Source organism: Bacillus sp. CH30_1T (genome assembly GCF_008364765.1).
Taxonomy (GTDB): Bacteria; Bacillota; Bacilli; order Bacillales; family Bacillaceae_B; genus Rossellomorea.
Window position 1 is genome coordinate 115,344 of record NZ_VTUY01000004.1, and the last position, 115,343, is coordinate 230,686.

The window sequence follows — 115,343 nt, forward strand, 5'->3', positions numbered from 1 at the left end:
ATAAATGTAAAACTCATTAATCAAGTATTGAGACTGATGGCATTCAAGCCATCAGTCTCAGTTTTATATTCTCTATTAAAAATTCAGGAGGTAATTAATGAAAGAACGTCGTCATATTCTATTTCATATTCACCATTGTCGGGGAATTGGATTGAAAGGAACAAAAAGAATACTAGAATCGCTCCAGAAATTACACTCTATCTTTGATTTATCCCCTTCCAAGCTTCAACAGATAACCCTTTCTACCACTGTTAATTCAGAACTCTTCTATAGAGATCTTCATTCATTTGATTCAGAACGATACAAAAAGCTTTATTCGGAAAATGATATAGACTGGATCACAATTATGGACGAAGAATACCCTGCTCTGCTGAGAAACGTATATGATCCCCCCTTTCTTCTCTTTTTAAAAGGAAACAGGAATCTCCTTCAAAAGCAAAAGAAATTGGCGATTATCGGTTCAAGAAATGCCACCGCTTATACTGATAAAATTCTTCGCGATATTATTCCTCAGCTGGTGAAGAAAGAGGTAGTCATTGTAAGTGGACTAGCGCAGGGTGCCGATACGGTGGCTCATAACCAAACGATTCAATCAGGTGGCCAAACGATAGGTGTCCTTGGTGGAGGTTTCAATCACATTTATCCGAAGCAAAATGAAGGGCTGGCCCATCATATGATGAAACATCAGCTTCTCCTCTCTGAATATCCCCCTTATATTAAACCTGAAAAATGGCAATTTCCTTTTAGAAATAGGATCATCAGCGGTCTTTCCGATGCAGTGCTCGTTACGGAAGCAAGAAAAAAGAGCGGAACATTCATCACGGCCGATTATGCATTAAATGAAGGAAGAGAAGTATTATGTATCCCAGGATCGATATATGAGCCGTTAGCAGAAGGAACCAACAGTTTAATCCAGGAAGGTGCAAGAATGGTCTTATCAATAGAAGATATTTTTTCAGAACTGGGAGTATAAATTAGGAAAATATGATATAGAATCTTTTAATAAAGTAGGGTTTTTCCCATGAATGATTGAATAATTACAAGTTATTTATACAAAATGGTTGCAATTATTGTGAAACTGTTATACATTTTGCAACAGGTATCTAAAACTATATATAAGAGAAATAAATCGTTAAAATTAGTGATTATCTACACTGATATCAATTCTATACCTATGTGAATGAAAGTGTAAACGTTTTCCGTTTCACTTGGATCATAAACATTCCAAGGTGCTATAAACAGTGATTATTTCCCTCTTTAAGGAGGCTTATTGGATGGCAGATTATTTAGTAATAGTAGAGTCGCCGGCAAAGGCGAAAACAATTGAGCGTTATTTAGGAAAAAAATATAAGGTCAGGGCTTCAATGGGCCACGTCAGAGACTTACCGAAGAGTCAAATGGGTGTAGATGTAGAAAACGAATTTGAACCTAAGTATATAACGATACGCGGTAAAGGCCCTGTATTAAAAGAATTGAAAACCGCAGCAAAAAAGGTCAAAAAAATCTTCCTCGCGGCTGACCCCGACAGAGAAGGAGAAGCAATTGCCTGGCATTTGGCTCACAGCCTTGACATGGACACCACTTCCGACTGTCGTGTGGTATTTAATGAGATCACGAAGGATGCGATTAAAGAGTCTTTTAAGCATCCACGGGCGATCAATATGGATTTAGTCGATGCTCAGCAGGCACGCAGGATTTTAGATCGATTAGTGGGTTACAACATCAGCCCGCTCCTTTGGAAGAAAGTTAAAAAAGGTCTGAGTGCAGGGAGAGTGCAATCTGTCGCACTAAGATTAATTATTGACCGGGAAAATGAAATCAAAAGCTTTACTCCAGAAGAGTACTGGTCAATAGAAGCTGAATTCACAAAAGGGAACGATACATTCCAGGCATCGTTTTACGGAATGGACGGTAAGAAGGCTGAATTGAAGACCGAAGAAGATGTGAAAGAAGTGCTTGGTAAAGTAAAAGGGAAGTCCTTTGAAATTAACAAAGTAACAAAAAAGGAAAGAAAACGGAATCCTGCTCCACCATTTACAACTTCTTCACTACAGCAGGAAGCGGCGAGAAAATTAAACTTCCGTGCAAAGAAAACCATGATGCTTGCCCAACAATTATATGAAGGAATTGAGATGGGGAAAGAAGGCACGGTTGGTTTTATTACTTATATGAGAACTGACTCGACTCGTATTTCTGAAGTGGCTCAAAAAGAAGCGAACGAATACATCGTTAATAAATATGGAAATGACTTCGTTAAGCAGACTGAGCGCAAAGAGAAAAAACAACAAAAATCTCAAGATGCCCACGAAGCTGTCCGTCCAACCAGTACATTAAGGGATCCTGCTTCAGTGAAAGAATACCTTTCAAGAGATCAATACAGACTTTATAAATTGATTTGGGAACGATTTGTCGCAAGTGAAATGTCCCCGGCAATTATGGATACTATGAGTGTTGATATTGTAAATGGTTCCGTCATGTTTAGAGCAACCGGCTCTAAAGTGAAGTTTCCAGGCTTTATGAAAGTGTATGTTGAAGGATCTGATGATCAGAAAGAAGAAAAAGACAATCTTCTACCAGCCTTGGAAGAAAACGATAAAGTGAAAAGTGAAAGTATTGATCCAAATCAGCATTTCACTCAACCACCACCAAGGTATACAGAAGCAAGGCTCGTCAAGACGTTGGAAGAACTGGGTATTGGGCGGCCATCCACATATGCTCCGACTCTTGATACGATTCAACGAAGAGGCTATGTAACACTGGATAATAAGCGTTTTATTCCGACTGAACTTGGGGAAATCGTCTTAGAACTGGTGAGGGAGTTCTTCCCGGATATCATTGATGTCGAGTTTACGGCAAACATGGAGCGCAGCCTGGATGATATTGAAGACGGCAATGTGAAGTGGGAAAGAATAATCGATCGCTTTTATCAGGATTTTGAAAAGCATTTAGAAAAAGCTGAAAATGAGATGGAAAAAATCGAAATCCGCGATGAACCTGCCGGTGAAGATTGTGAAGAATGCGGACATCCAATGGTATTCAAAATGGGTCGATATGGAAAGTTCATGGCTTGCAGTAATTTTCCTGACTGCAGAAATACTAAGCCGATCGTCAAGGAAATCGGTGTGAAATGCCCAAAATGTGATAAAGGCAATATCATCGAACGAAAAAGCAAGAAAAAGCGTATTTTCTTCGGTTGTGACCAATATCCTGAATGTGATTTCTTGTCATGGGATAAGCCAATCGAACGTAAATGTCCGAAGTGTTCAGAATTACTCGTTGAGAAAAAGCTTAAAAAAGGTAATCAAATTCAATGTACGAATTGTGATTATAAAGAAGAACCTCAGAAATAGTGTGAGCTCCTGTTCAACTGAACTATAAAAAAGATTGATTGTTGAACAATGAACTTATACAATGTAACAAGGGACTGTCCCAACAGGTGATTTCTCTATTACCTGATGGGTCAGCCCTTTTCTGTTTGCATTTAGTCAGTAGGACAAATTCTCAATATGCTTTTGTCTTTTTTATCTTTGTGTATTGGTGTACAATACAATTTGGTTAAGAAGAAGGATCGATTTACAGGAGGTTTATATAGATGCCAGTAAATGTTATCGGAGCAGGGTTAGCGGGAAGTGAAGCCGCTTGGCAGATTGCGAAGAGGGGAATAAAGGTTAACCTTTTTGAAATGAGACCGGTACGTCAAACACCTGCCCATCATACAGATAAATTTGCAGAGCTTGTTTGCAGTAATTCGCTTAGAGCGAATACATTTACCAATGCTGTTGGTGTATTAAAAGAGGAAATGCGGCATTTAGATTCCGTCATCATGTCTGCTGCCGATGCATGTTCCGTTCCTGCAGGAGGAGCTTTGGCCGTGGATCGTCACGAATTTGCAGCCCATGTCACTGATAAAGTGAAGAATCATCCGAATGTCACGGTATATAATGAAGAGGTCACGGATTTACCTGAAGGGATCACCATTATAGCAACAGGACCACTTACAAGTGAAAGTCTTTCGGAGAAAATCAGAAAAGTAACGGGAGAAGAACATTTATATTTCTACGACGCAGCTGCACCAATCATTGAGAAAGATTCCATTGATATGGACAAAGTGTATTTGAAATCCCGGTATGACAAAGGGGAAGCGGCATACTTAAATTGCCCGATGACAGAAAGTGAGTTCAATCGTTTCTACGAAGCCCTTATTTCAGCTGAAACAGTGCCTTTAAAAGAATTTGAAAAAGAGATATTCTTTGAAGGCTGTATGCCGATAGAAGTGATGGCATCCAGAGGGAAGAAAACCATGTTATTTGGTCCTTTAAAACCGGTGGGATTAGAAGACCCTAAAACAGGTAAACGACCATTTGCTGTTGTTCAGTTAAGACAAGATGATGCAGCAGGAACACTTTACAATATTGTAGGCTTTCAAACACATTTAAAGTGGGGACCGCAAAAAGAAGTACTTCAATTAATTCCTGGACTTGAGAATGCAGAAATTGTCCGTTTTGGGGTGATGCACAGAAATACCTTCATAAACTCTCCCAATGTCTTAAAGGATACCTATCAACTTAAAGAAAATGAGAACCTGTTTTTTGCCGGACAAATGACCGGAGTGGAAGGTTATGTGGAATCTGCTGCCAGCGGGCTGATCGCGGGAATCAATGCAGCGAAAATGGCTATAGGTGAATCACCAGTGGTGTTCCCTCATGAAACAGCGATTGGAAGTATGGCAAGATATATTACGACGGCCAACAAAAACAACTTCCAACCGATGAATGCTAATTTCGGTCTACTCCCTGATTTGCCCAAAAAAGTCAAAGGCAAAAAAGAGCGTAATGAGCAACATGCCAATCGAGCTTTAGAAACAATTCAGAACTTTGTGAAAAAAGTGTAAAATTCATTGCAAGGGCAGCTAGGTTGTGTTACTATTTAGTAGCCCTTGTGAGGTGTTAAAAATGAAAAATCAATTACATGAACAATTACAATCTTTTACTGAATATATACAAATAGAAAAGCATTATTCTGCTCATACTTTTGAACAATATCGTCATGATATTGAAGAGTTCTACGTATTTATGAAAGAACAAGGTTTAAGTTCATTAAAAGATGTCGAGTATTCTGATGCGAGACTTTTTTTAACTAAGCTGCATGATCATGGTTTAATGAGATCTTCCATTTCAAGGAAGGTATCCAGTTTAAGAAGTTTCTATCGTTACTTAAATCGGGAAAAGCAGCTCACCGATAACCCATTTTCCTTTGTGAATCTTCCTAAAAAAGAACAGCGATTGCCTAAATTTTTTTATGAGGAAGAAATACAAGCATTGTTAGAAGCGTGCGGAGGCGACAAGCCATTAGATATTCGCAACCGGGCCATCTTTGAACTTTTGTATGCTACGGGTATCCGCGTAAGTGAATGCACAAGCATACGATTGAAGGACGTAGATTTAGTGCTTTCTACAATACTTGTAAAAGGTAAGGGTAACAAAGAGAGATATGTACCATTTGGAAGCTTTGCTCACGATGCTATAGAACAATACATAACAGAGTCCCGGCCTAAGTTAATGAAGAATCAAACTCATTCCCAATTGTTGGTCAATCATCGTGGCGGAGCATTAACCCAAAGAGGGATACGTCTTATCTTAAATAGGATTATCGAGAAAGCTTCCTTGACCGGAAAAATCCATCCCCATATGTTAAGACATACGTTTGCCACGCATTTACTTAATAATGGTGCCGATTTAAGAACGGTTCAGGAACTTCTTGGACACTCACAGTTATCATCAACTCAAGTATATACTCATGTATCGAAGGATCAGTTGAGAAAAACATATTTGGCACATCATCCACGTGCTTAGAAGAGTTGGAGGTCAGGATATGGAACAATTCCACGCAACCACTATTTTTGCCGTACAGCATGAAGGCCAATGTGCGATGTCCGGGGACGGACAGGTGACATTTGGTAATACAGTTGTGATGAAGCATACAGCAAAAAAAGTCCGGAAGCTATTTAATGGCAAAGTATTAGCAGGTTTTGCCGGATCTGTTGCCGACGCATTCACATTATCAGAAAAATTCGAAGGGAAACTTCAGGAATTTAATGGGAATCTCCCGAGAGCAGCTGTTGAATTAGCTAAAGAGTGGAGGAGCGACAAAGTCTTAAGAAAGCTTGAAGCCATGTTGATTGTAATGGATGAAAATCACTTATTGCTAATTTCCGGGACTGGTGAAGTCATTGAACCGGACGATGGGATTTTAGCCATTGGATCAGGTGGTAATTATGCATTATCAGCTGGAAGAGCTTTAAAACAATACGCAGGTGACCATTTATCTGCAAGAGAAATCGCTCAGTCTTCCTTACAAATTGCTGCTGATATATGTGTATATACAAATAACCAAATTATTGTTGAAGAGCTGTAAACATTAATCATCAGATTGAAATTTTTATATTCTTTTTACACTATAGGGAAAGTAAGGAGTGTGCCATTTGATGAAGAGTACTGATCACTTAACTCCAAGGCAAATTGTTGAACGTCTCGATCAATATATTGTAGGACAGAAAGATGCAAAGAGAGCGGTCGCTGTTGCATTACGAAATCGATATCGACGTAGCCTTCTTTCTGATGTATTAAAGGATGAAGTGATTCCAAAGAACATTTTAATGATGGGACCAACCGGGGTCGGGAAAACAGAGATTGCCAGAAGGATTGCGAAGCTTGTCAGAGCTCCTTTTGTAAAAGTAGAGGCTACTAAGTTTACTGAAGTCGGTTATGTTGGACGCGATGTGGAATCAATGGTGAGAGATTTAGTCGAAACGTCTGTCCGCCTGGTGAAAGAGGAGAAAATGGTAGGGGTGCGTGAAAGAGCAGCTGAAAATGCCAACCGCCGCTTAGTGGAACTCGTTGTACCATCTAAGAAAAAGTCCACTTCTTACAAAAACCCATTTGAGATGATCTTTGGTGGTAATCAGACTCAGGACACTTCGGAAGAAGAGGAAGAAAAGCAAGAAGAGATTTCCCTTCGAGAGCAAAGGCGCAGAGTGGAAACAAGGCTTCAAAATGGTGAACTTGAAGAGGAGTTCATCACGATTGAAGTAGAAGAGCAGCAGCCCTCCATGTTCGATATGCTTCAAGGCTCCGGTATGGAACAAATGGGCATGAATATGCAGGATGCTATGAGCAACTTTATGCCAAAGAAAAAGAAAAAACGTAAATTAAAGGTGAAAGAAGCGAGAGTCGTTCTTACAAATGAGGAAGCTCAAAAGCTTATTGATATGGATGAAGTAACCCAGGAGGCAATCGTGCGTGCAGAACAATCAGGAATCATCTTTATCGATGAGATTGATAAAATAGCAAGCAAGAGCTCTGGCCAATCTTCTGCCGACGTTTCGAGGGAAGGGGTTCAGCGTGACATCCTTCCTGTTGTAGAAGGATCTACGATCGTCACAAAGCATGGTTCGGTAAAAACTGATCATGTGCTTTTCATTGCGGCAGGTGCTTTTCACATGAGTAAACCATCTGATCTTATTCCGGAATTACAAGGACGTTTCCCAATCAGAGTGGAACTTCAGAAGCTATCTACAGAAGACTTTGTGCGTATACTCGTTGAACCTGATAACGCAATCATTAAACAATATATTGCTTTAATGGAAACAGAAGGTATACAAATTGAATTTTCTGACGATGCTATTCGTAGACTTGCTGAAATTGCCTATGATGTAAACCAGAACACGGATAATATTGGAGCGAGAAGACTTCATACCATTATGGAAAAACTTCTCGAGGACCTTTCCTTTGAAGCTCCGGATATTACATTGGAAACGATTAATATCACACCTAAGTACGTGGATGATAAGTTAGGCGCCATTGCAAAGAATAAGGATCTGAGTCAGTTTATTCTATAAGTTTTCACCTTCATTCTATTGGGTAAAGATAGATGAATCAATCAGAATACAAAATTTAATAATAGATACACTTAAGTTGTAGTAGGAGGAAATGTAATGAATTTATTAGGTAAAACAAGAACAATTAATGCTATGCTGCAAAAAGCAGCGGGTAAACCAGTAAACTTTAAAGAAATGTCAGAAACACTTAGCAAGGTCATTGAAGCAAATGTATTCGTTGTAAGTCGCCGAGGGAAATTACTTGGCTACGCCATTAATCAGCAAATTGAAAATGAGCGAATGAAACAAATGCTTGCTGATCGTCAATTCCCTGAGGAGTATACTCAAAACCTGTTTAATGTTCAAGAAACTTCTCCAAACCTGGATGTTAACAGTGAATATACTGCTTTCCCTGTTGAAAATAGAGAATTCTTCAAAAATGGGCTGACGACAATCGTTCCTATTATTGGTGGAGGTGAGAGACTGGGTACATTGATTCTTGCCCGTCTTGAAGCAAGCTTCGAAGATGATGATCTCATCCTGGGTGAATATGGTGCAACAGTAGTAGGAATGGAAATTCTTCGTGAAAAAGCGGAAGAAATTGAAGTGGAAGCTAGAAGCAAGGCTGTCGTGCAAATGGCGATCAGTTCTTTATCATACAGTGAGCTTGAAGCGATTGAGCATATCTTTGAAGAGTTAAATGGTAATGAAGGTCTTTTGGTTGCTTCTAAAATTGCCGATAGAGTGGGAATTACCCGTTCAGTAATCGTCAATGCTCTTCGTAAATTAGAAAGTGCGGGAGTAATTGAGTCTCGTTCCCTGGGAATGAAAGGTACTTACATTAAAGTATTAAACAATAAATTCCTAGTTGAGTTAGATAAGCTCCGTACAAATTAATCCAATGAAAAGCTGTTCCCTGTTAAATGGGGAACAGCTTTTTTATTTGGTTACCATAATGCTTGCTCTGAAGCCGCCCCTCCGCTTTTGTGTCATCCAGCTCTGGGGCTTAGAGGCTCGAGGTCATAACCCAAGTCCACCAAAAAGGCAAAGTGCGCCTTTCCGGTGGGCTTGGGTTATGCTTGTCGCCTCTGGACAAAGCCCCTCCGCTTTTGTAGTACAAAAGGGCGAAAATGTCTGATTGTTTAGGGAAAATAAGTCTAATGGACTATTGGTAATCTTTCATATGGTATTGTCATATATGGCACGAATAGTACAATAAGGTTACAACAATGTTACGACTATTTTCGACAATTTAATAAATTTAGATGACAGAGTGAGTAAAATGATGACATTCGCCTCTTGGAAGGTGATGTTTTCGTGTGCAAAAGAGTGAAATAAGGTGAATAAACCATCTTGAACGCAATAACGATGGATTTCATTCATATCAAAGCGAATCGGGCAAATATATGTATGTGTAACATATATGTAATAAAACTAGAATAATTCACATTAAATTGGTAAAATATCCTTGGTAATTTAAGGGTTAAATATAGATTAAAAGTCACGAATTCTTTGAATTTCGCCCTCATTCTTGAAAATTTACGGAATATTCATAGACACTAATCTTGCTAAACATTACAATAAATACTGTTGTATGCTAAATTTGTAAAAAATAGTAGTATCTTGTCAAAAAAACGGATAGAGGTGCCTAAAGTGAAATTATTTTCCAACACTTTCACAACTCTGGAAAGAGGACTGAATTACGCCTCGTTAAATCAAAAAGTGATCTCTCAAAATATCGCTAATGTCGACACTCCAAATTATAAAGCAAAAGAAGTAGAGTTTAAGACAATGCTAGACCATTCAGTTCAACAACTTGAGGCAAAAAAAACGGATCAACGACATTTCACCTTTCACTCAAGTAGTCAACATCCAGCAGTTAAAACAAAAACAACTTATCAATATAATCACAATGGGAATGGTGTGGATTTAGATCAGGAAATGTCAGAAATGGCTTCGAATCAAATCTATTTTAATGCCTTAACAGATCGAATAAATGGTAAGTTTAACAGTCTTCAAACGGTTGTAAGGGGTGGTAAATAATCATGGCGATATTTACAAGTATGAATACGACAGCATCTGCCCTTACTGCCCAGCGCTTAAGAATGGATGTCATTTCATCAAACATGGCCAATGCAGACACAACAAGAGGAGAAATGGTTGGAGGAGAATGGCAGCCATATAAAAGAAAATCTGTTGTAATGGCACCTAAGGAAAATCAATTTTCATCATTTTTAAATAAAGCCATGAACACAAGAAACAATCACAATGTTGGAAGCGGAGTAAAGGTTTCCAGAATCGAAGAAGATGACGAAACACCATTTAAAATGGTGTACGATCCAGAACATCCTGATGCGAATGGCGAGGGGTATGTGCATCTGCCCAATGTTGATCCATTAAGGGAAATGGTTGACCTTATTTCGGCCACTCGCTCATATGAAGCAAACGTAACCGTATTTAATGCGAATAAAGCGATGTTAATGAAATCATTGGAAATCGGTAAATAGAAAGAGGTTATAGATTTATGGCAATACATAATATAGGTTCGATTAATCCTGGAGTTTTTAGTCCGTCAATTGCAAAAAAAAATGTATCCCCTTCAGAAGCTACGGAGAATTTCAGTCAATTACTTAAACAGTCCATTGACGAAGTGAATTCTATGCAAGTTCAATCAGATCAAATGACCGAGAAGCTTGTACGGGGAGAAAATGTTGATCTTCATCAAGTGATGATCGCTTCACAAAAAGCAAGCATCACATTGCAAACGACCATGGAAGTGCGTAACAAAGTAGTAGAAGCCTACCAAGAAATAATGAGAATGCCAATGTAGTAGACTCATTCAGTCATGTACCGGAGGATTGTAATGAATGAATCGTTTAAGAAATATATAGAACAGATAAAGTCTTATTGGGCAAGCAGAACAAAAAAACAGAAAATAAGTATGGGAGCAGCCTTTCTGATTACAGTCATTCTGATTAGTGCTTTGAGCTTCTTTGCAACAAGAACGACTCTTGTTCCCCTATACAGTAATTTATCACCTTCAGAAACGGGAGCGATAAAAGAAAATCTCGATGGTAGAGGAATCCAATCGGAGATATCCGATGGTGGATCAACCATCATGGTTCCTAAAGAACAAGTAGATACATTGAAGGTTGAATTGGCTGCAGAAGGAATTCCTAACTCGGGGAGTATTGATTACTCCTTTTTCAGTCAAAATGCTGGATTTGGTATGACTGATAATGAATTTAATGTGTTGAAGCTGGATGCGATGCAAACAGAACTTGCTCAACTCATGAAAGGAATCGAAGGGGTACAGGATGCTAAAGTCATGATCAATCTTCCAGAAAAGCAGGTTTTCTTAAATGATGACATTCAACAAGCATCAGCTTCGATTGTATTAAATACAAATCCTGGTTTCACATTTGATCAAAAGCAGATTAAATCACTTTACCATCTGGTTTCCAAAAGTGTTCCTGATCTCCCTACAGAGAATATCGTCATCATGAATCAATTTTTTGAGTATTTTGACTTGGAAGCTCAAAATAATTCCATGGGCGGAGGCAACTTTGCTCAACAAATGGATGTCAAGAAAGAAATTGAACGTGATATACAACGTCAAGTTCAGAATATGTTAGGCACATTGATTGGATATAACAAAGTGGTTGTATCGGTTTCAACTGATATAGACTTTACCCAGGAAAACCGTGAAGAAGTCCTTGTTACACCAGTGGATGAAGAAAATATGGAAGGAATAGCCGTAAGCGCACAGCGCATTACTGAAACTTTCTCAGGCGAAGGGGCAAACCCTGGTGGGACACCTGGAGCCGGTGATGTTAATGAGCCAACAAATACAGGGGATACTTATGGTTCCAGTTCAGAATCAAATGGTGATTATGAACGAATGGAGGAAACGATTAACAATGAAGTCAATCGTATCCGTAAAGAAGTAGTTGAGAGCCCATATAAAATAAGGGATCTTGGGATTCAGGTTATGGTGGAACCGCCAAATCCTGATGAGGTTAATTCCCTGCCACAAGACAGGGTGGATGATATCCGCCAAGTATTATCGACCATTGTAAGAACTTCCATTGATAAGGAAGCCAATCCTGAATTGACAGACGAAGCAATAGAAGACAAAGTGATCGTCTCGGTTCAACCATTTAATGGGAAAGTCGATATGGCATCTGAAGAGAAATCTGTTCTCCCATGGTGGACCTATGTGATTGGTGGAATTCTTCTTATTGTCATTCTACTGCTGGTATTTTTCCTGGTTCGTTCTAGAAAGAAAGAAAAAATAGAAGAAATGTCATACGAAGAAACAAGAGAGCCTGTCCATATACCGGAAATTGAGCCTAAAGAAGAAACAGAAGGAACGATTCGCCGGAAACAACTTGAAAAAATGGCCAAAGAAAAGCCTGAAGAATTTGCAAAATTATTACGGACCTGGTTATCAGAGGATTAGGAGGGATGAATGTGGTTAGAAGAGAGAAAGGTTTAACGGGAAAACAGAAAGCAGCCATCCTCCTGATCTCTCTTGGTCCTGATGTATCCGCATCAGTATACAAGCATTTATCAGAAGAAGAAATCGAGAAGTTAACGTTAGAGATATCCGGAGTCAAAAAGGTGGAGACTGAAGCGAAAGAGGATATCTTAGAAGAATTTCACCATATCGCCATTGCTCAAGATTATATCTCCCAGGGCGGAATTGGCTATGCCAAAACAGTATTAGAAAAAGCACTTGGATCAGAACAAGCATTGGCGATCATTAACCGGTTAACTTCGTCTTTACAAGTAAAGCCTTTTGACTTTGCACGGAGAGCCGATGCTGCTCAAATTCTCAACTTTATACAAAACGAACACCCTCAAACCATTTCATTAATTCTATCTTATCTTGAACCACAGCAAGCAGGCCAAATACTTTCTGAACTTCCTCAAGAAGTTCAAGCAGATATTGCCAGGAGAATCGCAATCATGGATGGAACTTCCCCGGAAGTGATAAGTGAAGTGGAAGCTATCCTTGAAAGAAAGCTTTCGGCTACTGTGACCCAGGATTATACGCAGACGGGTGGAGTTGAAGCGGTAGTGGAAGTGCTGAATGGGGTAGATCGTTCTACGGAGAAAACCATTCTGGATGCATTAGAAATACAAGATCCTGAATTAGCTGAGGAAATTAAGAAGAGAATGTTTGTGTTTGAAGACATTGTCACCCTTGATGGGCGTTCCATTCAACGTGTCATTCGCGATTGTGATAACGAAGATCTGCTCCTGTCCCTTAAAGTATCAAGTGATGAGGTGAAAGAAGTGGTATTTAGAAACATGTCTAATCGCATGGTGGAAACCCTCAAAGAGGAAATGGAATTCATGGGGCCGGTTCGATTACGGGATGTAGAAGAAGCACAGTCACGGATTGTAGCGGTGATAAGAAGGTTAGAGGATTCCGGTGAAATCATCATAGCCCGTGGTGGAGGAGACGATATTATTGTCTAGAATCATTAAATCCTCCATTGCGCGAACCATTGATGAAAATAAAAAACTGATATCCCTTAAAAGGGTGAAAACAATAGAAGAATTCAAGCAACATGAACACAATAACTTAGAAATGAACGGAACGGCCGTGGGAAATCACATTATAGATGAAGCGAATGATAAAGCGGCTCGAATAATCGAAGAAGCGAAAGAGATGACTTTCCATGCTCAAAGACAGATTGAACGTGAGAAAGAAAAGTGGTTGGTCGAACGCGAACAACTCATGCAGGAAGCCTATAATGCCGGATTTCTTCAAGGAGAAGAAGAGGGTAGAAACAAAGGTTATCAAGAATATCATCAGCGACTGACGGAAGCCAATGAGATGACTGAGAGAAATAAACAACAGTATCAAGACTATATTCAAAATGCAGAGAAAGTCATTGTCAGCTTAGGGATTACATGTGCTGAGAAGATCATGAATCGGAAACTCCAGGAAGAACCCGATCATTTCTTTTCGATCGTGGAACGGGGATTAAAGGAGGTAAGGGATCTGCCTCACATTCAAATTCATGTTCATCCGACTAAGCATAAGCTTTTAGTTGAAAATAAAAATGAGCTTGAAGTCATGTTCCCCACGGATGTTCAGTGCTTTATCTATGCAAATGATGATCTTCGACCTGAGGAATGTTATATAGAAACCAACCAGGGTCGTGTCATTGTGAGTGTGGACTCCCAATTAAGAGAGTTAAAGCAGAAGCTTCTTCATTTTCTGGAAGGTGATGTTGAATGAAAGCAGCAGATCTAATTCACCATATCCCCCAGATTCCAACTTTCAAAAAGTTTGGAAAGGTAAAGCGGGTTGTCGGGTTAATGATCGAATCTCAAGGACCTGAAAGTTCAGTAGGTGAAGTCTGTCATATTCATATTTTCTCCCGAGGCAAACAAAAAGTTATTCTAGCAGAAGTGGTAGGGTTTAATGATGATTTAGTGATCCTCATGCCCTATACCAATATGCAGGATATTTCTCCCGGCAGTTTAGTAGAAGGTACCGCGAAGTCATTAGAAATCAAAATTGGTCCATCTTTAATAGGGAAGGTGATAGATTCCCTGGGACACCCACTCGATGGAAGTCACTTACCGAATGGTTTAAGTACGACATATACAGAACAAGACCCTCCCAATCCTTTATCAAGACCGCCCATTAACGAAAAAATGGAGGTTGGTGTAAAAGCCATCGACAGCATGCTGACTGTAGGGAAAGGTCAAAGGGTCGGTATATTCGCTGGAAGTGGGGTAGGAAAAAGTACACTGCTTGGAATGATTGCCCGAAACACGAAAGCGGATTTAAATGTAATTGCGTTAATCGGTGAGAGGGGCAGGGAAGTAAGGGAATTTATTGAAAGAGATTTAGGAGAAGAAGGATTAAAGAGAACTATTGTTGTGGCTGCCACATCAGATCAACCTGCACTAATGAGGATTAAAGGAGCCTTTACGGCGACTGCCATTGCAGAATATTTTCGAGATAAAGGAATGAACGTCATGCTCATGATGGATTCCGCGACACGGGTAGCGATGGCTCAGAGGGAAATCGGATTGGCGGTCGGGGAACCACCGACCACTAAAGGTTACACGCCATCTGTATTTGCTATTTTACCGAAACTATTAGAAAGAACAGGTACTAATGTACTCGGGAGCATAACAGCATTTTACACCGTGTTGGTTGATGGTGATGATTTAAATGAGCCTATTTCAGACACGGTTAGGGGGATACTGGATGGTCACATTGTGCTTGACCGTCAAATCGCAAACAGAGGTCAATATCCGGCTATCAATATTTTAAAAAGTGTGAGCAGGTTAATGAATCATCTGGCATCTATGGAACATTTACATGCCGCTACGAGAATAAGAGAGTTATTAAGTACTTATATGAACTCTGAGGATCTTATCCAGATTGGTGCTTATAAAAAGGGTACTTCCCGTGAGGTAGATGAAGCCATCCAATACTATCCAGGTATCATCTCCTTCTTGAAACAGGGAGTATACGAACAGGTTTCTCTCCCTGCAAGTGTTGATGGACTTATTATGCTTTCGGAAAAAGGTGGATGGATCGAGTGAGTTATCAATACAGGTTTCAACGTATTTTAACGTTAAAGGAAAAAGAAAAAGATGAAGTGCAGGAAATGTACAGGGGTTCCATTGAAAAGTTTGAAAAAGTTGCCGAGAAGCTTTATGAGTTTCTGAAAAAGAAAGAAACTCTCGAAATGCATCAAGAAACCAAGTTGCAAAATGGTTTATCTGTACAACATATTCGTCATCATCAACAGTTCCTCACCAATCTTGAAAGAACTATTTCTTATTACCAGGACCTGGTGATACAAGCAAGGAACCGGATGAACTGGTGTGAAGAAAAACTTGTAGATATGAACGTAGAAGTAAAGAAATACGAAAAGATGAAAGAGAACGATCTCCATCGCTTTTTACAAACTAATCAACAATTGGAAAATAAACAATTAGATGAAGTATCAGTCGTTCAATATATGAAACGGGGAGTTAGGTGATTTCATGGCAAAGGTGATCGAAGAGGAAAACAAAGATCAGTCCAGTCGTTTTCAAAGAATTGTGTTTATCATTTTCATTCCTCTCTTGTTTACTATAACCTTCTCTCTCGTAATCATGACAGCTGCAGGAATCAATGTATTTGAAAAAGCGCAATCATTCAGCTCGGATATCCCTTTTCTGGCTAATATCCTTCCTTCAAATGAAGCCCGGGAAGCAGACGAATTACATGAGCGAATGGTCTCACTTCAAGCTTCAATCGAAGATCAAGAAGCGAAAATTGCCCAGCTTCAAAATGAAGTAGATAAAAGAGACAGTGATAAAGAACAACTGCAAGCGACCATTCAACAGCAAAAAGAAGAGCTTGAAGAATTACGGCAGATTGGTGAAGAAAACAAACGGGCCTTTAAAGAGGTAGTCAATACATTTGAATCCATGTCAGCAAAGGGTGCTGCTCCAGTTCTGATGAACATGGATGATGATGAAGCAATGAAGATTCTATCAAATATCAAACCTGATACTCTAGCAGATATTTTAGAAAAAATGCCCCCGGAAGATGCTGCCAGATACACGGAGCTGCTCTCTACGGTGGAATGATAGGCTAGGTTTTGAGAGGAGGTGAAAAAGTGGAAATCGGAATAGGCACCCAGGCTCCCAACTCTCCCATTGGGATGAGCAAGGAAACAACGCTTTCCAAGAAAGAAATGGATGGGTTTTCGAAACTATTAGGATTTGTATCGAATCATGTTGTTGAAAGGGAAGAAGTAAAACATCCCGAGACACTATCTCTTCTTGTAAGTCTGACAGGCATCTTACGTGCAACAGAGCTTGATGAAGTTGGGCTATCAAGCGGACAATTAGAAGACTTATCCCGATTAAAGGAACTTGACTTTGAACAAATCGCTGAAATAGTTGGTGTGGATCAAGAAACGGTCATAACACTTTTTTCTGAGCTTCAATCTGCTCTTATTGGGACTGAGCAATCCTTGCCTTCATCAGATGATATTGCAGAGGATCTTCATGAAATTCTGCTGGGAACGATGCAACTGCTGCAATCCGCATTAAAAAATGAGGTGGGGGTCTTAAGTGGAAAAGGACCAATAGAAGATGTAACCAGACTTGTAAAGGTCATTGAACTTTTGGCAACTAACCGTGACCTACTTGTGGTGGAAGCATCAAAAACGTCCGAGCTAAAAGACATGATGAAGAGGGTTCAAGCGGGTGTAGATGCATCCTTGGCCAGGGAGTTCAATCATAGTAAGGATTGGTCCCAGGTATTAAAAGATGCTTTTCACCGCCAGGCACCTGTGCAAACAATGGAAAAGCAGTCCTCAACAGAACGGGTCACAGTGGAGAAGAAAAGTATTCAACCGATTCAGGCAAACCATATACACTTTGTTCTTCCGAAAACAGAATCCGTTTCCATGAGTCTCTCATCTGCAAATCGCTCCCTTCAATATGAACAATTTGTGAAAGAATTTCAGAATATCATAAGTAAATCTCAAATGCTGTCACAGCCGAGCATGAGTAAGCTGTTAATCAAGCTATATCCAGAGCAACTGGGCTCATTAAGGATCGAACTTCTACAACAAAACGGAGTGATGACCGCAAAAATATTAGCTTCGACGGCAACTGCGAAAGAAATGCTTGATTCTCAAATTCAAGGATTAAAGCATGCGTTTACATCGCAGAACCTTCAAGTAGAGAAGATAGAAATCTCACAGGCGTTAACAGATGCTGAGCGGCAATCTAAAGGGCAGTCACAACAACAGTTCTCACAACAGCAAAGGCAGAATCAACCCGACCAGGGAGGAAGCCAGGATGAAGAAAGAACTCAATCCTTTAAGGATTATCTCGTAAATACCGAAATATAGGTGATAATATGACGAAAATTGATCCGAGCTTACTATATTCCACCGTCCAAACAAAACAACGTGAAGGCGGTAAGGATATTTTGGGAAAAGATGACTTCCTGAAAATACTGATGACTCAATTACAGAATCAAGACCCGTTAAATCCGATGCAGGACAAAGATTTCATCGCACAAATGGCTACCTTTTCATCATTAGAGCAGATGACGAACCTGACGAAAACAATGGAGAAATTTGTGGATAACCAAAGTCAATCACAATTGATCTCTTACAATCAGTTTGTTGGTAAACAAGTGACATGGCATAAAATCATAGAATCAGAAGCAGGCGATGCACCCGAAATACAAGAAGGACAGGGGTTCGTAAAAGGAGTCCGCTTTAAAGGTGACTCTGTTGAATTCATCATGGAGGACGGAACAATCCTGACTCCCGGGAATATTTCACAAGTGAATACGACGGATACCCCAGAAGCTTCTCTCGTTAATGCATCTTTATTAATAGGAAAGAGCGTAACATGGAATAGTGAAGATGGAGAGATGAGCGGAATCGTTCAATCCGTTTCAAAGAAAGATTCACTCATTTGGTTTCATACAAAAGAAGGGGACAAAATTTCCAGTGATAAGTTAATTAAAATTGAATCTTAGGGAGTGGATTGTATGGAAAAGACATTCTTTCATCGTTCACCACAACCTATTGCACCAAATAATAATACGAAATCTATTTCTAAACCTTCAAGTGCATCATCATTTGCTGCCCAATTAGATAAGGCAATTCAACATGTACCTCACATACAGATTAGCAAACATGCAAAGGTAAGGATGGAGCAACGGGGGATTTCTATTTCTCCCCGAACATGGGAGAAGATAAGTGCGAAAATAAATGAAGCAAAAACCAAGGGTGTCGGGGATTCACTGGTGATTTTGAAAGACGCCGCGTTAATCGTAAGTGCTAAAAACAAAACGGTAATTACTGCTTTAGACCGTGAGGAAGCACATTCACAGATTTTCACCAACATTAATGGAACAATATTAATAGATTCATAGGCTGGACCTTTTATGGAGGCCTGTAGCTGTGGACTGATTGAAGCAGCTAAGTAAGAAAGGGGAAAAATTCATGCTACGTTCAATGTATTCGGGTATCAGTGGAATGAAAAACTTTCAAACAAAACTGGATGTAATCGGAAATAATATTGCAAATGTAAATACTTACGGCTATAAAAAAGGGCGTGTCACATTCCAGGACTTAATGAACCAAACCGTTTCAGGTGCAAGTAGAGCAACCGAAAACCGTGGAGGTCAAAATGCAAAGCAAGTGGGACTTGGCGCATCTTTGTCGTCCATTGATACGATTCAAACTCAAGGAAGTCTGCAAACAACAGGCAGATCCTTGGATGTAGCCATCTCGGGTGACGGATTTTTTGTTGTAAGACAAGGAAATAACGAAATGTTCACCCGTGCTGGAAACTTTTATTTAGATTCAAATGGAAACCTTGTAACAGGTCAAGGAAATCTTGTACAGGGGTATCCGGTCAACGGTGACGGTGTAGTTAATCAGAGTGCTGCGACTGATATCAAAATTGATACTAATACCACAATGGCACCTCAGGCTACGAGCGAGGCTACTTACAATGGGAACTTAAAGTCTAGTGCCGTCGATGGTACTGTAGTGGAGCTTGAAACAAAGGTGAAGGATTCACTTGGTAAAGATATTAGTATTAAGTTAGTGATGGAGAAATCAGGTCAAAACGAATGGGAAGTTACAATATCCAGTCTGACCGATGACGTTACAGTCAGCAATGGTCAAAATGCCGTTTTAAATTTTGACGAAGAAGGTAAATTAACTTCTCAAGTGCCTTTTCCAATAACATTAAATAATCAAACTGGTGCAAATCCTACCCAAACGATTGATATGGATTTCTCTAAGATCACACAGTTCGATAGCTCATCCTCCGCTAATGTAGATACTGTTGACGGAAACTCAGAAGGGTACCTTGAAAGCTTCAACATAGGTTCTTCTGGTGAAGTGAACGGAGTATTTTCCAATGGAGAAGTGAGAGTTTTAAGTCAACTGGCATTAGCTACTTTTTCTAATCCGGGTGGTTTGACGAAAGCTGGTAATAATCTGTTCCAGGCTTCAAATAACTCAGGTCTTCCAAACCAGGGATTGGCTGGAGACGGAAGAGGGGCACTTCAGTCCGGTGCCCTTGAAATGTCCAACGTGGACCTATCCGAAGAATTCACTGAAATGATCACGGCTCAGCGTGGATTCCAGGCAAATACACGTATCATCACAACGTCGGATGAAATCTTACAAGAGCTTGTAAACTTGAAACGTTAATTCGTTAAAAAGGAGGAAGGGACTGACACCTTAGAGGTTATACATTAGGTTGAATCAGAGGATGAATGTCGGTCCTGAAGTTTATGATCACTTTAACCAGACTGAATGGAAAGTCGTTTACGTTGAATGCTTTATACATAGAAACAGTAGAAGCGTTTCCGGACACTACGATTCTATTAACAAATGGCAGACGATATGTTGTGAAAGAAACGGTGGACGAGGTTGACTCCCTTACCCTTACTTTCTTTCAAAAAACAAATTTACTCAGCCTGCCCCATCAGGGAGGGAGTATTAGTTGAAGAGTAAAGCCCTGACAATCATGATGATTTTGTTGGTTACGATTACACTTGTCGGTGTGATTGCCTTAGTTGTCATTCTGAAGTTTTCAGGAGATGAAGAAACGAAAGAGCCTTCCATTGAAGAAGTGATTGAAAATTCGGTGGACATACCGGAGACGACAACCAATTTAATGAGTAATGATTTCATTCGTATTTCCTTTAAGATTCAAACAGATAGTAAAAAAGCGAAAAGTGAGTTGGAAAAGAGAGATTTTCAAGTGAATAACATCATCATAGAAGAGCTTTCAGAATTGAAAGCAGAAGAACTGCAAGGGAAAAAAGGGAAAGAAATGATCGAAACGAAGGTTAAAGACAAGGTAAACTCCCTTATGCAAGAAGGAATGGTAGAAAAGGTCTATATCACCTCTATGATGATTCAATAAAAAAGCTATTACGAGTGTTTGGAGGTGAAGTGGTGGCGAGTGAAATTTTATCTCAAAGTGAAATCGATGCTCTTTTGTCAGCTCTTAATACAGGAGAAATGAGCGCAGATGATTTCAAAAAAGAAGAAGAAGAGAAAAAAGTGAAAGTGTATGATTTCAAGAGAGCTTTACGGTTTTCTAAAGATCAAATCCGAAGTTTAACGAGAATACATGAAAACTTCGCCCGGATCTTGACTACATATTTCTCTGCTCAATTAAGAACTTATGTTCAAATAAATGTTGCTTCTGCTGACCAAATCCCATACGAAGAATTTATCCGTTCCGTTCCGAAAATGACCATTTTAAACGTTTATGAATTACCTCCATTGGATGGAAGGATCCTAATGGAAATCAACCCGAATATTGCTTATTCGATGATGGATCGGGTGATGGGTGGAAGGGGAGTCAGCGTTAACAAAGTAGAGAATTTAACCGAAATTGAAACGAGAATTATGAGTCAGCTCTTTGAAAAGGCGTTTGAGAATTTAAGGGAAGCCTGGAGCACTGTGGTTGATGTAGATCCGCTTTTTGCGGAATTTGAAGTGAACCCGCAATTTCTTCAGATGGTGTCACCAAATGAAACGGTTGTGGTTATTTCATTAAACACAACGATTGGTGAAACAAGTGGAATGATTAACATCTGCATTCCACACGTTGTTCTGGAGCCGATCCTTCCGAAATTATCAGGAAGCTATTGGATGGAAAGCAAACGTAAAGAGAGTAAGCCGGAAGAAACGGCACATCTTGAAAGAAGAATCAAGAAAGCTCAAGTGCCGATTGTAGCTGAATTAGGAAGTTCTGATATTTCTATTGAAGAGTTCCTTATGCTGGATATTGGTGATGTAATCGAAATGAACACCCGAATCGATGATCCTTTAACGATCAGAGTGGGTGATATTCCTAAATTTACAGCTCAGCCAGGGAAGTCAAACAAGAAACTGGCCGTGCAAATTTTAGATTCGTTGAAGGGGGGAGACGACGATGATGAGTGATGATATGTTATCTCAAGATGAAATTGATGCGTTGCTCCGTGGGTCTGCAGAGCCTGAAGAGGAAACAGAAGAGCGCAAAGAGATAATTAGTAATGATTACATTAGTTCTATGGAAGAGGATGCTTTAGGTGAAATAGGGAACATCTCCTTTGGGAGTTCTGCAACGGCTTTATCCACTTTGCTCAATCAGAAGGTTGAGATTACGACCCCTAAAGTAACGATTATTGATAAAAATTATTTAGAAGAGGAATTTCCTCATCCGTATGTCGCCATTCAAGTTCAATATACTGAGGGTTTTTCAGGAGTGAACCTGTTGGTGATCAAACAATCAGATGCATCCATCATCGCTGACTTGATGCTTGGTGGAGATGGAAGGAACCCATCCGGTGATTTGGGGGAAATTCAGCTTAGTGCCGTTCAAGAGGCAATGAATCAAATGATGGGTTCTGCCGCAACCTCCATGTCTACGGTATTTAGTAAGAAAGTGGATATTTCACCACCTTCCATCGATTTGATGTACATACCACAAGGGGAGGGAGAAGAAAATCTTCCTGATCAAGATCTATTAGTAAAAGTGTCATTTTCATTGAAAATCGGAGATCTCATTGATTCGAGCATCATGCAGCTCTTGCCCTTGAATTTTGCCAAGAGTCTGGTGGATGAATTAATGAATGGTGGAGCTTCTGATGAAGTTGCCGCAGCGGTTACACCGAGCGTGGAACCTCCTACTGCTCCACAACCAGAGCCTGCTTATAGCGGTATGTATGAGGAACCTGTCCGTACTTCCCACCAGCACGCATCTCCTCAGCATCTCGGTGGACATGGGGTGCATGGAGAAACCGTAAATGTCCAACCGGCTACCTTTAGTAATTTTGAACCGACAGCTTTGGGACAACAGGAAACAAAAAACTTGAATATGCTACTTGACATTCCCTTGCAGGTTACGGTAGAGCTGGGAAGGACGAACCGATCTGTCAGGGACATACTTGAGTTATCGTCTGGTTCCATAATAGAGCTTGATAAATTAGCTGGAGAACCGGTTGATATCCTTGTAAACAGTCAATTGATGGCTAAAGGAGAAGTAGTAGTGATAGATGAGAACTTTGGTGTCAGAATTACGGATATTGTAAGTCAAAGTGATCGTATTAAAAAACTTAAATAACCTAGACGATGATGGAGGATGACGATATTGGCTAATAAAATTCTAATTGTAGATGATGCGGCTTTTATGAGAATGATGATTAAAGATATTTTAACAAAAAACGGGTTTGATGTAGTAGGAGAGGCAGCCGATGGAAGTCAAGCTGTTGATAAATACAAGGAACTGAAGCCTGACCTTGTCACTATGGATATTACGATGCCGGAAAAAGATGGAATTGCAGCTTTAAAGGAAATCAAAGCAGTAGACGCCGGTGCGAAAATTATTATGTGCTCTGCAATGGGTCAACAAGCAATGGTGATTGATGCCATACAAGCGGGTGCAAAGGATTTTATCGTTAAACCTTTCCAGGCCGATCGTGTAATCGAAGCCATTCAAAAAGCTCTAGGCTAACAGATTAGTAAGAAGGTGCATGTATTGAAGAAGATTCAAATTCTAGTGAGTCTTATTGTTTTTATCATTACTGCAAATGCTGTGAATGTAACAGCATTTGCAGAAGTGAATAATGTCAAGGACTGCATAGAACATCCAGAGAAATGCAATGAGCAGCAAAATAATGAGGCTGACACCTCAGGCGCTGCTACCTCGGTTACTTTTTTGGATTATCTTAAAATGATCGTTGCTCTTATCTTTGTAGTTGCGCTCATATATTTTTTATTGAAGTTTATCAATCAAAAAGGAAGATCCTTTCAACAGACTAAATTAATCAATCATTTAGGTGGAACGCCACTCGGGGGCAATCGTTCTGTCCAAATTGTTAAGGTAGGCAAGCAAGTGCTTGTACTGGGTGTGGGAGAAGATATTCAGCTTCTGAAAGAGATTCAGGATGAAAAAGAGAAAGAAGAGATACTATCCTATTATCAGGAAGCTCAATTTCCTGATGCCAAAACAGCCGTTTCCAGTTGGTTGACAAGGGTAAAAGGACCTTCTCCTGCGTCTTCTCCAAGTTCATTTCAATCACAGTTGAAATCACAGCTGGAGGAAATGAAAAAGGGAAGAAAGAAGATGTTCAAAGATTTAAAGAATAAGGAGAATCATTCTGATGAATGAATTCATGGAATTTTTTAATAGTAGTTCTGCAGATAATGTATCGACAAGTGTTAAGCTGCTATTACTATTTACCGTCCTTTCCCTGGCACCCAGTATTCTGATTTTAATGACATCTTTCACCCGGATCATGATTGTCCTATCCTTTGTCAGGACTTCTCTTGCCACACAGCAAATGCCACCGAATCAGGTATTGATTGGAATTTCTTTATTTCTTACGTTTTTTATCATGGCTCCAACTTTTCAAGAGGTAAACGATGAAGCATTGACTCCTCTTTTTAACGAAGAGATTAATCTTGAGGAAGCTTATGACAAGGCTTCGATCCCGTTTAAAGAATTTATGAGTAAGCACACAAGACAAAAGGATTTAGAGTTGTTTTTACAATATTCCGGGACTGATCGACCCGAATCTGTGGAAGACATTCCTCTTACATCCTTAGTGCCGGCATTTGCGTTAAGTGAAATTAAGACGGCTTTTCAAATAGGATTTATGATATTTATTCCTTTCTTAGTCATCGACATGGTGGTAGCGAGTGTCTTGATGTCCATGGGGATGATGATGCTCCCTCCTGTTATGATTTCATTGCCTTTCAAGATTTTACTGTTTGTGTTAGTGGATGGCTGGTATTTAGTAATAAAATCTCTTTTACAAAGTTTTTAAGTAGGTGAGTTTCAATGAATGCTGAATCTGTTATCGCGATAGCGGAGCGTGGAATATATGTAACCCTCATCGTTTCCGGTCCATTACTGCTGTTAGCCCTTGTAGTAGGATTGATCGTCAGTATTTTTCAAGCAACAACACAAATACAGGAACAAACTCTTGCGTTTATTCCTAAAATCGTGGCGGTCTTGATTGGGATTGTTTTCTTTGGACCTTGGATGTTAACGAAGCTTGTGACGTATACCTCACAAATCTTCTCAGATTTAACAAGGTTCGTAGGGTAATAGAATGGAAGAGCTTGTACCCATTCTATCGGTATACTTACTAGTGTTTGTAAGGGTTTCGGCTTTTTTTGTTACGATGCCCCTGTTTTCATACCGTAACATACCTGCACAACATCGGATCGCGTTCTCGGTGGTACTCTCCTGGGTCATGTACTATACGATTGAATCTAAGGCATTTGAAATCAACGGCCACTATTTTTTGTTAATTATGAAAGAAGCCATGATCGGGCTTCTCATCGGTTTTGTTGCCTATATGATTGTTACGGCCATTCAGATAGCCGGGGGGTTTATAGATTTTCAAATGGGGTTTGCCATTGCCAATGTGATCGATCCCCAAACGGGAGCACAAAGCCCCTTGATGGGTCAATATCTATATACATTTGCGCTTCTTTTATTGCTTGCTCTTAATGGTCATCATCTGCTCCTGGATGGAATTTTTTACAGTTATCAGCTGATCCCGATTGATAGTCCATGGATACCTTTTGGAGATGAGAGATTAATTGACTATGTTATGACATCTTTTAACTCCATGTTCATCATTGCTTTTCAAATGTCGATTCCTGTTGTCGCAACGCTGTTCCTTGTAGATGTGGCCTTGGGGATTGTGGCTCGTACTGTACCGCAGTTGAACGTTTTCGTCGTAGGGTTTCCTATCAAGATCGCCGTTGCATTTATCGTGTTGTTCATAGTAATGGGAGTGATGTTTGCTGTCATGCAGGAGCTTTTTGAAATGATGTTCGTGACCATGAGAGATTTAATGAAAATTATTGGAGGCACATAATTTGCAGTGGCTATCATTAGACCTACAGTTTTTCAGTGGGGAGAAAACGGAGAAAGCGACTCCGAAAAAAAGGGATGATGCGCGGAAAAAAGGACAAACAGCCAAAAGCCAGGATGTGAATACAGCAATTATTCTCCTTGCCGTCTTTTTGTTCCTTACCTTCAGTGCTTCATATATTGGGAATATTGTGTTCGATCTCTTTAATCAAACCTTTCAGGAATACATGCTGATGGAACTGACAGAGAATACAGTTCAAGTCATAACCATGGACATTATGAAAGAGATTGCATTGCTCCTTGGACCGATTATGTTAGTAGCCTTACTTGCCGGATTGTTTTCGAATTATATTCAAGTAGGAGTTATGTTTACAACTAAACCGCTGGAGCCGAAGCTTGAAAAAATTGATCCGATTAAAGGGTTCAAGCGCATCTTTTCTTTAAGAGCAATTGTTGAACTATTAAAATCCATTTTAAAAATTTCATTTGTTGGGGCAATCACCTTTGTCATTCTCTGGATGAATATTGATCAAGTGTTGAGCTTATCGTTTAAATCAGTGGGGGATTCATTAACGACGATGGCGAGCTTAACTGTGCAAATGGGAATCGCTGCTTCACTAGCGTTATTATTCTTATCACTATTCGATTTTCTTTATCAGAAATATGATTTTGAAAAAAATATTCGAATGTCAAAGCAGGATCTAAAAGATGAACATAAAAACATCGAAGGTGATCCTCTGATTAAATCCAAAATTAAGCAGAGACAGCGTGAAATGGCCATGAGACGCATGATGCAGGAAGTTCCGGAAGCAGATGTGGTAATTACAAACCCTACTCACTTTGCCATTGTACTTAAATACGATGAGAATAAAATGGATGCGCCTTATGTAGTGGCGAAAGGCGTTGATTATCTAGCGCAGAAGATTAAATATATTGCCAATGAGAACGATGTGGTTATGGTGGAAAATCGTCCTTTAGCCCGGTCCCTGTATGACTCAGCTGAAATAGGCGATGCCGTTCCGGAAGAATTTTTCAAAGCAGTTGCAGAAATTTTAGCTTATGTTTACCGAATAAAAAATCAAATGTAAGCAGTTAGGAGAGAAACAATGTCAGCAAGAGATTTATCCGTACTAGCCAGTGTCATATTAATCGTTGCCATGCTTATCATCCCGTTCCCATCCTGGTTATTAAGCTTATTGATCATCGTTAATATTTCGCTTGCACTCCTTGTACTCCTAACCTCGATGAATATGAATGAACCATTGCAATTTTCTATATTTCCTTCCCTATTATTATTGTTAACACTTTTTCGATTAGGTCTAAATGTTTCCACAACGAGATCGATCCTTAGTAAAGGTGAAGCAGGGGACGTTGTGGAAACTTTTGGAACATTCGTTGTAGGGGGAAATATTCTCGTCGGTCTGGTAGTATTCATCATTCTCATCGTGATCCAATTTATTGTCATAACAAAAGGATCTGAGCGTGTGTCCGAGGTAGCGGCAAGGTTTACACTTGACGCAATGCCCGGTAAGCAGATGAGTATAGATGCCGATTTGAATGCCGGGATGATTTCAGAGCATGATGCCAGAAATCGTCGGGAAAAAGTAGGTCGGGAAGCAGATTTCTATGGTGCCATGGACGGGGCATCCAAATTTGTTAAAGGAGATGCCATAGCCGGGATTGTCATTGTCATGATCAATTTAATCTTCGGTATTATTATCGGCATGACACAACAAGGGCTGCCTATTGCCGAAGCGGCAACCCGTTATTCCTTACTTACAGTCGGAGACGGAATTGTCAGCCAGATTCCTGCCCTATTGATCTCAACCGCCACGGGCATCGTGGTAACAAGAGCTGCATCTGAAGGAAATCTGGGACAGGATATCATGAATCAGCTACTGGCTTATCCTGCGATGCTGTATGTAGCTGCCTTCACGATTTTCATGCTGGGTGTAGCAACTCCTATTAATGATATCTTAACCATTCCAGTGGCAGCCCTTTTGGGGATAGGGGCCTTCATGCTTTCAAGGTCGCCTAAGGAAACTGAATCTGACATGATGGAAATGGAAGAAGAAGTAGAGCAGGACGAAATGAAAAGTCCGGAGAGCGTCGTGAACTTACTGAATGTGGATCCGATTGAATTTGAGTTCGGCTATGGTCTGATTCCCCTTGCCGATACGAATCAGGGAGGAGATCTCCTTGACCGGATTGTAATGATACGACGTCAATTAGCGATAGAACTGGGCCTGGTCATACCTGTAGTAAGGATCCGGGACAATATACAACTTCAACCGAATGAATATCGCTTGAAAATTAAAGGCAATGAGATGGCCCGTGGAGAGCTTTTGCTTGATCATTATTTAGCCATGAGTCCAGGTGTGGAGGATGATTCCATTGAGGGAATTGATACGATCGAGCCATCATTCGGTCTTCCCGCTAAATGGATTTCAGAAGAAATGAAAGAGCAGGCAGAAATATTCGGATATACAGTTGTGGATCCGCCGTCAGTGGTGTCAACCCACATAACCGAAATGATCAAAACAAATGCTCATGAGCTACTGGGCAGGCAGGAGACGAAACAGCTCATTGATCACCTGCAGGAATCCTACCCAATATTAGTGGAAGAAGTGACGCCGAATCCTTTAACTGTAGGTGAAGTACAAAAAGTATTAGCCAAGTTGTTAAAGGAAAATGTGTCAATCAGAAACTTGCCGATTATTTTTGAAACACTTGCTGACTATGCCAAAATGAGTTCAGATACAGATCTTTTAGCTGAATATGTCAGGCAATCGTTGGCTAGACAAATTACCAGTCAATATGTTCAAGGAGATACTTCCTTAAAAGTTGTGACGATGTCAGGAAAGGTTGAAAAATTGATTGCCGACGCCATTCAACAAACGGAACATGGAAATTATTTATCCATGGATCCAAACGATTCTCAAGGAATCCTGGAGGCAGTCGCATCTCAAGTGGAACAGTTGTCTCTTATGGAGGAGTCACCGATTATTCTATGTTCCCCTGCTGTGAGAATGTACGTAAGACAATTAACAGAAAGGTATTTTCCTCAAGTACCTATCATTTCATATAACGAATTAGAAGCAAATGTAGAAGTACAAAGTTTAGGGGTGGTGAATGTCGGATGAAAGTAAAGAAATATGCAGCACCTTCCATGCATGAGGCAATGAAAAAGGTCAGATCTGAATTAGGAGATGATGCCGTCATCCTAAACTCTAAAATAGCATATACGGGCGGTTTCATGGGGTTATTCAAAAAGAAAATGATTGAAGTCATTGCAGCCATCGATCCGGAGGTTGAGAGTGAAAAGGTAGTGATGAGTAGAATGAAAGCGACATCTGCACCAATTACTCCTCCTTCCCCATCCGAAAAAAAATACGAAGTTCCTAATAAATTGGTAGAGTCAGAATTAAAAGAATTAAAACAAATGATTTCTACTATAAAATCAAAAAATCAATTCGAGAAATTTGCTGAAGATGTTCAAGGAATCTTGATATTTCTCAAAAATCATGACATGAGTGATACAACTCTCTTCCGATTGGGTGACTATCTTGAGGAGAGAATCAAGAGTGGATTTCTTCCAGGGAACAATCGAAATGAATGGGCTAAACAGGAAGTCAAACATTTTCTGGAAGGTCTTCTGGAAGGAATCGTTCTTGGTGGTATGAGTTACAAGAAGAAATACATTAACGTGATAGGCCCAACGGGTGTGGGGAAAACAACTACTTTAGCGAAAATGGCGGCTGAAGCAGTCATTGAAAAACGGATGAAAATAGCTTTCATCACGACAGATACGTATCGTATAGCTGCGATCGAGCAATTAAAGACATATGCAGGTCTGTTGAATGTTCCAGTTGAAGTAGTCTATAAAATAGAAGACGTTAAAAAAGCAATCGACAAATTCCAGGACTACGACCATGTCTTCATTGATACTGCAGGCAGGAATTTCAGAGAAAAGAAATATGTAGAGGATTTGCGGGAAATTATTGATTTCGACCAACAAATGGAGACGTTCCTGGTTCTTTCCCTTACGAGCAAGGAGAGAGATATGAAGGAAATCATTTCACAGTTTTCTTCGATTGACATTGATCGATTTATTTTCACGAAACTAGATGAAACATCCAGTTACGGTTCTATGATCAATATGATGACAGAGGTGAAGATCGGTACATCTTATGTAACGACCGGTCAGGATGTACCGGAGGATATTACCGAGGTGGATGTTGAAGAAATAGGTCATTTACTAATGAAAGGATTTCGATATGAAAGATCAAGCATATAACCTAAGGAGGAAAATGCTCATTGGCGACTCTTCTCCCGCTAAAACGATTGCAGTAGTAAGCGGAAAGGGTGGGGTTGGAAAATCGAATATCTCCACTAACCTTTCCGTTTTGCTTGGTAAAGAAAATAAGAAAGTATTGTTAGTTGACCTGGATATCGGCATGGGAAATATTCATATTTTACTAGGAAGTCATCATTCCTACTCAATCATGGATTATATTGAGGAAAAAGAACCGGATATCAGCACGGTTATATGTGAAGATGTTCATGGTATCTCTTACATAAGCGGGGGGAATGGCCTGAAAAATATAGTGGAGTGGAAAGAGGAGCAGATAGAACGGTTCTTTGAAGTGATGGAGTACGCAGTTCAAAAGTATGATTACATACTTTTTGATATGGGTGCAGGAGCTACGAAAGAGACGTTGGAATTTCTCTTGGCGATGGACGAAATCATTGTTGTCACGACACCTGAACCTACCTCGATTACAGATGCCTACTCGATGATGAAATATATATATATGAGGGATCAAGAGAAACGGTTCTATCTGATATGTAATCGGGCAGAATTCAAGAAGGAAGGTCTTGAAACGATTACGAGATTACAAGAAACGGTGAGGAAATTCCTCCATAAGGAGATTGTTTCTCTAGGAGTCTTGCCTGAAGATTCAACAGTAAGGAAGGCGGTCATTCAACAAACACCCATAGTCGTCGGATACCCTGCTTCAGCCATGACTTTAAGTCTGCGTACGATGTTGCATCTTCTTGTCGGGGGAACGAATCGACCAGTGACGAAACAGGCAGGCTTTTTAAAGAGTATGAGAAATTTATTTTTTGGGAGGTAAAATTCCTGAATGAAAAAAGTTCTAGTTGTAGATGATTCAGCATTTATGAGAAAACTTATTGGTGATTTTCTTACAGCCTCCAAACAGCTAGAAGTGATAGGGATTGCTAGAAATGGTGAAGACGCGATCTCAAAAATTAAAAAACTCCGTCCCGACGTCGTGACCCTTGACGTGGAAATGCCAAAGATGAATGGAATAGAAGCCTTAAGGAGAATCATGGAGGAATGTCCGGTACCTGTCGTGATGCTCTCATCTACTACCAAAGAGGGGGCGGAGGAGACTGTCAAAGCAATGGAGCTTGGAGCTGTTGATTTTATCGCGAAACCTTCAGGAACCATTTCATTGGACCTTCATAAAGTTCAAGATGAAATGGTTGAAAAAGTAATATCGGCAAGCAAGGTGAACATGACGAAAATAACCAGTACATTTCGAAAAAGGACAAAATCAAGTGAATCTGCTAATAGAGGTGTACCAACAATACCTTCAGAACATAAATGGACCAGGGATTCACCGAAATTGATCCTTATTGGAACATCAACTGGAGGTCCACGCGCTTTACAGCAGGTGCTGACAGAACTATCTCCTCAACTGGATGCACCAGTGGTCGTCGTGCAGCATATGCCACCCGGATTTACCAACTCACTGGCCAATCGATTAGATGGTCAATCAGCCATTAAAGTGAAGGAAGCGGAGCATGAAGAAATCCTCCAAAAAGGAACAGCATATATAGCACCAGGTGGTTTTCATACGAAGGTGGTAGACCATGGAGCACATTTAGCCTTTGAACTATCAAAGGAAGAAGCACCACGAAATGGTCACAGACCTTCCGTAGACATATTGTTTGAATCCGCAAGCCTCCTTCGAAATTATGGCAAAATAGCTGTCATTATGACGGGGATGGGCTCCGATGGCTCTGAAGGATTGATCGAGCTTAAAGAAACAGGCGAAGTGAGAGCCATTGCAGAATCAAAAGAGACTTGTATTGTGTTTGGAATGCCGAAATCGGCTATCGCTACAAATTTAGTGGACAGCGTGGAACATATCGAGGATATTTCTCGAACTATTATGAAGTACATGCTGTAGAGAGGTGTGGAGCACATGGAATTGAGTCAATATTTAGAAGTTTTTATAGAAGAGAGTAAGGAAAATCTACAAACTTGTAATGAGCAATTACTGGAATTGGAGAAAAATCCTGAAAACCTGGCGATTGTTAATGAAATTTTTCGTTCAGCTCACACGTTAAAAGGAATGTCTGCAACGATGGGGTACGAAGATTTAGCAAACCTTACCCATAAAATGGAGAATGTTCTGGATGCTATACGTAATGAAAAAATAAAAGTGACACCCGAAATATTGGATGTAGTCTTTAAATCCGTTGACGACCTGGAAGCAATGGTGTTTTCTATCGCGGACGGCGGAGATGGAAAACGGAACGTGACGGAAGTAGTCAACCTTCTACAAGCAATTGAAAAGGGTGAAAATTTACAATCCGCAAGTAATGAAGTTGCCGCAACCATAGCCCCTGAAATACATACATTGTCCATGAAGTACGAAGCATTTGAACAAACCGTTATTCAGCAATCCTTTGACCAGGGATTCCGTTGCTTAGAAATTACCGTTTCCTTGAGGGATGATTGTCTGTTAAAAGCAGCAAGAGTTTATATGGTTTTCGAAGTGCTGGAAAAACTCGGAGAAGTCATTAAGTCTTTCCCTACTGTAGATCAGCTGGAAGAAGAACAGTTCGACCATTCCTTTGTTATAGCAATTGTGTCAAAAGAGGATGCAAGTGACATAGAAAAGAGTATACGTAACGTCTCTGAGGTTGAAGAAGTCACCTTAATGGAACTGACTCCACATCATATTCACAACAACGAAGTGAATGGATTGCAGGAACAGTCAGGAGAAGTTGTTGTAAAAGAAAAGGAAGACACGATACCTAAAGAAGCAAATTCAACATCAAGACAATCAAATCCTTCGAGCAAAACAATACGTGTAAACATTGAGCGCCTGGATGTACTGATGAACCTTTTTGAAGAACTTGTCATCGATAGAGGAAGATTGGAACAAATCTCAAATGATTTGAATAATCCGGAATTAAATGAAACGGTTGAAAGAATGACACGAATTTCCGGAGACTTACAAAGCATCATCCTCACTATGCGGATGGTTCCTGTAGAAACAGTATTTAACCGCTTTCCCCGCATGGTAAGACAGCTTGCAAGAGATTTAAATAAGAAAATCGAATTAAAAATCATAGGGGCAGAAACAGAACTTGACCGGACGGTGATCGATGAAATCGGAGATCCACTCGTCCATTTAATTAGAAATGCCCTGGATCACGGAATTGAAATGCCAGAGGTTCGCTCGAAAAATGGTAAGCCTGAGCAAGGGACGGTCAAGCTGAAAGCCTATCATAGCGGAAATCATGTATTTATTGAACTAGAAGATGATGGTGCAGGTATTAATAAGCAGCGAGTGATGGAGAAAGCGATTCAAAAAGGAATTGTATCAGAAGAAGTAGCGCAAACCTTATCCGATAGGCAAATCTATGAACTAATCCTGGCTTCAGGATTTTCAACTGCTGATCAAATCTCAGATATCTCTGGCAGAGGTGTTGGATTGGATGTAGTTAAAGCGACCATTGAGTCATTAGGTGGTGCCATTACAATCGACTCCAGTGCTGGTGAAGGATCATTGTTTTCTATCCAATTGCCATTAACCTTATCGATTATATCTGTCATGCTCGTCGAAATAGAAGATGAGAAATACGCAATCCCGCTTTCTTCCATTATCGAGACGGCCATAGTCAAAAAAGGAGAGATCATGAATGCACATAATCAAAGGGTGATAGATTTCAGAGGCAAGGTAGTTCCGTTGTTATTCCTGGAGGATGTATTCGAAGTTCCTAAAGGTTCAAAAGATGAAGAGTTTTATTCTGTCGTGGTTGTCCGCAAAGGAGAAAAAATGGCAGGGTTAGTAGTGGATTCATTTATTGGTCAACAGGAAATCGTCCTAAAATCTTTAGGGAATTATCTTAATGATGTATTTGCCATTTCAGGTGCAACCATATTGGGGGATGGGCAGGTAGCGCTGATTATAGATTGCAATGCATTGATTAAATAGGAGGTAATGGAAATGAGTGTAGTGTCAGAGACGTTAGAAGACCTAAAGCTTATCGTATTTCAATTGGTGGATAAGGAGTATGCCATTCCTGTCGATCAGGTCCGATCAATTGAGAAGCTGGAGCATATTACAAGAGTGCCTAGAACGCCTTCCTATGTTAAAGGTGTAATAAATTTACGTGGTGTCGTAACCCCCATCATAGATTTAAGAAGTCGGTTCGATATATCCTCTTCTGAGCCAACCGAAAGCACCCGTGTGATTATCGTAGGTTTAGAGGATAAAGAAGTAGGATTGATCGTTGATGCGGCAAATGATGTGTTGGATGTAGAGAGAGAAATGATTGAACCTTCACCGGAAGTTGTCGGGGTAGTAGAAGCAGAGTACATTGGTGGGGTAGTAAAGCAAAATAAACGATTATTGATTCTACTTCATTTAGACAAAATACTGCAATCCATCTAAGGAGAACAGATACGAATGGGTTATGAGAAGAAAATATCGTCAATGCACTTAGATATTTTGAAAGAAATCGGAAATATAGGAGCGGGGCATGCGGCAACTGCCCTCTCTACTCTTCTGGATAAGAAAATTGACATGAAGGTACCCAGTGTCCAGGTTGTTACATTCGATGAAATGATGGACATGGCAGGAGGACCGGATAATGTGGTCGTAAGTGTGTTCTTAAGAATTGAAGGGGATGCACCGGGAAGTATGTTTTTTTTATTGCCTCTTGAACAAGCTTCTGCTTATATTCGAACAATGATACATGATCGTTCTTTTTCCTTTAGTGAACCACCGTATTCGGAATTAGGTTTATCAGCCATGCAAGAGTTAGGAAATATTCTCTCAGGTTCATATTTGTCCTCTTTATCCGACTTTACGAGTCTTAAGCTATTACCTTCTGTTCCCGCCTTATCAGTAGATATGGCTGGTGCCATTATCGGTTTCGGCTTACTGGAAATTTCTCAGGTAAGTGATTATGCCATCGTCATAGATACAGCATTAAAAGAAGAAGAGTTAGAGGAATCAGAAAGTGTGAAAGGCCACTTCTTCCTCTTACCGGATCCCGATTCATTTGAAATCATCTTCCAATCCCTCGGTGTGAAGATATGATTGTAGTGGATACAGTGGTAAGGGTGGGTATTGCAGATATGAATATCGTTAGTAAGGGAAGTTCAATTCGCACATCGGGCTTAGGTTCTTGCATTGGGGTGGTATTATACGATGAACTTATCAAATTGGCGGGTATGGTCCACGTCATGCTCCCTCATTCATCGTTAGGGAAAGAGCCTTCCATGAACTTAGCTAAATATGCAGACACTGGAATAGAGGAACTCATTCGACAACTGGGAGAACGGGGTGCGAAAGTTGAGAGACTTAAGTGCAAAATGGCGGGCGGTGCACAAATGTTTCAATTCAAATCAAAAAGCGATGTGATGAGAATTGGACCAAGGAATGCTGAAGCGGTGAAAGAGGCTCTCTTGAAGCATCGAGTGCCAATTGTAGCAGAGGATTTGGGTGGTAATAAAGGGAGGACCATCGAATTCTTCACGTCGACTGGAATCCTTCATGTTCGCACGGTGAATGAAGGAACAAGAGAATTATGAGTTAATGAAAAGTTTCAAGGAGTAAATGTAACAGGAAAGATCCACTCGTTTTCTCATACCATGGAGTTCTATACCTTAAAGCAGGTTTCAGGAAGAAAATAGTAAGCAAGGAGGATTCTTATGTCTCAGCAACCCCCTCGAACAGATGAACAACTATATTGGGAGAAATGGATTAACAGTCGTGATACCCAGGCAGGTGATATGTTAGTTAGGAAATACATGCCCCTTGTATCGTATCATGTTCAGAGAATTTCCGTTGGGCTGCCAAGAAACGTCTCGAGAGAAGATATAAAGAGTCTTGGGTTGATGGGTTTACTGGATGCACTTCAGAAGTTTGATCCAACAAGAGATCTAAAGTTCGATACATATGCTTCGTTCAGAGTCCGGGGAGCCATTCTCGACGGACTGAGAAAAGAAGACTGGCTACCAAGATCAACAAGAGACAGAGCGAAAAAAATCGAAGCCAAAACAGTAGAGTTGGAACAAATTTTATTACGCCACGTGACCGCCGAGGAAGTAGCCGCCTCATTAGAGATGGCTACTGAGGAAGTATATCAAACGACCAATGAACATTTCTTTGCCAATGTTCTTTCCATGGATGAGCAACTAACCGATGAAGATCATGAGTCTCAAAGCTATTCTATTAAAGATGATAAGACGATCACCCCTGAGGAAGAAGTGCTTAAAGGTGAAAAGATAACAGAGTTAGAGAAAACGATTTTAACGCTTTCTGCTAAAGAACAGCTTGTGTTAAGCTTATTTTATAAAGAGGAATTAACTTTGACGGAAATCGGGGAAGTCATGAAATTGTCAACGTCACGAATTTCACAAATTCATTCCAAGGCCATTTTTAAACTGCGCAATTTATTAGGCTCTTGAATCAACTCTATTGATTAACAGTGCACACAATAAGCCAAAACCATATATAATGATGGACTGTTCCGGGGAAATACGGTTTAAAGGAGCAGTCCTTTTATATGCTTAGGAGAAACAAAAATCAAACTAAACTAAGGTGATGACATGGTAACATTCCTGCTTTTTATATCTTTTCTACTTAATATTGCTTCCTTGCTCGCGATCGTCATTTTATACTCAAGGCAAAATCGTTTTCTTAACATGGAAAAAGAACAAGAGAAAATGATCATGGAATTGGAAGAAGTCATTTCTACTTATCTGATAGAAATGAAAGAAGAGAATGAAGAGTTTATTAGGACTTTTAATCATCATGCTAATAATGACACACTTATCACTGACATAACAGATAGTGAGAAAGTAAACAGTACCCCGCTTCAAACCAATCCCAATTGGTCAGGAGCAGGATATAAACAAGCTTCAAAGGCATATAAGCAATCACCAAAACCTCAAATGGAAGCTGCCGAAAAAAAGTTGGAAGTGAAACCTACAGTAAAAACCAATGAAGATCCCCTTATCCAACAAGTTCTCTCACTAAAAAAAGAAGGGAAGGACATCGAGGAAATAGCTCAAACTGTCGGAAAAGGGAAAACGGAAATTGAGCTCATGCTAAAATTCCGTCAAATTATGTAGGAATGTCTTGATTGGTTGGAATAGGTGTGCTATAGTATTCATGGTGTGATTACACACGTTTCTCGATTGAGGTAGATGGTGCTATTCAAACGAATAGTTTCTACTACAAGATGACGGAAACGGAGGAGAAAACAAAAACCATTTAGGAGGAAACACACATGTCAGTAATTTCTATGAAACAATTGCTAGAAGCTGGTGTACATTTCGGACACCAAACTCGCCGTTGGAACCCAAAAATGAAGAGATACATCTTCACTGAGCGTAACGGTATCTACATCATCGACCTTCAAAAAACAGTAAAAAAGGTTGAAGAAGCGTACAACTTCGTGAAAGAATTAGCTGGTAACGGCGGTAAAGTTCTTTTCGTTGGTACGAAAAAACAAGCACAAGAGTCTGTTAAAGAAGAAGCAGAACGTGCAGGTATGTACTACATCAACCAACGTTGGTTAGGTGGAACACTTACGAACTTCGAAACGATCCAAAAACGTATTACACGTCTTAAAAACATCGAGAAGATGGAAGAAGACGGAACGTTTGAAGTACTACCTAAGAAAGAAGTAGTACAACTTAAAAAAGAACATGAGCGCTTAGTGAAATTCTTAGGCGGAATCAAAGATATGAACACGCTACCTGATGCATTATTCATCATCGACCCTCGTAAAGAGCGTATTGCTGTAGCTGAAGCTCGTAAACTTCATATCCCTATCGTGGGTATTGTTGATACTAACTGTGATCCGGATGAAATCGATGTTGTCATTCCTGCGAATGACGATGCAATCCGTGCGGTTAAGCTTCTTACAGGTAAAATGGCGGATGCTATTTTAGAAGCTAAGCAAGGTGAAGAAGCAGCTGTAGCAGCTGAGTAATGAATGGAAGGTGATAAGAGGGCTTACCCTTATCACCTTTTTTTAAAGAGTATTCACATCTACTGTTCTCAATTCGAGATACAGTACATTTTTGACTATCACCCATGAGTGATATAGTCTACATAGTTAAACTAAGGAGGAAACCCACTATGGCAATTACCGCACAAATGGTTAAAGAACTTCGTGAAAAAACTGGCGCTGGAATGATGGACTGTAAAAAAGCGTTAACTGAAACTGATGGAGATATGGACAAAGCAATTGACTTTTTACGTGAAAAAGGAATTGCAAAAGCAGCTAAAAAAGCTGACCGTATTGCAGCTGAAGGTACTACTTTCATCGCAAGCGAAGGGAATACTGCTATCATTTTCGAAGTGAATGCAGAAACTGATTTCGTTGCGAAAAACGAAAACTTCCAAAGTCTTGTTAAAGAATTAGCTGATCACTTATTAGCTAACAAACCGGCTACTGTTGAAGTTGCTTTGGAACAAAAAATGGCGAATGGTTCAACTGTAAGTGAATTCATCAACGCTGCTATCGCTAAAATCGGAGAAAAAATCACTCTACGTCGTTTTGAGATCCGTACTAAAGCTGATAACGCTGCTTTCGGTGAATACCTGCACATGGGTGGCCGTATCGCTGTTCTTACAGTGGTTGAAGGTACTACAGATGCTAATGTTGCGAAAGACGTTGCTATGCACGCTGCAGCATTAAATCCTAAATATGTTTCACGTGATCAAGTTTCTGCTGAAGAAGTAGAGCGTGAGCGTGAAGTACTTAAGCAACAAGCATTGAACGAAGGAAAACCAGAAAACATCGTTGAAAAAATGGTTGAAGGCCGCCTTGGAAAATACTTCGAGGATATCTGTATCCTGGATCAGACATTCGTTAAGAATCCAGATCAAAAGGTACGTCAATACCTTGAAGCGAATAAAGCTACTTTAACTGATTTCATCCGTTACGAAGTAGGGGAAGGTCTTGAAAAACGTCAAGATAACTTCGCTGAAGAGGTAATGAGTCAAGTTAAGAAATAATAAAAGCTAAACAATTCTTAGTAGGGAACACTTAGCGTGTTCCCTATTTTTCAAGAAAAATTCTATTTTTATGGAGGTTCCCATGAGCGTTCCTAAATACAAACGTGTCGTTCTGAAACTTAGTGGAGAAGCATTAGCAGGTGATGATGGCTTCGGAATAAACCCTTCTGTCATTAAAAATGTAGCAGAAGAAGTAAAAGAAATTGCTGAACTTGATGTTGAAGTTGCAGTTGTCGTTGGCGGAGGTAATATTTGGCGTGGTAAGATAGGTAGTGAGATGGGAATGGATCGTGCATCTGCTGACTATATGGGGATGCTGGCTACCGTTATGAATTCTTTGGCTCTTCAAGACAGCCTTGAGCAAATTGGCATCGAAACTAGAGTTCAAACTTCAATTGATATGCGTCAAGTGGCAGAACCTTATATCAGACGCAGAGCCATCCGTCACTTAGAGAAGAAACGTGTTGTGATTTTTGCAGCAGGTACGGGAAATCCATACTTCTCAACCGACACTACTGCGGCACTTCGAGCAGCTGAAATCGAAGCAGAAGTCATCCTGATGGCTAAAAACAACGTAGATGGTGTATATTCAGCAGATCCTAAGAAGGACGAGACGGCTGTTAAATATGAAGAACTTTCCTATTTAGATGTTCTGAAAGAAGGCTTGGCTGTAATGGATTCAACAGCTTCTTCTCTTTGTATGGACAATGATATCCCACTTATTGTATTCTCTATTATGGAGGATGGGAATATTAAGAGAGCCATCACAGGTGAGAATATAGGTACAATCGTTAGGGGGAAAGCATAATGCCAAATACGATCATCACAAACGCAAAAGAAAGAATGACAAAAGCTATTCAAACATTTTCTCGTGAGTTAGCAAGTATCCGTGCAGGAAGAGCAAACGCATCTCTACTTGATAAAATTACAGTTGATTACTATGGTGCACCAACACCTGTTAATCAATTAGCAGGTATTTCAATTCCTGAGGCCCGTATGTTAGTCATCCAGCCTTATGATAAATCAGCTTTAGGTGATATTGAAAAGGCGATATTGAAATCAGACTTGGGAATTACACCTACAAGTGACGGGAACATTATCCGAATCGTTGTTCCCGCATTAACGGAAGAACGACGTAAAGAACTTGTGAAGCTTGTGAAAAAAGAAGCTGAAGATGCAAAAGTGGCGATCCGTAATATTCGTCGTGATGCAAATGATGATCTTAAGAAGAAAGAGAAAAGCGGGGACATTACAGAAGATGACCTTCGTGGATATTCTGATGATGTTCAGAAAGCAACAGATGAAAGCATTGTCAAGATTGATGGCATTGCAAAAGATAAAGAACAAGAAATGTTAGAAGTATAATTAATCATATTCTAATCCTAAGGGGCTGACCTATAAGTGAACTCATATTCCTTATGGGCCGGTCCCTTTGTTTTATGCTTGTTTAGAGTGTTTATGATAGCCGGCTTCTCCATTCCTCTGATTGAATGATTATTCGTTTGGCTCTTTTCGCAAGATTGATGTTTTCTAGCATAGAATCTGCCAGGGCTCTGTCAACCAGTTTATGCTGGATGGTGTGGGGAACTGCTCCGCTTGCAGCTAGCGTTCGGCAGAGCCTCCTCAGCTTAGCCGATCGGGGTCTCGGCACGCCCAAAGACCGCCGGAGTCTGCGCAGTTCCCCTCGCCATCTTTAACAGGATTTTCATGACAGAGCTTCGTGGGTGTAAGAAAACAATGTAACTAGAAAAAATATTTCTTTTTCCTTAAAAGGAAGATCAATCTCTACTTACATAATATGAGATTGTTTGCTAAAATTCTTTTTTATTGTTTTCTATTAAGGATACATGCTAAGAAAGTTGATTGGAGCGGAAGGATGCTCGACTCCTGCGGGAATAGCTGGACAGGTGAGACCCCGGAGGCGCAGCCGAGGAGGCTCACCGCCAGCCCCGCGGAAAGCGAGCATCCTGGAGCGGAAATCAACTATTACTTTCTCCTCTACAATAGCAACAAACTATACGAAAAGAGCCTTTCGTTTTAAGAGAAACATCGTTTAACGTTCAAAATACATATATGAATGTACATAATCTATTTTCTTAAAGATATCTTCCTTATTTTTTGATATGATAGTAAAGGTAAATATTTTTTGGATTGTTGGTGGAGGATTTTATGCTAAACAAGCTTAAGCAATGGAAAAGACAGCAAACTTCCGAAGAAGTGGATGTTCGATTTCAAGAATTAGTAAAACACCCGATTCCGGGTCATATAGCTATTATTATGGATGGTAATGGACGGTGGGCAAAAAAAAGAGCCCTACCTAGAGTCGCTGGACATCATGAAGGCATGAAATGTGTTAGAAGAATAACGAAATTGGCAAACGAATTAGGTGTAGAAGCTTTAACTCTTTATGCTTTTTCAACCGAGAATTGGAAACGTCCAAAAATGGAAGTTGAGTTTCTTATGAAGTTGCCAGAAGAATTTTTAGGAACCTTTCTACCTGAATTAGTAGAAGAAAACGTTCAGGTGAAAATGATGGGTTCTCCTGATGCATTGCCGAGCCACACTAAGGGAGCCGTCACTAAGGCGATGGAAGCTACGGAGAATAATGACGGTATGATATTAAACTTTGCTTTAAATTACGGCAGCCGCTCAGAAATTATTGATTCTATGAAGCATGTCTTAAAAGATGTTCAGAATGGAATACTAGATGAGAACCAATTGAATGAAGAAGTGTTTTCAAGTTACTTGATGACGAAAGATTTAAAAGATCCAGACCTGCTTATTCGAACGAGTGGAGAAATCCGCTTAAGTAACTTTATGCTTTGGCAATTAGCTTATACAGAGTTCTTTTTTACAGACGTACTGTGGCCGGATTTTGGCAAGGAACATTTAATTGAAGCAATTGAAGCATATCAAGGTCGTTCAAGAAGATTTGGTGGGTTACAAAGCGAGGAATCCTAATGAAACAAAGAATTATTACAGCAGTGATAGCTGCAGCGATATTTTTGCCAATCATCATCTTTGGTGAAACACCATTTATAATTTTAATGTATCTTATTGCTTCCATCAGTTTATATGAAGCATTAAAGATGAGAGGGCAATGGATTTTTACCATTCCCGGGTTATTATCTTTGGCCCTGTTGTGGGTATTTTTGATCCCAACCGATGCTATCGGGATTTTAGCAGACTTTGGCTATTCCAAGATCGAAATGGCTTTTCTTGCCGTGCTGCTCTTCTTAACATATACAGTAGCAACTAAGAACCGTTATACATTCGATGATGTGTCTTTTGCTCTGTTAAGCATTTTATATGTAGGAATTGGTTTCTATTACTTTATGGAGATCCGTTTGGATGAAGGAGTACAGTTTGTTTTCTACGCTTTATTTATCATATGGGCAACAGACTCAGGTGCTTATTTCATCGGAAGAGCAATGGGGAAAAAGAAGCTATGGCCTCAAATCAGTCCAAATAAAACTATCGAAGGTTTTGTTGGCGGAATTATTTGTGCCATCGTAGTTGGAGTTATCATGACGTTTTTCACTGATCTTGATATGTCCATTCCTAAACTTATTATCGTGACTGCTATTCTATCCGTCTTTGGACAAGTTGGAGACCTGGTCGAATCAGCTTTGAAAAGACATTACAAAGTAAAAGATTCCGGGCATTTATTACCGGGACATGGTGGAATGCTGGATCGTTTTGATAGTTTATTATTTGTGTTTCCCCTTCTTCACTTTCTTTTATAAAGGTAGAAGGCTTCTAGCGGGAGGAGTGTAGTTGTTGAAAAAGATTAGCTTACTGGGAGCTACCGGTTCTATAGGGACACAAACCCTTGATGTAATCCGTGAGCACCCTGATGAATTCAAACTGACAGCTATGACTGTTGGCAGAAATATAGAAGAAGCTAGAAAAATGATTGTAGAATTCTGTCCTCAAATGATTTCTGTTCAACGAAAAGAGGATGCTGAATTACTAAAGAATGAAATGCCATCTTCAGTAAAGGTTCTTTATGGGGAAGAAGGCTTGGTGGAGGTGGCTTGCCATCAGGATGCGGACATACTCGTTAACGCAGTGTTGGGAAGCGTGGGGCTTCACCCCACATTACAAGCCATCGAAGCAGGGAAAATGATTGCGATTGCCAATAAGGAAACGCTTGTAACGGCTGGACATCTGGTGATGGAGGCTGCCCGGAAAAAGAATACTACTTTACTGCCGGTTGATAGTGAGCATTCTGCCATATTCCAAGCGCTGCAGGGAGAACAAGAAAAGAATATTGAAAAACTGATCATTACAGCATCCGGAGGCAGCTTCAGAGACCGGACGAGAGAAGAATTAGTGGGTGTCACAGTAACAGAAGCCTTGAAACACCCGAACTGGTCAATGGGAGCAAAGATTACCATTGACTCTGCTTCAATGATGAACAAAGGGTTAGAGGTCATAGAAGCACATTGGTTATTTGATATTCCATATGACCAAATTGAGGTGGTGCAACATAGAGAGAGCATTATCCACTCCATGATTCAATTCCACGATTCATCTGTGATGGCTCAATTAGGTACGCCTGATATGCGCGTTCCGATTCAATATGCTTTAACCTATCCCGACAGACTTATTAGACCAGGTAAGAGATTGGATTTAGTCGAAATGGGTAAGCTTCATTTTGAAGAGATGGATTTAAATCGTTTCCGTTGTCTTGCTTTTGCCTATGAAGCAGGACGGATCGGCGGCAGTATGACGACGGTACTTAATGCTGCAAATGAAGCGGCAGTTTCCATGTTCCTGGAAAATAAGATATCTTTCCTGGACATTGAAGCGTGTATTGAGAAGGCTATGTCTACTCATCAAGTGATACATAGACCAGATCTTGAAACCATACATGAGATTGATCAACAGACTCGACAACTTGTTTTAAGCTGGTTGTAGAGTACTTGGGCATTATTACATGTTCTGTAACGTAGAATGATAGTGGACATGTTTCTTACCTATACTTCAAACATTTAGATCTGTTACCAACAGGTTATAAAAAAGGTGGTTTTTTATTTGCAAACGGTGATTGCCTTTGTTGTTATTTTTGGAGCTTTAGTATTTTTTCATGAGCTTGGACATTTAATTTTCGCGAAGCGTGCAGGCATTTTATGCCGTGAATTCGCAATAGGGTTTGGTCCTAAAGTGTTTTCATACAAAAAGGATGAAACAACCTATACGATTCGCTTATTGCCTCTTGGGGGCTTTGTCCGAATGGCCGGGGAAGATCCGGAAATGGTTGAGCTAAAAGCCGGACATCGGGTTGGTCTTGTACTCGATCAGGATGAAAAAATTAAAAAAATTGTCTTAAATAACAAAGATCGCTATCCGAACATTCGTGTCATTGAGGTAGAAGAAGCGGATTTAGAGCACAGACTGCATATTCGTGGATACGAAGAAGACGAGGAGGAACTGAAAACCTTTTTAATCTCCAGGGACGCCGTATTCATTGAAGATGGTGTCGAGACACAAATCGCTCCATGGGATCGACAATTTGCATCTAAGTCACTACCCCAACGGGCGATGGCCATTTTTGCGGGGCCGCTATTTAACTTTATTTTAGCCTTCTTCATTTTCATTCTTGTAGGCTTATTGCAAGGGGTTCCTACGAATGATCCTGTTCTTGGCGAACTCACAGAAGATGGGGCAGCAAAAGAAGCCGGTCTTCAGAAAAATGACGTGATTTTAAGTATAGACGGTAAAGAGATTTCCACATGGGATGATATTGTCACCATCATACAGAAACACCCAGGCGATGAACTGCGGTTTAATGTTGATCGTAACGGCTCAAACACAGAGATTTCAGTTACCCCAAAACCTCAAGAAATAGAAGGGGAAGAAATAGGGATTATTGGTGTTCATAGTCCTGTTGAAAAGTCGCCTCTCAAAGTGGTGACCAATAGTGCACAGCAAACCTATGAATGGACCAAAATGATTTTTGTTCTATTAGGAAAGCTTGTGTCCGGTGAGTTTTCAATCGATGCTTTATCAGGGCCGGTTGGAATCTATCAGTCAACGGATGTTGTTGCTAAATCGGGTATATTCTACCTAATGAGATGGGCTGCCATCCTTAGTATCAACCTGGGAATTATGAACCTTCTGCCAATTCCTGCCCTTGACGGAGGCAGACTCCTGTTCTTCGCAGTTGAAGCGGTAAGAGGGAAACCGGTGGATCGCCAAATGGAAGGAATGGTCCATTTTGTCGGGTTTGCCCTCCTAATGGTTCTCATGCTCGTTGTTACATGGAACGACATTCAAAGGTTTTTCTTATAAAATATGATACATGAAACATGAAACATGAACAGGCAGTTTCTCCCTCCAGAATCAAAAAATGAGGGTGTCACTGCCTGTTGATTTAAGATAAAATAGTAACAAGGAAATTCCCACACTACATAAATAATATATATGGTAACTGAGGTGCTAATAGATGAAGCAACGTAATACATTCATCCCTACTTTAAGAGAAACACCGGCTGATGCAGAAATCAAGAGTCATCAGCTTCTCTTGAGAGCAGGATTCATAAGACAAAATGCAAGTGGTATTTATAGCTTTTTGCCATTAGGAAATAAAGTATTAAAAAAAGTGGAAGAGATTGTTCGTGAAGAATTAGATGCAGCCGGTGCTGTTGAAATGCTCATGCCTGCCCTGCAGCCTTCCGAGCTCTGGAAAGAATCGGGACGCTGGGGAACGTATGGCCCTGAATTAATGAGAATGCGTGATCGCCATGATCGTGAATTTGCCCTTGGAGCCACACATGAGGAAGTGATTACAAGTTTAGTAAGGGACGAAATTAAATCATATAAACGTCTACCCCTCACGATGTATCAAATTCAAACTAAATTCCGTGATGAAAAGCGTCCACGTTTTGGACTCCTTAGAGGAAGGGAATTCATTATGAAGGATGCCTATTCATTCCATTCTTCTTCTGAAAGCCTGGATCAAACATACGATGCATTATTTCAGGCGTATTCAAAAATATTCAGCCGATGCGGGCTGAATTTCAGAGCAGTTATCGCTGACTCTGGAGCGATGGGCGGTAAGGATACACATGAATTTATGGTGTTATCTGAAGTCGGCGAAGATACGATTGCATACTCGGATAATTCCGATTATGCTGCGAATATCGAAATGGCTGAAGTAGTGGATTCCTATACTCAATCGGCTGAAGAAATGCTTGAATTAGAAAAGGTATCAACACCTGAGAGTAAATCGATTGAAGAAGTTTCCTCTTTCCTGTCTATTGAGAAGGATCAATGTGTGAAATCGCTGCTATTTAAGGTAGATGATGATTATGTACTGGTATTATCCCGTGGTGATCACGAAATTAACGATATCAAAGTGAAGAACCTTCTAAATGCAAGTGTAGTTGAATTGGCATCAGCCGAAGAAACGAAAGAGCTCATCGGATGTGAAATCGGATCAATTGGCCCTTGTTCATTAGATAAAGACGTGAAAATTGTTGCTGATCAAGCAGTTAAATACATTCGAAACGGTGTATCAGGAGCAAACGAAGCAGGATACCATTTCACAAACGTGAACCCTGAACGTGATTTTCAGGTCTCTCAATACGCAGATCTTCGCTTCATTCAGGAAGGTGACCCTTCTCCTGACGGAAATGGTACGATTGTTTTCGCAAAAGGAATCGAGGTGGGACATGTATTTAAACTGGGGACAAGATATTCAGACGCATTAGGTAGCTCATTTTTAGATGAAAATGGCCGATCTCAGTCGATCATCATGGGTTGTTACGGAATAGGTGTCTCTCGTACTCTTGCAGCAGTTGCAGAGCAATTTAATGATGACAATGGTCTGGTTTGGCCAACGAATCTTTCACCATATGACCTTCATTTAATTCCGATTAATATGAAGGATGAAGCACAGGCTATACTTGCAAACGAACTATATGACACATTTAAAGAAAATCGTTATGATGTATTAATGGATGACCGGGCCGAGCGTCCAGGTGTTAAATTCGCTGACTCTGACCTGATTGGACTTCCAATTCGCATAACAGTCGGGAAGAAGGCAGGAGAAGGCATCGTTGAAGTGAAAGTAAGAAGCACAGGTGAGATGCTGGAAGTGCATAGGGACGAGCTTCTGCCAAAACTGCAAGAACTATACAAGACTCTTTCTTAAAAAGAAAAGGGCTCGACTTTAAAGGAGTCAATCCTTAGCTGTCAGCCCTTTTTCTACTGTAAATAACACGATTAGAAATGGGGGAGAAGGATCATGGAAGAAAAGCCCCTGGGCAAAAGAGAGAGGTTTCAACTGTTACTAAAGCAATTAGGGTTAACAGAGGATGCCTTTGTGAAGTACTTTCAATACGCTGAAATTGAAAAACTAGCGGTGTTTCGCAAAGAGAAGAAATGGCATTTTTACTTTACATTCGAAGAAATCATCCCGTGTGAAGTGTGGAGTAAATTTTCAATCGCACTGCAAACATCCTTTAAACATATTGCAAACGTGGGATTTACGATAAAAGTGGTGAATAACCAAATATCAGATCAGCACATTTTAGATTATTGGCAGGAATGTGTGAAAGAAATCCAAGGTATTTCACCACCATTATTAAAATTATTAAATACTCAAAAGCCGAAAATCAACGGAAATAAAATTATTGTGTTTGCTTCCAATGATACAGAAGCTACACAGTTAAAGAGAAAATACGGTGAAATGATCACCTCTACTTTCGAGAACTTTGGCTTTCCTAAACTAGTATTGGATGCAGAGGTAAGTCAAGTAGAGGAACAAAGCAATGAGTATGAGAAGTTTTTAGAAGAAAAGCTTAAAGAAGATCAAGAGAGAGCCAAACAAGCTCTCATTGAAATGGAAAAGGCTGAAAAAGAGGAAGCAAGTGATGCACCCAGCGGTCCATTCATGCTTGGTCTTACGATTAAAGACGATGCTGACTTCCGAAAGATTGAAGAGATTTATGACGAAGAACGCCGAATCGCCATTGAAGGGTATGTTTTCCATTGTGAAACACGTGAATTACGTAGCGGTCGTACTTTATTAACATTTAAAGTAACAGACTACTCAAGTTCCATCCTGGTCAAAATGTTTTCGAGGGACAAAGAGGACGCTGCTATCATGAACAATATGAAAAAAGGTATGTGGGTCCGCTGTCGAGGAAGTATTCAAAATGATACGTTCGTGCGTGACCTGGTGATGATTGCCAACGACGTGAATGAAATCAAACCGGTTCTGAGATTGGATACTGCTCCTGCTGATGAAAAAAGGGTGGAGCTTCACATGCATACACCAATGAGTCAGATGGATGCCGTTTCTTCAGTGGCAAGTCTTGTTGCCCAAGCAAAAAAATGGGGACATAAAGCGGTTGCGATAACGGATCATGCCGTTGCACAGTCGTTCCCTGAGGCATACAGCGCAAGCAAGAAAAATGATATTAAACTGCTGTATGGAGTTGAGGCGAATCTTGTAGATGATGGAGTGCCAATTGCCTATAACGACCGGGATCTTCCTTTAGAAAATAGTACCTATATTGTCTTTGACGTTGAAACGACTGGACTTTCGGCCGTTTACGACACCATCATTGAACTCGCCGCTGTGAAAATCAAAGATGGTGAGGTCATTGACAAATTTGAATCGTTTGCCAACCCTCATCATCCGTTATCCGCGACAACCATTGAATTAACGGGGATCACTGATGATATGGTGCAAACGGCTCCTGACATAAACGATGTTCTTCACGACTATCATAAATGGGCAGGAGAAGATATATTAGTTGCACATAATGCTTCCTTTGATATGGGTTTCTTGAATGCAGGGTATCAAAAAACAGGACTGCCTAAAGCGACTAACCCTGTCATCGATACACTGGAGCTTGCAAGACTCCTGTATCCTCAATTCAAGAATCATCGTTTAAATACGTTAGCAAAGAAATTTGATATTGAACTTACCCAGCATCACCGAGCGATCTATGATGCGGAAACAACTGGATACTTGTTATTGAAAATGCTGAAGGATGCCGTTGAAAAAGGTATCACCAATCATAATCAATTCAATGATTACATGGGGAAAGGTGATGCATACAAGCGGTCAAGACCCTATCACTGTACACTGATTGCCCAAACGGAAGAAGGCTTAAAGAACCTTTATAAACTAGTATCCATATCTCACATGAATTATTTTTACCGTGTTCCGCGAATTCCCCGCTCTCAGCTTCAAAAGTATCGAACGGGAATTCTCGTAGGTTCAGGCTGTGACAAAGGCGAAGTGTTTGAAGGGATGATGCAAAAAGGGAAGGAAGAAGTTGAGGAAACTGCTCAATTCTATGATTACCTGGAAGTTCATCCAAGAGAAGTCTATCAACATTTAATCGAGTTGGATTTGGTGCAAAGTCAGAAAAACCTTGAAGATATCATTAAAAACATTGTGGATCTTGGTAAGAAGTTGGATAAGCCGGTAGTGGCTACCGGTAACGTTCATTACTTAAATGAAAACGACAAGATTTACCGGAAAATTCTTGTTGGCTCTCAAGGCGGAGCGAATCCGTTAAACCGACACGAACTTCCTGATGTTCATTTTAGAACAACGAATGAGATGCTGGATGCATTTTCTTTCTTAGGAAAAGAAGCAGCGAAAGAAATTGTTGTGGATAACTCCAACAAAATAGCCGACCTTGTAGACGTAATTAAACCAATCAGAGATGATCTTTATACGCCTAAAATTGAAGGCGCTGATGAAGAAATGCGTCGCATGAGCTATGCCATGGCGAAAAGCATTTACGGAGAGAAGCTTCCCGAAATTGTAGAAGCAAGGCTCGAAAAGGAATTAAAGAGTATTATCGGGCATGGATTCGCAGTCATCTATTTAATCTCACATAAGCTCGTGAAAAAGTCATTGGATGATGGGTATCTGGTAGGATCCCGTGGATCAGTAGGATCTTCTTTTGTTGCAACAATGACAGAAATAACGGAAGTAAATCCTTTACCTCCACACTATGTATGTCCATCTTGCAAGAAATCCGAGTTCTTTGATGACGGATCAGTAGGATCCGGGTTTGATTTGCCCAATAAAGATTGTCCTGATTGTGGAATTCCATACAAGAAGGATGGTCATGATATTCCGTTTGAAACATTCCTTGGATTTAAAGGAGACAAAGTTCCTGATATCGATTTGAACTTCTCGGGTGAGTATCAGCCTAACGCCCATAACTATACGAAGGTTCTGTTCGGTGAAGATAATGTATATCGAGCAGGTACAATCGGTACAGTGGCGGAGAAGACCGCCTACGGGTATGTAAAAGGATACGCCAATGATCATCAGCTGCAAATCCGCGGAGCAGAAATCGATCGATTGGTAAGTGGATGTACCGGAGTGAAAAGAACAACGGGACAGCATCCTGGAGGGATCATCGTAGTACCTGATTATATGGATATCTACGATTTCTCACCAATTCAATTCCCTGCTGATGATTCAAGCTCGGAATGGAAAACAACACACTTTGATTTCCATTCCATTCATGATAATCTTCTGAAGCTTGATATTCTTGGACATGATGATCCAACCGTTATTCGTATGCTTCAGGATTTATCAGGTGTCGATCCGAAGACGATTCCGACAGATGACCCTGAGGTGATGAAAATCTTCAGTGGAACGGAAACACTCGGAGTGACAGCGGAACAAATCATGTGTAAGACCGGGACACTTGGGATTCCTGAATTCGGCACACGATTTGTTCGTCAAATGCTTGAGGATACAAAACCGACGACATTTTCTGAACTTGTTCAAATATCAGGACTTTCACATGGTACTGATGTATGGCTGGGCAATGCGCAAGAGCTTATTCATAATAATATTTGTAATCTGAGCGAAGTAATCGGATGTCGTGATGATATTATGGTTTATCTCATCTATCAAGGACTCGAGCCTTCACTTGCCTTTAAAATCATGGAGTTTGTACGTAAAGGGAAGGGACTGCAGGATGAATGGGTAGAAGAGATGAAAAAGAATGGGGTACCGGACTGGTATATTGATTCTTGTCTGAAGATCAAATATATGTTCCCGAAAGCCCATGCTGCTGCCTATGTATTAATGGCTGTTCGTATTGCTTACTTTAAAGTGCATCATGCTCTCTTGTACTATGCTGCTTATTTCACCGTTCGTGCAGAGGATTTCGATATTGAAGCCATGGTGAGAGGGTCCCAAGCAGTCAGGGCTAAGATAGAAGAAATCAACAGCAAAGGCCTGGATGCATCTCCAAAAGAAAAGAACACGTTAACAGTACTGGAGTTGGCCCTTGAAATGTGTGAGCGGGGATACAAGTTCCAAAAGGTAGACCTGTATCGTTCACAAGCGGCTGAATTTGTAATAGATGGAGATTCATTGATTCCACCGTTCAACTCGATTCCCGGGCTTGGGACAAATGCGGCCATCAATATTGTGAATGCAAGACAGAATGGGGAGTTTCTCTCTAAAGAAGATCTTCAACAAAGAGGTCGAGTCTCCAAGACAATCATCGAGTACCTGGACAATCACGGCTGCTTGGAAGCCTTGCCGGATAAGAACCAATTATCCCTTTTCTAAGCTGATACCATGGGAATTGTTTGCATAAAAATGTTGATTATGGTATATTTTTATTGGAAATACTAAAGATAGCTCTAAAGGTAGAAGAGTGGGGTCGCACCCCACTCTTTCGTTATTACATGGAGATTTTTTGAACTATCATTTCTAGTCTTGGTGCAAGATTTTCATATAGACCAGGAGGTAAGTATGAGCAAAATAACAACACTTGTAGAAGAACTTGTTACACCAATCTTAGACGACATGTCATTAGAACTCATTGACATGGAATATGTGAAAGAGGGATCCAATTGGTTTCTTCGCGTATTTATCGACAAAGATTCAGGTGTTGACATTGAAGAATGCGGAATAGTAAGTGAAAGACTTAGTGAGAAGTTAGATGAAATTGACCCAATTCCTCATAATTACTTTTTAGAAGTTTCTTCACCGGGAGCTGAACGTCCTTTAAAGAAAGAAAAGGACTTTGAGAAAGCCATCGGCAAAAACGTATATGTGAAAACATATGAGCCAATGAACGGTGAAAAAGCCTTCGAAGGCACACTTCTTTCCTATACTTCAGACCAATTAGCATTAGAAGTAACCATTAAGACTCGAAAAAAGAAGGTTGAAATTCCAACAGATAAGATAGCGATCGCACGATTGGCTGTTACATTTTCATAGGAACTAACCGCACTATAAAGGGGGATGAAACCACCATGAGCACTCAGTTATTAGATGCTCTTACTGTTTTAGAGAAAGAGAAAGGCATTGCAAGAGATGTCATCATTGAAGCAATTGAAGCTGCACTTGTGTCAGCTTACAAACGAAATTTTAACCAAGCACAAAATGTCCGTGTAGACCTTAACCTTGAAACTGGTACGATGAGAGTTTTCGCTCGAAAAGAAGTTGTAGACGAAGTATTTGATTCCCGCCTTGAGATTTCTGTCGAAGACGCCGGGGAAATCAATCCTAGCTACGAGGTTGGAGACGTTGTTGAGTTGGAAGTTACACCAAAGGATTTTGGCCGTATCGCTGCCCAAACGGCTAAACAGGTTGTTACCCAACGAGTAAGAGAAGCTGAAAGAGGAATTATCTATTCCGAATTTGTGGATCGCGAAGAAGATATCATGACAGGTATCGTTCAACGTCAGGACAATCGCTTTATCTATGTGGCACTAGGCAAGATTGAGGCGCTTTTACCAGTGAGCGAGCAGATGCCAAATGAAACATATAAGCCTCATGATCGCATAAAAGTGTTTATTACAAAGGTTGAGAAGACTACAAAAGGCCCTCAAATTTTTGTTTCAAGAACACATCCCGGATTACTGAAGCGGTTATTTGAAATCGAAGTTCCTGAAATCTTTGATGGAACGGTAGAAATTAAATCTGTTGCACGTGAAGCCGGAGATCGCTCTAAAATCTCTGTTCATGCAGAAAATTCCGAGGTAGATCCCGTTGGAGCTTGTGTGGGAACCAAGGGTGCACGTGTACAAGCAATTGTAAACGAATTAAAAGGTGAAAAAATTGACATTGTTCAATGGTCAGAAGATCCTGTAACATTCGTAGCCAATGCATTAAGTCCATCGAAAGTTCTGGATGTACAGGTGAATGAAGATGATAAAGCGACAAGAGTAGTTGTTCCGGATTATCAACTTTCACTTGCAATCGGTAAACGTGGTCAAAATGCCCGTCTTGCAGCCAAATTGACAAACTGGAAGATTGATATCAAGAGTGAAACAGACGCTCGTGAACTGGGATTATATCCTCGAGAAGAGTCATTCCTTCCTCAAGATGAAGAGGAAGAATATGATAACGAGCCTTTAAATATTGATTTCGACAATCAAGATTAAGAGGTGAGTCAGATGAGTGTAAATAAGAAGATCCCATTGCGCAAATGCGTGGCAACGGGTGAAATGAAGCCGAAGAAAGAAATGATACGGATTGTCCGCTCGAAAGAAGGGGAGGTTTCCATCGATCCTACCGGTAAGAAATCAGGGCGTGGAGCTTATCTTTCCAAGGATAAAGACATCATTTTACAAGCTAAAAAGAAAAATACATTAGCCAATCAATTACAAGCGAAAATAGATGAATCTCTTTACGATGAATTGATTAGCCTTGTGGAGAAGGAGTAACGTTTAGCGTATGAATCAAAATCGTTGGATGTCACTTTTAGGATTGGCGAATCGGGCACGTAAGATTATTTCAGGTGAAGAGCTTGTTATAAAAGAAGTTCGTAGTGGACGAGCAAAACTTGTCATTCTTTCCAAAGATGCTTCTGCTAATACCTACAAGAAAATTACGGACAAATGTAAATCCTACAATGTCCCGGTTAGTTTGGTGGATAGCAGAAATGATTTAGGTCAGGCCATTGGAAAAGAAGCCAGGGTAGTGGTGGCTATAATGGAAGCAGGCTTTGCCGGGAAATTATCCGAACTGCTCGATGAATCTCAGTGGGGGTGAACATATGAGCAAGATGCGTGTTTATGAATATGCAAAAAAATACAATGTTTCAAGCAAAGATGTTATCGGAAAATTAAAGCAACTGAATATTGAGGTATCAAACCATATGGCAACTATAGAAGATGACGCAGTAACAAAATTAGACGCGATGTACAAAGGGAATTCAGGCAGTCAGAAACCAAGCCAAAAGGATTCCAAGACAAATGTATCAAAGGCAGAAGAAGCTCCGAACAAGGAAAAAGTAAAATCAGCACCGAAAAGTCGTGAAGGAAAAAAACACGAACAACAGCACCAATCAAAGGAGAAGAAGGTCTTCAATAATAATAATAACAACAACAAAAACAAAAATAACAAACAAAACAGGCAAAATAAAAATTTCAAACAGGCTCCACAGCAACAACAGCCTGCCAAGAAAAAAGAACTTCCTTCAAAAATTACGTTCTCAGAGTCATTGACAGTTTCAGAGCTTGCGAAAAAGCTTCACAAAGAGCCATCTGAAATCATTAAAAAGCTATTCATGCTTGGTGTCATGGCAACAATCAACCAAGAGTTAGATAAAGACTCAATTGAACTGATTGCAGGAGAATATGGAGTCGAAGTAGAGGAAGAAATCAAAGTAGATGCCACTGACCTTGAAGTATACTTCACTGAAGACACACAAGAGCAAGTAGAAGAGCGTCCTTCTGTTGTGACAATCATGGGTCACGTTGACCATGGTAAAACGACTCTGCTTGATTCCATCCGTAACACAAAAGTAACGGCAGGAGAAGCAGGAGGAATCACTCAGCATATCGGTGCTTATCAAGTAGAAGTGGATGAAAAGAAGATCACCTTCCTTGATACTCCTGGACATGCTGCCTTCACAACAATGCGTGCCCGCGGTGCTCAAGTAACGGATATCGCGATCATTGTTGTTGCTGCTGATGATGGTGTCATGCCTCAAACAGTTGAAGCGATCAACCATGCGAAAGCGGCCGAAGTTCCAATTATTATTGCCGTTAATAAAATGGACAAAGAAGCTGCGAATCCAGATCGTGTAATGCAAGAACTGACGGAATACGAACTGGTTCCTGAAGCGTGGGGGGGAGACACAATCTTCGTACCACTATCTGCATTATCAGGAGAAGGGATCGATAATCTACTTGAAATGATCGTTCTTGTCAGTGAAGTGGAAGAGCTTAAAGCAAATCCGAATCGCCTTGCTCAAGGTACGGTGATTGAAGCACAATTAGACAAAGGCCGGGGATCTGTAGCGACTTTACTTGTTCAAAACGGGACATTAAAGGTTGGGGATCCTATTGTAGTAGGAAATACATTCGGTCGTGTTCGTGCAATGGTCAATGACCTTGGTCGCCGTGTGAAAGAGGCAGGTCCTTCTGCTCCTGTTGAAATCACAGGTTTAAATGATGTTCCTCAAGCTGGAGATCGTTTCGTTGTATTTGAAGACGAGAAAACGGCTCGTTCCGTTGGTGAAGCTCGTGCTTCTCAAGCTCTGCAAGCACAGAGGGGAGAGAAGTCTAAAGTAAGCCTTGAGAACCTGTTTGAACAAATGAAACAAGGTGAAATGAAGGACCTCAACCTCGTTCTTAAAGCTGACGTTCAAGGTTCAGTAGAAGCTCTTGCCGCTTCATTGCTGAAAATTGAAGTTGAAGGTGTAAATATACGTATCATCCATACTGGTGTCGGAGCGATTAACGAATCAGATATTACACTGGCAGCAGCGTCCAACGCTATTGTTATAGGCTTTAATGTTCGCCCTGATGTAAATGCGAAACGTACGGCTGATACTGAAGGAGTAGAAATTCGATTACACCGTATTATCTATAAGGTAATGGAGGAAATTGAAGCTGCTATGAAAGGGATGCTGGACCCTGAGTTCGAAGAAAAAATCATTGGTCAAGCAGAAGTTCGTCAAACATTTAAAGTGTCTAAAGTTGGAACGATTGCGGGAAGCTATGTAACAGAAGGTAAAATTTCTCGCGATAGCGGCGTTCGTTTAATTCGTGATGGAATTGTTATCTTTGAAGGTGAACTGGATGCCCTTAAACGTTTTAAGGATGATGCCAAAGACGTAGCCAAAGGTTACGAATGTGGTATTACGATTAAGAATTTTAACGATGTGAAAGAGGGCGACGTAATCGAAGCCTTCATCATGGAGGAAATTACACGTAAATGATCACATATGTTGAATGTGAGTGCATGATTTATGATTCTCACTCTTTAAAAGAAAAGCGGGCTGTCCTGCAGAGGGTCTTGTCACGCCTCAAACAAAAATTTAATGTATCTGTCTCTGAAATCGGACATCAGGACGTATGGCAGCGAACCAGGATTGCCATCGTCACTGTCGCTTCTTCTAAAGGAGCCAGTGAAAGAGAAATTGAGCATGCATTGAAATTCATTGATTCTTTTCCGGAGTGGGAGAGACTGGAGACCCAAATCGAGTCATTATAAAGAGTTGCTTATGTTCCAACATATAACCATTAACGATATATAAGAGGTGATATTGATGAGCCATCGTGCGAATCGTGTTAGCGAGCAAATGAAGAAAGAGCTCAGCGATATTATCGGACGAAAAATAAAGGACCCACGCATTGGCTTTGTGACAGTTACAGATGTGCAGGTAACTGGTGATTTACAACAGGCAAAAGTGTATATTACCGTTCTGGGTGGAGAAGACCAAAGAGAAAACACGCTTAAAGGTCTGGCAAAGGCAAAAGGATTCATCCGTTCTGAAGTAGGACAGCGAATCCGTCTGCGCAAAACACCTGAAATTATTTTTGAGTTTGATGAATCGATTGATTATGGTAATCATATTGAAACTTTATTAAGAAAAGTTCAAGATGAACCAGAAGAGTCTAAAGACACAGAAGAGTAAGAAGAAAGGGCTGATCCGGAGGAAATTAATTCCGATGGATTAGTCCTTTTGTTTTCTAAATGTTGAATAAAAGAATGAACATTAGTGGAGGTATTAAGATGAATGGAATCCTGCCCCTATGGAAGCCCCGTGGCATGACGTCACATGATTGTGTATTTAAATTAAGGAAGCTCCTTAGAACGAAAAAGGTAGGCCATACAGGCACGCTTGACCCGGAAGTATCTGGTGTACTTCCAATTTGTATTGGAAGAGCTACAAAGATAGCTGAGTACATTACAGCATCGGGAAAAACCTATGAAGGGGAAGTCACTCTCGGTTTCTCGACTACGACAGAAGATGCTTGGGGTGAACCTGTTGTAGAGAAAACGGTGGACCGTACGATTACCAGAGCAGAGGTTGAGGAGATTCTCAGAAGTTTAACCGGCGATATTACGCAAACCCCTCCAATGTATTCAGCGGTAAAGGTAAACGGTAAACGGTTATATGAGTATGCAAGACAAGGGATTGAAGTTGATAGACCATCAAGAACCGTTCGTATCCATAAGCTTAGTTTACTCGAGGAGTGGGATGAATTAGACAGCAAGGATCCGGCTTTCTCATTTGAAGTAGCTTGTGGCAAAGGTACTTATGTGAGGACCCTTGCTGTTGAAATTGGAAATAGACTTGGATATCCAGCTCATATGTCAGCACTTACCCGTACACAATCAGCCAGTTTTAGGAAAGAGGACTGTTTTACTTTAGAAGATGTAAAAGAGTTCGTTGATAATGAAAACCCACAAGGACTTCTTCTCCCACTGGAAATGGGACTTTCTCATTTGCCGAAAATGGCAATTAATGATACATTAGCAGAGAAAGTGAAGAATGGAGCACGCTTGCAAGAGCCTGAGGATTGGCCGGAAACGAGAGAGGTAGTGATGGAGCATCATGGTAAGACTATTGCCATTTATCGCCGTCACCCGGACAAATCAGGGGTTATCAAGCCTGTCAAAGTGCTTTTCAACGACTAGTGAAAAAAGGTGAAATACTGTGAAAGTGATAACTGTACATCATCCACATTCAATTAGTAAGAATGATTTTCCACCCCTTGTTTTGGCTCTAGGGTACTTCGATGGAGTACATAGAGGACATCAGAGGGTGATCAGTGCAGCAGTAGAAAAAGCGAAACAGCTCAAAGCTTGTAGTGCGGTGATGACATTTGATCCTCATCCTTCAGTTGTATTAGGTCATAAGCACAAGCATATACACTACATAACTCCTCTGGAAGATAAGAAAGAAATAATAGAGGAACTGGGCGTGGATTATTTATTTATTGTCCGTTTTACATCAGAATTTGCAAGTCTGATTCCTCAGGACTTCGTTGATCAATACATCATAGGTCTCAATGCACTGCATGTAGTAGCAGGTTTCGATTACTCATATGGACGTTTAGGGAAAGGGACGATGGAAACACTCCCATTCCATTCACGTGATATGTTTACTTCTACTACAATTTCGAAGCTTACAGACGATGACTTGAAAGTAAGTTCAACGTTCATAAGAGAATGCCTTAAAGAAGGCAACGTAAAGAAAGCCCGTCAGCTCCTGGGCAGGCCGTTTAAAATGAAAGGGACAGTCATTCATGGGGATAAGAGAGGCAGAAAAATTGGCTTTCCTACTGCCAATATTGAGTTGGCCTACGACTATCTTACTCCTAAAGTGGGAGTCTATGCTGTTAGAATGAAAATTCATGATAAATGGTTCGATGGTGTATGTAATATTGGTTATAAGCCTACTTTTAAAAATCCAGATGAATACTCTCTATCAATCGAAGTTCACATTTTTGATTTCCATGCGTCAATATATGGCGAAGAAGTGTATATCGAATGGTATGAAAGAATTAGGGATGAACAGAAGTTTTCAGGGATAGAGGAATTAATCTCGCAAATTCAGAAAGATAAAGACAAAGCAATACACTACTTTTCGGAAATTTGAGGTTTATACTTGATTTTTGTTGAAAAGAGTAGTATTCTAAATAGCGTATGAAATGAACCTTTGCTTGGCATCACGATTCACCAACGGTTGCTCAGTAACAGGGGATTTGAAAGAAATTATTAGGAGGTGAAAAGGATGGCTATCACTAAAGAGCGTAAAAACGAACTTATCAGTGAATACAAAGTACATGAGAACGATACTGGATCTCCAGAAGTTCAAATTGCTGTCCTAACTGAAGAAATTAACAACCTGAACGATCACTTACGCGTTCACAAGAAAGACCACCACTCTCGTCGCGGTCTTCTGAAAATGGTAGGTCACCGTCGTAATCTATTATCTTACCTACGTAAGAAAGATGTACAACGCTACCGTGAGTTAATCAACAAATTAGGTTTACGTCGATAAACAGACAAAGGAAGCGGGATTATGTCCCGCTTTTTCTTTAGTTTTGATAAGTGGGAATCTTTGCATGATCCCCCACTTATTTTTAAATATTTTTATCGCGAAAAGTATTCAATTATATAGTTTTTGTCTAAAATACATAATATGTACATAAGAGTTATTCGAGTCCTTAATGCGAGTAAATAGAACTTTCCATTGAGACAACATACTATATTTACATAGTTCCTTATGTTATTCACCCAAGCGAATATAACGGCACGAATGTGCATGATATAGATTAGTTTTTTACAATATTTATCCGGGTTAGGTACAGGCCGAACCTTTTAGTGATATATAAAGAGAGGGGCACACTTTATGGAACAAACTAAACAAACCTTTTCCATTGAATGGGCAGGAAGAGAATTAACGGTCGAAGTAGGCCAATTTGCCAAACAAGCCAATGGAGCGGTGATGGTACGCTACGGAGATACTGCGGTATTAAGTAGTGCAACAGCTTCAAAAGAGCCAAAACCACTGGATTTCTTCCCACTAACTGTGAATTATGAAGAAAGATTATATGCTGTTGGTAAAATTCCAGGAGGATTTATTAAACGTGAAGGACGTCCGAGCGAAAAAGCGATCCTGGCAAGCCGTTTAATTGACCGTCCTATCCGTCCATTGTTCGCAGATGGATTCCGTAATGAAGTACAAGTAATCAGTATAGTGATGAGTGTAGACCAAAACTGTTCATCTGAAATGGCAGCTATGTTCGGATCTTCACTAGCACTATCTGTTTCTGATATCCCATTTGAGGGTCCGATTGCAGGGGTAATTGTTGGTCTGATTGATGGTGAATTTATTATTAACCCTTCAGTGGAGCAGCTGGAGAAAAGTGAGATTCATTTATCTGTAGCCGGTACCAAAGATGCCATCAACATGGTTGAAGCAGGTGCAGATGAAGTACCTGAAGAGACAATGCTTGAGGCAATCATGTTTGGTCATGAAGAAATAAAGCGTTTAGTCGCTTTCCAAGAGGAAATTGTTGCTAAAGTCGGTAAAGAGAAATCTGAAATTCAACTTGTTGAACTAGATCAAGCCGTTGAAGCAGAGGTTCGTTCATTATGTGAAAGTGAACTAATCCCTGCGATTCAAGTTCAAGAAAAACATGCTCGTGAAGAAGCAATTAAAGCAGTAAAGAAAAAAGTGATGGCTGTTTATGAAGAAGAGAAAGAAGCCGATGAAGCTACACTGAAGCAAGTGAAAAAAGTATTAGACAAGCTTGTGAAAAATGAAGTTCGTCGCTTGATTACTGAAGATAAAGTCCGTCCCGATGGTCGTAAAGTCGACGAAATACGTCCACTTTCTTCCGAGGTTGGTTTATTACCAAGAACACACGGTTCAGGACTATTCACACGTGGACAAACCCAAGCACTAAGCATTTGTACATTAGGGGCATTAGGAGATGTTCAAGTTCTTGATGGTCTTGGGATTGAAGAATCAAAACGATTCATGCATCATTATAATTTCCCTCAATTCAGTGTAGGGGAAACGGGCCCGATTAGAGGACCGGGTCGTCGTGAAATCGGACATGGAGCACTAGGGGAAAAAGCCTTGGATCCCATTATTCCAAACGAGAAAGACTTCCCGTATACAATTCGTCTTGTTTCTGAAGTACTTGAATCAAATGGTTCAACTTCACAAGCAAGTATCTGTGCAAGTACCCTAGCGATGATGGATGCCGGTGTTCCAATTAAAGCACCAGTAGCAGGGATCGCTATGGGTCTGATCAAATCTGGTGAAAACTATTCCATCTTAACGGATATTCAAGGGATGGAAGATCACCTGGGTGACATGGACTTTAAAGTAGCTGGGACTTCTAAGGGTGTTACCGCTCTTCAAATGGATATCAAAATTGATGGGCTATCTCGAGAAATTCTTGAAGAAGCACTTCAACAAGCGAAAAAAGGAAGAATGCAGATTCTAGATAGCATGTTAGCAACAATCGGTGAAGCAAGAACCAGCCTTTCTCAATATGCACCTAAAATCTTAACCATGCATATTAACCCTGATAAAATCCGCGATGTTATTGGACCAAGTGGTAAACAAATCAATAAAATCATCGACGAAACAGGCGTTAAGATTGATATTGAGCAGGACGGAACGATCTTCATCTCTTCTACTGATGAAGAGATGAACAAAGTTGCTAAGAAAACAATTGAAGATATAGTAAGAGAAGTTGAAGCTGGACAAATGTACCTGGGGAAAGTAAAACGAATTGAAAAATTCGGTGCATTTGTTGAAATCTTCAGTGGTAAAGATGGACTGGTCCACATATCTGAACTTGCAGAAGAACGTATTCGCAAAGTAGAAGATGTAGTAGCCATAGGCGATGAGATCCTTGTTAAGGTTCTTGACATCGATAACCAGGGTAGAGTCAACTTGTCTAGAAAAGCAGTTCTTAAAGAACAGCGTGAAAAAGAAGAACAAAACCAAGCATAATCTTTTGAGATTGGCAGGCTGTCCTGTAAGGAGCAAACTCTCCTGCGGGGCGGCTTTTTTTATCTGTGGAGTTTTTATTCAGGGCTGATGGAGTAGCCATCGCTTTTCGCCTTATGCTTGTCGCCTCCTGAGCAAAGCCCCTCCGCTTTTGTATCATCCAGCTCCGGGGCTTAGAGGCTCGAGGTCATAAGTCAAAGATATCCAAAAGGCAAAAAGCGCCTTTCCGATATCTTCGCCTTATGCTTGTCGCCTCTTGAGCAAAGCCCCTCCGCTTTTGTTCTACCAGGTCCTTTTTCTTCATATGTTTTTAGGAGAAGGAAGGTGGACAGGTATGGAAAGAAAATACTTGATTGGAATTAGTCTAATTGCTATTCTGACTTTAGTTATCGTTGAAAATCCGTTATCAGATCAATATGTGACAGGACTAAAACAAGAATCGTTAGAAGTAAATGGAGTTAGCCAACCCAATGATCTAACTCGAAGAATAAAAGAAGAAGCAAAATTGAGAGAAGTCCCGGCTCAAGATGCTGTAATAGATACAGTTTGGAAAGCTACTCCAGGATATAATGGTCTGAAAGTGGATGTAGAAGCGTCTCTTCAAAATATGAAAAAAGAAAAATCATTCGATGAAGATAAACTGATCTACAAGCAAATCCCTCCTGAAACGCACTTACCTGATTTGCCTGCTTCCCCTGTTTACCGAGGGAATCCGGATAAACCAATGGTCTCTTTTATTATCAATGTAGCATGGGGAAATGAATATATCCCGGATATGCTTGCAACTTTGAAAAAACACCAAGTATATGCTACGTTCTTTTTAGAGGGGAGATGGGTGAAAAATAACCCGGACTTAGCGAAGATGATCGTGGACGCAGGACATGAAGTGGGAAATCATTCATATTCTCACCCTGATATGAAAACATTGGATTCAGCCAAAGTAAGAGAAGAATTGAAAAAGACGAATGAAATAATTGAAGTGACCACAGGGGAGAAAGCGAAGTGGTTTGCTCCACCAAGCGGCAGCTACCGGGAGGAAGTCATTAATATTGCAGACGAAATGCACATGAGAACGATTATGTGGAGTGTGGATACGATTGATTGGCAAAAGCCACAACCAAGCGTGTTAATCGAGCGTGTAATGAGAAAGATGCACAAGGGAGCAATTGTACTTATGCACCCGACAGCTTCAACGGCTAATTCGTTAAACATGTTGATTCTTCAAATAAAAGAAAAAAATTTAAGGCTTGGTACGATCTCAAGCTTGGTTAAAGAAGAGAGAATCGTAGAAGACATCGATAATTCGTCAGAACAGGGAAATAGTAATAAGAAGCAGTAAGTTTGCATCATGAATAGGAGGAAATTTCTTGATAAAGAAATATACATGCCAAAATGGACTAAGAATCGTGCTGGAGGAAATACCTCATGTCCGTTCTGTAGCGATTGGGGTCTGGATTGGAACCGGCTCACGCAATGAATCGGAACAAAATAACGGGATATCCCACTTTTTGGAACATATGTTTTTCAAAGGAACAAAAACGAAAACAGCCCGTGAAATAGCAGAGTCCTTTGACAGCATCGGCGGACAGGTCAATGCATTTACTTCAAAGGAATACACCTGCTATTATGCAAAAGTATTGGACAATCATGCGGATTATGCCTTACATACACTTTCCGATATGTTCTTTAACTCTACCTATGTAGAAGAAGAATTGAATAAAGAAAAAAATGTAGTGTATGAAGAGATTAAAATGTATGAAGATACCCCTGACGATATCGTTCATGACTTACTAAGCAAGGCAATCTATGAAGAGCATCCACTTGGCTATCCGATTCTGGGAACGGAAGAAACACTGAACTCATTCAATCAAGCTAAATTGAAAGAGTATATGCATGACATGTACACCCCGGATCAAGTAGTGGTATCTGTAGCAGGAAATGTGGATGAAACATTCATCAAAGAAGTCGAGAAGCTATTCGGATCTTATGAAGGTGGTAAAGGACCTGAGGACCGTGTGAAGCCTGCCTTTCATAACAATAAGCTTGCCCGGAAAAAAGATACAGAACAAGCCCATTTATGCTTAGGATTTGACGGCCTGCAAATTGGGCATCCGGACATCTATAACCTGATCGTATTAAACAACGTATTAGGTGGCAGTATGTCATCCCGTCTTTTTCAAGAGGTTCGCGAACAAAGAGGACTTGCGTATTCCGTTTTTTCTTATCACTCCGCATATGAAGATAGCGGAATGGTTACCATTTATGGAGGGACAGGGGCCAATCAATTAGATCAATTATTTGATACGATCGACAGCACCCTGCAAGCCCTAAAAGATGATGGTATAACCTCTAAAGAATTACTAAACAGCAAAGAACAATTAAAGGGTAACCTTATGCTGAGTTTAGAAAGTACGAATAGCCGGATGAGTCGTAACGGGAAAAATGAGCTGCTTCTAAAACACCACCGTACGCTGGATGAGATTGTCGAAGAAATCGACGGCGTTACAATGGACAAGGTAAATCAGTTAGCCCTTGACATCTTTAAAGATGATTATGCAATATCCCTCATCAGTCCGGATGGGAATCTCCCTCAAAATATGAGGAAATAACAGGAAAAAGCAGACTGCTTAAGTCTGCTTTTTTTGAATGAATCATCACATTGGATTGAAATAACGAAGAATTTCTTCTAAAAAAAGTGGACAGTGTATACATTGTAATACAAAGCTTTTTTAAGGAGGAAACCTTCATGAGATTAAGCGAGTTAAGCGGAAAAGAAATAGTCGATTATAAAAAAGCAGAACGACTTGGAATTCTAGGGCAAACTGATCTTGAATTCAATGATAAGTCAGGAAGTATTAATGCCCTTATCATTCCGACCGGTAAATGGCTGCGAAAACAAGGCGGGGAAATCCGGGTACCTTGGCATCAAATCAGAACAATCGGGTCTGATATGATCATTCTGGAAGTATCGAATGAATAACGAAATAGATAGTCTTTTGAAACGGGGCCCACCCCGTTTTTTATTTGGCCTATAATTTAAAAAGTATGCTTTCTCCAAAATGTTGGTAGGAGTCAGTGGAATATGAAGATACATATTGTACCATTTGAATGAAACTTGTCTACGATCATTATCCCCACCTAACCTTTTAAAACCGCTCCTTTACAAAAATAATCCCACATTCTAAACGGTCTCTTCCTGCTTTTCTTCTCACCCATTAGATATGTGCAACATACACTGTTGAAGTGAAAAGGGATTTAGAATAGCGATTATGTAAAAAGTAGGTGAAATCAGTGATGCTGACCGGAATGCAGATCGCAGTTCTAGGCGGAGATGCTCGTCAACTTGAGATTATTCGGAAGCTTACTGAGTTGGATGCAAAGATCTCACTCGTAGGTTTTGAACAACTAGATCATGCCTTTACAGGGGCTACGAAAGAAAAGCTCGATGAAGTGGACTTTTCAATTATTGACGCCATAATCTTACCTGTACCAGGCACGAATCTACAAGGAGAAATTGATACGATTTTTTCCAATGAGAAAATTGTTTTAACAGAAGAAGTTGTGTCTCAGACGCCAGAGCACTGTACGATCTATTCAGGAATTAGTAATAAGTATTTGGATGAAATAATGTCTTCAACGAATCGGAAACTTGTTCAGTTGTTTGAGAGAGACGATGTTGCCATTTATAATTCTATTCCTACAGTAGAGGGAACGATTATGATGGCTATTCAACATACAGACTTTACGATTCATGGATCTACGATTGTCATATTGGGTCTGGGTAGGGTAGGTATGAGTGTAGCTAGAACGTTTCATCATTTAGGCGGAAAGGTGAAGGTTGGCGTTCGGAAAAGTGAGCATCTGGCTAGGGTGACTGAAATGGGCTTAGAGCCATTCCACTTAGATAACTTAGAAAAAGAGGTTGAGAATTGTGATATATGTATTAACACAATTCCAGTGCATATAGTGAAGGCTGCTGTAATAGCCAAAATGCCAGCTCATACATTAATCATCGATTTGGCTTCAAAGCCTGGAGGTACAGATTTTCGTTATGCAGAAAAACGGGGAATAAAAGCATTGTTAGCCCCGGGATTGCCTGGGATCGTTGCACCAAAGACAGCTGGCCAGATACTGGCGAATGTCCTTTGTCAATTGTTAGAGGAAGATTTTGATTTAGGAAAGGAGAGTTCATCATGAGTGTGAAAGGGAAACGAATCGGTTTTGGTCTGACAGGTTCTCATTGTACGTATGATGCCGTATTCCCGGAAATCGAACGATTAGTGAATAACGGTGCAGAAGTGATGCCGATTGTAACGTCAACTGTTATGAATACGGAAACGAGATTCGGTAAAGGAGAAGACTGGATTAAGCGAATTGAGGACGTTACAGGTCATAGGGTAATCGATTCAATTGTAAAGGCAGAACCACTTGGTCCTAAAATTCCATTGGATTGTATGGTGATTGCTCCCCTTACAGGAAATTCAATGAGTAAATTCGCTAATGCAATGACAGATTCTCCAGTGTTAATGGCTGCTAAAGCGACTCTTCGTAATCACCGTCCTGTAGTACTGGGGATTTCGACAAATGATGCTCTTGGTTTAAACGGTGTAAACCTAATGAGATTAATATCAACCAAAGATATTTACTTTATCCCATTTGGGCAGGATGCACCTGAAAGCAAACCGAAATCAATGGTAGCCAGAATGACGCTGATTCAGGAAACCATAGAAGCGGCTATTGAAGGAAGACAGCTTCAGCCTGTCGTAATCGAAAGATATTTAGATTAATAGATTGAGAAGGCTATCAACTTGCACTGTTAAGATGGCCTTCTTTTCATGTATATTTATTTAAAGTTATTAGTAAATAAAAATAATCAAGGCATAAAGATAAAATTCCCTATTGTCGAATAATTGTTTATGTTAAAATATTCTTTATTATAGTAATAGACTAAAAGGTATACCTACTATGAGTATACTGTATGGTTGGAAGGAGAGAAGATTTTGAATACAACAGGATTACATGTAGCGGTTGTCGGTGCCACAGGTGCAGTTGGACAACAAATGCTACAAACATTAGAAAAAAGGGACTTTCCAATAAAACAATTGACATTATTGTCTTCAGCCCGTTCAGCCGGGTCCACCGTTACTTTCAAAGGTAAAGAATGGACGGTTGAAGAAGCTAAGCCTGAGAGTTTTGAAGGGGTAGACATTGCTTTATTTAGTGCAGGGGGTAGTGTATCCAAACTTCTTGCTCCTGAAGCCGTTAAACGTGGAGCTATCGTCGTCGACAATACAAGTGCATACCGAATGGATCCAGACGTTCCTCTTGTTGTTCCAGAGGTGAATGAAGAAGATATCAAACTTCATAATGGAATCATTGCGAATCCTAACTGTTCTACGATCCAGATGGTGGCAGCACTTGAACCGATCCGTAAACAATATGGTTTATCGAAAGTAATCGTCTCAACCTATCAAGCCGTTTCAGGGGCAGGAGCAGTGGCCATCGATGAGCTCCACGCGCAATCACAAGCCATATTGTCCGATGAATCATTTGAGCCGAGTGTGCTACCTGTAAAAGGGGATAAAAAGCATTATCAGATAGCTTACAACGCGATTCCTCAAATTGATAAATTCCAGGAGAACGGCTTTACATTTGAAGAAATGAAAATGATCAATGAAACAAAAAAAATTATGCATATGCCTTCATTGAAGGTATCTGCAACATGCGTAAGATTACCAGTTGTAACAGGTCACTCAGAAAGTGTATATATTGAAATTGAGGAGGGTTCTGTAACAGTGAATGATATCCACTCACTGTTAAAAGATGCTCCAGGAGTAACTTTAGAAGACGTCCCGGAAGAACAGATTTATCCGATGCCTGCACATGCAGTAGGAAAACCGGATGTATTTGTTGGCAGGGTGCGTAAAGATCTTGATGAAGACAAGGGCTTCCATATGTGGGTTGTGTCTGACAACTTACTTAAGGGAGCGGCTTGGAACTCAGTTCAAATCGCAGAAAGTCTAATGAAACTTGGTATAATTAAATAACGAAGAGGGACCATTTTAGCTATAGATCTATTTATTTCCACTATTCGTTCTCACATACCTCTTGAACATATGACAATGAGGTGTAGTCATGAAACTGATCGTTCAAAAATTTGGTGGAACGTCTGTACGTGATGAGGCAAGTCGCTTAAAGGCACTTGCCCACACGAAGCAAGCGATTGAGAAGGGGTATAAAGTGGTGGTAGTCGTTTCAGCTATGGGAAGAAAGGGTGAACCTTACGCTACTGACTCCCTATTATCACTTATCGGTGGCAGGAATACTTCAATAAGTAAGAGAGAGCAAGATTTATTATTATCTTGTGGAGAAATCATCTCCAGCCTGGTCTTCTCTAATATGCTTCTAGAACATGGAATCCGGTCAACCGCTTTGACTGGTGCTCAAGCCGGATTCCGAACTAATAATGATTTTAACAATGCTAAGATTTTGGAAATGAGATGCAGCCGTTTGGTCAAAGAGCTCGAAGATCACGATGCAGTGGTGGTAGCGGGCTTTCAAGGTGCAACGAAAGATGGTGATGTCACCACAATCGGCAGAGGGGGAAGTGATACTTCAGCTTCTGCATTAGGAGTGGCATTAAAAGCTGAATTCATCGATATTTTCACCGATGTTGAAGGGGTTATGACTGCCGATCCCCGCATTTCATCGAAAGCAAGACCTATTACGGTTGTTTCTTATAATGAAGTATGTAATATGGCATATCAGGGGGCAAAGGTGATTCATCCAAGAGCTGTTGAAATTGCGATGAATTCAAATGTTCCAATCAGGATTCGTTCTACTTATTCAAATGGTGAAGGGACGCTTGTGACAACACTTGAAAATACGAAGGCACACAAAGAATTCCGGAGTCATCCCGTAACAGGAATCGCCCATGTATCCAACCTAACGCAAATAAAAGTATTCGCTAAGGAAGACCAATACAATCTTCAAGCTGAAGTCTTTAAAGCGATGGCTAAAGAAGGAATAAGTGTTGACTTCATTAACATTTCGCCACGGGGTGTTGTTTACACTGTTGCATCATCCCTGGCTGAAGGTGCGATTTCCGTTCTAAATAAAATAGGTCATAAACCTATTGTAGAGTCAGAGTGTGCTAAGATTTCAGTAGTGGGAGCCGGAATGACGGGTGTCCCAGGTGTGACTTCAGCCATCGTATCTTCTCTGTCCAATGAAGGAATTCGAATCCTCCAGTCAGCAGATAGTCATACGACTATTTGGGTCCTGGTGAAAGAGATGGACCTGATTAATGCGATTAATGCACTTCATGATACGTTTCAACTACAAGAGAGAACCGCTACATTCAGGGTAGGATAAACTTAAGAGGAGAGTGACTAGATTGAATTTTGGCCGCGTTTCTACGGCGATGGTTACCCCATTTGACCGTAAAGGAAATATCGATTTCACCAAGACGACCCAATTAATTCAGTATCTGATTGAAAATGGATCAGATTCGTTAGTAGTAGCCGGGACCACTGGTGAGTCTCCGACCTTAACAAAAGAAGAAAAGATTGCTTTATTTCGACATGTAGTAAAAGTAGTAAACGGAAGAGTACCTGTCATTGCCGGGACGGGAAGCAATAACACCCACGCGTCAATCGAACTTACCAAAAAGGCAATAGAGGCAGGCGTAGATGCCATCATGCTGGTGGCTCCATACTATAATAAGCCGAGTCAGGAAGGGTTGTTCCAGCATTTTAAGGCGATTGCTGAATCAACAACCTTACCTGTCATGCTCTATAATATTCCTGGACGTTCAAGCGTCAATGTTTCTCCGGAAACAATCATTCGATTATCAGAGATTGAAAACATTGTAGCTGTTAAAGAAGCAAGCGGTGACTTGGATAGCATGACTGAAATCATTTCCCATACATCAGACGACTTTATGCTATACAGTGGAGATGACGGACTTACTCTCCCTGTATTGTCAATAGGTGGAACTGGAATCGTGTCTGTTGCCTCACATATCATCGGAAACGAAATGCAAGAGATGGTTGCTGCATTTACAGGTGGAAACCATTTAAAGGCAGCCGGTCTGCATCAAAAACTTCTTCCAGTCATGAAAGGCTTATTTACCAGCCCGAACCCAACTCCGGTTAAAACAGCCCTGCAAATGAAGGGTCTGGACGTTGGATCCGTCCGCTTACCATTAATTCCACTAACAGAAGTGGAAAGAGCAAAGCTGTCTCAATTATTACAGGTATTATCTTAAGTAAAAGACTGTGAAGGCCATCCTTCACAGTCTTTTATTATAGACAGGAAAAGCACATAAAATCAGTAACAGATTAATTTATTTTGAAGAAGAAGGATTTAGTCACGTAGTATCGAAATAGTAATGTAGTAAAAATGAATGCAGTCTTTTTCCTAATCTTATTATAGGAAGGATAAAATTGGTTGTACTCCCAAAATATTATCAAGTATAATAAACGTAACTGATTGAAGATCGGGAAAGGCACAGCATAGGAGGACATAATGTGAGTAAGACAAAGAATGAAAGTATAAAGATCATACCGCTCGGAGGAGTAGGTGAAATTGGTAAGAACATGTACGTAATCGAAGTGGATCATGAAATTTTCGTGGTTGACACAGGGCTGATGTTCCCTGAAAATGAAATGCTCGGAATTGATATCGTAATCCCTGACATTCAATACTTGATCGAAAATAAAGAACGTGTGAAAGGAATCATTTTGACTCATGGACATGAGGATAGTATTGGAGGGATTTCATACGTACTCAATAAGATTAAAGCTCCTGTTTACGGCACCCGTTTAACGAATGCTCTTGTAAAGGCACGATTGAAGGATGAAAATGTCAGGGAAGATGTGAAATTCTTTACGATTCACTCAGATAGCCATCTCTCTTTCGATGGAGTGAATGTAACGTTCTTTAAAACCACACATAGTATTCCGGATTCAGTTGGTGTATGTATACATACATCTGAAGGAGTTATCGTACATACCGGGGAATTCAAATTTGATCAATCTGCTAAACACCTTTATCGACCGGATTTAGGCAAAATGGCTCAAATCGGTGAAAAAGGAGTGCTATGTTTGTTGTCTGATAGCAAAGAAGCGGAGAGACCCGGCTACACAACATCCGAGGCCGTCATTGAACAACATATAACAGACGCCTTACGAATGGCATCCGGTAGAGTTATTGTAGCTTGCTTTGCATCTAATTTAATTCGACTACAGCAAGTTTTTGACGCTGCAGATCAAAATAATCGTAAAGTGGTCGTAGTGGGTAAGAGTTTGAAGAGAGTATATGATGTAGCTTTGAAATTAGGCTATCTTCACGTCCGGGATGAGATGATCATCGGAATGGATGAGATTGGTGATTATCCTAAAGATGAAGTCGTCATCATCGCCACCGGAACACAAGGAGAGCCGTTTGAAGCCTTGCAGCGGATGTCAAAACGCTCCCATCGTCTTGTGAATATCGAAGAGGGAGATACTGTCCTAATTACGGCCTCACCTTCGCCTGGCATGGAAGTGATTGCAGGGAAGACAATTGACATGCTTTATAGAGCAGGAGCAAACGTCTTGACCGCTAATAAGGTTCATGTTTCAGGGCATGGGAGTCAGGAAGATCTAAAGTTTATGTTAAATATCATGAAGCCTAAGTATTTCATTCCTATTCAAGGTGAGTATAAAATGCTGGTGGCGCATACACAGATCGCTCACGACATCGGTCTTCCGTATAAGCAAATTTTCATTTTGGATAAAGGAGATGTGCTTCAATACAAGGACGGTAAGATGAGAATGAGCGGCCGGGTGCAGGCTGGGAATGTGTTAATCGATGGAATTGGTGTAGGGGACGTGGGGAATATCGTCCTTCGCGACCGTAAACTATTATCAGAAGATGGTGTCTTTACGGTCGTTGTAACGATCAACCGCAGATCCAAATCAATTGTGTCAGGTCCTGAAATTATATCACGCGGCTTCGTTTATGTAAGGGAGTCAGAAGAATTGATTGAAGGAGCTGGGGGCATCGTAACGGATGTAGTACATTTCTATTTACAAAAGGGCTCTTTTGAATGGACAACCATTAAACAAGATATCAGAGATCAGCTCAATTACTATTTATTCAATAAAACACGAAGAAGACCAATGATATTACCGATCATCATGGAAGTTTAATGCGTGAGGCTATTTGTTTCTAACAAATAGCCTCCGTTTTTTATTTGATCCCAAAGTATAAAGTATGAAAACACTCCCTTATTAAAATAATAACAAGAGAATGGAAATGAAAAGGAGATGTTTTCATGGAAGATAATCATGTACGTATGCAGGATCAGCCAAATAAAGGCCAGGATGATAATAAAGATAAACCATCAGGATTAATGGAAAAGATACAGCAATTAGGGCAAACCAATGTCCCGCAACTCTCTCAGGATTCCAATATCCATTGCTTGACGATTGTAGGACAAATAGAAGGGCATATGCAGCTTCCGCCACAAAATAAAACAACGAAGTATGAACATGTTATTCCACAGCTAGTAGCCATTGAGCAAAATCCAAAGATAGAGGGTTTGGTGGTAATATTAAATACGGTAGGTGGAGACGTGGAAGCGGGACTCGCCATTTCTGAAATGATCGCTTCACTTTCTAAACCTACAGTATCTGTTGTGTTGGGTGGAGGACATAGTATTGGTGTACCGATTGCCGTATCATGCGATTTCTCTTATATTGCCAGCACTGCTACAATGACAATCCATCCGGTTCGGTTGACGGGATTGGTGATCGGCGTACCCCAGACATTCGAGTACTTGGATAAAATGCAGGATAGGGTAGTTAGTTTCGTTACGAAGCACAGCAATATATCGGAAGAAGATTTTAAAGACCTGATGTTTGCAAAAGGTAACCTCACACGGGATATCGGTACGAATGTGGTCGGTGACGATGCCGTCGAATACGGCCTGATAGATGGGATCGGGGGCATTGGGACAGCCATTAAAAAGATTAACGAGTTAATTGAGATGAAAAAGCAATCGGATCAACAAGAGGGATTAGTACAATGATCCTTTATACAGTCGTTCCCAATGATCTTGTATTTCCAACAGAAGCAAGTGAATTCAGTGGTCAAATGATGATGGAATATCAGGGTGTTCCTATCCTTGTTCAGCAGGAGGAGAACCGGTTTCGAATTGTCAGGGTCATGAGTAGCGACCCTGCCCATTATCTTGATAATCAGATTAGCCCGGGTGAATTTATCAACAATTAAGCGAGAAAGAGGATTTTCCCGAAATAGTGGTTATGCTATAATATTACTGGAAGAGATAATCATAATTAAGTTAACGGGAAGGGTCTGACACCTTAGGCACATAGATTGCCCCAAAGGATCAGCCCTTTCTTCATCTTTACGTACATATGAAGAAAGACTTCAATAGAATTTAGGTGAATTGGATTGGCAAAACGAAAAAGAAGAAAAAAACGATCTGCAACGAGTTCAACCTTAAAACAAACCATTAAATATGAAATTACAGGAATGATCCTTGCTGCCCTCAGTTTGATTTCGATCATAGAGCTTGGAGCTGTAGGGAAAGCAGTGGTATATTTCTATCGATTCTTTCTGGGTGAATGGTATATGGTTGCCCTCCTATGGATGCTGTATGTGGCTGGATACCTCATGATTAAACGAGAGATTCCTATGTTATTTAGTCGCAGACTTATTGGGATATACATCATCATTGCGAGCTTCTTGCTATTGAGTCATGTGAAATTATTTGATTTGCTCTCAAATGATGGTTCTTTCGATAATCCAAGTGTCATCATGAATACGTGGGATTTGTTTTGGATGGATGTAAGCGGGGAAACGAGTACTTCGGATCTTGGTGGGGGAATGATAGGGAGCGTTTTATTTGCCGTTTCTTATTTTCTATTTGACTCTCAAGGAGCAAGGATTGTTAGTGCAACATTCATATTGATCGGAATCATACTAGTGACAGGTAAATCCATCGGGGATGTGCTTGGAAGAGCAGGAAAGCGATTTGGTGCATTCCTAAGCGGTCAGTGGTCGGCATTCAAACAAGATATGAGTGACTGGAGAGAAGATCAGTCAAAGAAAAAAGAAGTGAAAGAAAAGAAAAAGAAAGAAGTTCCTGTGAAGCATGAGAAAGCGATTGAAAAACCGCTGCCTCAGGAAGAGGAAACGAGAGAACCGATTATCTCTAACTTTGCGGAACGTGCATACGGAGGGGCTCAGACTAAAGAAGAACCATCCGCTACAGAGGCGGGAATAAATGATGAAAAAGATGAAGCTGCAGCTCAGAAAAAATCCGATTCAGAAGGAGAAGCGGATTCTGCACCACCGATTACGTTTACTGAAGTAGAAAATAAAGATTATAAATTACCTTCTATTTCGTTATTAAAGAGTCCTAAAAAAACAGATCAGAGTAATGAATATCAACTGATTCATGCCAATGCAGCCAAACTTGAAAGAACCTTCCAAAGCTTCGGAGTAAAAGCGAAAGTTACACAAGTTCACTTAGGTCCAGCCGTCACCAAGTATGAAGTACACCCGGATGTAGGTGTGAAAGTAAGCCGCATCGTGAACCTTAGTGATGATTTAGCCTTGGCTCTTGCAGCTAAAGATATCCGAATCGAAGCTCCTATTCCAGGGAAATCGGCTATCGGTATTGAAGTTCCTAACTCAGAAGTGGCCATGGTGTCTTTAAGAGAGGTGCTTGAAGCCAAGGAACATAATAAACCTGATGCCAAGCTCCAAATTGGTTTAGGGCGGGATATTACCGGAGAAGCCGTACTTGCAGAATTGAATAAAATGCCTCACTTACTTGTAGCCGGGGCCACAGGAAGCGGAAAGAGTGTCTGTATTAATGGAATCATTACGAGTATTCTAATGAGAGCTAAACCACATGAAGTTAAGCTCATGATGATAGATCCAAAAATGGTTGAATTGAATGTATATAATGGGGTTCCGCACCTATTGGCTCCCGTTGTAACGGATGCGAAGAAAGCTTCACAGGCATTAAAAAAGGTTGTAAGTGAAATGGAGCGGAGATATGAATTGTTTTCTCACACAGGAACAAGGAATATTGAAGGCTACAACGACTACGTTAAGAGACAGAATCTCGAGAACGAAGAAAAGCAGCCGCTGCTTCCATACATTGTGGTGATAGTGGATGAGCTCGCTGATTTAATGATGGTTGCTTCAAACGATGTAGAAGACGCCATCACAAGACTCGCACAGATGGCACGTGCCGCAGGGATCCATTTAATTATTGCGACTCAGCGTCCTTCTGTTGATGTTATTACAGGGGTCATCAAAGCGAATATTCCATCGAGGATTGCGTTTGCCGTTTCATCACAAATCGATTCCAGAACCATCCTGGATTCCGGTGGTGCAGAAAAACTATTGGGTAGAGGAGACATGCTCTTTATGCCTGTAGGGGCTTCAAAGCCAACAAGGGTACAAGGCGCCTTTTTATCTGATGAAGAAGTTGAAGAAATCGTTGATTTTGTCATTTCTCAACAAAAGGCACAGTATCAGGAAGAAATGATTCCAGATGAGATACAAGAAGATGAGAAAACGGGCGAAGCAGAAGACGAACTCTATAATGATGCAGTTCAGTTAATCGCTGAAATGCAAACCGCTTCCGTATCCATGCTTCAAAGAAGATTTAGAGTTGGTTATACAAGAGCAGCACGATTGATTGATGAGATGGAAGTAAGAGGAGTCGTTGGGCCTTATGAAGGAAGTAAGCCGCGAACCGTCTTGATCGGTAAACCTTCAGAAGAGCAAAGCTCTTAACAAAAGGTGTGTTACCCTATTCAAAGTGAACGGGGTAACACACCTTTTTTATAAGATATTCAAGGGAGAAATCTCAAAATGTATCCGTTTCAAATGATGTTATTCTAGTTTATCCACTAATGTGTTATACTATTAAAAGCGTTTACAATTGTAATGGCGTTGTTTTAATTTTGTAAAGATTGATAATCTATAACAACCATATTGTAAAATATTTGTAAAAAAACTCCATGAAACCCTATTCATCCTTATATATTTACTATTTTTTTACAAATGAGGATTTTAAATTGTCATTCTAATCATTTTTTTCGACAAAATCACACAATGCTATTTATTTATGAAAAGAAAAGTGTTATAGTATTTTCGATTAGTAGGAAAGATATACATCAGAGGTCTGATGTCTTGAGAAAATTTGGTGGTGGTTCCAGTGACAATAAAGACAGACAATCGACATTTATACTTACAAGTGATAGACCGTTTGAAGAAAGATATCGAAGCGGGAGTATACAAAGAAAAAGAAAAACTCCCGTCTGAATTTGATCTCTCCAAACAACTAGGTGTGAGTAGGGCTACTCTCCGTGAAGCTCTCAGAATTCTTGAGGAAGAAAGTGTCATCGTACGACGTCATGGGGTAGGTACATTTGTAAACGCTAAACCGCTCTTTACTTCTGGTATCGAGCAGCTGAACAGTGTAACGAACATGATTAAGCAGGCCGGTATGGAGCCAGGGACCATTTTCTTAAGCTCAACAACTCAAGAAGCTACTGAGGATGATGTGAAGAGGTTTACTTGCAATGAAGAGGACGACGTGATCCTGATTGAACGGGTTCGTACTGCAAACGGGGAACCGGTTGTGTATTGTGTAGACAAAATTCCTGAAAAGATTATGCCGAGGAATTTCACCCATGAGGATAATTCGATTTTCACCGTTTTGGAGAAACGCGAGAATAAGAGAATCACTCATGCTGTTGCACAAATAGAACCTATGGGCTATCACGATAAAATCTCCCCTATTCTAAATTGTGAACCAGAAACGGCACTACTCGTATTAAAGCAAATGCATTTTGATGAAAACGATGAGCCGATTCTGTACTCAGTAAATTATTTTCGGTCAGACAAATTTAGCTTCCAAGTATTAAGAAAGCGTGTATAACAACAATCCATCTTACTACTAATTTATTAAATATTAGGGGGTACTCTAGGTGAAAAAACGTAAAATTGGTTTAGCGTTGTCATTTGTTCTAGCTGCAGGTACATTATTAGGTGCTTGTGGAACAAGCGAGGACAAAGAAGGTGCATCTAGTGGTGAAGGTAACAAAAAAGAAGATCAATTTACAGTAGCAATGGTTACAGATGTTGGTGGAGTAGATGACAAATCTTTCAACCAATCTGCTTGGGAAGGTTTAAAAGCTTTCGGTGAAGAGCACGACTTAGAAAAAGGTAAGGAAGGTTTTGACTACTTACAATCACAATCTGATGCTGACTACGCTACTAACTTAAACACATTAGCTCGTCAAGACTTTGACTTAGTATATGGTATCGGCTTCCTTATGGAAGGTGCAATCAATGATATTGCACAACAACAAAAAGATTCTCACTTTGCTATCGTTGATGCTGTTGTAGACCAGCCAAACGTTGCAAGTATCACATTCAAAGAGCAAGAAGGTTCATTCCTTGCGGGAGTTGCTGCTGGGCTAGCAACGAAAACGAACAAAATCGGCTTCCTTGGTGGAATGGAAATTCCAGTAATCGAGCGTTTCCATTCCGGCTTCATTGCTGGTGTGAAAGCAGTTAATCCCGAAGCGGAAATCGTTGCAGATTATGCAGGAGCATTCGACAAAGCTGAACTTGGTCAAACAATCGCGTCTAAAATGTACTCTCAAGATGTAGACGTTATCTTCCATGCAGCAGGTGGTACTGGTAATGGATTGTTCAAAGAAGCACGTGACTTAAAAGAAAAAGATCCTTCCCGTGAGCTATGGGCAATCGGAGTTGACTCCGACCAATCAGCAGAGGGTAAAGTTGGGGATCATAATATCATCTTAACTTCTTCTTTAAAACGTGTAGATAACGCTGTTCTGGATCTTGCTAACAAAGCAAAAGAAGGGAATTTCCCTGGTGGAGAAGTTATCTCTTACGGTCTTAACGAAGAGGGTGTTGGATTAGCTGAACTTAACGAAGAGCTTTCTAACAAAGACGAGGTTATGACTAAAGTTGATGAATGGAAAGAAAAGATCAAGAGTGGGGAAATCACTGTTCCTGAATCTTTAGATGCAGCAAATTCATTCTCAGCTAACTAATTGAACGGGGATAAGGGGGCCAAGGATAGCCGGCCTCTTATCCCTTTTCTAAAATGAATATTCATAATAATTAAAAATTTAATTGAAGTATAGAAACTTCTTTCTATCTTTCATTTAGAGTTTTAATCGGGGAAACCCTTTTTTTTCTAGAGTCTTAAGGTCTGACCTCTAACTACTAGATAAATATCCCTAGCCTATGCAAGGAGTGATTAGCAATGGATTATGTAATTGAGATGCTGAATATTCGCAAAGAATTTCCTGGCATCGTAGCAAACGATAATATTACCCTCCAGCTCAAAAAAGGTGAAATTCATGCGCTTCTAGGTGAAAATGGAGCAGGTAAATCTACACTGATGAATGTTTTATTTGGACTTTATCAGCCTGAACAAGGAGAAATTCGTGTTAAGGGGCAGAAAGTAAACATCACCAATCCCAATATTGCCAATGACTTAGGGATCGGAATGGTTCATCAACACTTTATGCTCGTTGATACCTTTACAGTAACAGAAAATATTATTCTCGGAAGAGAGCCGAAGTCCGGTGCAACAGTGGATATTAAAAAGGCAGAGAAGGATATTCTGGAAATCTCGGAAAGATACGGTTTAAAAGTGGATCCTTCCGCTAAAATTTCTGAAATTTCAGTAGGAATGCAGCAACGTGTTGAAATTTTGAAAACACTTTATCGTGGTGCAGAGATTCTGATCTTCGATGAGCCTACAGCGGTACTGACCCCTCAAGAAATCAAAGAGCTTATTCAAATCATGAAAACTCTTATTCAAGAAGGCAAGTCTATCATTCTAATCACTCATAAGCTAAAAGAGATTATGGAAGTGTGTGATAATGTAACCGTTATCAGAAAAGGAAAAGGGATCGGGACAGTGCAAGTATCAGAAACCGATCCGAACCATCTAGCCAGTCTGATGGTAGGACGTGAAGTAACTTTTATGACTGAGAAGAAGGAAGCCACCCCTACTGACAATGTGCTCGAAATTCGGGATTTGAACGTAAAAGACCACCGCAATGTTTCCGTTTTAAAGGGGTTAAACCTGGAAGTGAAAGCCGGGGAAATCCTTGGAATTGCGGGAGTTGATGGGAACGGTCAAAGTGAACTGATTGAAGCGATAACAGGGTTATACAAAGTTAATAGTGGCTCGATTAAGCTGAATGGAAAAGAAATAGTCAATATGAAACCGCGCAAGATTTATGAAACAGGTGTAGGTCATATTCCTCAGGATCGTCACAAACATGGTTTAGTTCTAGATTTTCCGATCGGTGAAAATATGGTTCTACAGACCTATTATCAAAAGCCTTATTCAAATAAAGGCGTATTAAGCTATAAGAATATTTACAATCAAGCGAGAAAGCTAATTTCAGAATTTGATGTAAGGACACCTTCTGAATATACCCTTGCCAGGGCACTATCCGGCGGTAATCAGCAAAAAGCGATCATCGGTAGGGAAGTCGACCGTGATCCGGATCTGTTGATTGCTGCCCAGCCAACCCGTGGTCTCGATGTAGGAGCGATCGAGTTTATTCACAAACGTCTGATCGAGCAACGGGATAACGGGAAAGCCGTACTATTACTTTCATTTGAGTTGGATGAAATCATGAATGTAAGTGATCGGATTGCCGTCATTTATGAAGGGCAAATTGTAGCAATTGTAAATCCAAAAGAAACAACCGAACAAGAACTTGGACTACTTATGGCTGGTTCGAAGAGGAAGGAAGCGGGGGAGAACGAACATGTCTAATCGATTAACAAATATTTTAATCCCGGTTATTTCGGTCCTTTTAGGAATTATTGTCGGAACTATTATTATGCTTGTGAGTGGATATGATCCAATTGCAGGATACTCTGCACTTTGGCAAGGTATTTTCGGAGAGATCTACTATGTAGGGGAAACTGTTCGTCAAGTGACTCCATACATTCTGGCAGGATTGGCTGTTGCCTTTGCCTTCAGAACCGGATTATTCAATATCGGGGTCGAAGGACAACTGATTGTCGGGTGGCTTGCTGCAGTATGGGTAGGAGTTGCTTTCGATGAGTTACCAAAGATCATCCACTTACCGCTTGCTGTAATCGCAGCGGCAGTAGCCGGAGCATTCTGGGGCTTCATTCCAGGATTACTGAAAGCAAGATACCGTGTACACGAAGTAATTGTTACGATCATGATGAACTATATTGCACTTCATGTAACGAATGCGATTATCCGTGATGTATTGACGGAGCGCAAAGATCGTACGGACTATATCGCAGAGACGGCTTCATTAAAGTCTCCATTCTTTGAGGCCTTAACGGATTACTCAAGGCTGCATTGGGGGATCTTCATTGCCCTCGCCTGTGTATTTATCATGTGGTTCCTTTTAGAAAAAACGACTCGTGGATATGAACTGCGTTCGGTAGGCTTTAACCAGCACGCTTCTCAATACGCAGGAATGAACGTAAATGGAAACATCATTCTTTCTATGGTCATCTCTGGAGCATTTGCCGGACTTGCAGGTGCCATGGAAGGTTTAGGAACATTTGGGTACGCCTCGATTAAAGGAGGATTTACAGGGGTCGGATTTGATGGGATCGCTGTAGCTTTATTAGGAGGAAATGTAGCTATAGGTGTTGTGTTCGCAGCATTATTATTTGGAGGACTCAAAGTGGGGGCGTTAAATATGCCTCTTGAAGCAGGAATACCAAATGAGCTGGTAGATATCATCATTGCCCTAATTATTTTCTTTGTAGCATCTGGTTATATGATTCGTTATCTGATTAAACGATTTAGTAAGAAGGGGGTGAAATAAGTGGGCTTTATCGATATCTTAACAATCCTTATTCCATCAACATTATTGTGGGCATCACCACTTATTTTCACTGCGTTAGGAGGAGCGTTCTCTGAACGTTCTGGTGTGGTTAACATCGGGCTTGAAGGATTAATGGTCATTGGAGCTTTCTCAAGTATCGTTTTCAACTTGGCGTTTGCCGACACATTTGGTGCGGCAACACCTTGGGTAGCTTTGCTTATAGCAATGGTCATGGGGGCGTTACTCGCCGTACTCCATGCGGTTGCTTCTATTACATTCCGGGCCGATCAGGTAGTGTCCGGAGTGGCAATTAATCTGCTCGCCATCGGTTTAACTCTTTTCTTAGTCAAACGTATTTACGGAAAAGGTCAAACAGACATCATTTCTGAAGGCTTTGGAAAGATAGATGTACCGTTACTTAACAAAATTCCGATGATTGGAGATATTTTCTTCTCCAACACTTATTGGCCACCATTTGTAGCCATCCTTGTGTCCGTCATCGTTTGGTTCATTATGTTTAAGACTCCATTCGGTCTCAGATTGCGTTCCGTAGGTGAGCATCCAATGGCTGCAGACACAATGGGAATCAACGTAACGAAAATGCGCTATATCGGCGTCATCATTTCTGGGGCTTTTGCAGGAGTGGGCGGAGGGGTATATGCCCAGTCAATTTCCTCGGACTTTAGTCACGCAACGATAAGCGGACAGGGTTTCATGGCCTTAGCCGCTTTGATCTTCGGTAAGTGGCATCCCCTTGGCGCAATGGGTGCGGCATTATTCTTTGGATTTGCCCAAAGCTTAAGTATCATCGGATCGAGTATTCCGTTATTTGAAAACATTCCGAGTGTATATCTGTTAATCGCACCATATGTATTAACAATCCTTGCACTTACCGGATTCATCGGCCGTGCAGATGCACCTAAAGCACTAGGTACACCGTATATTAAAGGAAATCGTTAATCATATCATAAGCACCAATCAATTAAAAGGTATCTCGACATCTCGAGGTACCTTTTTTGTGTGGTTCTTTCGAAGCTAGTTATTTTTCATATAACGAAACGAAAGAATGAAACATATTGAATATTTTCCATACATATACTAGTTTACTCTATGGGTATTTTTCCAATAGAGGAAGATGCTTGAAATCAACAACTCACTACATGTATAGTTATACGTAAATACCGCACAATAAAGGTGTTTATAACTTTTTTGATTTCAAAAATGACGGAAGTGTGGAACTAAGGAGGACGGTACTATGACAGCCATAAATGAAGTAGTAAAGAAGAAACAAGGGTACACGCTACATATCGTTCAAACGGATAAGTATAAAACCAACAGTCTGATTTTGAAAATGAAAGCTCCTTTAGACCAAGAAACAGTTACTTTACGCGGATTACTCCCTCATGTGATGCAAAGCAGTACAAAGACCTATCCGAGTACAACGGAATTAAGATCCTACCTGGATGAATTATATGGTGCTAACTTTTTTACGGATTTAGGTAAAAAAGGTGAGTATCACGTGGTCAGCATGTCAGTTGAAATTGCCAACGAAAAGTTTTTAAGGGACTCAGATCCCTTACTTCAAAAAGGAATTGAGTTTTTAGCAGATGTCCTGCAAAATCCTCATATTGAAAATAACGAATTCGATAAGAAAACGGTCGAGAAAGAAAAACGAAATCAGAAGGTGAGAATACAGGCAGTATATGACGATAAAATGCGCTACGCTAATTCCCGGCTTGTAGAAGAAATGTGTAAAGGGGAGCGATTTGCCCTTCATGTTAATGGCATTAGTGAAGAAGTAGAGTCCATAACAGCCAAGAGTTTATATGAATATTATCAAAAAGTCATGAATGAAGATCAATTCGATCTTTATGTCATCGGCGATGTAGATGTTGCGGAAGTTGAAAATCTGTGTGATCAACTCCTCCAAATAAACGAACGTACCCCTCTCGAAGTCCATTCATCGGAAGTGGAACAAAAAGAAAGGGAAAACGTCGTGAAAGAAAAGCAGGATGTGAAGCAAGGTAAGCTTAATATGGGCTACCGGACACATACACAATATGGTGATGATGATTACTTTGCCCTTCAGGTGTTCAACGGCATATTCGGTGGATTTTCACATTCTAAATTGTTCATAAATGTGAGAGAAAAAGCGAGCTTAGCCTACTATGCAGCAAGTAGATTAGAAAGTCACAAAGGATTATTGATGGTTATGTCAGGCATAGAATTTGAGAAATATGATCAAGCAGTCGGAATCATAAATGATCAGCTGCAAGCCATGAAGGATGGAGACTTCACGGATAGTGAGATCGAACAAACGAAAGCGGTCATCCGCAATCAACTGCTTGAAACCATTGATACTTCCCGTGGGTTGGTTGAGGTCCTATATCATAATGCTGTCGCCCATGAAGAAATTGATTTAAAACATTGGCTTGAAGAAATAGAGAAGACGACGAAAGAAGACATCGTGAAAGCAGCAAATAAAGTCGAGCTTGATACCATCTACTTTTTAACAGGAATGGAGGGATAAAGATGAAGAAGATTTCTTTCGATCAACTACAGGAAAACTTATATTATGAAAAAATGTCTAATGGACTGGATGTTTATATTCTCCCGAAAAAAGGGTTTAATAAGACATATGCCACGTTTACGACAAAGTACGGAAGCATTGACAATCATTTTGTCCCTCTGAACGAAGAAGAATTCGTTAAGGTTCCAGATGGAATCGCCCACTTCTTGGAGCATAAACTGTTTGAAAAGGAGGACGGGGATGTATTCCAGCAATTCAGCCGCCAGGGAGCGTCGGCTAATGCTTTCACATCCTTTACACGAACGGCCTATCTATTCTCAAGTACTACCAATGTAGAACGAAATTTAGAAACGCTTATTGACTTTGTTCAAGACCCGTATTTTACAGAAAAGACAGTCGAAAAAGAAAAAGGTATCATCGGACAGGAAATCACCATGTATGATGATAACCCTGACTGGCGATTATACTTTGGCGTGATTCAGAATATGTACAAAAATCACCCTGTGAAGATTGATATAGCAGGAACGATTGAGTCTATCACACCAATTACGAAGGATATGTTGTATCAGTGCTATAACACATTCTACCACCCAAGCAATATGCTTCTCTTTGTAGTGGGATCTGTAGACCCGGATCAAATCATGAATCAAATCCGTTCGAATCAGGAAAAGAAGGATTATGAAAAAATGCCTGAGATCAAGCGGAAATTTGATGATGAACCAGAAACGGTTGCTGAGAAGAAGCAAGTCCTTAAGATGAATGTGCAAAGTCCTAAGTGCCTGGTAGGTCTTAAAGCGCCTGAACCGAATCAGCAAGGCAAGGATATGCTTAGACAAGAGCTTTCGATGAACGTTTTCCTGGATATGCTATTTGGTAAAAGCTCAACGTATTATTCTGAACTATACAATGATGGATTGATTGATGAAACATTCCACTATGACTATACACAAGAAAATGGCTTTGGATTCCTAACCGTCGGTGGAGATACGGAAAAGCCGGATGAGCTGGCCGAGAAAGTACAATCGCTGCTACTTAAAGCCAAACAACAATCTCTCTTTACAGAAGAGGGGTTAGAAAGAACGAAGAAAAAGAAAATTGGTGCATTTTTACGTGCCATTAATTCTCCTGAGTTTATTGCAAATCAATTCACACGCTATGCTTTTAACGAAATGGATCTTTTTGAAGTTGTACCAACACTTGAATCATTGAAGTATGATGATATTCAAGCCGTTGCCAGTACCATTATCAGTGAAGAGCGCTTTACGGTGTGTCAGGTAGTACCAAAATCATAATAACGGAGGGAGCTGCTCTAGGGTAGTTCCTCTCTTTATGTGGACATTGAGGTGGAAATTGATGAAATATGCTTTAATAACAGGCGCTTCAGGGGGAATTGGAAGCAGTACGGCTTTAAGTTTGGCAGAAGAGGGATGGAATTTATATTTACATTATCATACGAATGAAAAAGCTATAACAGAGCTGCTACATAAGATTGAAAAGTATGGGGTGGAGGCAATCCCCATTCGGGCAAACCTTGCCCTCCCAGAAGAAGTCGCGAGTCTCGTGAACAGTATCTTCCAACTTGATGCCATTATTTATAGTAGTGGGAATTCAAGCTGGGGAATGTTTCAAGATCAGACTGAAGAAGAGGTGGACTATTTGATTAACGTTCATGTTAAAAGTCCTTTACTTCTCATTCAAAAGTTATTGCCTAAGCTGATAGAACGTAAGGGGAGTATTGTAATGGTAAGCTCCATTTGGGGACAGATAGGCGGAGCGTGTGAGGTCGTTTATTCAACTGTTAAGGGAGCGCAATTGGCATTTGTGAAATCATTGAGTAAGGAGCTTGCTCTAAGCGGAGTAAGGATCAATGCAATTGCTCCAGGGGCAGTTGATACCTCGATGATGGGGTCGTTTTCTGAAAGTGAACTAGAAGCTCTTAGGGAGGAGATTCCAATGGGGCGTCTTGCTCAGGCAGATGAAATTGCCGACTCGATTCAATTTCTCACTTCTGCCAAATCCTCTTATATAACTGGTCAAACCATCTCCATCAACGGTGGATGGCATACATGAAAAAGTTTTTTAGTCAAATGATTAAGGCGAATAATTTTTCCTCCTGGATACAAACTAAGGTTGTATTTCAATAAAGGAGGTCATGACAAATGTCTGTATTAGATAACTGGTCTGATTGGAAAAATTTCTTAGGTGACCGTCTTCACCAGGCTCAACATGGTGGAATGGAAAATGAAACAGTTTCTGATTTAGCTTACCAAATCGGGGACTACTTAGCGAATCAAGTCGAAGCTAAGAACGATCAGGAAAAAGTGTTAGCGGATTTATGGTCTGTCGCTTCTCCTGAAGAACAACATGCCATTGCGAACATGATGGTTAAACTTGTTAATAACAATAGTACTCGTTAAGGAGAGGGATTTTTTCCTCTCCTTTTTCTTATATATACTCTGCGATAAGAATCACTTGAGAAGATCATTCATTTCGGGTGAAGTCTATACTTCTTTACTATAAACAGCTTATGAGGTTTAAAATGAGAAATTGTACATATTTATGTAGGTTTTGCTTTTCTATTACCGGAAAATCATTTATTATAATACCTAGATGTTTAAATAACTTTTCCGAAAAATGTCGATTTTTATCGAATTGGAATGTCACAGTTTTTTCAGGAGGGAACCAATGGAACGCAAAGAATGGTATTTAGAATATGAAATTCAAAAAAATCGTCCAGGCCTCTTAGGTGATATTTCCTCGTTATTAGGAATGCTTTCTATAAATATAGTGACGATAAATGGAGTAGATGAAGGCAGAAGGGGAATGCTTCTTCTTGCAAACAATGATGAACAGATAATAAGGCTCGAGTCCATCTTACAAACGATGGATACAATTAATGTAACAAAGCTCCGTGAGCCGAAATTACGGGATCGCCTTGCCGTTCGTCACGGCCGTTATATTCAGCGTGATGCCGATGACAAGAAAACGTTTCGGTTTGTTCGTGATGAGCTGGGTTTATTAGTAGACTTTATGGCTGAGCTATTTAAGCAAGAAGGACATAAGCTTGTTGGGATAAGGGGAATGCCCCGGGTAGGGAAGACCGAATCCATCGTGGCATCAAGTGTATGTGCAAATAAGAAATGGCTCTTTGTCTCTTCTACATTATTAAAGCAGACAATAAGAAGCAAGCTGATTGAAGACGAGTATTCATCTGAAAATTTATTTATTATTGACGGTATCGTTTCAACTCGCCGTGCAAGTGAAAAACACTGGCAACTAGTAAGGGAAATCATGAGATTGCCTGCTGTGAAAGTAATCGAACATCCTGACGTATTCGTTCAAAACTCTGAATATTCACTTGAAGATTTTGATTATATCATTGAACTTAGAAACGATCCTGATGAAGAAATTACATATGAATTAGTAGAACAAAATAATCTATTTCAAAATTCCGATTTTGGAGGTTTTGATTTTTAATATTGGAAGGTGTTAAGTGGTGACGGAATTAGGAAATCGTTTAAAGGAAGCCCGTGAAGCTAAAGGTTACAGTCTCGATGATTTACAAAGGATAACAAAGATTCAAAAACGCTATTTGATTGGGATAGAAGAAGGTTCGTATGACGCGATGCCCGGGAAGTTCTATGTACGTGCATTTATTAAACAGTATTGTGAAGCGGTCGGCCTTCCTCCTGAAGTGATTTTTGAGGAACATAAGGATGAAATTCCGACAACCTATGAAGATGAGATACCGGTCTCCCTTTCCAGAGTTCAGTCAAGAAAGTCCGTATCAGAAAGCTCTACCAAGGTATTTGACTTCGTACCCAAACTGCTTATTGCCCTGTTCGTTATAGGTGCCTTGATTGCCGCATGGATATTTTTGCAAGGGAAAGTGGGGGATAAAGCCCCTGAGACACAAACCTCAGAAAATCAGGAGCAAGTCGCTGTAGATGAAAACCAACCGGCTGAAAGTGAAAAGCCTGAAGAAGAACCTAAAGATAAAGAAGAAACAGGGGAAAATAAATCTTCAGAAGATGAAAAAGCCGGGGAAGAAAAAGAACAAAAACCAGAACAAACATTAGAGGCTGTTAATACTACAGGCTATAAAACAACCTATGAACTAAAAAATGCAGATGAATTCAAGCTGGAATTATCTGCTGAGGGTGATACTTGGGTCGGTGTATATAACACGAAGGATGAATTGTTGTTTGAAGGGTTATTAAAAGAAGGTAATAAAAAGGGCTTTGACTTTTCCTCCGATAAAATTGCTTATCTTGTAATCGGTAACGCTTCGAATACAAATATTTCAGTAAACGGCAATCAGCTTGAGTACAAGGTGTCTTCTACGGATGTTGTAAGACAGGATATTATCATTAACTATGAACCTAAAGCGACACAATAATTGAGGTGAAAGGAGTTTTAATAACTCCTTTTTCTTACATACTATAGCTAGACGTGTTTTTTAGTATTGGAGGTAGAAAGGTGAACTTACCTAATAAGATTACAGTTTCAAGGATATTTTTAATTCCATTATTTTTAATCATTATGCTTGCACCTTTAAACTGGGGTGACATGATGTTTTTGGGGGCAGAAATGCCGGTCAAGCATTTTGTGGGGGCTTTGATATTCATCATTGCGGCAACAACCGATTGGATTGACGGTTATTATGCTCGAAAGCTTGATCTCGTTACGAACCTGGGGAAATTCCTAGATCCATTAGCGGACAAATTGCTTGTATCCGCTGCCTTGATTGTACTGGTTGAGCTTGGTCTTGCCCCGTCCTGGATTGTCATTATCATCATCAGCCGAGAGTTTGCGGTAACAGGCCTTCGCCTTGTGTTAGCCGGAGAAGGGGAAGTGGTTGCTGCGGGTCAACTTGGGAAAATTAAAACATGGGCACAAATCATCGCTATTTCAGCGCTGCTTCTGCATAATGCCATTTTCGAACTGATCAATCTGCCATTTGCGACCATTGCCCTTTGGGTGGCTATGTTCTTTACTATTTGGTCTGGATGGGACTATTTCAAACATAACAAAAAAGCATTTGTAAATTCGAAATAATTAACAAGGGGATTGATTCTACTGGAATCATCCCCTTCTTTACATCAATGACAGGGGGAATAAGGATGAATGCAGAAATTATAGCGGTAGGATCAGAACTACTATTAGGTCAAATTGTCAATTCCAATGCTCAATTCATTTCAGAGCAACTGGCTGAAATGGGGGTGAATGTCTACTACCATACTAGTGTTGGAGACAACCCTGAACGATTGCATGATGCGATTTCAGTAGGTCAAGGGAGAGCAGACTTGTTGATTTTCACTGGTGGACTTGGACCGACGAAGGATGATTTGACGAAAGAAACCATTGCGAAGTCATTAGGTACATCTTTGAGCATGGACGAAGACGCCTTGGAATCAATAAAAGACTATTTTAAAAAGGTCAATCGGGAGATGACCCCCAATAATGAGAAGCAGGCTCTCATTTTATCTGGATCACAAGTGTTGAATAATGATTACGGTATGGCTCCCGGCATGCTATTGAAAAAAGATGGTAAAGCATACATGCTTTTACCCGGGCCTCCATCTGAAATGAAACCGATGTTCAGTACTTACGGCAAACAGGCTATCCTTACACTATTAAAGAAGAAAGAAATCATCCATTCACGGGTCCTGCGCTTTTTTGGCATTGGGGAAGCTCAGCTGGAAACAGAATTAGAAAATCTGATTGATCAACAAACCAATCCGACCATTGCCCCACTGGCTGGTGACGGAGAAGTAACACTGAGGCTGACGGCCAAACACGAATCGAAAGATGTGGCCATCACCCTTTTGGATGAATTAGAAATTGAGATTATGCATATTGCAGGAGAATACTTCTACGGCTATGATGAGGATTCTCTCGTCGAGGTGGGATTCAAATTATTAAAAGAGAAAGGTTTCACACTATCATGTGCAGAGAGTTTAACAGGGGGTCTCTTTCAAGCTCAATTAGCTTCATTACCAGGTGCATCTTCCATCCTGAATGGTGGGGTAATTTGTTACCAGGATGAGGTTAAGAAGAAGGTACTCTCCGTGAAAGAAAGTACACTTAAACAGCATACCTCAGTAAGCGAAAAGTGTGCACAAGAGCTTGCAGAAAACGTCAAAGAACTTTTATCATCCGATATCGGGATCAGCTTTACAGGTGCAGCAGGTCCCGGATCACACGGAGGTCAATCTGCAGGAACCGTTTGGATTGGGTTGTCCATGAAAGATCAACCAACTAAAACGTTTCTATTGAATCTTGGAGGCGGACGAAATGCTAACCGAATGAGAACGGCGAAGTATGGTTGGTATTATTTGATTAAAGAATTGAGTAAGTAATTGTACATTGGCTGTCTTCTGATATGGAAGGCAGTTTTTTTGTGTGAAACCGCTCTAAATTCAATCCAAAACACCCATAGAAAAAAACCGAATGAATGTTCGATTTTTTTCTTGTTTTCTATTATAAAAACGTTTATAGTATAGATAGGTTGGATTTGAGACAAGCTTATAAGTTGTCTATTTCAAGTTCTATATTCAAAGGAGGAAGATTTGTGAGCGATCGTAAAGCAGCCTTAGATATGGCGTTAAAACAAATAGAAAAGCAATTCGGTAAAGGCTCTATCATGAAGCTGGGGGAGCAGACTGATAGAAAAATAGTAACATGCCCAAGTGGTTCACTGGCATTGGACGCAGCTCTTGGAGTTGGCGGGTATCCCCGAGGGAGAATCATCGAGGTATATGGTCCGGAATCATCCGGTAAAACAACAGTAGCACTTCATGCCATTGCAGAAGTCCAGGCTCAAGGCGGACAGGCGGCATTCATTGATGCTGAGCACGCACTTGATCCTGAATATGCTCAAAAGCTTGGAGTAAACATAGATGAATTATTACTTTCTCAACCTGATACAGGTGAGCAGGCACTGGAAATTGCTGAAGCGTTAGTCCGTAGTGGAGCGGTAGACGCCATCGTTATCGACTCGGTTGCAGCACTTGTACCTAAAGCCGAAATCGAGGGAGAGATGGGAGATGCTCACGTAGGTCTTCAAGCCCGTTTAATGTCACAGGCTCTTCGTAAGCTTTCAGGTGCCATCAACAAATCTAAGACCATTGCGATTTTCATTAACCAAATTCGTGAAAAGGTTGGGGTCATGTTTGGAAATCCTGAGACGACTCCTGGTGGACGCGCACTTAAATTCTATTCTTCTGTACGGTTGGAAGTCCGTCGTGCTGAAACACTTAAGCAAGGAAATGAAATGGTAGGGAACAAAACGAAGATTAAAGTCGTAAAGAATAAAGTAGCTCCTCCTTTCCGTGTAGCGGAAGTAGATATCATGTACGGTGAGGGGATTTCTAAAGAAGGTGAAATCGTCGATCTTGGATCGGAGCTTGATATTGTTCAGAAGAGCGGTGCCTGGTACTCTTATAACGAAGAGCGCTTAGGTCAAGGGCGTGAGAACGCGAAGATTTTCCTTAAAGAAAATCCGGAAATCCGCAGCGAAATCATGCTGAAAATCCGTGATCATTACGGATTGGACACAGGTCGAGCTGAAACTGATGATCAAAGTGAGTTAAGCCTTTTAGAAGACTAACCATAATAAGAGAAGCAGCCATTTTCGGTGTGCTTCTCTTTATTATGTATGATAAGCTATTGATTGGTAGAAAATAGTAATAGTGATTTTCTCTAATGCTTATCGCTTATAGTTGAGAAGGTCATATAAAATAATCGTTTTCTGATGTTAACTTCCAATTTCAACAAAAAAATTTCAAATAGATGGATGGTGTCAAAAAATCATCCATAACCCGATAGTGACAGTGTCAATTTATGTCGATTGGAAAAAATCCCTTGAGAAATCTAGTGATAGAGGGCTCTACCCCTTGACAATAAATTTTCAGAGATTTAAAATTAACATGTATATTTTACAAATTTTTCGAATGAATATTTGAAAGCCTAGCGCTGTATATTTTGTTCTTTTGAGCAATGTACAAGCCGACATGTAAAAGACATGATGACAGTTCATAGCAAGAGGAGGTGAAATAATGCAACCTATAACAATCATCTCCATTTTGCTTGGCCTTATCGTCGGTGTAGTTGTTGGATACCTAATTCGTAAGTCCATTGCTGAAGCAAAGATTGCTGGTGCTAAAGGTTCAGCAGAGCATATATTAGAAGATGCTAAGCGCGAGGCAGATGCTCTGAAGAAAGAAGCACTTTTGGAAGCAAAGGATGAAAATCATAAACTTCGCACAGAAATGGAAAATGACCTTCGTGAACGAAGAAATGAATTGCAGAAACAAGAAAATCGTTTGATGCAAAAAGAGGAAAACCTCGATCGAAAAGATGAAACGCTTGATAAGCGTGAAGCCTTACTCGAGAGAAAAGAGGGGACTCTTAACGAGAGACAACAACATATTGAAGAGATGGAAAGCAAAGTGGACGAGATGGTACGATCACAGCAAACAGAGCTAGAGCGTATCTCGAGCTTAACTCGTGATGAAGCGAAAGGAATCATTCTAGACCGCGTTGAAAATGAACTCTCCCATGATATCGCCATTATGGTCAGAGAACATGAAACACGTGCGAAGGAAGATGCAGATAAGAAGGCGAAAGAAGTCCTTTCACTGGCTATTCAACGTTGTGCTGCAGAACATGTGGCAGAAACAACTGTTAGTGTTGTGAACCTACCGAATGATGAGATGAAAGGTCGAATTATTGGGCGAGAAGGACGTAACATTCGTACGCTGGAAACTTTAACAGGAATTGATTTGATTATTGATGATACTCCTGAAGCAGTTATTCTTTCTGGTTTCGATCCGATTCGTAGAGAAACGGCTCGAATTGCATTAGAGAAGTTAGTTCAGGATGGGCGTATCCACCCTGCGCGAATTGAAGAGATGGTCGATAAATCCCGACGTGAAGTGGATGAATACATCCGAGAAATTGGTGAACAGACAACCTTTGAAGTTGGCGTTCATGGTCTTCACCCGGATTTAATTAAAATTTTGGGACGTTTAAAGTATCGTACAAGTTACGGTCAAAACGTTTTAAAACACTCAATGGAAGTAGCATATCTATCTGGTTTACTAGCAGCAGAGCTTGGTGAGGATGAAAGACTCGCTAAACGTGCTGGATTACTTCATGATATCGGAAAAGCGATCGACCATGAAGTAGAAGGAAGCCACGTAGAAATTGGTGTTGAACTGGCAACGAAGTACAAAGAACACCCTGTAGTCATTAACAGTATTGCTTCTCACCACGGAGATACAGAGCCTACGTCCATCATTGCCGTTCTGGTTGCTGCAGCTGATGCTTTATCTGCTGCGAGACCTGGCGCAAGAAGTGAGACGCTTGAGAACTATATCCGCCGATTAGAGAAGCTGGAAGAAATCTCAGAGTCATATGAAGGCGTTGAGAAATCTTTCGCGATACAGGCAGGACGTGAAGTTCGTATTATGGTTAGACCAGAAGCCATCGACGATTTGGAATCTCACCGATTAGCAAGGGATATCCGTAAACGGATCGAAGATGAACTCGATTACCCTGGCCATATTAAAGTAACGGTCATCCGTGAAACAAGGGATGTCGAATACGCGAAATAAGAGGTTGACTCGAAAAGGGAAATCCCCCTTTCGAGTCAGCTTTTTTTATCGTTATGTTATCCATCCAGGGGATAAACCTATAATGGATCCTTTACAGATGAATAGACCGTAAGAGATTTGTGATACAATAACTACAAGACTTAATACATATAGAGAAGGGAATTTTCATGAAAATTTTATTTGTAGGAGACGTAGTCGGTTCAATGGGCAGGGAAATGATCACGGAATACCTGCCAAAGTTAAAAAAGAAGCACTCACCGGATTTCACCATCGTTAACGGGGAAAATGCTGCTTCTGGCAGAGGGATCACGGAGAAGATTTATAAACAATTTTTGCAAGATGGTGCCAATATGGTAACCCTCGGTAATCATACTTGGGATAATAAAGACATTTTTAATTTTATTGACTCATCGAAACAAATGGTGAGACCGGCAAATTTCCCGGAAGGAACCCCTGGAAGAGGCCTGGTCTTTGCTGAAGTGTATGGAAAAGAGGTTGCCGTTATCAATGCCCAAGGTAGAACTTTTATGCCTCCCCTTGATGACCCGTTTAAGGCACTGGATGAACTTGTTGAAGAAGCAAAGAAGAGAACGTCCATTATCTTCGTTGACTTTCATGCAGAAGCAACAAGTGAAAAGCAGGCTGTTGGCTGGTTTTTGGATGGCCGGGTATCTGCTGTAATAGGGACCCATACACATGTGCAAACAGCGGATAACCGCATCCTGCCCAATGGGACGGCATTTATGTGTGATGTAGGTATGACAGGCCCATACGATGAGGTATTAGGAATGAGTAAGGATTCTGTTCTGAAGAGATTTCAGACAAGTTTGCCTGTTCGCTTTGAAGTTCCAAAGACAGGACGCAAAATTTTGAGTGCCTGCTTAATAGATATTGATCAAAAAACGGGTAAAGCGAAAAAAATCGAGCGTATATTAATTAACGAAGACCATCCATTTATGGCAGAATATTAAATGTTTTCTTTCCTTTTTTCGGTGAGACCGGAATGATTTGTCCATTTCCTGAATATAGTATCAGTGGAATCATTTATACCAAGTTTGTTCTTTACCACGGACATACGGTATGGGGGAAATGACAAGGAGGAAAAGGAATGGAAATATTAAAAGTTTCAGCAAAATCTAATCCTAATTCTGTAGCTGGTGCACTCGCCGGTGTTCTTCGTGAAAGAGGAGGAGCTGAGATTCAAGCGATTGGTGCAGGGGCTTTAAATCAAGCCGTTAAAGCAGTTGCGATTGCAAGAGGCTTTGTGGCTCCTAGTGGTTTAGATTTGATATGTATCCCGGCATTTACAGATATTCTGATTGATGGGGAAGAGCGTACGGCGATAAAGTTAATCGTGGAACCAAGATAATAAACCATAGGCTGTTCATTAAAGAGAGGATTCTTTAGTGGACAGCCTTTCTATTATTCCATAGTATTAATTATAAGAAAGTCAGGCACTTGAAAGGATGAAAAAACATGTTATTTGATGCACACTGTGATGTATTGATGAAGTTATACTTAGAACCGGGAAAGAAAGCATTTCAAACGAAGCACACTTTACATATTACCTATCCACAACTGATCGAAAGCAGAAGTAAGATACAATTATTTGCTATTTATATCCCATCCAATTTGAAGCCAGGTCAACGATTTCAAGCTGCCTTGGAAATGGTGAACTTATTTCATAATCAAATCTTGAAACCCAACCCTAAACTAAAATTTATCACCTCCAAAAGTGATATAGAGAAATTAGCGCATGATGAAATCGGGGCAATGCTTACACTTGAGGGCATTGAAGCGATAGAAGAGGATCTCACCAAGCTTGAAATTCTTTACCGACTTGGGGTACGTTCTGCTGGATTAACGTGGAATTGGGCCAATGCTGCTGCAGATGGAGCACTGGAGCCAAGGGGTGGAGGATTAACTAATTTTGGCCATGAGGTCGTTTCATTCTTAAACGAGAACAAGTTGTGGACAGATGTTTCCCATTTATGTGAGAAAGCATTTTGGGATACAATCGAGATTGCTGATTATCCCATTGCTTCTCACTCGAATGCCTACTCCATTTGTCCAAATCCCCGAAATTTGAAAAACGAACAAATTGAAGCGTTAATCAAAAAGGACAGTGTCATGGGAATCACGTTTGTACCACCATTTCTAAACAAAAAAGGAACCGCGGTGATTTCAGATATCATCAGGCACATCGAACATGTTTGCAGTTTGGGTGGAGAGGATCATATTGGCTTTGGATCAGATTTCGACGGGATATCAGAAACCGTACAAGGATTATCATCATTTGATCAATATCAGAACTTGATCAATACACTCCAACGATACTATAGCGAGAAACAAGTGAAAAAGTTCTTGTTTGAAAACTTTGTTGGAAGAATACCAGATTGACTACAAAACCTGCCATTAAAGAGATACCTTTAATGGTTTTTTTGTACCAGGAATTAAGTCTGTACATTCATAATCTCTTTAATACAGTAGTGATTTAAATAGAAAAGTGATAAACTGATAGAGTGTATACAAAGATAAGAGTTGCAACAATCCTTTGTAGTAATAGGTTGTTTGAACGAAAAGAAGAGAATATGCTTCTCTAATAGATGTTGCAAAAATTGATTGAAGGGGTGTAATAAATGAAGGAACAACTTTCATGGAAAGTTGGCGGCCAGCAAGGTGAAGGGATAGAGAGTACGGGTGAAATCTTTTCTATGGCCCTCAATCGCCTTGGGTACTTCTTATATGGTTACCGCCATTTCTCCTCTCGTATTAAGGGAGGACATACAAATAACAAGATTCGGGTAAGCACCACACAAGTGCGTGCAATTGCTGATGACTTAGATATTTTAGTAGCATTTGACCAGGAAACGATTGATGTGAATTATAAAGAATTACATAGCGATGGTGTGATTATTGCTGATGCGAAGTTCAAGCCTGAAAAGCCTGAAGATACGGATGCTTCTTTATATGTCATTCCTTTCACTCAGTTAGCAACAGAACTGGGAACTTCGTTAATGAAAAATATGGTAGCTGTAGGTGCGACCTGTGCCGTTCTCAACCTGGATCCAGACGTTTTCGAGGAGGTTGTGGAAGAAATTTTTGGCCGTAAAGGTGAGACTGTAGTTGAGAAAAACATGGAAGCTATCAAGCAAGGATTTCAATCGATGAAAGATGAGCTTGGAATCAAGGTTGGTTCATTACAACTGAAGGAAGCCGATGGAAATAAGCGGATGTTCATGATCGGGAACGATGCGATTGCTCTCGGTGCTCTGGCTGGTGGGGTTCGTCTCATGGCAGCATATCCAATCACTCCAGCTTCTGAAATCATGGAATACCTTATTAAGAAGCTTCCGATGGTCGGAGGAACGGTTATCCAGACAGAGGATGAGATTGCAGCTGCAACAATGGCAATCGGGGCGAACTACGGAGGAATCCGTTCATTCACTGCATCAGCTGGACCTGGTCTTTCACTTATGATGGAAGCAATCGGTTTATCCGGTATGACAGAGCAGCCTTTAGTAGTGGTGGATACTCAGCGAGGAGGGCCGTCCACGGGACTTCCAACGAAACAGGAGCAGTCCGATTTAATGGCCATGATTTACGGTACGCATGGAGAGATTCCTAAGATTGTCCTCGCTCCAAGTACTGTACAGGAAGCGTTCTATGATACTGTAGAGGCGTTTAATTTAGCCGAAGAGTATCAATGTCCAGTCATCATTCTTTCTGATCTTCAGCTTTCATTAGGGAAGCAAACAGTTGAACCTCTTGATTACAGCAAAGTGGAAATTCGTAGAGGGAAGCTTGTCGGTAATGAATCAGAATTAAATGAATTAGAGGCAAAGAAATACTTTAAACGTTTTGAAGTGACGGAAGATGGTGTATCACCACGTGTCATTCCTGGAATGAAAAACGGTATTCATCATGTAACAGGAGTCGAACATGATGAAACAGGGAAGCCGTCTGAATCTCCAGTAAACAGGCAGGCACAGATGGATAAACGTATGCGCAAGGTGGAAAGCATCCACTTTAACAATCCAATCCACACTCATGCACCACATGAAGAAGCCGATTTATTATTAGTCGGTTTCAACTCGACACGTGGAGTAATTGAAGAAGCAATGGAACGTCTTGAAGCTGATGGGCTGAAAGTGAATCATGCTCATGTCCGCTTAATCCATCCGTTTCCTGCAGATGAGCTGGAGCCATTGATGCAATCAGCGAAGAAAGTGGTCGTGATTGAAAATAATGCCACTGGACAATTAGCCAATATAATCAAAATGAACGTAGGGTATGGAAATAAAATCACAAAAATGACAAAGTATGATGGAACACCATACTTACCAAATGAAATTCATTCAAGATGTAAGGAGTTGATCTGATCCATGGCTACCTTTAAAGATTTTAGAAATAATGTTAAACCCAACTGGTGTCCTGGGTGTGGAGACTTCTCTGTTCAAGCCGCGATTCAACGGGCATCGGCAAACGTAGGGCTGGACCCTGAACAGTTAGCAGTCGTTTCCGGTATAGGTTGTTCCGGACGTATATCAGGTTACATTAACTCGTACGGTTTTCATGGCATTCACGGACGTTCCCTTCCTATCGCTCAAGGATTAAAAATGGCGAATAAGGATTTAACCGTCATCGCTTCAGGCGGGGATGGAGATGGATTTGCCATTGGCCTCGGCCATACGATCCATGCGATCCGTCGTAATGTAGATGTCACATACATCGTTATGGATAACCAGATATATGGGCTGACTAAAGGACAGACTTCTCCGCGGTCGTCATCTGGTTTTAAGACAAAGTCTACACCTCAAGGAAGCATTGAGCCAGCACTGGCACCGATGGAAATGGCACTGACAGCAGGTGCAACCTTCGTCGCCCAAAGTTTCTCTTCTGACTTGAAAGAGCTGACGGCGATCATTGAAGCAGGTCTAAATCATAAAGGCTTCTCATTGATCAACGTATTTAGCCCTTGCGTAACATATAATAAGATTAATACGTACGATTGGTTTAAAGAGAACCTGACAAAGCTCTCGGATCTTGAAGGCTATGATCCATCAAATCGTGAGCAAGCAATGAATACGCTCATGGAGAAGGATGGACTGGTAACTGGATTGATCTATCAAAACAAAGAACAGCCTTCATACCAGGATCTTGTTACCGGGTATTCTGAAGAGCCATTGAGTACACATGAATTAAAGTTAGATGAAGATAAATTTGATGAATTAGTCAAAGAATTTATGTAATAGAAGAAACCGGGCTCCTTATTTGGGTGCCCGGTTTTTTAATTTATTGATTTCTTCAATTAAGTGAGCATTTGTGAATTGCAGGTGCTGAATTGTGTTTTCATAGCTTTTTATTTTATTTTTCATTTCATCTGAATCTTCCTCTTTGAAGCTGAATACGTCTTCCTTCATCCGTTTAATGTTCTTTCTTAGTGTATGAAGGGTAGTGGTATAGGCCTCTTTTTCTTCCAACAGTCTTTTAAGTGATGTTTCGATCTTTTGGATATGGGCTGTTTTTTCGATTTGCATTTTCGATGCGTGTTCAAGCTGATTCGCTTTGGTGGTAAGTAAGTCTTCGTAATAGGATGTAGATTCCGAAAAAGTTTGTTGGACTTCATACAATTCTATTTCTCTTAAGTAAAGTTGAGCCTTTAAAGATTCGTTTTGTTCCAAGAGATTGTAGTTATTATGTTCCCCAAAGCTTTTACCCATAAGCAAATGTTGTACCTGTAATGTCCCCTCAATTTTCAATTCCTCAATTTGCTCCTTTAACGTAAGAAGTTCCATTTCTTTTTCGTAAAGCTCCATATTTAAGGATTTGTTCTGATTCGAGAGGTTATTGTTTTTATGCTTTTCAAAGCTATTCAGTCTGAGTATATGTTGTTTCTCTTCATTCCATTGAATATTCTGTTCCTCGATGAGTTCTTCCATCTCCAGTAATTCTAATTCTTTAATAAATAATTGTTTTTCCATTTGTTGTGTATTTATCGTTAATAATTCTTTTTCTTTTATTAGATAACATTGGTCCACTTGTGATGAAATGATTTCCTTTTCAAGGGAAGTATTTGTTAAATAGTTATGTTCGACCAATGTTTTTAATTCCGATGAATATAGGTGGTTTATTTTACGCAGTTGAACCTTTAATTGATTTATGGTGTAACGAAGCTTTTTTATTTCCTTTTCCTGAGATTTATAGGTGGATTGATATTTTAAGGATAATTGTTCATTTTCTGCATCTTTTTTTTCAATCTGTACTCGAAAATCTTCGTTCGAGTTTTCTAAACGTCGATTTTCTTTTTTTATGGAGTTGTATTGTTGAGCAAGATAGTGCCTTTCCAAGGTTGAACATTTATGTTTGTATTTCTCCAATTCAGATCTATAATGGATGATTTGCTGTTGAAGTTGGATTGGTGAAAGGTATTTCACGTCTGAATACTCCTTTCTGTATGCTTTTACTATTATGTATATGTACCAACCGAGATGAACGCTATTTGTCCATAAAATAAGCCATGTAAACTTCCCAGCGTTTACATGACTTTTATATTTATAATTAATATCATTGCAATGATAAGAAAAGCGTTTACGTTCGTAATATTCATTTAAAAGAGTAAGCGTAACCAATTAGAAGCTTGTTTTTGAAGTATTATATATGAATGTCAGTTTATTGTAGTTTTGATCATTTTACATCACAAGTGGAGCAATTAGTTAAAGGTTATACATTCCCCCTTTCCTTATGTTATATGATATGAAGATTAGAGTTAGAAGTACAGTCAAATGTCTATAGAATTAGCCTATTTTTTAATAGTATTTGAAAAACTATTAATAAGCCTATTAATTTTTTTTGAATAAATAGGTATTTACTCTATACCAAATTCTTTATCGTCCATAGGATATAGTGTGATATAAATATTCATTTAAAGGAAGGAAGGATTTTTTTGAAGAAGCGTAAACAAATTAGGGGTTCCCAGACTCCTACACCATCTCCGTCTCCGATTCCATTGGATCCGAATGATTTAGCACCAGAATGTATTCGTGTAGACAAAGTATATGACTGGGTGTTCTTTGCGAACAAGTATGAGAACAAGAATTTCATTCCTGATGAAGCTTGTCGTGCAGCGGTAAGCGCGGCTCTTGCGGCAGGTCAAAGAGTAGAGGTGCAAACTGCTCCAGTAGACCCATCTGACGTCAGCGTATCAGGTTCTATCATTGAAAATGGTAATCCTGGTAAAGTTCTTATCGTCTGGACAGTACCTGTAGACGTTACGATTTTAATCGATGGGGTTGCAGAGTGTTCATTCACTATTCGCACTCAATTCACCGACGAAATTATGCTTTGCGTCCCGACAGGAATTACAAATGACAACTTAAACATCAGGGCGACTCAAGTAATTGCGACTTCTGGTGGAGTATTAATGGGGCCGGATCCATTTGGACCAATGATCCCATTGAAAGTCGTACTATGTAAAGATGTTCAAGTAGAGTTTCCGGTTAAACTTGAAGTATTGGCTAAATTCTGTTTCCCACGTCCAAACAATATTCCAGTACCTGAAGAAAGACTCAAATGTGACCTGAGCTTACTAGAATTCCCTCGTCAATGTCCAGGATTATTCCCGGTTGATAACTGTGAATGCCAGGCGACTGCTCTTGCAAGAAACGAAGATACTGAAGCAACATTCGGAACTGGAGCAACAGCTGATATAGTAACGGGTCTATCAACTTTAAGAGCTGAAATTTGTCAAGAGTGCTCACTTGCAGACAGTACATGGTCTTACTCTTTCACTGATACAGAAGTAGGTCCTACTCCTGCACCGACAGCAACAGGATTCCAACCTGATTTCACCTTTACTTTCGATCCATCATCTATCGATAGAGTAACCTGTGGTGACGATGCTCTTACTGCAGTTGGAGAAGGAATTCGTTACTTTGACGGTGCACCTGAACAATTATTCTATGAACTTCAAATTTTTGATGCACCTACAGAAGGCTTCCGCTTAATCTTAAGAAATACAGCTAATGTTGTAATCTTCGATAGTGGAGTAGTAGATGCGTTGGTTGAGTTTGGTGAGTGTGAAACATTTGCAGACTTACTTGGAGACTTAGATGACTAATTAAATGAGGGAGAGAGAGAACTCTCTCCTTTTTTTTAACATGTAAACAAACCATACATAAGATAAAACAAAGGAATTATTGGAGGTGAAAAAGGTGACCGAGGAGGAGTATAAGCTTAACCATGGCACAGACCACCCTGAGTTAATGAATGATATTCATATGATATCTGAAGAAATTGAATCTCTCTATAATCATTATTCGAGACGAATTAAAAATGTGTCAGAAGAATTGTCCAGAGAAAGATCCAAACATTTGGTGTATCAATTAGAAATTGCGGAAAATCATCATACCATCCTAATGTTGACAGAACAAATTGAATTTCTGCTTCAAAATATTGAAATGGAATTTGAGTTTGATCTACAACTGCAACAGGAATTAATGAAGAAATCCCTTTCCCATGAACATGAGCTGACCAATGACAATTACGCTCAGGTTGCATATAAGGAAGAAAGCATCCATGATAACTCAAAGGATGTCTATCTTGCACCTACACCAATCCCGGAAGTTAAAGTATTTTACGAAAGTGCTCAGAGTCACATGAGATCGCCACTCGAAAAAATTAAAAATGGAGCGATCTCTTTATTAATTGAAACGAATGAGTACTTTCTTTCAGAGAAAAAAAAATCCGCTGAAGTTGAAGTATATAAATACGCTTTCGTTCCTCTGATTGATTGGTTACGAATGCACCGAAAACAATACATGCGTCCAATTAAAGAAAGGTGGTATACAATAGTGTGGAAATTTTTATGGGGTAAAGAAGAGAAAAACAATCATCCGGAAATACTGAAGAAACTCAATCTGATTGAAGAGCAATTGGTATCGTATTCAATGAAATTCAATGAAGTGGAGGAGACGTTGAAAAAGAACAATGAAAAAGAGGATACAACCAAAAGTTATTTACAGAAAATAGGTGTATTGAACGATGAATTAAAGAAAGTTGAAGAATATTATGAGGATGAGCTTCATTTATTAAAGAATCAATTGGAAGATTATAAACAAAGAGAAAAAGACCTTGAAAAAGAAGTAAGTTTATTGAATGAAAAATATACAGGTAGGCAAAAGGAAAAAAGTAATCGTGAAGTTGAAATGGAAAAGGAGTTGGATAAACTAAGGAAAGACCTTCAATCTCATTCCAAAAAGAAAAACGAAATTTACAAAAATATGAAGCAGCAGAAAAAGCAAATTCCTCATGTTAATCCTCAATTCGATGAATACGGTAATATCCCTATGGCATCTGAATCAAAACGTACCATGTTTAATCCCAACAAGTATATAAGGTGAATTGAAAGGGGGGATAAAAATGCAATCCAAAGATCTCAACAATATTTATATGCGTAGAAAAAGAGTACCCATTGGAATTAAGAAAGAGGATCGAATCAAAATGGAAGTTAAGAGGACGAAATTTAAATTTAAGGGCTGCGGGTGCAACGCCTAAAGAAATCGTAAGAATGCCTAAGCGAGTGTACAAAAGGATGATGATTGAAGTTGAAAAGGGGCTTCCGAATGAAGCTTGCGGGTTAATTTCAGGTTCCATGAATCTTTGTCAGACGATTTGGCCAATGAGAAATACAGAACCTACACCATATTCTTTTGCCATCGATCCCGATGAACAAGATCATGTCATAGGTGAAATGCTTCATAAAAGGGAAGCTTTTATGGGGATATATCATTCCCATCCGTATGGAAGTCCTGTCCCTTCAAAGGACGATGTTACTTTCTCACAATTTCCGGAGGTTTATTATTTTATAGCTGCTATCGGAGGAGGGAAAGAAGAATTAAGATGTTACAAGATCAATAATGGAAAGGTTAAACATATCGACATTATGATTGAATGAAAGAGTGCTGAATGCACTCTTTTTCTATGGACTGGGTAATGATACAAGCACCCTTCTGTCATTTACATAGATTGGTAGTATCACTTATTTTGATGAAAGAGGGGAAAACTAAGTGAAGGTATCTATTATTATTCCATTTTACAATTGTGCATATATTGACCAAGCCATTCAGAGCGCTCTTCGTCAGACCTATAATGATATTGAAGTCATCGTTGTAGATGATGGTTCAACTCAATATGTTGAAAAAATTCAACCTTTCAAAAACAGGATAAAGTATATAAGGAAGTCAAATGGTGGAACGGCCTCAGCTTTAAATGAGGGTTTAAGGCAAGCAACAGGGAAATATTTTGCCTGGTTGAGCTCAGATGATATGTTTCTAGCAAGCAAAATCGCCAGGCAACTTGCTTATATGAAGTCAATTGGCTCTAAAGTATCTTATACAGCATTTAAAACCATTGATATAAATAATAAAGTGATGAACGAGATCCACTCCAGGAGAATGAATAGAGATGCATTTCAGAACCTCCTATTAAAAGCATGCCCTGTGAATGGATGCACTGTAATGGCGGAAATCGATTTAATAAAGCAGGCAGGGTGGTTTGATGAGAGACTGAAATACACACAGGACTACGAGATGTGGTGCCGCTTGAGCCTTTATACTAAGATGCATTATCTGGATGAAGTGCTTCTGTTATATCGGGTCCATCCCAGAATGGGTTCTGCAAAACACGGGGGGGGAATGGTCAAAGAATCACAGTATATCCAAAGGAAATATCAGAATTTCTTTAATATTTCCCGCAAAAAGAACTAATTTTATCTATTAAAAAATCATCAATCAATTGGGTTTGTAAATTGATTGATGATTTTTTAATGTTCGAGGTATTTAGAAGGAGTAGGACAAATAGGTTTCCCTCATTCCATCTTGAATGGAATAGTATGGTTTCCAGGATAATATACGTTTTGCAAGAGTGTTATCTAAACAACTATGCTTAATATCTCCCTGTCTATCCACTGTATGGAAGGCGTGAATTTCATTAGTATGATAATTCTTCAATAAGTCGATTAATTGAAGAATCGATGTTCTTTCCCCTGTACTTATTTGCATAATCATCTGATTACCTTTGTCGGTTGCTGCAATATTTGCTTCCACCACATCTTGTACAAAAACATAGTCCCGTGTTTGAAGCCCGTCCCCATTGATTTTTAACTGTTCATGCTTCTTAAGTTTCTCCAGAAATACAGCAATGACCCCTCCTTCTCCTTTAGACGTTTGCCTGGGTCCATAGACGTTTCCATACCGAAGGATGGTGAATGGAATCTGGAAGGTATCGTGGAATAGTTTTATATAGTTTTCAGCGGTAAGCTTTGATAAACCATAGAACGATATTGGGGAAGTCTTGTGTGATTCGTCAATCATTTGACTGGAGACATTCCCATAAACCGCTGATGTAGATGAAAAAACGAAATTCTTCAAAGGATACTGCCTGCAAGCATTCAATAAATTGATGGTTCCTGCAACATTTGTGTCCATATCATCTAGTGGGGCAGAGGTGGATCGGGACACATCAGCCTGGGCAGCCATGTGAAAAATATAATCGGGTTTTTCCTTAAGGATGACTTTTTGTGCCGCAGGAGTAGAAATATCCAACTCATGAAAAATGGCTAAAGGATTTATATACTCCTTCTTACCACTGCTTAAATTATCGATAATATGAACACTATAGCCTTTGGAGATAAGTGTATCCACTAAATGGGAGCCTATAAACCCTGCTCCGCCAGTAACGAGTGCTTTCAAATGACATCTCACCTTTTGCTATTTTTAATAGCATATGCTTTTGGACGAAGCTTTGATTGAACATGTGCCCTTAAATCAAAAGGAATCTATAAACCTATAGACTTTAGCATTTGTGTGAAATGTTTACAGTACTGTGCATGACTGAACTGAGATTTTAAGTGAAGCAGAGCATTTTCGATGATGTAATTACGGAGTTTGGAATTATACATGAGTTCTTCCGCTTGTTGAACGGCATGCTGAATGTTTCCGATTTGATAATACTTACCGGATTGGTTATGCAAGATCGAACTCCTCACTCCATCTGAGTCTGTTGTTAGAACGGGACACCTGCAGCTCATAGCTTCTAACAAAGAATAGGGAGCCCCCTCCACTTTTGAGGTTGAGCAAAGAAATCCTCCGGAATCGCCGATTCTCGAGAAGTAACCAGGCATTTGATTATTCGGTACATTTTGTAGTACATGTACATATTTATCTAGGTTCAATCTGTTTTTCAATTGGATAAAATCATTTCGCTCCTTTGGGGTAGACAAGCTTGGGTCCTCAAACATGTATAAATCAATCATTTTATTCGTTTTAATCAATTGTTGACCAATGTGTAAAAATTCACGCCAATTTTTGTTGTCCTCCAATCTACCAATCCAGGCAACAATAGCTCTATCTTTTTTAGGATGCTTTTGGTAGGTGAAGGCTTTATGATCAAAGCAATTATTAAACTCAAAAATAGGAGTGGATTTGAAGAACTCTCTGAAAATCACCCCTATATGGGGAGTCTTGGGATACAGGAGTGCGTGACAATACTTCTGTACATATGGTATTGCATTTTGTAATTGTGCCCGAGCCACATTCTGAGGTCCAAACCCTTGAATCTCAAGAATGATTTTCCCTTTAAATCCTAGGTTTCTAAACCTTTCCATTGCCGCATAATCGGAAGTGATCACCATGGCATCATATTTTCCCTTTTGCAAAATGTTCTTGATCTCCTGATCATCATTCGTAATGAATACATTTGATTTCTCATGATTCAATAATTCTCGCCGTTTACTGTAATATAAAAAATCACACCGGATCCCCGCTTGTTTTAGGGCGATGGATCTTTGCCTGTTTAACGTTTCAACTCCTCCACTAGGTACATAAAAAACGAATAGTATTTTCATTTGATATCCTCCAATCATTTAATACGAGCAAATAAACAATCCTATTATTCTTATATGTAAGTTAACCCTGTTTGTAGAGGGCTAAGTGGCTAATATTTTGGAGAATGCCTTATTTTATTAGATTTTTATGTCAAAAGATACAAGCATTACATAGAATATCGGGAGAAGTTATTCGGAAAGCCTTAAAATATTCGTAGTTGTTAAAATCGGGACCTGCTATCCGATAGGTAGATTAATTTTAATTATAATGAGGTGATAGGGTTGAACGATTTATACCTTGTAGGGGCAGAACAAAAATCAAAAGTGATGAAGGATTGGGAACAGTTTAAAAAAGCGGTAGTCTTAAAATTGAATGTGGCGACCAAAGAAGCAGAAAGAGTCATCGAATATATTTCTCCGCAGGAGGTCTGTCCTGCACATGAAGCTTCCATTTCATTTACAGCCGCTTCATTAAAAGATAATAGGCTGTTTGTATGTACCCAAACAGAAATCCTGGTCTACAATGCCATTACTCATAAGCTCATAGACTACTATAGTTTACCATTATTCAATGATGTTCATCATGTGACACCAAGGAAGAATGGAAACCTATTGGTCGCTAACACAGGATTGGATATGGTAGCTGAAATAAATCCAGCAGGTGGGATTGTGAATCTCTGGAATGTGATGGGCGAAGGGCCATGGAGCCGATTCGATCCAAATATTGATTATCGGAAAGTTCCTACTACAAAACCGCACTTGTCACATCCCAATTTTGTTTTTGAACTAAATGATGAAATTTGGGTGACCAGGTGCCTTCAAAAGGACGCCATTTGTTTAACCGACAGAATGAAGAGAATAAACATAGGTCGTCAGCTAATACATGATGGGGTCGTCTATAATGGGAAAATCTATTTTACACAAGTTGACGGAAGAATAGTCATCGTAAACGCTAACACACTTAAAATAGAGAGAGTAGTGAACCTTGTAGAAATCAGCAAACATCAAGAGAAAATCGGATGGTGCAGGGGAATTAAGCCTATATCAGAAGATTTGGTGTTGGTGGGATTTTCTAGAATACGTCCAACAAGTAAGAAAAATAAAGACGGCTCAACCAAATATGTTGGTGATTTTGGTGTCATGCCAACAAGACTATCATGTTTCAATATTAAATCCAACATTCTTGTTTGGGAAAAAAATCTTGAGGAGTATAACTTCAATGTAATCTATTCAATTCATTGAAATGGCAGCTATTCGTTAATCAATCAAGCAGCATGATCGTAATACATCATTTTGTTAAATGGAGTGAAATACATGTTACCAAGAAAAAATTACCTTAGGCATGTGTATGGAAAACGTGGATCAGGCGTTAATAGTAACGGGAATAAAATCCACAATTCTTTTAATCACAAGAAACTCACCATACCAGATACACGATTAAAATCCATCCTAGAACAATTTCCAAAGGATTGATGATTGATGAATATATTAATTGCGACAGTGTTTCCTCTACCAGGGGGAGGTATTTGGTCTTTTGTCTCTAACTTGTCGGCTTATCTTGTCGGGCAAGGTCATCATGTAGATATTTTATGTACAAGGGATAATAACTCAAAAGTAGTTATATTGGGAAGTGAGACAGTTATTGATCTTAGCCAGTATCGTTCCTATGTTGAAAAGAAATTAATGAGGTCTGTTCCCCATTTGCCGAGAAATCCCTGGGTATATCATGCGGAATTAAATCGGTATATATTTGAGCAGGGTGTTTCCAATGTTGACATGACTAAGTACGATATCATTCATGCACAGGATGTCATTTCCGCAGTGGCACTTAGTCGTGTTAAGCCCCTTAGGGTCCCGCTTATTACCAGTGGTCATGGATATTTAACTGGGGCCATATTCCATCAGTATAAATCCTTGAATACTAGTATTGAGGATAAATCGATATGGAACTCATTCATACTTCAGTATTATGCCCGCCTTGAACAAGTAGGATTTGAATCCAGTGATTTCATCCATACTTCAAGTCAATGGATGAGAGGAATCATCGAAAAAGAATTCAAAATTGATCCATTCCATATTCATACTTATAAATATGGAGTAGAGCTTTCTCAATTTAATGGTGATTCCCCTTTCAAGCGCAAGGGTGCGAAGAAGATCATATTAGTCAATAGTCGCCTGGTCTATTTAAAAGGACTGCACAATTTAATAGAAGCTCTCTCATTCTTGAGGTCCAGAGATAAGTGGGAATGTTGGATTTTGGGTGAGGGGGAACTTGAAACAACCTTAAAAGAAAGTTGCCGAAATCTAGGGGTCGAGAAGAATGTATTATTCTGGGGAAATACTTCAAAAGTGAAAGAGATATTATACCAATCGGACATGCTTGTTCTTCCGAGCCTGCAGGAAAATCAGCCTTTTGCAGTAATTGAAGCACAGTTACTGGGTGTTCCTACAATTGTTAGCAATGCTGGAGGACTTCCGGAGATGGTTGAAAACAACAAGAATGGTTTTATTATAGAAAAAGGGAATAGCAGGCAGTTGTCGGAGAAGATAGAATACCTTTTGAATAATCCTTCAATACGCGACCAAATGAGTAAATATGCTTCTCAAAAGGGGAAAGAAATGTGGGATGTAAATATATTAGGACGGAAAATGGTCCAGCTATACTCAAAAGCCATTCAATGGAAAAACAGGATCAGGTAATGTCTGATTTATATCTGATAGTAGAGCATGTATTACAGCTTAACTCTTGAGTTATGTGAAAATATTTTTCACATTGGTCTTATTAAATACTATAAAAATCTGTAAGCCCTTTTGGTTTTTAACTCATGATAGCAGAAATATGGGGATACTTTCCTAAATGGTCTATGAAAAAATTTAGGGTATAAGCCTTTTTTGAAATTAGAGAGAGTAGTCTAGGACATGACCCCCTTCTAAACATAGATATATAAGAGAAAGAAAAAGGAGAGGTGATCATGAAAATTGTAACTGTTTTGGGAACGCGGCCAGAAATCATCAGATTGAGTTTAATCATGAAGAAGTTGGATTTGCTGGCGGATGAACATATTATTGTCCATTCAGGGCAGAATTTTACCCACTCCTTAAATGGGGTCTTCTTTAAAGAACTGGGACTACGAGAGCCGGATTATCTGTTGGCAGGTAAACAACAATCACTTGGAGAACAACTTTCATCTTTATTTAAAGAGCTGGAGAAAATCTTATTGAAAGAAAAGCCGGACAAAGTACTGGTGTTGGGTGATACAAATAGCGGATTGAGCGCAATCCTTGCAGAAAGAATGATGATTCCTGTCGTCCATATGGAAGCTGGAAATCGTTGTTTTGACTTGAATGTTCCTGAAGAAAAAAACCGGAAAATTATTGATGCAGTTTCTTCCTATAATCTTGTATACACACCATACAGCAAGACCAATTTACTCAATGAGGGCATGACATCCAGTAAAATCATCATTACAGGAAACCCGATCTTCGAAGTTCTCAGTCAATATGATGTACAAATTGAAGGAAGCTCCATCCTTCAAGAGTTAACTTTGGAGAAAAAGGAATACTTCCTGGCGACCATCCACCGTGCTGAAAACGTTGACAACCCGACACATTTATCTACTATCGTGAATGCACTTAACCAACTGGCTGACACTTATAAAAAGAGGATCATCCTCAGTACTCATCCTAGAACTCGATCCAAACTACATTCATCTCCTCATTTACAATTACATCCATTAATCGAGCTTCACGAACCATTCGGTTTTTTTGACTTCATTAAACTTGAGAAAAACGCGTTTTGTGTGTTGACTGACAGCGGGACCGTTCAAGAGGAATGCTGTATATTTCATATTCCGACTGTAACGGTCAGAAAGACTACGGAGCGGCCAGAAACGGTGGATTGCGGCAGCAATTTCATTTCAGGGTTAAAGGAAACGGCCATTTTAAATGGCGTAAAGGTAATGTGCTCGAAACCATCACAATGGATTTGTCCAGCCGAGTATCTTGATACAAATGTTTCTGATAAAGTGATTAATATTCTACTAGGGGGTTCAGACATTGTTTACTAATAAAACAATTCTTGTGACGGGGGGTACTGGATCATGGGGAAATGAACTGGTATCTCAACTGCTCGAAAAAGATCCAAAGGAGATTCGTATATTTTCCAGAAATGAAACGAGTCAGGTATTAATGAAACAAAAATTTGAGAATCATCCAAAGTTGACGTTCATCATTGGGGATGTAAGAGACAAAGAAGCGGTTTCGGAAGCCACTCGACGGGTCGATTACATCTTTCACCTGGCTGCTCTTAAACACGTTCCTGTCTGTGAATTCCAGCCTTTGGAGGCATTGAAAACAAACGTAATGGGCACACAGAATATTATAGATGCAGCAATTGAAAATAATGTTGAAAAGGTCATTAATATCTCTACTGATAAAGCCGCGAATCCTTCCAATTTCTATGGATTTACAAAAGCGATGGGAGAGAAATTGATCATTAATGCAAATGTAATAACGGATAAAACAAAGTTCGTCTGTGTTCGTGGAGGGAATGTATTGGGTACAAATGGAAGTGTCATACATGTATTCAAGCATGGAATCAAGACCAAATCCAAAATCGGTATTACAGATAAAAAAATGACCCGTTTTTTTCTTACGATCAAGGATGCCATTAAACTGCTTTTCAAGGCAACATTTGAAAGTCATGGAGGAGAAATCTTTGTTATGAAGATGCCAACGTGTAAAATCATCGATCTTGCTCAAGTATTAATTGATCAGTACTCTCCTGACAAGGAAGTGATTGTTGAGGAATCGGGAATCCGTCCAGGAGAGAAACTCCACGAGCTTCTCTTAACTGAATTTGAAAGTCATAATACGATAGTGTATGATAGCGAGTATTTTGTCATCCTTCCAACCATACCTATCAAGGGGTTAATGGAATATTACGAGGACTTCCCCCAAGTAGATTTAGATACGTATTCTTCCAGTGACAATATCATACAGTATGAACAGATCAAAACAATGCTGAAAGACGGGGGTTTTCTAGAATGAACATCCTTGTTCTGGGGGGCCACGGAATGGCAGGTCACGTCATCGTAGAACATTTGAAACGTTGTGGCCATCACGTTTTATATACGGTTAGAAAAGAAGATAAGAAAGGTATTTTATTAGATGTAAGGGACCTGGAAAATGTAAGAAAGGTTGTGTTGGAGCATAAGGCCGAAATCATCATCAACGCAACAGGTCTTCTTAACGATTACGCCGAAGCTCATGTGAAAGAAGCCATCCAAGTGAACAGTCTTTTACCTCACTCATTGAGGGACATGGTAAATGAATACGGAGGTAAGCTGGTCCACATCAGCACAGACTGTGTTTTTTCTGGAGACAAAGGAAAGTATACTGAAAAGGACCAAAAAGATGGTTGGAACGTTTATTCCCAATCAAAATCACTTGGCGAAATCGAATCTTCCCCTCATCTGACCGTCCGTACATCCATCATAGGCCCGGAATTAAAAAAGGACGGTATAGGTCTCCTCCATTGGTTCCTTCAACAGAGAGGAAGTATAAAAGGATATAAAAATGTCTTCTGGAATGGTGTAACGACCCTTGAATTGGCAAAGGCCATACAAGCATTGATAGTGGAGAATATTTCAGGGCTATATCATTTGAGTGTCGATCAAAAGATATCCAAATTTGAGCTCCTGCTTTTATTCAAGGAAATTTTCGAGCACGATGAAGTAGATATTCTCCCTGTAGAGGAGCCAAGGCATGATAAGACTCTTATTCATACTAGAAGGGATTACAAGTTTCCGGTTAAAAGCTACAGGGAGATGCTAAATGAACTTCGAGATTGGATGAAAGAGAAATGAGTAAAGTCTTTATTACGGGTGCATCTGGTTTTACAGGAAGGCATGCATGTGAGTATTACGTTAATAAAGGGTATGAGGTCTACGGTGCAGTTCGTCACCATCAACATCCCCAGAAAAAGGTTCGGCAGGTGAACTGTGATTTGATGAATGCAGATGCTTTAAGTGATATGCTTAAATCTATTCAACCACGTTTTATTCTTCACCTTGCTGCTCAGAATCATAGTGGTCGCTCGTGGGAAGATCCGATCTCGACCATAAACACAAATGTAATAGGGACGATGAATCTTCTTGAGGCTGTAAAAAAAGCTGTGCCCCAATCGACTATTCTCATCGTTGGCTCTGTTATCGAGTATAATCCTTGTCAATCACAACATCCCAATCATCCATATGGCTTATCTAAATATATGCAAATTCTCATATCATCCAGTTGGTCATCGTTCTATGACCTGGATATACGAATAGCAAAACCTTCCAATTTGATAGGTCCAGGAAATTCAAATGGCATATGCTCTCTACTTGCCCAAAAATGTTTACATTACCGGGAAGATAATTCGAAAACTTTTCACTTTCATAATATCCTCGATCATAGAGATTTTGTAGATGTAAGAGACGCCATTGCAGCCTACGATTTAATCTTGCTTAAAGGGGAAAGGAATCATAGCTATACAGTAGCCAGAGGTGAAACCTTCACCTTTTTAAAGATTGCAAAAATGCTGAAGGAGCTGTCACAAAGCGACCTTCCATTATTTACCGACCACTTTCACCACACACCTGACATTCATTTTGAAAATACCTCTCTACGTCAATTATTCTGGAAACCCACCTTATCACTACAAGAAAGTTTGAAAGATATCCTCGAGTACTTCGAAAACCAATGAGCAGGCATCTCATTGCGACGGAAACCTTTTTGTCGTAATGAGATATTGATGTTCACTAGAAGAAAATGTTGAACTTTTTGAACAAATCTTCGATGTCGATCTTTCTTCTGCCTACATATTGAGCTCTTTTAAGTAGTACACCATCTTTGATCACTTTTTTTTCTATGGCAGCAGGCGAACCATGTATGACAAGTGTTTTCGCTTTTTTTATTCTTTTATTATCAAAATGAAGGTAAGCCATTCTTAATAAGTTATAGTATATTCCTTCATAATTAACGTTGTAAGGATGAATGGTTCTAAATAAGTGAAGAGCTGTTACCTGTGGATCGCAGTGGCAGCGATATCCAAAAAGCCATAGTTTGAGCGATATTTCCACATCTTCATGTCCCCACGTTGAAAAACCTGTTTCGAATCCGCCTATATCGTTAAACACCTTCTGAGACGTAATGATACAAGCACCTGGTAAAACGGCTGTTTCAAACAATGACTTCCGTTTCTGATGCCATTTGATTTTGAGTGAAGGGGTCAAGGATTGGCCATATCCCTTGATGGATGGATCATCAAGGGATCCTATGGCAGGGCATACAGCGTCGCTTGTCCCCTTGACGATATGATAAACCAAACGGTCAATCCAAAAATTTTCGAACGTCATATGAGCATCACAAAATGCTAAATATGGATATTTAGCTCTTGAAGCCCCCAAGTTTCTGGCATTTGCCGGACCTACTGCATTTGCACGGACATACGTCACTTTGTGTCGGTGCAAGTAATTTTCCAGAAAGCTGCAGCATTTATCTGTGGAACCATCATCCACTATGATCGCTTCAATCTCAATATTTGTCTTAACCGTAAATAATGAGTCCAAAGTCATTTTCACATTCTTACCTTCATTACGTACTGGAAAAATGATTGATACTTTTGGAGGCTCTTTTCCCATAGTATCGCTCCTTTGCTCTGATATAGCTTAAGGTAGTGTATGGGGAAAACGATTTTTTCGTGAATGCAGAAAAAGGCTGCTTCTTTTAGCAGCCGGCAATTTTTTAAGATATGGAACAGAGGAAAGAGGGGTTAGTGAGAATTTCCTTGTTGTAGACAAGAGGATTGCCTGTCTTATATTCTACCACTTGCCCGTTTGCTTCTTCTACAATTATTTGCCCCGCAGCTGTGTCCCATTCCATTGTAGGTGCTAAGCGGGGATAATAATGAGCACTGCCTTCTGCAATCATACAGAACTTCAAGGAACTTCCAATAGAAGCAAACTCAAGCTTCCCTTCCTGTACTTGTAGACGGTCAATATATTCCTGAGTGGCTTTGGATAGATGGGACCTGGATATGAGCACTTTTTTTCTCAAAGAGGATGAGGAAATAATCAATGTTGATTTTCTATCCGCTGAAGTACCCGCATGCAATATCTTGAAAGCGCCTCTGTTTTTTTCAGCGTAATAAAGAATATCAAGAGCGGGGGCGTATATTATCCCCAATACAGGTCGATTACCTTGGATGAGAGCGATATTGACGGTGAATTCATCATTCTTCTTGATAAACTCCTTCGTTCCGTCCAAAGGGTCAATCAACCAAAATGAAGACCAGTTCTTTCTCTCTTTAAAGGGGATTGTGTCACCTTCTTCACTGAGTATGGGGATATTATTCGAGAGCTTACATAGTTCAGTTTTTATATATTCATGGGACAACTTGTCTGCAAGAGTTATGGGTGATAAATCTGCTTTTTGATGAATGTTATACGTATCGTAATATACTTCCAAAATTCTTTTTCCTGCTTGTATCGCAATTTCTATTATGTCCTTCACTAAATTGTTTTCAACTCCTTATGAAAGAATCCTTTAAATAAGGTTTCTAAATCAAATTCTTGTTCTTTAAATACTGGACGATTTGCTCGACGGATTCTTCAATGGACTGGCATTCTGTGTCAACGATGATCTCAGGTGATTCAGGAATTTCGTAGGGTGAATCAATCCCCGTAAAGTCTTTGATTTCACCCTTTACTACTCTTTCATAAAGACCTTTAGGATCTCTTTGTATGCAGGTCTTAACGCTTGCATGAACATAAATCTCAATGAATTCTTGTTGTTGTAAAAGAGATCTCACGAATGCTCTATCCTCTTTAAAGGGGGAAATGAATGCAGCTAATGTTAATACTCCTGCATCGACAAACAGTTTTGACACTTCTCCAACTCTTCTGATGTTTTCTTTACGGTCTTCTATTGAAAATGATAAGTCTTGATTTAATCCATGTCGAATATTATCACCATCAAGTCGGTAAGTGTGAATCCCGTCTTCGTGCAATGATTTTTCAACCTCGACTGAAATGGTTGACTTTCCTGAGCCGGACAATCCAGTAAACCAAAGCAATGCACTATTATGTCCGTGTAGCTGGTGTCGATTTGATTTCACTACTTTTCCCTCATGCCATTTAATATTCTTTTTCTTCATCTTTTTACCTCCTTCGTTTCCGAAATTCATAGCCAAAAGAAATATATAAGCACTACAGTTGTGAGCATCGTAATGATATTAAGGGGTATCCCCACCTTAAGGAAATCCTTAAACTGATATCCTCCAGGACCATATACAATCAGGTTTGTTTGGTAACCGATTGGCGTTGCAAAACTAGCTGAAGCAGCAATACTCACCGTCACAGCCAATGCAATCGGATCTAAATCCATTGTTCTTGAAACTTCCAGAATAATAGGAAACATCATGACTGCAGCGGCACTGTTCGTCATCATTTCAGTAAATAGATTGGTTAGAAGATAGATTGCCAGAATAATTGCGAAGCCTCCCAGAGGTCTTGAAGCCTCCATTAA

General features: G+C 40.0%; 112 protein-coding genes (2 of these 112 cut by a window edge). 104 read left to right on the top strand and 8 right to left on the bottom strand.

Annotated features, from left to right (window positions below; translation table 11 throughout):
* From sucD to frr, 45 genes are all read left to right on the top strand, one after another.
* On the top strand, nucleotides 1-20 hold the final stretch of the coding sequence (sucD, locus tag F0342_RS08230) for a succinate--CoA ligase subunit alpha (RefSeq protein ID WP_149155495.1). Its footprint begins 883 nt before the window's first position; the window shows 20 of its 903 coding nt (coding positions 884-903); its start codon lies beyond the left edge, outside the window; its stop codon occupies nucleotides 18-20.
* A gap of 77 nt (nucleotides 21-97) precedes the next feature.
* Nucleotides 98-973 carry a DNA-processing protein DprA gene (gene dprA, locus F0342_RS08235; protein ID WP_149155496.1) on the top strand — a complete coding sequence of 292 codons (876 nt, stop codon included), beginning with the start codon at nucleotides 98-100 and terminating at the stop codon, nucleotides 971-973.
* Between the two features lie 301 nt (nucleotides 974-1,274).
* Nucleotides 1,275-3,350, top strand: a complete 2,076-nt coding sequence (gene topA / locus F0342_RS08240) for a type I DNA topoisomerase (RefSeq protein ID WP_149155497.1) — start codon at nucleotides 1,275-1,277, stop codon at nucleotides 3,348-3,350.
* Between the two features lie 242 nt (nucleotides 3,351-3,592).
* Complete coding sequence (trmFO, locus tag F0342_RS08245) at nucleotides 3,593-4,891, top strand: FADH(2)-oxidizing methylenetetrahydrofolate--tRNA-(uracil(54)-C(5))-methyltransferase TrmFO (protein ID WP_149155498.1); 1,299 nt, start codon at nucleotides 3,593-3,595, stop codon at nucleotides 4,889-4,891.
* Between the two features lie 61 nt (nucleotides 4,892-4,952).
* Nucleotides 4,953-5,852 (top strand): tyrosine recombinase XerC, encoded by a 900-nt coding sequence (xerC, locus tag F0342_RS08250; protein WP_149155499.1) that lies wholly within the window; start codon nucleotides 4,953-4,955, stop codon nucleotides 5,850-5,852.
* 19 nt (nucleotides 5,853-5,871) lie between these two features.
* On the top strand, nucleotides 5,872-6,414 hold the full coding sequence (gene hslV / locus F0342_RS08255; RefSeq protein WP_149155500.1) for an ATP-dependent protease subunit HslV: 543 nt from the start codon (nucleotides 5,872-5,874) through the stop codon (nucleotides 6,412-6,414).
* A 70-nt stretch (nucleotides 6,415-6,484) separates the two neighbouring features.
* Complete coding sequence (hslU, locus tag F0342_RS08260) at nucleotides 6,485-7,897, top strand: ATP-dependent protease ATPase subunit HslU (protein ID WP_149156054.1); 1,413 nt, start codon at nucleotides 6,485-6,487, stop codon at nucleotides 7,895-7,897.
* A 96-nt stretch (nucleotides 7,898-7,993) separates the two neighbouring features.
* Complete coding sequence (codY, locus tag F0342_RS08265) at nucleotides 7,994-8,773, top strand: GTP-sensing pleiotropic transcriptional regulator CodY (protein ID WP_149155501.1); 780 nt, start codon at nucleotides 7,994-7,996, stop codon at nucleotides 8,771-8,773.
* A gap of 756 nt (nucleotides 8,774-9,529) precedes the next feature.
* Entirely contained in the window at nucleotides 9,530-9,919 is a 390-nt protein-coding gene (gene flgB, locus F0342_RS08270) for a flagellar basal body rod protein FlgB (protein ID WP_149156055.1), read from the top strand.
* Between the two features lie 2 nt (nucleotides 9,920-9,921).
* The gene (gene flgC, locus F0342_RS08275; RefSeq protein WP_149155502.1) at nucleotides 9,922-10,383 is read left to right on the top strand and encodes a flagellar basal body rod protein FlgC; all 462 of its coding nucleotides are present in this window, start codon (nucleotides 9,922-9,924) and stop codon (nucleotides 10,381-10,383) included.
* Between the two features lie 17 nt (nucleotides 10,384-10,400).
* On the top strand, nucleotides 10,401-10,706 hold the full coding sequence (gene fliE / locus F0342_RS08280) for a flagellar hook-basal body complex protein FliE (protein WP_149155503.1): 306 nt from the start codon (nucleotides 10,401-10,403) through the stop codon (nucleotides 10,704-10,706).
* A 33-nt stretch (nucleotides 10,707-10,739) separates the two neighbouring features.
* Complete coding sequence (gene fliF / locus F0342_RS08285) at nucleotides 10,740-12,338, top strand: flagellar basal-body MS-ring/collar protein FliF (RefSeq protein WP_149155504.1); 1,599 nt, start codon at nucleotides 10,740-10,742, stop codon at nucleotides 12,336-12,338.
* 5 nt (nucleotides 12,339-12,343) lie between these two features.
* Nucleotides 12,344-13,363, top strand: a complete 1,020-nt coding sequence (gene fliG, locus F0342_RS08290) for a flagellar motor switch protein FliG (RefSeq protein WP_149155505.1) — start codon at nucleotides 12,344-12,346, stop codon at nucleotides 13,361-13,363.
* On the top strand, nucleotides 13,356-14,132 hold the full coding sequence (gene fliH / locus F0342_RS08295; RefSeq protein WP_188048457.1) for a flagellar assembly protein FliH: 777 nt from the start codon (nucleotides 13,356-13,358) through the stop codon (nucleotides 14,130-14,132). Before fliG ends, fliH begins: the two co-directional genes overlap by 8 nt.
* On the top strand, nucleotides 14,129-15,457 hold the full coding sequence (gene fliI, locus F0342_RS08300) for a flagellar protein export ATPase FliI (protein ID WP_149155507.1): 1,329 nt from the start codon (nucleotides 14,129-14,131) through the stop codon (nucleotides 15,455-15,457). Before fliH ends, fliI begins: the two co-directional genes overlap by 4 nt.
* Nucleotides 15,454-15,900, top strand: coding sequence for a flagellar export protein FliJ (gene fliJ / locus F0342_RS08305; protein WP_149155508.1), 447 nt, complete (start codon nucleotides 15,454-15,456; stop codon nucleotides 15,898-15,900). The genes fliI and fliJ overlap by 4 nt, the downstream gene beginning before the upstream one ends.
* Nucleotides 15,901-15,904: 4 nt before the next feature.
* Nucleotides 15,905-16,495, top strand: a complete 591-nt coding sequence (locus F0342_RS08310) for a MotE family protein (RefSeq protein WP_149155509.1) — start codon at nucleotides 15,905-15,907, stop codon at nucleotides 16,493-16,495.
* Nucleotides 16,496-16,524: 29 nt separating this feature from the next.
* Nucleotides 16,525-17,772: a flagellar hook-length control protein FliK gene (locus tag F0342_RS08315; protein ID WP_149155510.1), complete on the top strand. Its 1,248-nt coding sequence runs from the start codon at nucleotides 16,525-16,527 to the stop codon at nucleotides 17,770-17,772.
* Nucleotides 17,773-17,780: 8 nt separating this feature from the next.
* Nucleotides 17,781-18,413 carry a flagellar hook assembly protein FlgD gene (gene flgD / locus F0342_RS08320; protein ID WP_149155511.1) on the top strand — a complete coding sequence of 211 codons (633 nt, stop codon included), beginning with the start codon at nucleotides 17,781-17,783 and terminating at the stop codon, nucleotides 18,411-18,413.
* A gap of 12 nt (nucleotides 18,414-18,425) precedes the next feature.
* Nucleotides 18,426-18,812: a TIGR02530 family flagellar biosynthesis protein gene (locus tag F0342_RS08325; protein WP_149155512.1), complete on the top strand. Its 387-nt coding sequence runs from the start codon at nucleotides 18,426-18,428 to the stop codon at nucleotides 18,810-18,812.
* A 70-nt stretch (nucleotides 18,813-18,882) separates the two neighbouring features.
* The gene (locus F0342_RS08330; RefSeq protein WP_149155513.1) at nucleotides 18,883-20,106 is read left to right on the top strand and encodes a flagellar hook protein FlgE; all 1,224 of its coding nucleotides are present in this window, start codon (nucleotides 18,883-18,885) and stop codon (nucleotides 20,104-20,106) included.
* 83 nt (nucleotides 20,107-20,189) lie between these two features.
* Nucleotides 20,190-20,405 (top strand): flagellar FlbD family protein, encoded by a 216-nt coding sequence (locus F0342_RS08335; RefSeq protein WP_149156056.1) that lies wholly within the window; start codon nucleotides 20,190-20,192, stop codon nucleotides 20,403-20,405.
* The gene (gene fliL / locus F0342_RS08340) at nucleotides 20,402-20,827 is read left to right on the top strand and encodes a flagellar basal body-associated protein FliL (RefSeq protein ID WP_149155514.1); all 426 of its coding nucleotides are present in this window, start codon (nucleotides 20,402-20,404) and stop codon (nucleotides 20,825-20,827) included. Before F0342_RS08335 ends, fliL begins: the two co-directional genes overlap by 4 nt.
* A 32-nt stretch (nucleotides 20,828-20,859) precedes the next feature.
* Complete coding sequence (gene fliM / locus F0342_RS08345) at nucleotides 20,860-21,858, top strand: flagellar motor switch protein FliM (protein ID WP_149155515.1); 999 nt, start codon at nucleotides 20,860-20,862, stop codon at nucleotides 21,856-21,858.
* A complete protein-coding gene (gene fliY, locus F0342_RS08350) occupies nucleotides 21,848-23,020 on the top strand; it encodes a flagellar motor switch phosphatase FliY (RefSeq protein WP_149155516.1) in 1,173 nt (390 codons plus the stop codon). The genes fliM and fliY overlap by 11 nt, the downstream gene beginning before the upstream one ends.
* 27 nt (nucleotides 23,021-23,047) lie before the next feature.
* Complete coding sequence (locus F0342_RS08355) at nucleotides 23,048-23,410, top strand: response regulator (protein ID WP_149155517.1); 363 nt, start codon at nucleotides 23,048-23,050, stop codon at nucleotides 23,408-23,410.
* Between the two features lie 24 nt (nucleotides 23,411-23,434).
* Nucleotides 23,435-24,067, top strand: a complete 633-nt coding sequence (locus F0342_RS08360) for a flagellar biosynthetic protein FliO (RefSeq protein WP_149155518.1) — start codon at nucleotides 23,435-23,437, stop codon at nucleotides 24,065-24,067.
* Complete coding sequence (gene fliP, locus F0342_RS08365; protein ID WP_149155519.1) at nucleotides 24,060-24,725, top strand: flagellar type III secretion system pore protein FliP; 666 nt, start codon at nucleotides 24,060-24,062, stop codon at nucleotides 24,723-24,725. The genes F0342_RS08360 and fliP overlap by 8 nt, the downstream gene beginning before the upstream one ends.
* Before the next feature lie 14 nt (nucleotides 24,726-24,739).
* A complete protein-coding gene (fliQ, locus tag F0342_RS08370) occupies nucleotides 24,740-25,009 on the top strand; it encodes a flagellar biosynthesis protein FliQ (protein ID WP_044337389.1) in 270 nt (89 codons plus the stop codon).
* Between the two features lie 4 nt (nucleotides 25,010-25,013).
* Entirely contained in the window at nucleotides 25,014-25,790 is a 777-nt protein-coding gene (gene fliR, locus F0342_RS08375) for a flagellar biosynthetic protein FliR (RefSeq protein ID WP_149155520.1), read from the top strand.
* Between the two features lies 1 nt (nucleotide 25,791).
* Complete coding sequence (flhB, locus tag F0342_RS08380; protein ID WP_149155521.1) at nucleotides 25,792-26,874, top strand: flagellar biosynthesis protein FlhB; 1,083 nt, start codon at nucleotides 25,792-25,794, stop codon at nucleotides 26,872-26,874.
* A gap of 18 nt (nucleotides 26,875-26,892) precedes the next feature.
* Complete coding sequence (flhA, locus tag F0342_RS08385; protein WP_149155522.1) at nucleotides 26,893-28,929, top strand: flagellar biosynthesis protein FlhA; 2,037 nt, start codon at nucleotides 26,893-26,895, stop codon at nucleotides 28,927-28,929.
* Nucleotides 28,926-30,083 (top strand): flagellar biosynthesis GTPase FlhF, encoded by a 1,158-nt coding sequence (gene flhF, locus F0342_RS08390; protein ID WP_149155523.1) that lies wholly within the window; start codon nucleotides 28,926-28,928, stop codon nucleotides 30,081-30,083. Before flhA ends, flhF begins: the two co-directional genes overlap by 4 nt.
* The gene (locus F0342_RS08395; protein WP_149155524.1) at nucleotides 30,064-30,924 is read left to right on the top strand and encodes a MinD/ParA family protein; all 861 of its coding nucleotides are present in this window, start codon (nucleotides 30,064-30,066) and stop codon (nucleotides 30,922-30,924) included. Before flhF ends, F0342_RS08395 begins: the two co-directional genes overlap by 20 nt.
* A gap of 9 nt (nucleotides 30,925-30,933) precedes the next feature.
* The gene (locus tag F0342_RS08400; protein WP_149155525.1) at nucleotides 30,934-32,007 is read left to right on the top strand and encodes a protein-glutamate methylesterase/protein-glutamine glutaminase; all 1,074 of its coding nucleotides are present in this window, start codon (nucleotides 30,934-30,936) and stop codon (nucleotides 32,005-32,007) included.
* Nucleotides 32,008-32,022: 15 nt separating this feature from the next.
* Complete coding sequence (locus F0342_RS08405) at nucleotides 32,023-34,047, top strand: chemotaxis protein CheA (protein WP_149155526.1); 2,025 nt, start codon at nucleotides 32,023-32,025, stop codon at nucleotides 34,045-34,047.
* 12 nt (nucleotides 34,048-34,059) lie between these two features.
* Nucleotides 34,060-34,506 (top strand): chemotaxis protein CheW, encoded by a 447-nt coding sequence (locus F0342_RS08410; RefSeq protein ID WP_149155527.1) that lies wholly within the window; start codon nucleotides 34,060-34,062, stop codon nucleotides 34,504-34,506.
* A 15-nt stretch (nucleotides 34,507-34,521) separates the two neighbouring features.
* A complete protein-coding gene (locus F0342_RS08415; protein WP_149155528.1) occupies nucleotides 34,522-35,157 on the top strand; it encodes a chemotaxis protein CheC in 636 nt (211 codons plus the stop codon).
* Nucleotides 35,154-35,651, top strand: a complete 498-nt coding sequence (locus tag F0342_RS08420) for a chemotaxis protein CheD (protein WP_149155529.1) — start codon at nucleotides 35,154-35,156, stop codon at nucleotides 35,649-35,651. Before F0342_RS08415 ends, F0342_RS08420 begins: the two co-directional genes overlap by 4 nt.
* Before the next feature lie 120 nt (nucleotides 35,652-35,771).
* Nucleotides 35,772-36,530 carry a FliA/WhiG family RNA polymerase sigma factor gene (locus tag F0342_RS08425; RefSeq protein WP_149155530.1) on the top strand — a complete coding sequence of 253 codons (759 nt, stop codon included), beginning with the start codon at nucleotides 35,772-35,774 and terminating at the stop codon, nucleotides 36,528-36,530.
* A 237-nt stretch (nucleotides 36,531-36,767) separates the two neighbouring features.
* Complete coding sequence (locus tag F0342_RS08430) at nucleotides 36,768-37,196, top strand: DUF6115 domain-containing protein (RefSeq protein ID WP_149155531.1); 429 nt, start codon at nucleotides 36,768-36,770, stop codon at nucleotides 37,194-37,196.
* 158 nt (nucleotides 37,197-37,354) lie between these two features.
* Nucleotides 37,355-38,062, top strand: a complete 708-nt coding sequence (gene rpsB / locus F0342_RS08435) for a 30S ribosomal protein S2 (protein WP_034760179.1) — start codon at nucleotides 37,355-37,357, stop codon at nucleotides 38,060-38,062.
* A 149-nt stretch (nucleotides 38,063-38,211) separates the two neighbouring features.
* Nucleotides 38,212-39,093, top strand: coding sequence for a translation elongation factor Ts (gene tsf / locus F0342_RS08440; RefSeq protein ID WP_149155532.1), 882 nt, complete (start codon nucleotides 38,212-38,214; stop codon nucleotides 39,091-39,093).
* 82 nt (nucleotides 39,094-39,175) lie between these two features.
* The gene (gene pyrH, locus F0342_RS08445; RefSeq protein ID WP_148968763.1) at nucleotides 39,176-39,901 is read left to right on the top strand and encodes a UMP kinase; all 726 of its coding nucleotides are present in this window, start codon (nucleotides 39,176-39,178) and stop codon (nucleotides 39,899-39,901) included.
* Nucleotides 39,901-40,458 (top strand): ribosome recycling factor, encoded by a 558-nt coding sequence (gene frr, locus F0342_RS08450; RefSeq protein ID WP_149155533.1) that lies wholly within the window; start codon nucleotides 39,901-39,903, stop codon nucleotides 40,456-40,458. The genes pyrH and frr overlap by 1 nt, the downstream gene beginning before the upstream one ends.
* A 91-nt stretch (nucleotides 40,459-40,549) precedes the next feature.
* Here the strand turns inward: frr and F0342_RS24770 are convergent, their stop codons facing one another.
* Complete coding sequence (locus F0342_RS24770) at nucleotides 40,550-40,750, bottom strand: hypothetical protein (RefSeq protein WP_188048458.1); 201 nt, start codon at nucleotides 40,748-40,750, stop codon at nucleotides 40,550-40,552.
* Between the two features lie 512 nt (nucleotides 40,751-41,262).
* On the opposite strand from F0342_RS24770, the gene F0342_RS08460 reads away from it, so the two are divergent.
* The 49 genes from F0342_RS08460 to F0342_RS08700 all read left to right on the top strand — a co-directional run bounded on the left by F0342_RS08460 (nucleotide 41,263) and on the right by F0342_RS08700 (nucleotide 98,145).
* Nucleotides 41,263-42,054, top strand: coding sequence for an undecaprenyl pyrophosphate synthase (locus F0342_RS08460; RefSeq protein ID WP_149155535.1), 792 nt, complete (start codon nucleotides 41,263-41,265; stop codon nucleotides 42,052-42,054).
* On the top strand, nucleotides 42,054-42,839 hold the full coding sequence (locus F0342_RS08465; RefSeq protein WP_148968766.1) for a phosphatidate cytidylyltransferase: 786 nt from the start codon (nucleotides 42,054-42,056) through the stop codon (nucleotides 42,837-42,839). Before F0342_RS08460 ends, F0342_RS08465 begins: the two co-directional genes overlap by 1 nt.
* Before the next feature lie 34 nt (nucleotides 42,840-42,873).
* Complete coding sequence (gene dxr / locus F0342_RS08470; protein WP_149156057.1) at nucleotides 42,874-44,016, top strand: 1-deoxy-D-xylulose-5-phosphate reductoisomerase; 1,143 nt, start codon at nucleotides 42,874-42,876, stop codon at nucleotides 44,014-44,016.
* Nucleotides 44,017-44,133: 117 nt separating this feature from the next.
* Nucleotides 44,134-45,390: an RIP metalloprotease RseP gene (gene rseP / locus F0342_RS08475; RefSeq protein ID WP_149155536.1), complete on the top strand. Its 1,257-nt coding sequence runs from the start codon at nucleotides 44,134-44,136 to the stop codon at nucleotides 45,388-45,390.
* A gap of 154 nt (nucleotides 45,391-45,544) precedes the next feature.
* Entirely contained in the window at nucleotides 45,545-47,254 is a 1,710-nt protein-coding gene (locus F0342_RS08480; RefSeq protein WP_149155537.1) for a proline--tRNA ligase, read from the top strand.
* 93 nt (nucleotides 47,255-47,347) lie between these two features.
* The gene (locus F0342_RS08485; protein ID WP_149155538.1) at nucleotides 47,348-51,667 is read left to right on the top strand and encodes a PolC-type DNA polymerase III; all 4,320 of its coding nucleotides are present in this window, start codon (nucleotides 47,348-47,350) and stop codon (nucleotides 51,665-51,667) included.
* A gap of 186 nt (nucleotides 51,668-51,853) precedes the next feature.
* Nucleotides 51,854-52,324, top strand: coding sequence for a ribosome maturation factor RimP (gene rimP / locus F0342_RS08490; RefSeq protein WP_149155539.1), 471 nt, complete (start codon nucleotides 51,854-51,856; stop codon nucleotides 52,322-52,324).
* Nucleotides 52,325-52,359: 35 nt separating this feature from the next.
* Nucleotides 52,360-53,493 (top strand): transcription termination factor NusA, encoded by a 1,134-nt coding sequence (gene nusA / locus F0342_RS08495; RefSeq protein ID WP_044337366.1) that lies wholly within the window; start codon nucleotides 52,360-52,362, stop codon nucleotides 53,491-53,493.
* A gap of 12 nt (nucleotides 53,494-53,505) precedes the next feature.
* Entirely contained in the window at nucleotides 53,506-53,775 is a 270-nt protein-coding gene (rnpM, locus tag F0342_RS08500) for an RNase P modulator RnpM (RefSeq protein ID WP_113968187.1), read from the top strand.
* Nucleotides 53,776-53,785: 10 nt separating this feature from the next.
* On the top strand, nucleotides 53,786-54,103 hold the full coding sequence (locus F0342_RS08505; protein ID WP_149155540.1) for a YlxQ family RNA-binding protein: 318 nt from the start codon (nucleotides 53,786-53,788) through the stop codon (nucleotides 54,101-54,103).
* 4 nt (nucleotides 54,104-54,107) lie between these two features.
* Complete coding sequence (gene infB / locus F0342_RS08510) at nucleotides 54,108-56,279, top strand: translation initiation factor IF-2 (protein WP_149155541.1); 2,172 nt, start codon at nucleotides 54,108-54,110, stop codon at nucleotides 56,277-56,279.
* Complete coding sequence (locus F0342_RS08515; protein WP_149155542.1) at nucleotides 56,276-56,554, top strand: DUF503 domain-containing protein; 279 nt, start codon at nucleotides 56,276-56,278, stop codon at nucleotides 56,552-56,554. The genes infB and F0342_RS08515 overlap by 4 nt, the downstream gene beginning before the upstream one ends.
* Before the next feature lie 55 nt (nucleotides 56,555-56,609).
* On the top strand, nucleotides 56,610-56,978 hold the full coding sequence (gene rbfA, locus F0342_RS08520) for a 30S ribosome-binding factor RbfA (RefSeq protein WP_148968773.1): 369 nt from the start codon (nucleotides 56,610-56,612) through the stop codon (nucleotides 56,976-56,978).
* A 98-nt stretch (nucleotides 56,979-57,076) separates the two neighbouring features.
* Nucleotides 57,077-57,985 carry a tRNA pseudouridine(55) synthase TruB gene (gene truB, locus F0342_RS08525; RefSeq protein WP_149156058.1) on the top strand — a complete coding sequence of 303 codons (909 nt, stop codon included), beginning with the start codon at nucleotides 57,077-57,079 and terminating at the stop codon, nucleotides 57,983-57,985.
* A 19-nt stretch (nucleotides 57,986-58,004) separates the two neighbouring features.
* The gene (ribF, locus tag F0342_RS08530; RefSeq protein WP_149155543.1) at nucleotides 58,005-58,949 is read left to right on the top strand and encodes a bifunctional riboflavin kinase/FAD synthetase; all 945 of its coding nucleotides are present in this window, start codon (nucleotides 58,005-58,007) and stop codon (nucleotides 58,947-58,949) included.
* Between the two features lie 135 nt (nucleotides 58,950-59,084).
* The gene (gene rpsO / locus F0342_RS08535; protein WP_034760125.1) at nucleotides 59,085-59,354 is read left to right on the top strand and encodes a 30S ribosomal protein S15; all 270 of its coding nucleotides are present in this window, start codon (nucleotides 59,085-59,087) and stop codon (nucleotides 59,352-59,354) included.
* 351 nt (nucleotides 59,355-59,705) lie between these two features.
* Nucleotides 59,706-61,829: a polyribonucleotide nucleotidyltransferase gene (gene pnp / locus F0342_RS08540; protein ID WP_149155544.1), complete on the top strand. Its 2,124-nt coding sequence runs from the start codon at nucleotides 59,706-59,708 to the stop codon at nucleotides 61,827-61,829.
* Between the two features lie 331 nt (nucleotides 61,830-62,160).
* Entirely contained in the window at nucleotides 62,161-63,165 is a 1,005-nt protein-coding gene (locus F0342_RS08545) for a polysaccharide deacetylase family protein (protein ID WP_149155545.1), read from the top strand.
* Nucleotides 63,166-63,193: 28 nt separating this feature from the next.
* The gene (locus F0342_RS08550; RefSeq protein ID WP_149155546.1) at nucleotides 63,194-64,435 is read left to right on the top strand and encodes a M16 family metallopeptidase; all 1,242 of its coding nucleotides are present in this window, start codon (nucleotides 63,194-63,196) and stop codon (nucleotides 64,433-64,435) included.
* Between the two features lie 137 nt (nucleotides 64,436-64,572).
* Nucleotides 64,573-64,806, top strand: a complete 234-nt coding sequence (locus F0342_RS08555; protein ID WP_149155547.1) for a YlmC/YmxH family sporulation protein — start codon at nucleotides 64,573-64,575, stop codon at nucleotides 64,804-64,806.
* Nucleotides 64,807-65,120: 314 nt separating this feature from the next.
* On the top strand, nucleotides 65,121-66,023 hold the full coding sequence (gene dpaA / locus F0342_RS08560) for a dipicolinic acid synthetase subunit A (RefSeq protein ID WP_149155548.1): 903 nt from the start codon (nucleotides 65,121-65,123) through the stop codon (nucleotides 66,021-66,023).
* Nucleotides 66,017-66,613 carry a dipicolinate synthase subunit B gene (locus tag F0342_RS08565; RefSeq protein ID WP_181778049.1) on the top strand — a complete coding sequence of 199 codons (597 nt, stop codon included), beginning with the start codon at nucleotides 66,017-66,019 and terminating at the stop codon, nucleotides 66,611-66,613. Before dpaA ends, F0342_RS08565 begins: the two co-directional genes overlap by 7 nt.
* Before the next feature lie 213 nt (nucleotides 66,614-66,826).
* Complete coding sequence (asd, locus tag F0342_RS08570) at nucleotides 66,827-67,873, top strand: aspartate-semialdehyde dehydrogenase (protein WP_149155549.1); 1,047 nt, start codon at nucleotides 66,827-66,829, stop codon at nucleotides 67,871-67,873.
* A gap of 88 nt (nucleotides 67,874-67,961) precedes the next feature.
* Entirely contained in the window at nucleotides 67,962-69,200 is a 1,239-nt protein-coding gene (gene dapG, locus F0342_RS08575; protein ID WP_149155550.1) for an aspartate kinase, read from the top strand.
* 22 nt (nucleotides 69,201-69,222) lie between these two features.
* Entirely contained in the window at nucleotides 69,223-70,095 is an 873-nt protein-coding gene (dapA, locus tag F0342_RS08580) for a 4-hydroxy-tetrahydrodipicolinate synthase (RefSeq protein ID WP_262481678.1), read from the top strand.
* Nucleotides 70,096-70,357: 262 nt separating this feature from the next.
* Nucleotides 70,358-72,022, top strand: a complete 1,665-nt coding sequence (locus F0342_RS08585) for a ribonuclease J (protein ID WP_149155551.1) — start codon at nucleotides 70,358-70,360, stop codon at nucleotides 72,020-72,022.
* 146 nt (nucleotides 72,023-72,168) lie between these two features.
* A complete protein-coding gene (locus tag F0342_RS08590) occupies nucleotides 72,169-72,903 on the top strand; it encodes a ClpP family protease (protein WP_149156060.1) in 735 nt (244 codons plus the stop codon).
* Nucleotides 72,900-73,106, top strand: a complete 207-nt coding sequence (locus F0342_RS08595; protein WP_149155552.1) for a YlzJ-like family protein — start codon at nucleotides 72,900-72,902, stop codon at nucleotides 73,104-73,106. Before F0342_RS08590 ends, F0342_RS08595 begins: the two co-directional genes overlap by 4 nt.
* Nucleotides 73,107-73,289: 183 nt before the next feature.
* Nucleotides 73,290-75,653, top strand: a complete 2,364-nt coding sequence (locus F0342_RS08600) for a DNA translocase FtsK (RefSeq protein ID WP_149155553.1) — start codon at nucleotides 73,290-73,292, stop codon at nucleotides 75,651-75,653.
* Between the two features lie 424 nt (nucleotides 75,654-76,077).
* Nucleotides 76,078-76,803 (top strand): GntR family transcriptional regulator, encoded by a 726-nt coding sequence (locus F0342_RS08605; protein ID WP_149155554.1) that lies wholly within the window; start codon nucleotides 76,078-76,080, stop codon nucleotides 76,801-76,803.
* A gap of 49 nt (nucleotides 76,804-76,852) precedes the next feature.
* Entirely contained in the window at nucleotides 76,853-77,950 is a 1,098-nt protein-coding gene (locus tag F0342_RS08610; RefSeq protein ID WP_149155555.1) for a BMP family lipoprotein, read from the top strand.
* A 215-nt stretch (nucleotides 77,951-78,165) separates the two neighbouring features.
* Nucleotides 78,166-79,701: an ABC transporter ATP-binding protein gene (locus F0342_RS08615; protein WP_149155556.1), complete on the top strand. Its 1,536-nt coding sequence runs from the start codon at nucleotides 78,166-78,168 to the stop codon at nucleotides 79,699-79,701.
* On the top strand, nucleotides 79,694-80,743 hold the full coding sequence (locus tag F0342_RS08620) for an ABC transporter permease (RefSeq protein ID WP_149155557.1): 1,050 nt from the start codon (nucleotides 79,694-79,696) through the stop codon (nucleotides 80,741-80,743). The genes F0342_RS08615 and F0342_RS08620 overlap by 8 nt, the downstream gene beginning before the upstream one ends.
* Nucleotides 80,744-81,703, top strand: a complete 960-nt coding sequence (locus tag F0342_RS08625) for an ABC transporter permease (RefSeq protein ID WP_149155558.1) — start codon at nucleotides 80,744-80,746, stop codon at nucleotides 81,701-81,703.
* A gap of 295 nt (nucleotides 81,704-81,998) precedes the next feature.
* A complete protein-coding gene (gene yfmF, locus F0342_RS08630; RefSeq protein ID WP_149155559.1) occupies nucleotides 81,999-83,273 on the top strand; it encodes an EF-P 5-aminopentanol modification-associated protein YfmF in 1,275 nt (424 codons plus the stop codon).
* 2 nt (nucleotides 83,274-83,275) lie between these two features.
* On the top strand, nucleotides 83,276-84,565 hold the full coding sequence (gene yfmH, locus F0342_RS08635; RefSeq protein WP_149155560.1) for an EF-P 5-aminopentanol modification-associated protein YfmH: 1,290 nt from the start codon (nucleotides 83,276-83,278) through the stop codon (nucleotides 84,563-84,565).
* Between the two features lie 58 nt (nucleotides 84,566-84,623).
* The gene (ymfI, locus tag F0342_RS08640; protein WP_149155561.1) at nucleotides 84,624-85,343 is read left to right on the top strand and encodes an elongation factor P 5-aminopentanone reductase; all 720 of its coding nucleotides are present in this window, start codon (nucleotides 84,624-84,626) and stop codon (nucleotides 85,341-85,343) included.
* An 89-nt stretch (nucleotides 85,344-85,432) separates the two neighbouring features.
* Complete coding sequence (locus tag F0342_RS08645; RefSeq protein ID WP_149155562.1) at nucleotides 85,433-85,690, top strand: DUF3243 domain-containing protein; 258 nt, start codon at nucleotides 85,433-85,435, stop codon at nucleotides 85,688-85,690.
* 268 nt (nucleotides 85,691-85,958) lie between these two features.
* The gene (locus F0342_RS08650) at nucleotides 85,959-86,750 is read left to right on the top strand and encodes a DUF3388 domain-containing protein (RefSeq protein WP_149155563.1); all 792 of its coding nucleotides are present in this window, start codon (nucleotides 85,959-85,961) and stop codon (nucleotides 86,748-86,750) included.
* Nucleotides 86,751-86,769: 19 nt separating this feature from the next.
* On the top strand, nucleotides 86,770-87,672 hold the full coding sequence (locus F0342_RS08655) for a helix-turn-helix domain-containing protein (RefSeq protein ID WP_149155564.1): 903 nt from the start codon (nucleotides 86,770-86,772) through the stop codon (nucleotides 87,670-87,672).
* An 80-nt stretch (nucleotides 87,673-87,752) separates the two neighbouring features.
* Nucleotides 87,753-88,331, top strand: a complete 579-nt coding sequence (pgsA, locus tag F0342_RS08660) for a CDP-diacylglycerol--glycerol-3-phosphate 3-phosphatidyltransferase (protein WP_149155565.1) — start codon at nucleotides 87,753-87,755, stop codon at nucleotides 88,329-88,331.
* Nucleotides 88,332-88,396: 65 nt separating this feature from the next.
* On the top strand, nucleotides 88,397-89,635 hold the full coding sequence (locus tag F0342_RS08665; RefSeq protein ID WP_149155566.1) for a competence/damage-inducible protein A: 1,239 nt from the start codon (nucleotides 88,397-88,399) through the stop codon (nucleotides 89,633-89,635).
* Between the two features lie 212 nt (nucleotides 89,636-89,847).
* Complete coding sequence (gene recA, locus F0342_RS08670; RefSeq protein WP_148969298.1) at nucleotides 89,848-90,885, top strand: recombinase RecA; 1,038 nt, start codon at nucleotides 89,848-89,850, stop codon at nucleotides 90,883-90,885.
* A gap of 448 nt (nucleotides 90,886-91,333) precedes the next feature.
* Complete coding sequence (rny, locus tag F0342_RS08675) at nucleotides 91,334-92,893, top strand: ribonuclease Y (protein WP_149155567.1); 1,560 nt, start codon at nucleotides 91,334-91,336, stop codon at nucleotides 92,891-92,893.
* A gap of 167 nt (nucleotides 92,894-93,060) precedes the next feature.
* Nucleotides 93,061-93,864, top strand: coding sequence for a TIGR00282 family metallophosphoesterase (locus F0342_RS08680; RefSeq protein WP_149155568.1), 804 nt, complete (start codon nucleotides 93,061-93,063; stop codon nucleotides 93,862-93,864).
* 137 nt (nucleotides 93,865-94,001) lie between these two features.
* Nucleotides 94,002-94,262, top strand: a complete 261-nt coding sequence (spoVS, locus tag F0342_RS08685) for a stage V sporulation protein SpoVS (RefSeq protein WP_034760060.1) — start codon at nucleotides 94,002-94,004, stop codon at nucleotides 94,260-94,262.
* A 107-nt stretch (nucleotides 94,263-94,369) separates the two neighbouring features.
* Nucleotides 94,370-95,293 (top strand): dipeptidase, encoded by a 924-nt coding sequence (locus F0342_RS08690; RefSeq protein WP_149155569.1) that lies wholly within the window; start codon nucleotides 94,370-94,372, stop codon nucleotides 95,291-95,293.
* A 239-nt stretch (nucleotides 95,294-95,532) separates the two neighbouring features.
* Nucleotides 95,533-97,275: a 2-oxoacid:acceptor oxidoreductase subunit alpha gene (locus tag F0342_RS08695; protein ID WP_149155570.1), complete on the top strand. Its 1,743-nt coding sequence runs from the start codon at nucleotides 95,533-95,535 to the stop codon at nucleotides 97,273-97,275.
* A gap of 3 nt (nucleotides 97,276-97,278) precedes the next feature.
* Nucleotides 97,279-98,145 carry a 2-oxoacid:ferredoxin oxidoreductase subunit beta gene (locus F0342_RS08700; protein WP_149155571.1) on the top strand — a complete coding sequence of 289 codons (867 nt, stop codon included), beginning with the start codon at nucleotides 97,279-97,281 and terminating at the stop codon, nucleotides 98,143-98,145.
* 18 nt (nucleotides 98,146-98,163) lie between these two features.
* On the opposite strand, the gene F0342_RS08705 is transcribed toward F0342_RS08700, so the two are convergent.
* Nucleotides 98,164-99,330, bottom strand: coding sequence for a hypothetical protein (locus tag F0342_RS08705; RefSeq protein ID WP_149155572.1), 1,167 nt, complete (start codon nucleotides 99,328-99,330; stop codon nucleotides 98,164-98,166).
* A 509-nt stretch (nucleotides 99,331-99,839) separates the two neighbouring features.
* On the opposite strand from F0342_RS08705, the gene F0342_RS08710 reads away from it, so the two are divergent.
* The 4 genes from F0342_RS08710 to F0342_RS08725 all read left to right on the top strand — a co-directional run bounded on the left by F0342_RS08710 (nucleotide 99,840) and on the right by F0342_RS08725 (nucleotide 103,659).
* Nucleotides 99,840-101,012: a BMQ_0737 family morphogenetic spore coat protein gene (locus tag F0342_RS08710; protein WP_149155573.1), complete on the top strand. Its 1,173-nt coding sequence runs from the start codon at nucleotides 99,840-99,842 to the stop codon at nucleotides 101,010-101,012.
* Nucleotides 101,013-101,106: 94 nt separating this feature from the next.
* Nucleotides 101,107-102,294 (top strand): hypothetical protein, encoded by a 1,188-nt coding sequence (locus tag F0342_RS08715; RefSeq protein WP_149155574.1) that lies wholly within the window; start codon nucleotides 101,107-101,109, stop codon nucleotides 102,292-102,294.
* Between the two features lie 71 nt (nucleotides 102,295-102,365).
* Nucleotides 102,366-102,848: a M67 family metallopeptidase gene (locus F0342_RS08720; RefSeq protein ID WP_149155575.1), complete on the top strand. Its 483-nt coding sequence runs from the start codon at nucleotides 102,366-102,368 to the stop codon at nucleotides 102,846-102,848.
* A gap of 112 nt (nucleotides 102,849-102,960) precedes the next feature.
* Nucleotides 102,961-103,659 (top strand): glycosyltransferase family 2 protein, encoded by a 699-nt coding sequence (locus tag F0342_RS08725; protein WP_149155576.1) that lies wholly within the window; start codon nucleotides 102,961-102,963, stop codon nucleotides 103,657-103,659.
* Between the two features lie 72 nt (nucleotides 103,660-103,731).
* Here the strand turns inward: F0342_RS08725 and F0342_RS08730 are convergent, their stop codons facing one another.
* Complete coding sequence (locus F0342_RS08730; protein ID WP_149155577.1) at nucleotides 103,732-104,643, bottom strand: NAD-dependent epimerase/dehydratase family protein; 912 nt, start codon at nucleotides 104,641-104,643, stop codon at nucleotides 103,732-103,734.
* Between the two features lie 86 nt (nucleotides 104,644-104,729).
* Entirely contained in the window at nucleotides 104,730-105,797 is a 1,068-nt protein-coding gene (locus F0342_RS08735; RefSeq protein WP_149155578.1) for a glycosyltransferase family 4 protein, read from the bottom strand.
* 261 nt (nucleotides 105,798-106,058) lie between these two features.
* Here F0342_RS08735 and F0342_RS08740 point away from each other — a divergent pair, with 261 nt between their 5' ends.
* From F0342_RS08740 to F0342_RS08765, 6 genes are all read left to right on the top strand, one after another.
* The gene (locus tag F0342_RS08740) at nucleotides 106,059-107,018 is read left to right on the top strand and encodes a YncE family protein (protein WP_149155579.1); all 960 of its coding nucleotides are present in this window, start codon (nucleotides 106,059-106,061) and stop codon (nucleotides 107,016-107,018) included.
* Nucleotides 107,019-107,255: 237 nt separating this feature from the next.
* Nucleotides 107,256-108,476 carry a glycosyltransferase family 4 protein gene (locus tag F0342_RS08745; RefSeq protein ID WP_149155580.1) on the top strand — a complete coding sequence of 407 codons (1,221 nt, stop codon included), beginning with the start codon at nucleotides 107,256-107,258 and terminating at the stop codon, nucleotides 108,474-108,476.
* 272 nt (nucleotides 108,477-108,748) lie between these two features.
* On the top strand, nucleotides 108,749-109,843 hold the full coding sequence (gene wecB / locus F0342_RS08750; protein WP_149155581.1) for a non-hydrolyzing UDP-N-acetylglucosamine 2-epimerase: 1,095 nt from the start codon (nucleotides 108,749-108,751) through the stop codon (nucleotides 109,841-109,843).
* A complete protein-coding gene (locus tag F0342_RS08755; RefSeq protein WP_149155582.1) occupies nucleotides 109,833-110,825 on the top strand; it encodes an SDR family NAD(P)-dependent oxidoreductase in 993 nt (330 codons plus the stop codon). Before wecB ends, F0342_RS08755 begins: the two co-directional genes overlap by 11 nt.
* Complete coding sequence (locus F0342_RS08760; protein WP_149155583.1) at nucleotides 110,822-111,643, top strand: dTDP-4-dehydrorhamnose reductase family protein; 822 nt, start codon at nucleotides 110,822-110,824, stop codon at nucleotides 111,641-111,643. Before F0342_RS08755 ends, F0342_RS08760 begins: the two co-directional genes overlap by 4 nt.
* Nucleotides 111,640-112,521, top strand: a complete 882-nt coding sequence (locus F0342_RS08765; RefSeq protein ID WP_149155584.1) for an NAD-dependent epimerase/dehydratase family protein — start codon at nucleotides 111,640-111,642, stop codon at nucleotides 112,519-112,521. The genes F0342_RS08760 and F0342_RS08765 overlap by 4 nt, the downstream gene beginning before the upstream one ends.
* 55 nt (nucleotides 112,522-112,576) lie before the next feature.
* Here the strand turns inward: F0342_RS08765 and F0342_RS08770 are convergent, their stop codons facing one another.
* From F0342_RS08770 to F0342_RS08785, 4 genes are all read right to left on the bottom strand, one after another.
* Nucleotides 112,577-113,458 (bottom strand): glycosyltransferase family 2 protein, encoded by an 882-nt coding sequence (locus F0342_RS08770; protein ID WP_149155585.1) that lies wholly within the window; start codon nucleotides 113,456-113,458, stop codon nucleotides 112,577-112,579.
* 103 nt (nucleotides 113,459-113,561) lie between these two features.
* Nucleotides 113,562-114,329: a 3'(2'),5'-bisphosphate nucleotidase CysQ gene (gene cysQ / locus F0342_RS08775; RefSeq protein WP_149155586.1), complete on the bottom strand. Its 768-nt coding sequence runs from the start codon at nucleotides 114,327-114,329 to the stop codon at nucleotides 113,562-113,564.
* Between the two features lie 46 nt (nucleotides 114,330-114,375).
* Nucleotides 114,376-114,972: an adenylyl-sulfate kinase gene (cysC, locus tag F0342_RS08780; protein ID WP_149155587.1), complete on the bottom strand. Its 597-nt coding sequence runs from the start codon at nucleotides 114,970-114,972 to the stop codon at nucleotides 114,376-114,378.
* A 26-nt stretch (nucleotides 114,973-114,998) separates the two neighbouring features.
* A protein-coding gene (locus F0342_RS08785) for an SLC13 family permease (RefSeq protein WP_149155588.1) crosses the window boundary here: on the bottom strand, nucleotides 114,999-115,343 show its 3' end. The gene runs 1,413 nt beyond the window's last position; 345 of the gene's 1,758 nt are visible here — the last part of the coding sequence; the start codon falls outside the window, past its right edge; it ends in the stop codon at nucleotides 114,999-115,001.

What these genes read in the sequence shown, in the direction of transcription:
- F0342_RS08545 (WP_149155545.1), top strand. Translation starts at nt 62,161, where the DNA reads ATGGAAAGAAAATACTTGATTGGAATTAGTCTAATTGCTATTCTGACT.
- F0342_RS08590 (WP_149156060.1), top strand. Translation starts at nt 72,169, where the DNA reads ATGCAGGATCAGCCAAATAAAGGCCAGGATGATAATAAAGATAAACCA.
- rny (WP_149155567.1), top strand. Translation starts at nt 91,334, where the DNA reads ATGCAACCTATAACAATCATCTCCATTTTGCTTGGCCTTATCGTCGGT.
- wecB (WP_149155581.1), top strand. Translation starts at nt 108,749, where the DNA reads ATGAAAATTGTAACTGTTTTGGGAACGCGGCCAGAAATCATCAGATTG.
- F0342_RS08405 (WP_149155526.1), top strand. Translation starts at nt 32,023, where the DNA reads ATGGAATTGAGTCAATATTTAGAAGTTTTTATAGAAGAGAGTAAGGAA.
- hslV (WP_149155500.1), top strand. Translation starts at nt 5,872, where the DNA reads ATGGAACAATTCCACGCAACCACTATTTTTGCCGTACAGCATGAAGGC.
- F0342_RS08420 (WP_149155529.1), top strand. Translation starts at nt 35,154, where the DNA reads ATGATTGTAGTGGATACAGTGGTAAGGGTGGGTATTGCAGATATGAAT.
- F0342_RS08595 (WP_149155552.1), top strand. Translation starts at nt 72,900, where the DNA reads ATGATCCTTTATACAGTCGTTCCCAATGATCTTGTATTTCCAACAGAA.
- yfmF (WP_149155559.1), top strand. Translation starts at nt 81,999, where the DNA reads ATGACAGCCATAAATGAAGTAGTAAAGAAGAAACAAGGGTACACGCTA.
- flgC (WP_149155502.1), top strand. Translation starts at nt 9,922, where the DNA reads ATGGCGATATTTACAAGTATGAATACGACAGCATCTGCCCTTACTGCC.
- dprA (WP_149155496.1), top strand. Translation starts at nt 98, where the DNA reads ATGAAAGAACGTCGTCATATTCTATTTCATATTCACCATTGTCGGGGA.
- F0342_RS08650 (WP_149155563.1), top strand. Translation starts at nt 85,959, where the DNA reads ATGGAACGCAAAGAATGGTATTTAGAATATGAAATTCAAAAAAATCGT.
- frr (WP_149155533.1), top strand. Translation starts at nt 39,901, where the DNA reads ATGCCAAATACGATCATCACAAACGCAAAAGAAAGAATGACAAAAGCT.
- F0342_RS08415 (WP_149155528.1), top strand. Translation starts at nt 34,522, where the DNA reads ATGGGTTATGAGAAGAAAATATCGTCAATGCACTTAGATATTTTGAAA.
- infB (WP_149155541.1), top strand. Translation starts at nt 54,108, where the DNA reads ATGAGCAAGATGCGTGTTTATGAATATGCAAAAAAATACAATGTTTCA.
- F0342_RS08765 (WP_149155584.1), top strand. Translation starts at nt 111,640, where the DNA reads ATGAGTAAAGTCTTTATTACGGGTGCATCTGGTTTTACAGGAAGGCAT.
- F0342_RS08485 (WP_149155538.1), top strand. Translation starts at nt 47,348, where the DNA reads ATGGAAGAAAAGCCCCTGGGCAAAAGAGAGAGGTTTCAACTGTTACTA.
- rpsO (WP_034760125.1), top strand. Translation starts at nt 59,085, where the DNA reads ATGGCTATCACTAAAGAGCGTAAAAACGAACTTATCAGTGAATACAAA.
- F0342_RS08515 (WP_149155542.1), top strand. Translation starts at nt 56,276, where the DNA reads ATGATCACATATGTTGAATGTGAGTGCATGATTTATGATTCTCACTCT.
- rnpM (WP_113968187.1), top strand. Translation starts at nt 53,506, where the DNA reads ATGAGTGTAAATAAGAAGATCCCATTGCGCAAATGCGTGGCAACGGGT.
- F0342_RS08760 (WP_149155583.1), top strand. Translation starts at nt 110,822, where the DNA reads ATGAACATCCTTGTTCTGGGGGGCCACGGAATGGCAGGTCACGTCATC.
- flgD (WP_149155511.1), top strand. Translation starts at nt 17,781, where the DNA reads ATGACGAAAATTGATCCGAGCTTACTATATTCCACCGTCCAAACAAAA.
- F0342_RS08615 (WP_149155556.1), top strand. Translation starts at nt 78,166, where the DNA reads ATGGATTATGTAATTGAGATGCTGAATATTCGCAAAGAATTTCCTGGC.
- fliQ (WP_044337389.1), top strand. Translation starts at nt 24,740, where the DNA reads ATGAATGCTGAATCTGTTATCGCGATAGCGGAGCGTGGAATATATGTA.
- F0342_RS08330 (WP_149155513.1), top strand. Translation starts at nt 18,883, where the DNA reads ATGCTACGTTCAATGTATTCGGGTATCAGTGGAATGAAAAACTTTCAA.
- F0342_RS08325 (WP_149155512.1), top strand. Translation starts at nt 18,426, where the DNA reads ATGGAAAAGACATTCTTTCATCGTTCACCACAACCTATTGCACCAAAT.
- F0342_RS08395 (WP_149155524.1), top strand. Translation starts at nt 30,064, where the DNA reads ATGAAAGATCAAGCATATAACCTAAGGAGGAAAATGCTCATTGGCGAC.
- F0342_RS08680 (WP_149155568.1), top strand. Translation starts at nt 93,061, where the DNA reads ATGAAAATTTTATTTGTAGGAGACGTAGTCGGTTCAATGGGCAGGGAA.
- F0342_RS08645 (WP_149155562.1), top strand. Translation starts at nt 85,433, where the DNA reads ATGTCTGTATTAGATAACTGGTCTGATTGGAAAAATTTCTTAGGTGAC.
- spoVS (WP_034760060.1), top strand. Translation starts at nt 94,002, where the DNA reads ATGGAAATATTAAAAGTTTCAGCAAAATCTAATCCTAATTCTGTAGCT.
- F0342_RS08735 (WP_149155578.1), bottom strand. Translation starts at nt 105,797, where the DNA reads ATGAAAATACTATTCGTTTTTTATGTACCTAGTGGAGGAGTTGAAACG.
- fliE (WP_149155503.1), top strand. Translation starts at nt 10,401, where the DNA reads ATGGCAATACATAATATAGGTTCGATTAATCCTGGAGTTTTTAGTCCG.
- truB (WP_149156058.1), top strand. Translation starts at nt 57,077, where the DNA reads ATGAATGGAATCCTGCCCCTATGGAAGCCCCGTGGCATGACGTCACAT.
- F0342_RS08400 (WP_149155525.1), top strand. Translation starts at nt 30,934, where the DNA reads ATGAAAAAAGTTCTAGTTGTAGATGATTCAGCATTTATGAGAAAACTT.
- F0342_RS08460 (WP_149155535.1), top strand. Translation starts at nt 41,263, where the DNA reads ATGCTAAACAAGCTTAAGCAATGGAAAAGACAGCAAACTTCCGAAGAA.
- F0342_RS08695 (WP_149155570.1), top strand. Translation starts at nt 95,533, where the DNA reads ATGAAGGAACAACTTTCATGGAAAGTTGGCGGCCAGCAAGGTGAAGGG.
- fliR (WP_149155520.1), top strand. Translation starts at nt 25,014, where the DNA reads ATGGAAGAGCTTGTACCCATTCTATCGGTATACTTACTAGTGTTTGTA.
- pyrH (WP_148968763.1), top strand. Translation starts at nt 39,176, where the DNA reads ATGAGCGTTCCTAAATACAAACGTGTCGTTCTGAAACTTAGTGGAGAA.
- yfmH (WP_149155560.1), top strand. Translation starts at nt 83,276, where the DNA reads ATGAAGAAGATTTCTTTCGATCAACTACAGGAAAACTTATATTATGAA.
- flhF (WP_149155523.1), top strand. Translation starts at nt 28,926, where the DNA reads ATGAAAGTAAAGAAATATGCAGCACCTTCCATGCATGAGGCAATGAAA.
- dapG (WP_149155550.1), top strand. Translation starts at nt 67,962, where the DNA reads ATGAAACTGATCGTTCAAAAATTTGGTGGAACGTCTGTACGTGATGAG.
- F0342_RS08745 (WP_149155580.1), top strand. Translation starts at nt 107,256, where the DNA reads ATGAATATATTAATTGCGACAGTGTTTCCTCTACCAGGGGGAGGTATT.
- tsf (WP_149155532.1), top strand. Translation starts at nt 38,212, where the DNA reads ATGGCAATTACCGCACAAATGGTTAAAGAACTTCGTGAAAAAACTGGC.
- topA (WP_149155497.1), top strand. Translation starts at nt 1,275, where the DNA reads ATGGCAGATTATTTAGTAATAGTAGAGTCGCCGGCAAAGGCGAAAACA.
- F0342_RS08480 (WP_149155537.1), top strand. Translation starts at nt 45,545, where the DNA reads ATGAAGCAACGTAATACATTCATCCCTACTTTAAGAGAAACACCGGCT.
- pnp (WP_149155544.1), top strand. Translation starts at nt 59,706, where the DNA reads ATGGAACAAACTAAACAAACCTTTTCCATTGAATGGGCAGGAAGAGAA.
- F0342_RS08770 (WP_149155585.1), bottom strand. Translation starts at nt 113,458, where the DNA reads ATGGGAAAAGAGCCTCCAAAAGTATCAATCATTTTTCCAGTACGTAAT.
- dpaA (WP_149155548.1), top strand. Translation starts at nt 65,121, where the DNA reads ATGCTGACCGGAATGCAGATCGCAGTTCTAGGCGGAGATGCTCGTCAA.
- nusA (WP_044337366.1), top strand. Translation starts at nt 52,360, where the DNA reads ATGAGCACTCAGTTATTAGATGCTCTTACTGTTTTAGAGAAAGAGAAA.
- F0342_RS08310 (WP_149155509.1), top strand. Translation starts at nt 15,905, where the DNA reads ATGGCAAAGGTGATCGAAGAGGAAAACAAAGATCAGTCCAGTCGTTTT.
- xerC (WP_149155499.1), top strand. Translation starts at nt 4,953, where the DNA reads ATGAAAAATCAATTACATGAACAATTACAATCTTTTACTGAATATATA.
- F0342_RS08665 (WP_149155566.1), top strand. Translation starts at nt 88,397, where the DNA reads ATGAATGCAGAAATTATAGCGGTAGGATCAGAACTACTATTAGGTCAA.
- rimP (WP_149155539.1), top strand. Translation starts at nt 51,854, where the DNA reads ATGAGCAAAATAACAACACTTGTAGAAGAACTTGTTACACCAATCTTA.
- F0342_RS08335 (WP_149156056.1), top strand. Translation starts at nt 20,190, where the DNA reads ATGATCACTTTAACCAGACTGAATGGAAAGTCGTTTACGTTGAATGCT.
- trmFO (WP_149155498.1), top strand. Translation starts at nt 3,593, where the DNA reads ATGCCAGTAAATGTTATCGGAGCAGGGTTAGCGGGAAGTGAAGCCGCT.
- hslU (WP_149156054.1), top strand. Translation starts at nt 6,485, where the DNA reads ATGAAGAGTACTGATCACTTAACTCCAAGGCAAATTGTTGAACGTCTC.
- codY (WP_149155501.1), top strand. Translation starts at nt 7,994, where the DNA reads ATGAATTTATTAGGTAAAACAAGAACAATTAATGCTATGCTGCAAAAA.
- F0342_RS08620 (WP_149155557.1), top strand. Translation starts at nt 79,694, where the DNA reads ATGTCTAATCGATTAACAAATATTTTAATCCCGGTTATTTCGGTCCTT.
- F0342_RS08410 (WP_149155527.1), top strand. Translation starts at nt 34,060, where the DNA reads ATGAGTGTAGTGTCAGAGACGTTAGAAGACCTAAAGCTTATCGTATTT.
- fliG (WP_149155505.1), top strand. Translation starts at nt 12,344, where the DNA reads ATGAATGTGGTTAGAAGAGAGAAAGGTTTAACGGGAAAACAGAAAGCA.
- rbfA (WP_148968773.1), top strand. Translation starts at nt 56,610, where the DNA reads ATGAGCCATCGTGCGAATCGTGTTAGCGAGCAAATGAAGAAAGAGCTC.
- F0342_RS08425 (WP_149155530.1), top strand. Translation starts at nt 35,772, where the DNA reads ATGTCTCAGCAACCCCCTCGAACAGATGAACAACTATATTGGGAGAAA.
- F0342_RS08465 (WP_148968766.1), top strand. Translation starts at nt 42,054, where the DNA reads ATGAAACAAAGAATTATTACAGCAGTGATAGCTGCAGCGATATTTTTG.
- F0342_RS08700 (WP_149155571.1), top strand. Translation starts at nt 97,279, where the DNA reads ATGGCTACCTTTAAAGATTTTAGAAATAATGTTAAACCCAACTGGTGT.
- F0342_RS08690 (WP_149155569.1), top strand. Translation starts at nt 94,370, where the DNA reads ATGTTATTTGATGCACACTGTGATGTATTGATGAAGTTATACTTAGAA.
- flhA (WP_149155522.1), top strand. Translation starts at nt 26,893, where the DNA reads ATGTCAGCAAGAGATTTATCCGTACTAGCCAGTGTCATATTAATCGTT.
- rpsB (WP_034760179.1), top strand. Translation starts at nt 37,355, where the DNA reads ATGTCAGTAATTTCTATGAAACAATTGCTAGAAGCTGGTGTACATTTC.
- fliY (WP_149155516.1), top strand. Translation starts at nt 21,848, where the DNA reads ATGATGAGTGATGATATGTTATCTCAAGATGAAATTGATGCGTTGCTC.
- F0342_RS08430 (WP_149155531.1), top strand. Translation starts at nt 36,768, where the DNA reads ATGGAAAAAGAACAAGAGAAAATGATCATGGAATTGGAAGAAGTCATT.
- cysC (WP_149155587.1), bottom strand. Translation starts at nt 114,972, where the DNA reads ATGAAGAAAAAGAATATTAAATGGCATGAGGGAAAAGTAGTGAAATCA.
- F0342_RS08505 (WP_149155540.1), top strand. Translation starts at nt 53,786, where the DNA reads ATGAATCAAAATCGTTGGATGTCACTTTTAGGATTGGCGAATCGGGCA.
- F0342_RS08555 (WP_149155547.1), top strand. Translation starts at nt 64,573, where the DNA reads ATGAGATTAAGCGAGTTAAGCGGAAAAGAAATAGTCGATTATAAAAAA.
- fliF (WP_149155504.1), top strand. Translation starts at nt 10,740, where the DNA reads ATGAATGAATCGTTTAAGAAATATATAGAACAGATAAAGTCTTATTGG.
- fliI (WP_149155507.1), top strand. Translation starts at nt 14,129, where the DNA reads ATGAAAGCAGCAGATCTAATTCACCATATCCCCCAGATTCCAACTTTC.
- fliP (WP_149155519.1), top strand. Translation starts at nt 24,060, where the DNA reads ATGAATGAATTCATGGAATTTTTTAATAGTAGTTCTGCAGATAATGTA.